Source organism: Calditrichia bacterium (assembly GCA_020634975.1).
Lineage (GTDB): Bacteria > Calditrichota > Calditrichia > RBG-13-44-9 > J075 > JACKAQ01.
In genome coordinates, this window is sequence record JACKAQ010000002.1 from 346,028 (window position 1) to 461,370 (window position 115,343).

The window sequence follows — 115,343 nt, forward strand, 5'->3', positions numbered from 1 at the left end:
GAAAATGAACAGGAGGCTCAGAATGAAAGATTTACTTGAGAATCTGGTAAAGCAAATTGTTGACAAGCCTGAGGATGTTTCAATAAATGTTATAAATGGCCACGGAACAATTGTTTTTGAACTAAGGGTTAATCAATGTGATACGGGGAAGGTTATCGGTCGAAACGGACAGACTGCCAAATCTCTGCGTATTCTTTTGGCCGCTATTGCAGCAAAGCATCATCAACGATCTTATTTGGAAATTTTAGAACCGTTGGCTGAAGAAAAAACACAGCCATATGAAGTACCCGTCAGAAAAAACGCCCGAAAACTGATTTATAAATCTCTCATTAAATCTGAAAGCCGGTGGGCAGATGATGGCGGAAATAATTTGCAAACGTTTCATCTTAACAATAAATATTTTGTTCGAGAAGATGAAATCTAAAAAAATACGGTTTTATCAATCGTATGCTACGCACCAATAGTTCCAGTGTTTTCAATCTTGGTATTGGGCTTCATTGGCTAAATGCCGACTAAATGTCGGCTTGTGAAATATGTTGAAGCTGCGAATAGGAAAAGAGAATAGAAATGACACGACAGAAAATACCTCTCGGAAAAATAATAGGAATCCCCATTGGTTTGGATTTTTCATGGTTTCTTATTTTTGGACTGCTTACCTGGTCACTGGCAACCAGTTACTATCCAACAGAGTTTGCCGGATGGTCAGAATTGATGTATTGGATTATGGGTGCTATTACAGCAATAATGCTTTTTGTAAGTGTGTTACTTCATGAGTTGGGGCATTCTGTAGTTGCATTGCAATATAAGATACCAGTGCGCAGTATTACGCTATTTATTTTTGGTGGTGTTGCACATATCGAATCAGAGCCGCCAAGTGCCACTGCCGAATTTCGCATTGCCATTGCGGGACCACTGGTGAGCTTTGTTTTGGCTGTGATCTTCTATTTCCTGAAACCCGTTGTCGCAGGTACAGAACCTTTGTTCGGTTTGTTTAAATATCTGGCATTTATCAATTTTGCATTGGTCGTTTTTAATTTGATTCCCGGTTACCCTTTGGATGGCGGTCGAGTATTTCGTGCATTTGTCTGGCATGTTACGAAAAGCATGCGTCGTGCAACAATTATCGCGGCGAATGTCGGTAGAGCTTTTGGATTTATTTTTATCTTTTTTGGGGTATGGCAAATGTTTTCCGGCGACTTAGGCAGTGGGATTTGGATTGCTTTTATTGGTTGGTTCCTGGATCATGCTGCTGCGGCACAGATACACCAGATCACTTTTCAGAATCAGCTATCCGGGTATACCGTTGCTCAGGCGATGAACAGTCATTGTGCTGCAATTTCAGAAAAATTGACGCTCCAGCAGTTAGTAGAGGATCATATCCTTGGTAGTGCTCAACGATGTTTTCTTGTTAACCGGGAAGAAAAACCTGTTGGTATGATGACCTTACATCGTATAAAAGAAGTACCGCGAGCAGAATGGCCGATCACGCATGCCAGCCAGGTAATGCTACCTTTGGAACAGCTTAAACGTACAACCCCGGAAACGGAACTATGGGCTGCACTTAAACAGATGGATCGTGATGGTGTCAATCAGTTACCTGTCATGCAGGAAAACCAGGTCGTCGGTATGTTGAGCCGAGATGATGTCATTACTTTTTTACGTACAGTGCAGGAGTTGGGTATCTAAACAGATAAAAAAAGTCGATTCGTAACATCAGAGGCTGGTAAAATTGTTTTTAAAAGAAACAATTTTCAATAACTCTAAATGGAAAGGGAATACAAATGGATCAATCACTCGAAACATTAATCAAAGATTTGAATTGCAACGACGGTGTCCAGCGGAAAAATGCACGAGAGGCTATTGTCAAAACCGGAAAACCGGCTGTTCCATACTTGGTTAAAATATTATCTGATTCAAACGACCGCGTGCGATGGGAAGCCTGTAAAGCACTTGGGAGTATTAAAGACCCTGTCGCTGCAATTCCGTTAACTAAAGCACTGGGAGATAAAGTTTCAGAAGTCCGTTGGCTGGCTGCCGAAGCGCTGATTACAATCGATTCAGCAGCAATTGTTCCTGTTCTGGAAGCCCTGATTTCGCAAATTGATTCCCATGATTTGCGACAAGGTGCCCATCACGTTTTGAACGCTTTGGCAAAAAAAGATTTGTTAGATAAAGCAACTATTGATGTGTTGGATAAATTAAGTAATACAGAGCCGAATTCTTCAGTTTATCTGGCAACCCAAACAGCACTAAATGCCATTAAAAAAACGAAGAAATAGTTCTCAAATTGCACAGAATGGGAACAATTATCGGTTAAGCCAATAATTTTTGAAGATTGTCCATAGCGTCTGATATTTTGAAACTCAAAATCGAATCCCAGTTTAATAAAGAAACAATAGTACTGGTCCTTTCCATTTTTTAGTACCACGAACCCCCACCTTTTTTACCGAAAAAGGTCTATCATTTTATTAGTACCAATCTTAGTCCATAATTGAACCTTTCGGTCTATTGTATCCATGTACAGAATGTTCCATATTTATACTATTCACATAATCAAGGTATGTCCAATGGACACAACAAATAAAACAGTCTTAGTAACCATTGTTCTAGTCGCTATCGGGCTTATGCTTGTCTTCGGTGACGGGACAATGATTGGTAGAATGATAGACGGTGGGATGTTTGAAAACCGGCTGAGTTTGATGAATACATGGTTGTGGACACCAGCCCTTTTTACACTTGGTCTGGGTGTTATTATCGGGTGGGTTTTATTTAAAAAAAAGGTGTGATATTGCCGTATCAAATAAAATAAGCAAAACGTTCCAATCGTTTTGTAATTCATTGTTATTAATTCTTGAATTAAATCTAATTTGAAATCATGGAGATGTGTGATTATGAAGCTCAGCCTCAACTTTTTTATCGCAACTATTTTGGCTTTTTTTGTTTTGCTGGCCTGCCAACAAGAAAAAAAGCTTACCGACCAACAAAAACAGATACAAATTACTGAATTCATGAAAGATTCACTCAGGGTTAATATGATGATGGATCAAATTGCCTCTGATTACAAACTGCAAAATAAAATGATGCATAAGATGATCGATCGTGCAAAATCAGATAGAGTGGCGATGACCCAAATTGGCAAAATGATGATCGATGACATGGAGATGCGATCCATGTTTGAAAAAATGACCGGAGAGAAGATGATGGGTAAAGACACCGTATTGACAAACGATTTTTTGAAAAAAGTGAAGTAATCAGGCGTCTGGCACGAAACGAAATGACAAATGGTAACAGGATCTCCCAATAATTTGATTGCCAATAAAGGGGATGTGAAATAACAGGTGGATTGAATATCCATCAAACAAGTTGAATGAATGGAATGATTTATTATTCATTTGATAAAAATCAGGAGTTTACAATGATATTTATTATAGCAGTGCTGGTGACAATTGTTGCATTTTTTGTTTGGCGCAGCGCTGCAGCAAAGTCCAAAGAACATACTATTGGCACTCAATCTATTAGCAATATAAGTATGCTTATCATGTCGGTATTTAGTATTCTTGCCATAAGTCAATGCTTTACACAGGTTCCCGCAGGACATGTGGGCGTTGTGGATTTTTTCGGCATTGTCTCTGAGCGAACCCTTCGCTCCGGAATCAGCGTTGTGAACCCAATGGCAAATGTGATCAAATTTTCAATTCAAACCAAAGAACATAAGGAAACGATGGAAGTGCTTTCGCGGGAAGGGTTGACCATTGGTTTGGAAATTAGTGCGCTTTACCGGCTCAATCCGGATTCTGCAGCGCGTGTTTATAAAACCGTTGCCGGCGGTGACTATGAAACTATTATTCTTATCCCCCAATTCCGGTCGATCAGTCGTGCTGTTACGGCAAGCTTTCAGGCCAGCGCACTTTATTCCACTGAAAGGGATCAACTGGGTATGGCAATTCAGGATGAATTAGCCCTTACTGTGGCTCCGCGAGGCGTGATTATCGAAACGACACCGCTGCGCAACGTTGCACTACCCATTCAGCTCACCGAAGCCATTGAGCAAAAACAGAAAGCTGATCAGGAAAGCCAGCGTATGGAATTTATTCTGACGAAAGAAAAACAGGAAGCGGACCGGAAACGGATTGAAGCAAAAGGTATCGCAGATTTTCAATCCATAGTTGCTGCCGGAATCAGTGAACAATTGTTACGCTGGAAAGGCATAGAAGCAACTGAAAAACTTGCGAGCTCGCCAAATACAAAAGTGATTATCGTTGGCGCGGGAAAGGACGGACTGCCTATTATTTTAGATACAAAATAGGGTATTGGCAAAATTTTCATATTTGTACAAACGATAGTCGAGATTCGTTGTTGCTTTACGCCCCATAAAGACAATACACGTCAGTTAGTGGTATGTAACGGCGAATCATTTCAGGTTAGCAATTATAAACCAATACAATACATCAATCTAAATAGGAGCGTAACCTATGGAAGTTGTGTTGATCTATCCTGAGTTTCCGGATACATTCTGGAGTTTTAAACACGCATTGCAATTTATTCAAAAAAGGGCTTCCTCACCACCGCTCGGGCTTCTCACCGTTGCAGCCATGCTTCCGGAAACCTGGAAGCTTCGGCTAATCGACCTCAATTTAAGAGTTTTATCCCAACAAGATCTTGCCGATGCTGATTTTGTTTTTATCAGCGCGATGACGATACAACGCGAATCAACCTATCAGGTGCTTGAGCAATGCAAAAGTGCCGGCGTTAAAATTGTCGCGGGTGGTCCGCTGTTTACGGCTGAGTTTGAGCAATTTGAAATGGTCGATCATTTGATCCTGAATGAAGCAGAATTGACTTTGCCCGATTTTTTGGACGATTTGGCGAACGGTTGTGCCAAACGAATATACAGCACAACGGCATTTGCCGATATTCAGACAACGCCTGTTCCGAAGTGGGATTTGATCGATCTGGATGACTACGCGACCATGTGCGTCCAATTTTCCCGTGGATGTCCTTATAATTGTGAATTCTGTAATGTGACAGCTTTGTTCGGACACCGGCCCCGAACGAAAAGCGCTGAGCAAATTATTGCAGAACTGGATGGTCTTTATCAATGGGGATGGCGCCGGGCAGTTTTTTTTGTTGATGACAACCTGATTGGAAATAAAAAACGTCTACGCAATGAATTATTGCCGGCACTAATTGAATGGCGGAAAGATAAAAAGGGGTTCGCGTTTAGCACGGAAGCTTCTATAAACCTGGCCGATGATGAGCCGTTGATGCAGATGATGGTGACCGCCGGTTTTGACCGGGTGTTCATTGGTATCGAAACACCGGAAGAAAAAAGCCTGGCAGAATGCAGTAAAAAGCAAAACTTGAATCGGGATCTTATTGATGATGTGAAACGAATCCAGCGGTTTGGGATGCAAGTTCAGGGTGGATTTATTGTCGGATTTGACAACGATACGCCTTTTACTTTCCAAAGTTTGATCGACTTTATTCAAAAGAGCGGTATCGTAACTGCAATGGTAGGTTTACTGCAGGCACCTCCAGGAACAAGGCTCTATGAGCGACTTCAGAAGACCGGGCGATTGCATGAACAAATGTCCGGCGATAATGTAGACGGAACAACCAACATCATACCGGTGATGAATCTTGATATTTTGCATGCCGGATACCGCAATATTTTAGATCATATCTATTCACCGGAAGCTTACTACGAGCGTGTCAGAACATTTTTGCAAACATATAAGCCTCATAAAATCAAGGTGCAATTAAGCCGCAAATACATTGTTGAGCAATCCGTGGCATTTATGCGTTCAATTTTGCGATTGGGGATTTTGGGCAATGAACGAGCATATTATTGGCGGCTATTTTTTTGGGCGCTGTTTCGCAAGCCTGCGCTGTTTCCGCAGGCTATAACATTTGCAATTTACGGTTATCATTTTCGTCAAATTTGCGAGCTACGTATCCAAAACGGATTGTAAATATTAGCAGAGAATTCGCCCATAACCATCATGCTTCCCAACTGCAGGTGATGGTGCTGCCGGTTTCCGGATCGTTATTGCTCACCTTCAGGAACACATCAATTTCCTGCTGAAGCTCCTCAACGTGGCTGATCACCCCGACCACCCGGTTTTCGTTGCGCAGCGCTTTCAGGGTGTCAAACACTAGCCGCAGCGATTCGCGGTCCAGCGTGCCGAAGCCTTCATCGAGGAAAAAGAAATTCTGTTTGGCGCGCGAGAGTTTGTGAACGTGATCCGCCAGCGCCAGCGCCAGACAGAGCGACGCCTGAAAGGTTTGTCCGCCGGAGAGCGTTTTAACGCTGCGGGTTTCCCCGCCGTTGAGATAATCGCGGATCACAAACTGGTCGCCGTTCAGCTCCAGCGCTAACTGCTGGCGGGTGAGCGGCTGAAAGCGCAGGTTCGCCGAATGACAGAGGTGCTGCAAATAAATCCGCGACACGTAATTGACAAATCCCCGCCCTTTGAACATTTTTTGCAACACCGCCAGATTGTCCAGCCGTGCCGCAATGCTCTTTTGCTCAGCTTCCAATCCTTTCCGCAGCTCAATTTTTTTGGCGATATCGGCAATTTCTTTTTCCGTTTCGATCACCAGACGGTTCTGCTGATCGATGGTTTCGGCTAGCTGCGCCTGTCGGGTTTCCAGCTCGGAGTGATCCAGCGGACTGAACGATTTGCCGTCGGTTTCCTTTTGCAACTGGGCGATCTGGGTTTCCAGCGTGTGTTTTTCCCGCTCAAATGTCGCGATAATGTCCTGCTCTTGTTCGATATCCACCGGATTTTCGAGAATACCTCGAATGTGGGCCATGTCGCTGAATTCGGATGCTTCAATCGCCTGCGTCAGTGATTGTTCGAGTGCCGCAATTTGTCCGGTCACTGTTTCGCGGCGCGATTCCGCCGTGTTCAGCTCAACGCCGATTTTCAGCAACTGCTCGTGAATCTGGGTGCGGTGCGCTTCCGCATCGTGAAAATCTGCTTCGATGCGCCGGTATTTTTCGGAATACCCGCGAATCTGCTCCTCAATGGTTTCGGGCGCGGCATCTTTAAAATCATCCGGTTTGATGACCCGGAACTGTTTGGCAAGCGATGCCAGTTCGCTGTTGACCACCGCCAGTTGGGTCTGCGCCGCCGACTGCTGTTTGACCAGCGATTCCTGAGCGCTGCGATTGCGCTCGATGCGTTCATCAACGCTCTCGCGCTGCGATTCGGCTTCGGAAAGCTGCTGCTGAATATGTTCCGCGTTTGCCAAAGCGGTGGCTACGGCAGCCGGGTCATCCGGCGAAAAATGTTCCCAGCGGAAATCGTTGCGCAGTTGCTTCAGCTCCGCTTCTTTTTCGGCGATCTGCTGCTGCAGGCGCACCCGCTCATCCTGCAGATTTTTCTGGCGCTCCGCCAAAATTTGCCATTGCTGAACATGTCCTTGCAACGCTGTTTGCTGATCGCGTAATGCCTGCAATTGTTTGTCCTGCTCTGCGACGGTTTTGGCCAGATTTTCGTTGCTCATGGGCGCGGGATGTTCGGTTGCGCCGCACAGCGGACAGGCTTGGCCGGGCTGTAGGCCGGCGGCAAAGGTTTCCAGTTGTGCCTGCACTTTGAGATGCTGGATATCGTGCGCACGTCCGGCAATTTCCCCGGCAAGCGATTCGAGCGTGCCTGCGGCGTCCGCCAGCAATTCGTCCAGCGATTGCCCGATTTTTTCACTGCCCTTCCAGAATTCCAACTCGATACCCGCCAGGCTTTCGGCGCGTTCGGTTTCGTTGGCAGCCAGTTTTCCGCGGACGGATTTCAGCCGGGCTTTTTCCTCGTTCAGCGATTGGTTTATTTGTTTTTGTTGCAAAAACCAGCGGTCTATTTCGTGCAATTCAGTTGTTTGGGTGACCTGCTTTTTCAGTGCTGCGACTGTGGCAATCACCGTCGCTTTTTCGCCGGAAAGCTGTTCGCCCGACTGGATTTCCTGCGCCACCTGTTGCGCCATTTCCGCAATTTGCTGATCGAAACGGGCTTTGGTGTTGTTCAATTCCCGCATGTGGCGCAGCCGTCCCAGCTCTTCCGCCGCGATGTTCAACAGTTCGCGCTGCTCAAAATCCGCCTTGATTTTCCCGAAGCTTTCTTCGTGCTGTTTCTGCTCTTTTTCCAGCGTTTTTTTGATAGCACTTTTGGATTGCAGCAATCCCTCGATCTGCTCCAGTTGGGTGTTTTGTTCGTCCAGCTTGCTGAGCAGCGTGCTGAAATTCGCCAGACAATATTGATACGCCGACAACCGTTTGCGCCGCGCTTTGATCGCCGCAGCCTGCTGATTCATTTGTTCGTTTTTGGCGGTGAAATCCGCTAATTTCGCAAACAATTGCCCCAATTGTTCGGATGCCTTCAGCGCTGCTTCGAGCTGTTTGCGTTCGGTTTCAAGTTGCGCCAGCGCCGTTTTTCCGTCGCGAATGATCTGTTGTCTTTGCTCGATCGTTTCCGCGGTAACATCGCCAAACTGGAGCAGTTGCCCCTCGATATTCGCCTGCCGGTTTTTGGTTTCGCCATACAATTCCTTCACTTTTCCGGCTAAATCGAAGCGATCGAGATTAAAAATATCCTGCATCATTTTGGTGCGCTCCGCGTCGCCGAGCTGCAAAAATTCCTGAAACCGTCCCTGCGGAATGATGATGGTTCGCTTAAAATTATCGTAACTCAATCCGAGAATCGCTTCCGCGGAAATGCTGCGGGTTTCCCATTCGCCGTTCACTTTTATTTTTTGGGTGCGTTTGAAGGTGTGCGATTTTTTGCGTCCGGGGTGATGCACTTCGAACCAGTATTCCTCGCTGAAATTGTTGCCGGCCAAAAAGTTAAACCCGATAAACAGGTCTTCCGAAGCCAGGTTTTTCAGGTTGTAACCGAGTTCGTCATTTTTGTCCAGCCGTTCGATTTTGCCATAGAGCACGTAAGTGATTGCTTCCAGAATGGTCGATTTACCGCTGCCGACCGGACCGAAAATGCCGAACAATTGCGATTCAGTAAGTTTTGTAAAATCAATGGTTTGGTCGCTGCGATAGGAATACATTCCCCGGAGCGTTAGCGATAGCGGGATCATTCGCCGTCCTCCTGCGTTGCGGATTCACGTCCGATCACTTCGCGGAACAGCGAGAGCAACTCATCGTTTGGATCGAGGTCATCATTCTGGCTTTTGAAAAATTGCACGAACAGCGTTTCCACATCCTGCATCGGGTCGGCGGGTTCGTCGTTTGCGCCGGATTGGGCAGCGTTTTTGACGCGCGGGACGATGCCCAGAATAAAATCGTGCGACTGGCGCAATTGCTGCAGCTGTTCGGTGGTGAGAAATGTATCGGTGATCATCGTGATTTCCACAATTGCATCGGAGTGTCGGGTTAGCCATTCCACCGCCGCATCAACCGTTTCAAACGATTGACGCAATAATTTGCGTCCGCCGGTTAGGGGAATATCGCGGGTTGCCACCGGTTTTCCCGGCTCCGCGTCGATCAGCACCACATATTTTTGCTGATTGGCTTCGCTCATGCTGTAAGCCAGCGGGCTGCTCGAATAAACTACCGGACAGGGCGATGTGGCAATGGTTTGGCGGCGATGCAAATGTCCGAGCGCCACATACTGGATTTGCGGCGGGACATTTTCCGCGAACACGACATCCGCACCGCCGATGTGCAGCACAGATTTTTCGTCGTCCGGTTCCTCCGGTTTTTCGCCGCCTTCGCGCATCATAAACAGGTGGGCGAGGAGGAGGTTGACGCCGTTGCTGTCGCAATATTTTTCAGCGGTATTTGCCCAGCTGTTTTTCAACAATTCATTGATGGACAGATCGGCGGATTCCCCGCGCAACGCCTGTTTGAAACGAATGGCGTTGGCATAGGGCGTCAGCAAAATGCGCAGCGGAACATCGCTGCCGGGCAGTTGCAATTCGATAAATCCGGGTGCGGATGCCGTGAGCGCCAAACCGCTTTTTTCCAGCGAAAAGCGGCGCACTTCGCTGTCCGGATATCCCGCGAAAATGATGCCGCTGGCCCGCGCCAACGGATCGGGGTTTTCGATTTTCCCCGGTGCGTCGTGGTTTCCGGCAATGGCAATCACCGCGCGATTCCCGCCGTCGGAGAGTCGCGCAAGGGTTTGGTAAAGCAGGTCTTCCGCTTCGTGGGAGGGATTGGCGCTGTCAAATATATCACCGGCGATGAGCACCGCGTCAACGTTTTCAGCTTCGGCGATGTCGCAAATTTCCGCCAAAACCGCCCGCTGTTCGTCGATGCGGTTAAACTGGTTCAGCCGTTTGCCGAGGTGCCAGTCTGCGGTGTGCAATAGTCGCAGTGATTTCTTTTTCTGTTTGGGCATTTTCCGGATTCTCCGCAGCGTTTCTGGATCAATTGAATGCGAACCCCGAGCAAAGTCGATGGGTGGATGCTGATTTTGCATCGTTGGGGCACACCGTGCCCTGCAATTTACTGATCTTTCAAAATGTTCAACAAATCTTCGGCTGAGATTTTGCCGCTCACATCGGTGCCTTCGAGCAGGCTGTCCGCGAGATCTTTTTTGGTGTGGTGCAGCGCGATAATTTTTTCTTCGATCGTGTTTTTGGCAACCAGCCGGTAAACGGTCACCGGACGCTGTTGCCCGATCCGGTGGGAGCGATCCGACGCCTGATCTTCCACCGCCGGATTCCACCACGGATCGAGGTGAATCACATAATCCGCAGCGGTGAGGTTGAGTCCCATTCCGCCGGCGCGCAGGCTGATCAAAAACACATCGCCGTTGCCGGATTGGAAATTCCGGACAATTTCCTGGCGTTTGCGGGTGGGCGTGCTGCCGTCGAGGTATTGATAGGCAATCTGTTTGCTATCGAGATATTCCCGGATCACGGTGAGGTGATCGACAAACTGGCTGAACACCAGCGCTTTGTGGTTGTTATCCAGCAACTCGTCCAGCGTTTCCGCAAACAGCGCCAGCTTGGCGCTGCCGAGGGTGGTTTCCGGCACCACCAATCGCGGATGACAACAGGCGCGGCGCAATTTCATGATTTCCGCGAGAATCTGGAACCGGCGATCTTCCACCGGATTGTCGTTCGCCATAATATTTTCTACCGCGCGTTGGCGCAACGCTTCGTAAAATGCCTGCTCTTCATCGCTCAAATTGACGGTGAGAGTGATTTCCGTTTTGGGCGGCAGTTCGGACAGCACGTCGTTTTTCAGTCGCCGCAAAATGAACGGTTGCAACAAGCGCTTCAGCCGGCCTTTGGCTTCGGAATCTTGAAATTTTTCGATCGGTGCGGCATATTTTTCGTTGAATTTTTTGAGCGAACCGAGCAACCCCGGATTGATAAAGCGGAACAGGTTCCACAATTCGCCGAGGTGATTTTCCACCGGCGTTCCGGTGGTGATCATCTTGAATTCGCCATTGAGCTGCATGGCTGCCTGTGAGCGTTTGGTGGCGGCGTTTTTGATGGACTGGGCTTCGTCCAGCACAATGGTTTGCCATTTGACCTGCGCCAATCGCTCGATTTCATACGGCAGCAATCCGTAGCTGCACACCAGCAAATCGAACGGGCCGATATTCCGGATGGTTTCTTCGCGATCAGTTGCGCCCAAAAATACCGGGTTGAGGGTCGGGGAAAAACGCTGTGCTTCGCTGATCCAGTTGGATGTCACGCTGGCCGGTGCGATCACCAGTGTCGGTCCGTCGTTCGCTCGCTCGATAATTGCGGCGAGCGCCTGAACGGTTTTGCCCAACCCCATATCGTCCGCAAGGCAGGCACCAACGCCCCATTTTGCCAATCGCGAGAGCCACTGGAAGCCTTCCAACTGGTAATCGCGGAGCACAGCTTGCAGGGTTGAGGGCGGTTTCGGCGAATGATTTTCTGCATTTTTAATGCGCTCAACCGCCGCATTCCATTCCGCATCACCGGAAAATTTGCCAATTTCCCCGGCAAAAGCATCGATGATCGGTGCCATCAGTGGATGAAATCGTGCACCGTTTTTGGTGCTGTCGCTGAACGTTCGCAAATCTTCCAACTGACGCCGGAACTGTTTGGACAGCGCGATAAAATGCCCCTCGCTCAACTCCACAAACCTGCCGGAGCTATGTTGCAGCAGATCCAGCAATTGTTTGATCTGGATGACCGTATGATCATCTACCTTCAATTCGCCCTGCAGTTCGAACCAGTCGTTTTCGCGCTGGACACGCAGATACAATTGTTGCGGGGAAATCTGCCGGTAAATTTTCAGCTTTTCGCCTTCCGGCCACTCGATGATGGTTTCATCGCGAACATTTTCCATTTCCGAAAGCGCCTCCAAACAATCCTCCGGCGTCTGGAATCGCCAGTCGTAACTGCCATCGTGAGTGACCAGCAAAAACGGGCATTTTTTGAGCACATCGTGGGCTTTGTCTTTTTCCAATTTGAGATCGCGGCGGGTTTGCTGGCGTTTGCCGTCCACTTCTGCGATGATCTGTTCCGGTGATTTTCCCGGCTGAAAATACGGTCCGGATTTCCCGAATGGACGCACCAGCATATCCAACCGGAAACCGTCGCCGACGGGCAGCAGGTGAAGGTGAATCGTCGCATCGGAGCTGACAGATTCGATGGAGCCAAGCTCTCCCTCCACCGCAGAATGCACCGTCACCAAACGGGAAACATTCCCGACGGCTTCCATCAATTGCTCTTTGGCCGCTTCCGGTACCTGCAACTGTTTGCTGTTCAGAATATTCATGATATCGACATGCGATTGCTGAACGATCAGCAGCCGGAAACGCGTCGGCTCATCCTGTATAATTTTGACGCCAGCATGTTCAAATTTTTCCGCGAATTTGAGGGCGTATCCGCGATCCTTTTTTTCCAGCACCAGCGTGGGTTCGGATTTCACCAGCTCGACCGGCGTTTTTGGTGATTCTTCCAAAAACAACAGCGGATGTCCAACCAGCTCCGATAGTGCTTTGGGCACATCAAAATAATATTGAACGCTGCCGTAATAGCGCTCCTCACGAAAAATATGCTGGGCAACCCGGCGATCCTGATCGGTCATCCCATCGACATCAGATTCCATTAGCCGGCGCAGCGCCACATTTCTACCGGTGGACCAACTGCCGCTTTTGTTGAGTTTTTGCTCTTTGGGCTGGATAATTGCGGTGTCCATATTTTTGGGAAAAGCGAGCAGCCAAACCAGTCGCGTATCCACCGTTTTTGCGGTCACCGTTTGGCCGCCGTATCCGGCGAGCATTTCCAGCACGCGCTCCCACGGCTCCTGATTGCCAACCAGTTTGTGCATCGGCTTTATGCCGATCTGTTCTGCCAGATCCAGCGATTCCTGATAATTGGGCGAATCCGGCTCCAACCGGCTGAGCATCCCGGCAAATTCGACTTCCAGCCAGCGATACCCGAAGCGTTTGGCGCGGCGGTAGCCGCCCTCCAGCATATCGCGACCGTGTTTCAAAAATTCCGGAAAATACCAATTGCTCACCAACGCAGAAAACAACCCGTTCAGCGTATCGGATGGCTCTTTGAGCATGAACCATAAATTTTCCTGTCCGCTGCTCATTTTAGCATGCAGCACATCCCCGACGATATCGAGCGCACGGTATGCCTGAAGATAATGCACATCAATTTTTATCTCGGTTCGCACCTGATTGCGAATGGTATCCGCATGGTTTTGGGGTTTGGCTTTCAATAGTGCCAGTGGATAAAAAATACCGGAAAAATGGTTGATCGCTGCTGTTCGTTTCCGGCTGCCGGCCAGTGTTTCATTGAAAAAATTTTGATAAGCTTGCACTGAGTCCGCGTATTTTCCTTTGGCAAATAATATCATCCCGGTGCAGGCGTGATGAATCGGATATTCCGATTTTAATGGCTCAATGATCGTTTCGGCAACATCCGGATTGCCATACAGCATTTCGGTGATAAACAACATCAACCGGTAATTAATTACGGGCGTATTTTTGCTCGGATGGGCAATTGCCTGTCGCATAAAATCGACGTAAATGGATAAATTGCCTAAATTTAGCAAGGTTGAATAAAACAGATGGTTCATCGCAAACCGCTGGATTTCCAGCTTTCGGGTTGCAAACCAGTTTGCCCTAAACGGGCTGTCGAACACTTCGGAAATGACATTCGATTCTCTGATCGGATCCATCCCGTTCCGAAAACATTTCTGAAGCAGTTCGTTAAATAAATTAAAATTATTGGTGTAAAATGCCAGCCGGATATCCCGCAGGGCAAAGCGAAGGCTTTGCGATTGCGAATGAATGACGTACCCGGATTCCCTGAATGCCGGCAGCAAATGGCGGATTTGCTCGGCCATTTCGCTAAACTTTTCGATATCGCTCAGCTTTTCCTGAAAAATATAGTTGGCAATCAGCGGGTTGCAAGCCACCTCTTTACGATTGGCATTCACCGCTGTTTCAACCAGCAGCTCTTTGGCAATCAGGTTGTCGATATACGGCTTGAGATATGTTGTGGTTAACTTTTTGCCGCCATCGCTTTGGACGCCCGCAGCTTCGAGAAGTTTTAAAATATCTGTCCGGTTCTGGAATTCTTTTGTCAGCGACAGATAATCGACAATCAAACGTTCGGTTACGGTACTGGATTTATAAAGGTTGAGCAGTTTTTCAGATGTTGACATTGCGGCGACTCCGTTTGAAAAAACAAAACAGTGGAAAAAAGGCGATGAAATGTTAAAAATACCAAACCGTGAATGTACGGACGGATTGGCTCGATTTCAAGGTGAACTTGGGGATAAACAGCTGCTTTTAAGTGATTTCAAAAACTTTTTGAAAAGTACCGGTATTTTTGTGGCGAATTTGAAACATCGCTGGACATCCACCGTGAAAAGAGTATATTAAACTACCGTTCACTTTTTTAACTGATGAGGAATTTTGCATGAGTGACAGCACACCAACACCGCTACCGGATCCGGCAACCAAACCGCAGGAAAAAAAATCAACTGAAATCGGCAGCGTATTTGTCTCCAATTATCCGCCATATTCATTCTGGAATACGGATGATGTTTCCGAAGCGCACCGGGTTTTGCGCGAACCCGCCAAACCGGACACGCCGCTGGGGTTGTACATGCACATTCCTTTTTGCAGAAAACGCTGCAAATTTTGTTATTTTAAAGTTTACACCGGAAAAAATGCCCGCGATGTGGAAACATATCTCGATGCGCTTGCTCGCGAAATTGAACTGTTCGGCACGATGCCGGCAGCGCAAAACCGTCCGGTCAGCTTTGTTTATTTTGGCGGCGGCACGCCGTCTTTTATCAGCGTAAAACATTTGCAGGAATTGGTGTCGCGCGTAAAGGATGTATTCCCGTGGGATAAAGCAGAAGAAGTCGCGTTTGAATGTGAACCCGGAACGCTTACCGAATCGAAGCTGAACGCCATCCGCGACATTGGCGTTACGCGGTTGAGCCTCGGTGTCGAGCACTTCAACGATGATATTTTGAAAGAAAACGGCCGGGCGCATTTGTCGCACGAAATTTACCGGGTGTGGCCATGGGTGAAAGCGCTCGATTTCGCGCAGGTGAATATCGATCTCATCGCCGGAATGGTCGGCGAAACCTGGGACACCTGGAAATTTGCGGTGGACGAAGCCATCAAATTCGAACCGGACAGCATCACGATTTATCAACTGGAATTGCCGTTTAACGCGGTGTATTCCGAGCACATTCGCCACGGCGAGCAGATTAACGTTGCCGACTGGAAAACCAAACGCGCCTGGCATAAATATGCCATCGATCAACTGTCCGCTGCGGGATACGATGTTTCCAGTGGATACACAATGGTGCGCAAATCGGGCAAAACCCAAAAATTTGTCTATCGCGATGCCCTGTGGCGCGGTGCGGATATGGTTGCAGCGGGCGTGGCGTCATTTTCCCACATGAGCGGTGTGCATTTTCAAAACGCCAGCCATTGGGATACCTATCTCGAAAAAGTGGGTCAAAATGAACTGCCGATTTCCAGAGCATTTTCCACCGACAGCCGTGAACAGTTGATCCGCGAAATGATTTTGCAATTGAAATTGGGGCGGGTTCCCACATCTTATTTCCGGCAGAAATTTGGCGTGAATATTTTGCAGGAATTTTCCCGCCAATTCAGCGAACTGCGGGCAAATGGCATGTTGGATTTCGATGATCAATTGATTACTTTAAGCCAAAATGGACTGCTTCAAGTTGATCAACTTCTGCCGGAATTTTATGATGAACATTATCGAAATTCCCGATACACCTGATCATCGCGGTGCCTCAACCGGCGCGTTCCGGCGATGGATCATCATTTTTTTGCTGCTGTTTTGCGCTGCTATTTTCGCAAAACCGTATTCTGCCAACCCGTTGAAATTTAAAAAGTTAGCGCAGGAAAGCGCATTGACTGCCAGTGTGATTTATCAGGTGTTTCAGGATCGCAAAGGATTTATCTGGCTGGCAACCCAGTACGGACTCGCCAAATACGACGGCTACACCGTCACTAATTTTACCCACATTCCCGGCGATACCACCACCATTTCCGACAACACCGTCCGCGCCATTTGCGAAGATGCCAGCGGCAATTTGTGGATCGGCACTTCAGATGGACTAAACCTGTTGGCGATCACACCGGCGCAGCAGCGCGGTCAATCCGGGCACCGTTTTATCCGCTTCCGGCATTCACCGGACGACAGTTTGACGCTGTGCAACAGCGATATTCGCTCGCTGGCGGCTGGCGCTGATGGCGCATTGTGGGTGGGCACGGTGGAAGGGCTGAACCGCATGTTCAGCGATACGCTCGCCAATGGCGAAGTTGTGCACCGGATTCAACGCATTCACAAACCGGCGGTGTTCGCCAACGGCTACATCACCGAAATGGTGCAGGATCATTTGCACAAAAATATTATGTGGGCCGGGACACTCGGAAAAGGGCTGCATCGCATCGACGCAAATGATTTGGCGGTTCTGGCCTTCTCAAAAAATGATACAACAGCAATGCCGATCAGCAGCGATTACATTATTTCTCTGTATCAATCGCCGGAAGGGTTGCTGTGGATCGGCACATATCGCGGCGGGTTGAATGTGTTCGATCCGCAAACCGGACACAGCGTTCAGTACCGTTTCGACGAAAATGACCCGAACAGTCTGCCGGATGACCGCATTTACGGCATTGCGCACGATGCGGAAAACCGGCTGTGGATCGGCACTTTTGGCGGTGGCGTCGCTTGCCTGAGCAACCCGATCCGCGAATTGCCGACCGGAAACCAGTCGCGTATCGACGGACATTTCATCCGTTACCAAAGCAACTCGCGCGATCCGCAAGCGCTCACCAACGATTTCGTGCGCCATTTGATGATCGACCGATCGGAGAATATGTGGGTATCCACCAACCGCGATGTGAATGTTGCCGATCTGAAACCGCCCAAATTTTTGCACATCTCCCAAAACCCGTTTTCGGACAATACGCTGGGCGATAACAACGTGATTGCCATTTTGGAGGACCGTCAAAAACGATTGTGGATCGGGCATCACACCGGGCTGGATATGCAAACACCGGACGGCGTTTTCCACAATTATACAATTGATCACCGCAACCCACGAAGCCAGGGCGGATTTGTTTATGCGTTGGCAGAAGACCGTTTTGGCTACATCTGGATCGGCACATTTGGTGGTGGATTGCAGCGGATCGATCCATCAACCGGGGATTTTTTGTATGTGCCGCACGGTGAAAAAAACGGGCACGTGTACCCGGACAGCCGCATTGCGGACCTGATGTTCGACAGCCGGAAAAACTTATGGATTGCCTCACCGCTCGGATTGTATCTCCTGAATAATCAACAGCTTGCAGATGTGAAATTGAATCCGGAATCGTTGGAATTTGTGCGATTTACTACCGATTCCAGCGAAGGCGGAATGAGCGACAACCGGATTTCTACCATTTACGAAGATCGCAACGGGCGAATCTGGATCGGCACGGCAAACGGACTGAACCGGATGAATCCGGGCAATACATCGGTGGATCTGCACATCGATTACGTTCCGAAAAATCCGGAAAAAGGGCTCAGCCATCCCGGTGTGACATCCATTTTGCAGGACCCGAACGATGATCAGGTATTCTGGCTAGGTTCCGAAAACGGGCTAAACCGGCTGCGATTTTCCGGCGACCGCGTATCCGGTGTTCAACATTATTTTGATCGCGAGGGGTTGCCAAACAGCTTTATTTGCGATATTCTCGATGATACATCCGGCAATTTGTGGATCACTACCAACAAAGGCATGCTGCGGCTGAACCCGAGCGATACACTGATGCAAAACATCCGCACTTACGACACCGGCGATGGTTTGCAATCGGGCGAATTTACCATTCGCAGTGGATTTCGCAACGCTGCCGGCGAGCTTTTTTTCGGTGGAATTAACGGATTCAACCGCTTTTTCCCGGATCGCGTGCAGGAGAATGTGCACATTCCATCGGTTGCGTTGACCGAGTACAAACAGCTAGGTGTCACCGTTTACGATGCGCTGGAATTATCGCGCATTTCCCATATCGATATCCCGTACGATGCCCGCTATTTTGAATTCACCTTTGCCGCGCTCGATTTCACCTATCCCAACGGCAACCGCTTTGCCTATTTTTTGGACGGCTTCGACAAAAACTGGTCGGAATCCGGGACGCGCCGTTTTGCCAGCTACACAAATATCGGTCCGGGAAAATATGTTTTCCGGCTGAAAGCGGCCAACAGCGACGGCGTCTGGAACGAAGCCGGATTGGCAATTCCCATCGTCATCCGTCCGCCGTTTTGGCAAACCTGGTGGTTCCGGCTGATTGCCGTTTTGGCAATTTTGGGCGTTCTCGCGCTGATTTATCAATATCGGGTGGAAAAATTGTTGGAATTGGAGCGCATGCGCGTTCGCATCGCCAGCGATCTGCACGACGATGTGGGTTCTTCGCTCACCAAAATTTCGCTGTATTCGGATTTGCTGCGGGAGGAAGTTGACGCCGAAAATCGCCAGACGCTGCTCTCGCGAATCAACAATCTCAGCCGGGAACTGGTGCTCACGATGAGCGATATCGTTTGGTCGATCGACTCCCGCAACGATACCATCGGCGACCTGCTCGACCGGATGCACGACTTTGCGATGAGTGCGCTTTCGCCGCGCCAAATAGCTGTTTCTTTTGATGTTGAATCGCTCGACGATGCCAAAAAGCTGCCGGTTGATATTCGTCAAAATTTGTATCTGGTGTTCAAAGAAGCCATCAACAATGTTGCCCGGCACAGCGGCGCAACCGAAGTCCGGGTGGCTTTGCACAACCGCCAGGGACGTTTCACGATGCAGGTTCACGATAACGGGCAGGGCATCGAATTAGCCAAAAAAAGCAGCGGTCACGGTTTGCGAAACATGCAAATGCGGGCCAATCGCATCGGCGGTGAACTGACCATCGCAAACAGCGACGGCACTACCATTCAACTGAACACAACCATGCTTTGAGAAAAATTTACGGGAATGAACGAAAAAAACAGACCACAATCATCCACTGAAGATCGCTCACAATCCGATGCCCAACTGCTCAATTTGATGCAAAACGGTAATTTTCAGGCGTTCCGGGCGCTGTTTTTGCGCCATGCACGCGGCATTTACGATTTGGCGCATACCCAAACCCAGTCGGACAGCGCGGCGCGTCACCTGCTGCAAATTGTTTTTGAGCGATTTTGGGACCGGCGCGGCGCAATTGCTCCCACCGATTCCGCTCGCGGATATTTGATGGAAATTGCCGACGACGTTTTCCCGGCGATTCCGGTAAATGTCAATCCTGAAGTGCGCGAAATTGCCGAAGATCCCGATATCGAAAAATTGTGGCAAAAATTCGAGAGCAGAATGAGCAGCGCCAGCCGCAATCAGCCCTCCGGCAGCGAATTCTCCCGGGCGTTCCGGCGATTCAGCAGCCGCATTTTGCCGCAGCGACGCTTTCGCCCAACCTATTTATCAATGGTTATTGTCATGTTTGCCATGCTGGTGATTTATGCCTGGTTCAAAAATCACGAGATGAGCGGCATCACCGAAATCCGCACCAAAACCGGCGAAACACTCGAACGAAAGTTGCCGGACGGATCGAAAACGACCGTCAACGAACAGTCGAAACTGCGATTTGCCAATCGCTTCAGCGATTCGTTGCGGGTGGTATTTCTCACCGGCGAAGCGACATTTACCGGCATTCCCGAAAATAATCGCGCGTTTGCCATTGTTACCAACGAGGCCGCTGCAACCTTGTTTGGCACCGATACCACCATTTTTAGCGTCGCCAGCCGCGATAGCGTCACCACCGTAACCGTGCAACGAGGATTTGTGGCGTTTCGCGCGATTCGCGACAGCGCCGGACCGGAAATCTACATTTCGGCGGGAAATGCCGCAACCTGCCGATTCAATCACGATCCGGTTGCGTTCACAGCAGATACAACTGGGCTGTAACACATTGGATTTTTTGTTTTTTACCTATTTTTCTGCGGTTATATTTGGCAATTGTAATATTCAAAACACAAGAATTTTTACATTGGGAAACGGTCGCGAAGATTCCGTTTCCTGCACAGGCTATACGCATTTTCGATGAACATTCAATTTGAGGGAGACCAATGAAAGGGATCGTTTTAGCCGGTGGTTCCGGCACGCGACTGTATCCGATTACCCGTGTGGTCAGCAAACAATTGCTGCCTGTTTACGACAAACCGATGATTTATTACCCGCTCTCCGTGCTGATGCTGGCCGGTATCCGCGAAATTTTGATCATTTCCACACCGGAAGATTTGCCGCGTTTCCGCGATTTGCTCGGCGACGGATCGCAACTCGGTCTGTCATTTGAATATGTGGTGCAACCACGACCGGAAGGGCTGGCGCAGGCGTTTATCCTCGGAAAACCGTTTATCGGCAACGATTCCGTTTGCCTCATTTTAGGGGATAACATCTTTTATGGCCACGATTTACAGAAAATTTTCAAACGCTGTGCAACACTGGATGACGGCGGCATTGTTTTCGGATATCTGGTGAAAGATCCGGAGCGATACGGCGTTGTTTCATTTGACAAAGACGGCAACGTGCTGAATATCGAGGAAAAACCGCAGCAGCCGAAATCCAAATACGCTGTGCCGGGGTTGTATTTTTACGATAACAACGTTATCGAAATTGCCGAAAATCTGGCACCTTCCCCGCGCGGCGAGCTGGAAATTACCGATGTGAACAAGGCGTATCTGAAAGCCGGAAAGCTGAAAGTGGAGTTGCTCGGGCGCGGATTTGCCTGGCTTGATACCGGCACACACGATTCGCTGTATCAGGCGTCCAATTACATTGAGGCAATCGAACAACGTCAGGGATTGAAAATCGCATGTCTGGAAGAAATTGCCTATCGCCAAAAATTTATCGATGCCAAACAACTGGCATTTTTGGCGAAGGATATGCTCAAAAATGAATACGGTAAATATTTGATGGACATTTTGAAAGAAGAATAAATCAGCATTTTTCGATGCAAACAGCGATCGCGATGGGTGACATTCGTCGCGCAGTCAATACACGGAAATAAAAAGTTAACAAAGCGGTTAGGGAACGAACCATCATCCAAACATGAGGGATTATAAATGAATTTCAACAATCGCATCATTTTGATGCTATTTGCACTGACCGGATTTGGCGCAGTGCTGGCGCAGCCGCAGATCCGTACATCGGCGGACACACTGAATTTTGAAACCCCGCGATACACATCCACCACAAAATATATGACCATTTTTAACGATGGTAATCAACCGTTGGACCTGTCGATTACCGATGCAGTGCCGAGCAGCGCTCTTCGTTTTTCGGGTGAAACCCGGCACATCGATGCGCAACAATCCCGCGATTTTATCGAAAAACTGGCGAACATCCGCTTCGATGCATCGGATGTTCAACGTCCTGATTATTCTGGAATTAGCGCATCGCCAAATGCGGTGCTCATCAGCGATTCAGCCAACGATTCCAATTTTCCGGGACTCGATCTCGTTTCTGTTGAATACAGCGAAGATTTCTTTTCATATATTTTCAAACTCACTTTTTCCGGAACACCGGATACCAATTCGGTAGCGGTCATTTCGGTGGACACCGATCAAAATATGGCAACCGGCAGTTTTCCCGCACCGCTGGGCTTTGGTCCGGTATTTTTTGATATCGGTTCGGAATACGAAATTATTTTTGATATCGGCGGGATTTTGAGCGACACATTGGGCATTCCACCGGCGGCAATCATTATCGCAGGCGGCGATACCACGCTCACGCCAATCGGAGTAACGATTCTCGCTTTCAGCGGAAACACCGTGACCGGCACATTTCTAAAATTGTTAACTCCAAATCTCGACCTTGATGACAACATGAATGCCGGGGCCATTACGTTGCCGTTGGGTACATTGGGCATCCCGGACTTTGCCCCAAATTACGGTCACGGTGGTGTTGGATCGGAATTGGGTGTCAGTTGGCTGGCGCAAAGTGATACTACCGGAAATTCGGCAACGCCGTTCACGGCGCAAATTGCAGCGGGCGGATCACTGGATATTGCGGTAAAACTTGCCGCCGTTGAGCCGGAAGGCAGCTATCCCGCGCAATTAAATATCAATAATAATAGCAGCAATCAACCCAATTTAGTTGTCCCGGTAAATGTTGCTATCGGTGGAATCGCTGCACCGGTTATCAGCGTTGTGCCGGAGATAATTACAGATACGCTGAAATTGAACGATCCGCCAAAAACCGTTGTTCTAAGCGTATTGAATTCGGGCAGCGGCTCGCTCACCTGTTTTATCGGCGATTCGCTCGGCGAGGGGGAAAGCTGGCTGAGTGTTGCCGATTTACCAATTTTTCAGGTCGAAAGCGGTGAAACACACGAAGTGCTGATCTCGCTGGTGCCGGACGGGTTGAACGTCGGTGCAACTTACAGCGGTGTGTTGTTTATCAATTCCAACGATCTGGATAACCCGCGCGTTGCGGTGCCGGTTCAATTGACCATCGAACCATCCACAGCTATCGCTGGTGAAACCATTTTTCCCGGTGAATTTGCGTTGCACACCAATTACCCAAATCCGTTCAATCCCGAAACCCACATTGGTTTCGATGTCGCTGAACCCGCAACGGTTGAGTTGGCGATTTTCAATTTACTCGGTCAAAAAGTGCGTACTTTATTCAACGGATTGCGTTCCGCCGGGCAGTTCAGCGAGGTTTGGGATGGGAAAAATGATGCTGGAATAATGGTCGGCAGCGGCGTTTATCTGGTTCGCTATCGCACGCCGCAGGGCAGTTTCAGCCGAAAAATAATGTTCGCCAGGTAGCCGATGAATGTCGCACATTCGATGGAACCGGTGCCGCCCGGCGATTGGCAGACAATCGGGCTGGCGTTTGTGGGAATTATGCTGCTGATCGGCGCGTCGGAAGGATTGCGCCGGTCACTCGGGTGGCCGGAAGAATTCACCCGGAAATTTGTGCATATTTTGGTTGGCGTGATGATGTTTTTCATCCCGATTTTGCTGGACACCGCGCTACCGATGGTGTTGATTGCACTGCTGTTTATCGTTGTAAATTTGGTCGCATTGCAAAAAGGACTGCTGAAAGGCATGCACGGCGCCCGGCATAGCTACGGCACCGTGTTTTATCCGCTTTCATTTTTGATACTGGTTGTGCTGTGCTGGCCGGAAAATATCGTTGTCATTATTGCGCCGATGATGGTGTTGGCACTCGGCGATGCCGCCGCCGCAATTGTCGGCGAAAGCCTCAAACAACCGCACGAATATGTGCTCATCCGCGACCGGAAATCGTTCGAAGGCTCGTTCACGATGTTTTTGGTGAGCGCCATCGTGATTTTTCTGGTACTCAACTTTTATCCCTTTCAGCCATTAAATGCCCTTTCCGGCGGCGATGTGTTGTGGTTTGCGCTGGTTGCCGGATTGCTCGTTACCGCAGCGGAAGCACTCAGCAGCAAAGGTAGCGACAATCTTTCGGTTCCGCTGAGCACCGCGCTGGTGCTGTATTTTTTCCTGAACCATTCACCGGACGAAAATTTGCGCTTTACGATTGGCGTAGCGTTGGGGTTGGTGGCAGCGCTCGTTTCGCTGAAACTGCGCTTTCTGTCCGAAAGCGGCGCCGTTGCCACATTTTTATTGGCCAGCATTATTTTCGGATTTGGCGGCTGGCGGTGGACCGTGCCGATTCTGACATTTTTTGTGTTGTCCAGCTTGCTGTCGAAAAGCGGCAAAGCGATCAAAAAACAGTTCGACCTCATTTTTGAAAAGGGGGACCGGCGCGATTGGGCACAGGTTGTCGCAAATGGCGGCATTGCCGGGATGTTGATGATCGCCTTTATGTTTTTCGGCGATAACCGTTTGTTTCTGCTATATTTGGCGTCGCTGGCTGCGGCAACAGCTGATTCGTGGGGAACGGAAATTGGGACTTTTTTTCGCTGGCAGCCGCGATTAATCACCAATTTTCGAACGGTGGAACCGGGAACATCCGGCGGCATAACACTACCGGGAACCGTTGGCGGCGGTATCGGTGCGTTTGTGATTGCGCTGAGCGGCTGGCTGGTTTTTCCGGAAATCGCCGGCGATTCGCCGCTATCATTTATAGCGATAATCACCGGTTGCGGCATTGCCGGGAGTTTATTGGACAGCATGCTCGGCGCAACGGTTCAATCGCAATTTCGCTGTCACATTTGCGGTAAAATTACCGAACGCACTTCGCACTGCGACGATTCGCCGACGGCGCTGATATCCGGTTTTCGCCGGATAAACAACGATTTGGTTAATATCTTGTGCAATGCATTCGCACCGCTGCTCTGCTGGTTTCTGATTCAATAATCAAAAAATGAAAACGATCAAGTGATGAAAAAACAATTATTTATCCTGCTATTTGGATTAACATTTTTGCTACTGTTCACCAGTTGCCAAAACGAATTGAGCCGAAGGTTGGACAGGCTTGCATTATGGGAAACCACCGCGCTCAAGCTGGAAAAACAGCAGGCATTGCTGTGGTGGTATTATTTTACCGAAAACCGCCCGATGCAATTGGCGGAATCGTTCGCGCTTCATCCTGAATTTACATCGCCGGATTCCATCCGTTTTGCCCGCGAAACACTGGCGATGATCACAGAAAATAAGTCGCAACAGGCGGCTTTGCGTCCACTGGTTCGTTATCTCGAACAAACCTATTTTCGCGCTCGCGCCGCTGCGGATTACGACAGAATTCGTCAATTGAATGACAGCAAATTTGTGGTGCCGGGAATAGGGGAGGTGCAATTTAGTGAAATCGGCAGATTGTTACCCACGTTGAATCCGGCGAAACAGCAGGCTGTATTGAAAGCTGCGTATCCAAATTCAGTAGCGATGGTTGCCATTCGCAATCACATGCGCACTGAACTGGCTGATGCTGCGGAGCAGCTGGGTTTTATTGATTTGAACGCCGCAATGGACAGCCTGTATTTTGCCGGCGGCACTCCGGATATTACGCCAAATCGATGGATTGTTCAAACGCAAACGGCATACGACAGCCTGTTCCGGGAACTGTTTTGGAACGAAAACACCCAAAATTTTACCGCAACAATTGAGGATTTGCTGCAGGTGATCCAACATCCCGGAATCAGTCGTGTGTTGAATGCGCAACAAATGTTATCCAGCGGAGAAAATTTGCTGCGCGGGTTGGGAATTCGGTTGAATCGCCAATCGGGGTTGACTGTCGATACACTCGAAAACCGCAACTTTTCCGGAAAAACGGTTGCGATCGAAATTCCGTCGGACATCCGTATGGTCGTTTCCCCCAATGCTGGATTACTTAGCTATGTTGAATATTATCAATCGCTTGGCAGCGTAGAATCTGTGTTGATGAATCAGGAACAGAATGCTATTTCGCGATACATTCGTAACCCGTGGCAGCAATCGCTGTCTGGTATTTTCGAACAACTGCTGCAGTCTCCGGTTTGGTTGGCTGCGAATTTTGACAGCTCGGAAATCGCGACGAATCAACTGCGCTCAACCGCCACATTCTGGGCATTTTGGCGATCACGCAGCCTTGCCATTGCTTTGGAATTAACGGAAATTTCTGACCCGAACAGCCAGATCGATAATTTCGCCAACCGCCTGCAAACGGTAATGCACTTTTCCGCCGATCGTGAAGCGTGTGCCTGGTTGCTGGCGCTCCAACCGTCATTTCCGGAGCTGGAATCCGGATTTTATCAAGCGGTTTTAGCACCGCAAATGTGCCGCAATTTGCAACAGGAATTCAGTGTACATTGGTTTGAAAACATCGAAGCTGGTAAAATGCTGAAGGACTTTTGGGCGAAAGGCAGTCAATTACAATTTTCAGATTTACCCCATTAACAGATTTTTTTTCTTGCCAGCAACATTCCCAAAATGTATATTTAGTGGACATTAATTCACTCCTTTGCTGCAACAGGTGTGATCCCAAAATGGATTTTCAGTGATCACACTGCAACAAACCACGTTTTTTTCCGGGAAGTGCAATCCTGTATTTTGATGAGTATATTGTCCGCGAATGTTGACGAAGGAACAAAAAAAACAAAATCTGGGCATATGAATAAAAAAGAATTTCTGATTGTAAAAGGTGCGCGTGAACATAATTTGCGCAATATTGATGTTTATATCCCGCGTGATAAATTTGTGGTGATCACCGGATTATCCGGTTCGGGAAAATCGAGCTTGGCATTCGATACAATTTATGCCGAAGGTCAGCGCCGGTATGTTGAATCGCTGAGCGCGTATGCCCGGCAATTTCTTGGCTTAATGGAAAAACCGGATGTGGACTATATCGACGGATTGTCGCCGGCAATTTCGATCGAACAGAAAACAACCCATCGCAATCCTCGCTCGACCGTTGGAACGGTCACGGAAATTTATGATTATTTGCGATTGCTATTCGCGCGAATCGGTCGGCCGCATTGTTACAATTGCGGTGAACCGATTCACCGGCAAACGTTGCAGGAAATTGTCGATGGTATCCTCGAACTGCCGGAAGGCGACCGGATTCAGATTTTGGCGCCGGTCGTTCGCGGCAGAAAAGGGGAATACCGGGAATTATTTGAAGAAATCAAACGCGAAGGTTTTCTGCGTGTCCGGGTGGATGGCGAGCTGCACAGCGTCGAAGATGAAATTACGCTCAACAAAAAAATCAAACATAATATTGAAGTTGTTATCGACCGCCTGAAAGTGTCTGAGAAAATACGGCAGCGATTGACGGAATCGGTTGAAGTTGCCCTCAAAATGGCCAGCGGACTCATGATTCTCGATCATGTGGATGCTGCGGAAGAACGGTTGTATAGTGAAAATTTCTCGTGTAAAAATTGCGGCATCAGTTACGAGGAAATCGAACCACGCATGTTTTCGTTCAACAGTCCGTATGGTGCCTGCCCGAATTGCGACGGGTTGGGCAGTAAGCTGGAAATCGATCCGCGAATGGTGGTGCCGAATCCCGATTTGAGTATCTCAAACGGCGCAGTCGAACCGCTCGGCGAGGAACGTGCCAGTTGGTATTTTGATATGGTCTCTGCGTTGTCGAAAGAATTTAAATTCAGCCTGCAAACCCCGTGGCGTGATTTGCCGGAAGAAGTTCGCCAAATTATTTTGTATGGCTCCGATGGCAAAAAAATCAATTTTAAATTTGAGCGCACACATTCCAAATTTGAATTTGCATCGCAATACGAAGGTGTGATCAACAATTTGTATCGCCGCTACCGGCAAACGGCTTCGCCGCATATCCGCAACTGGATCGAGGGATTTATGAATCCGATCCCGTGTTCGGAATGCAACGGAAGCCGTTTACGGAAAGAAACGTTGGGTGTTAAAATCAACGATCTCAATATTTCGGAAGTGACGTCAAAAAACATAAAAAATACCCACCGCTTTTTTGATTCGCTGAACTTGAATGAAACGGAACGCAAAATTGCCGGACAGGTGCTCAAGGAAATTAAGTCCCGATTGGAATTTTTGCTGAATGTCGGATTGGAATACCTTACGTTGGACCGGACAGCCGGCACGCTGTCCGGCGGCGAAGCGCAGCGAATCCGGCTGGCAACGCAAATCGGCAGCCAACTTGTCGGCGTTTTGTATGTGCTGGACGAACCGTCGATCGGTTTGCACCAGCGGGATAATTCCCGGTTGATCGAAACGTTGCATCGTTTGCGCGATCTCGGCAATACTGTTCTGGTTGTTGAACACGACCGGGAAACGATTGAACAATCAGATTATGTGATCGATCTGGGTCCGCATGCCGGAAAACACGGCGGTTTGGTTGTCGCTGCCGGAACACCGGCAGAAGTTGCCGAAGTTCCGGAATCCATTACCGGTCAATATTTGTCATTCAAAAAATATATCGATGTTCCGAAAAAACGCCGCAAAGGTAATGGAAAATCACTAAAATTAATCGGGGCGACTGGCAACAATCTCAAAAATGTGTCCGCAGAATTTCCGTTGGGAAAAATGATTTGCATTACCGGCGTTTCCGGTTCCGGCAAAAGCACGTTGATCAACGAAACGCTTTATCCGTTGTTAAGCGCGCATTTCCACCGCAGCAAAAAAATTCCCCTGGCATATGAAAAAGTTGAAGGATTGGAACATCTGGATAAAGTGATTGATATCGATCAATCGCCGATCGGACGGACCCCGCGATCGAATCCGGCAACATATACCGGCTTGTTTACCTTCATTCGCGATTTGTTCACCCAGTTGCCGGAAGCAAAAATTCGCGGCTACAAACCCGGCAGATTCAGTTTTAATGTAAAAGGCGGTCGCTGCAATGCCTGTGAGGGTGACGGTGTCAAAAAAATTGAGATGCACTTTCTGCCGGATGTCTACGTTACCTGTGAAGTGTGCAAAGGCAAGCGTTACAACCGGGAAACATTGGAAATCAAATATCGCGGAAAAAGCATTGCCGATGTGCTCAATTTGACGGTGGAAGATGCGCTCGAATTTTTCGATAAAATCCCCTCGCTGAAACGCAAATTGAAGACGCTTCACGATGTTGGTTTGGGATATATTCAATTGGGTCAGCGGGCGACCACGTTATCGGGCGGTGAGGCGCAGCGGGTAAAATTGGCGACGGAATTATCGCGAATGGGGACAGGACAGACCATTTATATTCTGGATGAGCCAACTACAGGATTGCATTTTGATGATGTGAAAATGTTGTTGGTTGTGCTAAACCGGTTGGTTGAAAAAGGGAATACGGTAATTGTCATCGAACATAATCTGGATGTCATCAAAACTGCGGACTGGATTATTGATCTCGGTCCGGAAGGAGGTGATGATGGTGGACAGATTATCGCAACCGGGACCCCGGAAGATTTAGCAAAAAATATTGTGTCATACACGGGACAATTTGTTAAAAAAGAACTCGACGATTGGGCAAAGTTCAAGAAAAAACAGTCAAAAGCCGAACCGGTAGCAATTGAAAACGAGACAGTTTAAAAGAAAACCGGTTTCTCTTTTTCGTTAGATTTAATTTTTGTAAGTGTTTAATGATTGGCAGGTAAAATAAAATCTAATCCCGGCACTCTGCCGGGATTATTGGTTCATATTGTGTTCATCTTCCAAACGGCAAGCTTCAATTAACACATTCATTGTTGAACCCTGAATATTTCGGGAAATTTCCCGGAAACCCGGTTCAAAACGGAACGATCCAATCGATTGCGGGACAGCTTTATAAACCGCGTCTTCTCCGGTAAGTGTACCATATTTGCAATAAACCATCTGTCCCGAATGAAATACGATTTCACCTTTATCTTCAGCTTCAATATGTAAAACGCCATCACGTTGATTCAAATTCAACAATTGGATGACCTCTGCAAGCGACAAATCTGCAAGATTACCTTCAAATCCTTTAACCTGTTCGGCAGGCTGTGCGTCAATAGATTTTACCCGATTCGCACGTTCGAGCAGCGCTGCTACTTTTTTGAGCAAAATCGGACGATCGACCGGTTTTACCAAATATTCATCTGCACCCGCACGAAATCCGCGAATTTCCATATCGCGATCTTCCAGGCTTGTCAGAAAAATAAAGGGTACCATTGGAATCGGTGAATTTTCACGAACCATCCAACAAAACTCAATTCCGTCTGTTGAGGGCATCATTACATCTGAAATAATCAGATCAGGTAACACCTTGTGAGTCATATCCAAGCCTTCATCACCATTATGGGCCTGGTGAATTTCGTAACCCGCTTTTTCAAGACTTATTTTGAGCAGACGTAGAACATGATCGTTATCGTCAACAATGAGTATTTTTGCCATACTATACTATCTCATTTAAAAATAAATGGTTATCTACTAATGTTCTTCGTTTAAGTTGGTGTACTGTTTTCTTTAACTTGAATCTGTGAACTTTTGATAGTTACGTTTCTGCCCATTTCTTTTGCCTTACTCAACGCATTTTCGGCTAATTTTATGGCTTTTCCAACGTTGTTGTTTTCCATAAATGAACTAACGCCGATGCTGACGGTGATGTTCACCGGCTCATTTTTCCGACGGGATGTTTGCCGTTTGTACTGAAATATATCCTGATCAAAGAATGCGGTTTGCTCAATGGCAGAACGAATTTTCTCTCCGATATAAAATGCCGCCGATTCTTCCGTTTCGTCGAGCATTATTGCAAATTTATTTTTTCCCAATCGAAAGGCAAAATCTGATTGCCGGGAATTTTGCAGAATTATATTTGCAATTTTCATCAGTGCAAAATCGCCGATCAAATCACCATAAGTTTCATTTACTAATTTAAAACGGTCCGCATCAATTAAAAGAACGGAATAATGTTGTTCTGTCGTATGGTATTCTGAAAATTGAGACACCCATTTGGAAAAGTAATCATTATTGTAAATTCCGGTCAGATAATCAATAAACTGATGTTGATGCAATTCCGGAGCTGCTGTTTTTGCACCGGCTTGTCTTTTTAAGAGATTCCGGTTATCGCTTCGCAAGTTTTTGATGATCTTTTTTCTGTGCAATAACGAACTTACTTTGGCAATCAATTCTTTTGCATTGAAAGGTTTGAGCATATAATCATCGGCACCCAGTTCATATCCGCGCAACCGATGCGTATATTCTGTATAGTTTGCAGATAAAAAAATCACCGGAATATCCCGGGTGTTCACATTGCGTTTTAAATTTTCGCAAGTTTCAAACCCGTTCATCACCGGCATCAGGGCATCCAGAACGATTAATCCGGGTTGCGAAATTTCAGCAATTTCCAACCCTTCTTTGCCGTTTTCGGCACGGAGAACTTCGTAATCGTAAAAAGTAAACAAGTGCTCCAGCGTGTCCAGCATATCAACATTGTCGTCAACGACCAAAATTTTCGCCATAGCGAACTATTTTTCCCTAAATTAATGCCTCGTAATCCTTACTATCGAGTAATTCGTCAACTTCTTTCAAATTATTAATTTTAATTTTGATCAGCCAGCCTTCATTGTAAGGATTACTGTTGACCGTTTCGGGTGTATCTTGTAATACTGCGTTTACAGCAACGACTTCTCCTGAAATTGGTGCATACAAATCTGAAACGGCTTTCACAGCTTCAATTGTTCCAAAACTATCATCTTTGGTAACTGTATCGCCAACTTCCGGTAATTGCAGGTAAACAATGTCACCCAATTCGCCCTGAGCGTAATCGGTAATGCCGATTGTGGCTATATTGCCCTCAATGCGTGCCCATTCATGTTCTTTTGTGTACTTCAGTTCTGCCGGGACATTCATGTACTATCTCCTAAGCTTTTTGGCTCATTTCTGCTTTTGCTTTTTCGTAAATTTTTTCCAGAAAATGTGTGTCGAAATCACCCTCAATAAACTCAGGTGTGTTGATGACATATTTATGAAAAGGAATGGTCGTTTTAATACCTTCCACAACAAATTCATCCAATGCACGGTTCAGGCGTCGAATGGCATCGTGACGATTGCGTGCAGAAACGATCAGTTTTGCCAGCAAAGAATCATAGTATGGTGGTACTTTGTATGAGTTGTAAATATGAGTATCCACTCGCACGCCGGGTCCGCCGGGAAGGTGTAAGTTGTTGATTACGCCCGGCATAGGCATGAAATTTCTTTCCGGGTCTTCCGCATTGATCCGGCATTCAATTGCATGTCCGCGCGGAGTCAGTTCAGATTGTTTGATTTTTAATTTTTCACCGGCAGCAATGCGAATTTGTTCTTTTATCAGATCGACGCCGTAAACCATTTCGGTAACCGGGTGTTCGACCTGAATGCGGGTGTTCATTTCCATAAAATAGAAATTGCCGGATTTGTCCAGCAGAAATTCGATGGTTCCGGCGCTTTCATAATTTACAGATCGAGCACCTTTTACTGCCACATCTCCCATGCGTTTTCGCAAATCAGGATCAACGACCGGGGAAGGTGCTTCTTCAATTAATTTTTGATGGCGCCGTTGGATCGAACATTCTCGCTCGCCAAGTTGCAATACCGTGCCAAACCGATCCGCGAGAATCTGTATTTCGATATGACGGGGATTTTCGATATATTTTTCGAGATACAAATCGCCATTGGAGAAGCTGGCTTCCGCCTCAGCGCGGGCCATCATAAAACTGCTTTCCAAATCAGCTTCCTTTCGGACAATGCGCATGCCCTTTCCGCCACCACCTGCAACGGCTTTCAGCATTACAGGATATCCGGTTTTCTTACAAATATCCCGTGCTTCATCAATTGTTTTTAAAATACCTTTGCTGCCGGGAACTCCCGGAACTCCTGCAGCTTGCATGGTTTCTTTGGCTACAGCTTTATCACCCATTTTGCGGATAACAGTGGCGCTTGGACCAATAAATGTGAGATTGATGGAGTTGCACATTTCTGCGAAATCTGCATTTTCCGCCAAAAACCCGTATCCGGGATGGATTGCATCTGCGCCGGTTATCTCTGCAGCAGCGATAATGCTGGTAGTGTTTAAATAGCTTTTGCTACCTTCGGCGGGTCCGATGCATACACTTTCGTCTGCGAATATTGTGTGGGATGCGTTTTCATCGGGTGTTGAGTATACGGCAACCGTGCGAACACCTAACTCTTTACATGCACGGATGATACGCAAGGCGATTTCACCGCGATTCGCAATCAGTATCTTTTTAAACAAGTTTGAAATTCCTCCACGCGTAAGCGGTTAAATGCCAAATAGGCTGTCAATTAGCCGTTCTTTTCAACAAGAAAAAGAACCTGGTTATACTCAACAGGTTGAGCGTTTTCCAGCATAATTTTGACAATTTTACCACTGAATTCGGATTCGATTTCGTTCATCAATTTCATGGCTTCGATAATGCAAAGTGGCGAACCGGGCTTAATCGATGAGCCAACTTCAACATACGGATCCGCTTCCGGAGATGGAGACCGGTAAAAAGTGCCAACCATTGGCGAACGAACCTCAACAGTATTTGCCGAAGCTGCAGGTGCCTGTGCTTCTGTTGCTGCTGGTGGTGTTGGAGCAGGTACAGGTTGGGGAGGAGCGGCGTAAACCGGGTTAAACATATGACTTTGAGCACTTCCGTCTTTGGACGCAAGTGTGCGTTTGCTGATACGGATTTTGCGACCTTCTTCTTCGAACTCTATTTCATCAATGTCGCTTTTTTCAACTATTTTGATTAGTTGTTTGATCGATTGTATATCCATTCACCCTCCGGATGCTTTGAATCGGGAAAATATAAGCCTTCACCATTTTCTTTGCAAGGCCTTATTTCCATGGCAAAGCCATGTGATTTAATGTCTTAAATCAAACATAAATAAACAACACACAATTATATTTTATACAACTGATTTTTTTCAATAAATCGCCGGACAGGTTCCGGCACAAAATATCGGATGGATTCACCAGCCATTACGCGTTTCCGTATTTCAGAGGCTGATATCTCGAGTGCGGGAATTTCGACATACGTAAATGCAGATGCATAAGGCGAGTCGGGTTTGGTGGTTGCACCGGCACGGCTGAATGCAATAAACTCGCAAAGGCTTAGTAGCACATCCGGTTCATGCCATAGATGAAATCGTTTTACGCATCGCTGCCCCAAAAGAAAATACAACTGAAATTTTTTCAGGGGATACAATTCTCTGAAATTCCTGATCGTATCGATTGAATACGATACTCCCGGACGTTGGATCTCAATTTCATCGGATACTTCAAATGCAAATGCAGGATGTGGTTGTGGTTCAATTGCAAGCTTAACCATTGTCAGCAAGCTTAACCATTGTCAGGCGATGCTGAACCGGAGTTATCCGGTTATTATCTTTCAACGCGTGGATTTTTGCGGGAATAAAAATCAGCTTATCCAATTGGCAGCGGATACGAACCGTTTCAGCAACAATCAAATGTCCGATGTGGATGGGATCGAATGTGCCGCCAAAAAGCCCGATTCTAGTTATTGTTGGCTTCATCAACGGGAGCATCCGTTTGGGCTGATTTTATCATCATACTTAGTTTGCCGATGCGTTCTTTGGCTTTATCAATGTTGCCGTGCTCCGGAAATTTTTCAACCAAAATGGTGAAATAATTTAGCGATTCTTCGTATCGTTTTAACTTATAAAGAATTTCGCTTTTCCAGTAATACGCATCGGGAGCGAATGTGGTATCGTAATATTTTTCGAGGAAAATATCAAAATACACCAAAGCAGCCTCATTTTCGCCCATTTTGCGATAGGTGGTTGCGTTTGTGTATAATTTCTTTGCCAATTTTCCACGCATTTTCTGGATCAATTCTTCGCCATTTGCGGTTAATTCATGTTCCGGATGTTCTTCCGCAAATGTTTGAAATGAGCGAATCGCTTTTTGGTATATTCCTGATCCAGCTCCGGTCGAGACGACATATTGTAATACGACAGACCGGTTTTGAACTGTGCTAAAACAGCGTAAGTACTTTGCGGATAATCATTTATCAACTTCTGATATTCCGATACAGCAATCAGATATTCTTTTTGTTTGAAGTGTGATTCAGCGAGATAGTATTGTGCATCATCAACTACCGGGTCATTACTAAAGCGAAGTGTAATTACCGTAAATTCGGTGATAGCATCCAGATAATCACCTTTGTCGAATTTCGCTTTTGCATACTCAAAATATGCGTCGGCATTCATTTCCTTTTTTTTCATCCCATTACCGCCGCAGGCAGCAAAAAATACCAAAATCAGAAAATAGAAAGTAGATTTCCAAACACCCTTAAACATCATTAATTATTGCTCCTTAATGTATAAAACGTATAAATCACAAATGAGGTTGCCGCGGTTATTAATGCGGGTTCAATCCAGCGTTTTATAAACGAATTACTGGTTTTAGTTCCCGAAGTAAATGATAATTCCGGGTTTTCCAACTCATTTGTGTTGATGCCGGATAGGTGGTCATTAAACGAGTTCTCGATGCGTCGACTGACCAATATCTGCGCATTTTTGTCCAGAATTTGCAAATGGTATCTTACTGTAACCTTTCTGTTGAATCGTCGAGAACCGACCAGCCATTTGCGTCCGGCCGACCGATAGCTGATTTGCGATGTTGCGTCAGAAATTCGAATTTGGCAATCCGCTTGCACAATGCTATCGGCGGATGAATAAACGAAATAATTACGATGAACGCAACTATCCGTTAACATTTTTGATACCCACAGACTCATTTCGGATTGATCGAACGGGAAAATTTGTAAGCGTGATTGTTGATCGATGTGCGGGGTAATGCTCTGCCAGAAGGGATCAATAATACCACGGGCGATAAGCTGCTCATTGGTTTTGACAGTTTCTTTACCACTGGCGATGGCAGGAAACACGATAGAAAATGTGAGAAACAATCGAATAAGATGGGTAGCTAAATGGTTGTTATTCGTGAGATTAAGAACTCTGGATGTGAAAGAAATTTGTAAAACGGTATTCATTTGCATCAATCCTCATCGGATGCGATATAAACCGTTTTACCCGTTTCCAGAGATTTGTAAATCATATCCATCATTTCCATTACCCTAACAGCTTCGGCTATTCCCGAAACCAGGTTTTTTTCGCGCCCGGTTAAAAAATTGATGTAATGTTGAATCTGGTTTTGATATGCCATTTTATACATCGCGCCAGGATATGTTTCATAAAGCGGTGGTGTAAGCTCCAGCCCTTTACCATGCAGGTATTTTTCTATTTTGAAAGGGGAAATGGTTGCTGTTCCGTCAACACCGGTAATCTCCATTTGAAACCTGTCCTTTGCCAACGGAAAATACCAGCTAACAGCAAATGAAATATCAATTTCACCGGCAAAACGTAAATAAACATTTGCAAAATCTTCCACTTGCACATCGGTTCTTATCTGGCGAGAAAAAGTTGTCACAGATTGTAGCTTCGGTCGGCCAGTAATCCACCAGCATGTGTCCAATAATTGAACGCCCAAATCATACAAAACGCCGCCACCCGACATGTTTTTGTTAAAAATCCATGGCTGTTTAATGGATTCCAGGCTGGATTGCAACCATTCTGCACGGATATGTAAAATATCTCCGAGCGTTTTATTTTCCATAAATCCTTTTATTGTGCGAAAATCGTTCCGGAAGCGGGATTGCATGCCAATCATAACATGACGATCCGCTTTTTGGCTGGCGTCATAAATTTTCTGGGTTTCTTTGGCATTTCGTGCTGCGGGGCGCTCAATAAACAGATGGACACCATTCCTTAAAGCGATATAAGCCATTGGAAGGTGCATGTTGGTGGGTGTAAGAATGAATAAAAGATCAATCTCGACTTTACGAAACATCTCTTCGATATCCCGAAAAGTATGGGGAACGTCAAACCGTTTTGAAAGAAAAGCGGTTTTCCGATCATCAATATCACAGAGAGCAACGAGTTGCACACCGGGGATTTTTGCCAGAATCGGAATGTGGATAATTTGGGAAATTCCGCCACACCCGACAACACCGACGCGCAATAAGGTGTTTGTTTCTGTCATGAGCTGAAAACTCCATTAAAAAAAAACCGCACTTTTTAGGGACTAAAAAGGCGGTAATTTAATAAAAATTGGATAAGAAACATTAATTTTTGATTTATTAATAACACAACTAAAAATTAACGTTACTTTGAACGTTCCATCGGCTCTTTCAAGATTTCTTTTAGCAACTTCCCGGGCTTGAAATGGGTTTTTCGCCGTGCTGGAACATAAATAATATCACCGGTTCGCGGATTGCGGGCTTTCGGTTTTGGTTTTGTCTCTTTAACTTCAAAGACACCGAAATCACGGATCTCTATGCGGATTTCCGGGTCGGCTTCTGCTAAAATTTCACGCAGAGCCTGGAACACAATGTTCACGTACTCTTCTGTAACGTAAATTTTCTGACCCATTGCCTTTGCGACTCGCTTGGCAACTTCCTTTTTCGTCACAGTCCTCATCAGGCAACCTCCAAAGACTTTATAAGGGTTCGTTAATTCATGGAGAAGATAACCGCATGCGATAAATTATGCAAGAGAAAAATTGATAAATTTTTGTGTATTAATGAATTATTGCCTCTAAATCGGATGCAAAATCCAACACTTACGTAAAATTTTTCAATCGTAAAGTTATCTTCACTTCAATTTATTTAGCATCTCTTTCAGGTCTTTCAATTTCAACAAAGCATCGATCGGGCTTAACGTGTTCAGATCAATCTTTCGCAATTCTTCTTCAACTGCCGATGGTTTGGGTATTTCAAACAGACTCAACTGACTCGGATTGGAGCGGGAACTGTCCCGCCGTCGCCCCAGCTTTGTGGTTTGATTGGGTGTGAGTTCGTTCGCTTCCAGATTTTTCAGCACTTCACGGGCACGTTCGACGACAAGTTCGGGTAATCCGGCCATTTGTGCAACATAAATTCCATAAGAATTGTCCATTCCGCCCGGTTCGATCTTCCTCAAAAATACCACGTGATCATCGTATTCCTTAACTTCCACCCGGAAATTTTTGATGCGTGGATACAACATCGCCAATTCCGTCAGCTCGTGATAATGGGTCGCAAACAACGTTTTTGCGGCAACTTTCTTTTGATGATGCAAATATTCTGTCACAGCCCACGCGATGGAAAGCCCGTCGAATGTGCTGGTTCCCCTGCCAATTTCATCGAGCAAAATCAGGCTGCGCGGTGTTGCGTTGTTGAGGATATTGGCTGCTTCCAGCATTTCTACCATAAATGTACTTTCACCAAAAGCCAGATTATCCGATGCGCCAACCCGGGTAAAAATACGATCCACAATGCCGATATGCGCCGACTCTGCCGGGACAAACGAGCCAATCTGCGCCAGCAAAGTTATCAACCCAACCTGCCGCAAATAGGTTGATTTACCGGACATGTTTGGTCCGGTGATCACCATTATTTGCGTGTCCGAGTTGTTCAGCCGACTGTCATTTTCGATAAACGGTTCATCCGGCGGTAATAATTTCTCCACTACCGGATGACGCCCGCCGGTAATTTCAATCAGTTCACCTTCGTCAATAACCGGGCGAGTGTAACGATTTGTTTGCTGCGTGATGCGCCAGCCTGCCAGACAATCGATTTCCGCAATTAACCGGGCGTTCATTTGAATGATTTCGCCCCATTGGGCAACCTCATCGCGAATTTTTGAAACAGTTCGTATTCCAAAACACCCATTTTTTCTTCAGCGCCGAGCACTTTTTCTTCAAATTCTTTCAATTCTGGAGTGATGTATCGCTTCGCGTTCACCAATGTCTGTTTGCGGATAAAATATTCCGGTGCTTTGTTTTGGTGCGCTTTCGTGATTTCAAAATAATAGCCAAAAACTTTGTTGTAACCGATTTTCAGCGATGGAATTGCCGTTTTCTCGCGCTCACGCGTTTGCAATTGGACGATCCAGTTTTTACCCTCTCGACTGATTTCCCGAAGCTCGTCCAGTTCCGGATGGTAACCCGTTTTGATGATGCCACCCTCGGTGAGGTTTTGGGGGGGATTATCCGCGATAGCAGCATCAATCAGCGCCACCAGTTTGTCCACGCTTTGCAAATTATCGCTAAAAAATTGCAAATGCGGCTCGTTCTCATCGTTCAGCAACTGCCGGATCGGCTCGATAAACGACAGCGCCCGTTTCAGGGTCATCAAATCGCGGGGGCTGGCTCTGCCGGTGGCAATTCGCCCCAATAATCGCTCTAAATCACTGATGTTCTCAAGATGCTCCCGCAGTGAATTGCGCAATGATGCTGTTTTGAAAAATACATCAACGCGATCGAGACGGGTTTGGATGCGCTCCAAACGGATCAACGGATGAGAAATCATCTGTTTCATGAGCCGTCCGCCCATTGGCGTGAGCGTGTGATCGAGAATGGATAGCAGCGTGCCGTCGCTGCGATGCCCGGAAATGGGGTTGGTGATTTCCAGATTCCGGCGGGTCGATGCGTCCAAAATCATGTAATCATCTGCTGAAATCACCGAAAGCGTTTGCACATGCGCGAGATCGTTTTGAAAATTATCTTTGCTGTATTGCAAAATTGCGCCGGCACTGATTACGCCCAATTTAAAATCTTCCGCGCCAAATCCTTTGAGATTTTGGGTTTGGAAATGTCCGGTCAGGGTGTCGTAAGCAAATTGGTGGGTGAAAATCCAGTCGTCCACTTTCGAGATGACCGCGGAAATGCGTTTGTCGAAAGATGCTCGTAATTCCTCAAACCTGCTGGACGGCACCAAAATCTCTTTCGGGGATATTTCCTGCAGAAAATTGATCAGGTTTTCCAGCCCGATTTCGCTGATATACAATTCGCCGGTCGAAAAATCGCCGTATCCGACACCGGCATGATGCCCCTGAATGACAACCGCAGCAATAAAATTGTGGGTTTTATGATCGAGCAGTTTCTCCGAAATCGCTGTTCCGGGTGTGACAATTTCGACCACGTCGCGTTTGACAACAGTTTTCGCCTGTTTGGGATCTTCAACTTGTTCGCAAATTGCAACACGATGACCGGCTTGAACCAATTTTGGCAAATAATTATCCAGCGCATGATAGGGAAAACCGGCGAGCGGCACATCTGCTGATTTGCCGTGGGCGCGTTTCGTGAGGGCAATGCCCAGCACTTTGGCGATTGTTTTGGCGTCGTCAAAAAATGTTTCGTAAAAATCGCCCATTCGATAGAGTAAAATCATATCTTTGTATTTGGCTTTTATCGCCAAATACTGCTCCATCATGGGTGTAGTTTCAGATTTTTGGGATGATTGGGCTTTTTTCGCCATAGAATGTCGGTGGTTTGAGAACGTTTTTAGTTGTTGGGTGATTGTGCGAAACGGATTACATCATTTCGCTGTGAGCCTGGACGATCGGCAGTGAAAAATAGAAGGTACTGCCGTCATTCGGCGTGCTTTCGACCCAAATTTCACCAAGATGAAGTTGGATGATTTCTTTGCAGATGGAAAGCCCTAAGCCAGTACCACGAATGTTAAAGCTTTGATTATCTTCAACTTGCTCATATTTTTCGAACACATACGGCAACTTGTTTTTGGGAATACCAACGCCGTTATCTTTAACAGCGATGCACACATACATTTTTTCTTTGCCGTCGGTAGTGGTTTTATACATGCTGGATTTGATAATAATTTTACCTTTATCCGGCGTGAATTTGAGTGCGTTGCTCAATAAATTGTTGAGCACTTGTTCGATACGCAGGGGATCGAACATCAGTAGCGGGAGATTTGGGTCGAGCTCGGCTTTGACTTCGATTTGTTTGTTTTTCATCAGCACACGGTGATTGTCAATTTGCTGTTGGATCAACGAATTGATTTCACCCTGTTTCAAATCAACGTTAAATTTGCCCACTTCCAGTTTGGATGCGACCAAAAAGTTATCCACGAGTGCGAGCACTTTTTTCACATTGTCTTTCACGATGTCGAGCAGTTCTTCCTGCTCCTGATTAACTTCCCCGACAATTTTATTGCGAATCAGCTCCACAAATCCCTGAATCACATTCATCGGTGAGCGCAAGTCGTGAACAATCATGGAGTTGAAGTCCGCTTTCATGCGTTCCAGCCGTTTGATGATCCGGAGATCGTTTAAAATGAGAAAAAATCCGGTGTGTTTACGCCGCTCGTAAAATGGAAATCCGTAAACATTTACAGGAATGGTTTCACCGGTTTTGCTGATGATTTCAAGCTCTCGGGTTTCCACATGATCTTTGTTGACGGTTTCCACCAACAACGAAATCATCTCTCTTAACGATGTTTTTGAGGTCGGCGCAAAAAAATCGATGATGTTTCGCTGGCTCAGTTTGTTTTCTTTATAGCCCAGCAATTGTTCGAAAGCGGGGTTGAGATAAACAATTTTCTGTTCCGTATTACAGGTAACCAACCCAAGGCTCATTGTTTCGGAGAGTGAGCGATAGCGTTCCTGGCTATTTCTCAATTCTTCGTAAAGCATTGAGTTTTCTACGGATACAGCTGCCTGGTTTGCGTAGTATTCGAGCGGCGTTATTTTTTCGTGAGCGGGTTTCAGCCGGTCAACCGGGTCTGCAACCAGCAAATAGCCGAGCACATCTTGGCGTGTGTCAAGCGGGATAACAACCAGATCACCGGATTCCCATTCCATTGTCCGGTATTTTTGCCCGGAAGATACGGGGGGATTGCTTTTGTGTTTGCTCAAAAAATAAGAGTTGCTGATTTTTTCTGAATTCGCCAATAACGCCTGAAATTCCGGAAACGAAACACCGGATTGGAGATCAAATCCGTAATTTATTTTCGAATCGAAGCCGATCCGGTTAATCACATTCAAGTGTTTTCCGGTTTCGTTGAGCAGAAAAATCGCGACATCGTTCCAGCCCAGCGCTTTGCGAAGGTTGGAATTCAAACGGGAAAGCAGGTTGAACAGTGTCAGCCCCAATTTGGCATCGCGTCCCAAATCAAAAATCCGGGAAAATTGCTTAACCTGCCGGTTTGCTTCTTTTACGGTTTGCGCATCTTTAAGCACTTGTTGGGTTTTCTCAACAATTTCTTCCGATTGGTGAATTTGCAAAACCGAAAAACGGTCTGTCGGGCGTTTTTTGTTGATGATGATTGCGCCAATAACTTCATTATTTACTTTTATCGGGATGAGCAAGATATGACGGTATTGCAGCTTTCGGAATATCTGCTGAGTGTTGTTGCTCAACCGGCTTTCGGTATCAATATTATAAAGCGCTTCCATTTTTCCGCGACTAACCAGATTGCTGAGATAGGTTTCTTTATCAAAAAACACCATGTCTTTGTCGTGGTTTTCGGTGTTTTGGGTGCGCTCGGTAAAATGGACAAATTTTGGGAAAATAAAACCGAATCCTTTGTTGTGCTGCCAAAAAATGGCGCTGTTGGCTTTGGTCATCTCGGTTAATTTGCGGCAAGTGTATTGAAAAATTGCTTCTTCATCAAAGTGATTGTTGAGCAATTGACCCGCAAAGTTGCTCAATTCCGCTTCGTCGGAACGGGTGACATGGGTATCAAGAACCCGTTTGCCGAGGGCATCCATCACTTCACCGAGAAAATGGATTTCTTTTGCATCCATTTGACGCGGCGATTCGTTGCCCAGTAACAGCCCGCCAATAAATTGCTCACGGTACTGAATAGGAATGAAATACACCTGTTTTACCGCCCAGTTGAGTTCTTTTAATTCTTCAAATAGCTCTGCATCGTCCTCTTCCGTGATCATCACTGTGCGGTTCATTCCCAACAAACGTCCTGCCAAACTGTTAATATTTGGCGCTTTAGCCACTTTGCTTCGACGGGTCGGTGGCACAAATTGGGTAAAATAATCAACCTGTTGGGAAAATTTATCCAGATAAAACATCGCCCAATTATCGGTATTAATTTGTTTGGGTAACAGGTTGATCAACCGGTCCATACTGCTGTTGACCGATTTTTCCTGATAAATAATTTTCAGGAAATCGTTAATAGACTGGCTAAATCGGATTTTATTACTTTGTTCATCCTGCGCCATTGAGAGGCTGCGAATGAACATCAGGTTGTGGGCAACTTGCTGAAAATCGTCGCTTTCTTTTTGAAGGAAAACCTGTTTTACCGGCAGCGCTGTCTGAAATTTTTGCGAAATCAGTTTATCACTGGTCAACAGCATCAGCCAGCAATTGTTGTTGTCGCGAAGCTTATCAATTACCGATAACGTTTCGCGAAGCTGCTCCGGATGATGATCAACATACAAAATGACTGCGTTGGGCTTTACCCGGTTGTAATAGGATTCCACTTCGTCCAGATTTCGGACATAAAACATCTCCAAATCAGGCAATACCAAATTTTGGAGCAAATACCCAAACAGTTCCCGACGTGGGGTATAAATGACCAATTTAAAAAATCCGGCCATTATCGTCCTCCCACATTGCGGTGGTAAATCATCATTAACCCTTCCAAAACCAATCGTGGTTCCACATGTTTGATGAATTTGCTCCGTGGCGCTAAAATATTGCTCTGCCCGCCGGTGGCGATTACATGTGGCGGTTTGTTCAATTCGCCGGAAATCAGCTCGATTAATCCGTCAATTAGTGCAACAGTGCCAAACATAATACCGGACTGCATGCTATGGTCAGTCGCTTTCCCGATTGCGGATTTTGGGAAATCAAATGAAATTGTCGGCAATTTGGATGTCCGGGAACTCAGCCCGAAAGCTGCAGTTTCCAGCCCCGGTGAAATTGCACCACCGAGATAAACACCACCTTCGCTCACTACGTCGAAAGTGGTTGCAGTGCCCACATCCACCACAATGCACGGTCCGCCGTATTTGCTGAATGCGGCAACTGCGTTGCAAACACGATCCGCACCCACGCTATTGGGTGGGTTATAATCGATAGCAATGCCCAAATCCAGCGTATGGCTGACAACCAGTGGCTGTAATTTGAAATATTTTTGGCACATCCGCCGGAAAATCTGGGTGATATTCGGCACCACCGATGAAATTGCAAAATCACGGATTTCGGTCACTTCGACATTTGCCATGTCCAAAAACTGGCGGATAAATGCCATCAACTCATCTTCTGTCCGGTTTACCGAGGTTGAAATGCGCCAGCTATCCAGAAAATGGTTTTGGTGATACAGCCCGATTTCCAAATGCGTATTGCCGATGTCTATTGCTAATATCATATTTACAGTATATTGTTTTTATTCAGTTTATCCGAACTGGCTGAACCCGGAATTCCCCGGAATTTATGATTTTTGTCTTTCCGTCGTGGTCAACTTCCAGAAATCCGTCATCATCGATATCCCGAACGACCGCGCTGAAGGTTTGATCATTCAAAAATAAGTTCACCGTTTCATTTTTGAAAAGCATCTTTTTGCGATATTCGTCCAAAATTTTCCCGGTTTGGTTTGGAATAAACTCGCTGTATTGTTGCCGGAATATTTCAAGAAAACGGGTTGCCAGCAACTTTACCGGCCATTCGCGTCCGGTTTCGATTTTTAAAGATGTCGCAATCGGCTGTAAATCCTCAGAAAAATCGGAGATGGATTGATTAATATTTAATCCAATGCCAACAATAATATACTGCAACTTTTGCCCCGAGAAACTGGATTCGGGTAAAATACCGCAGATTTTTTTATCACCGACCCAAACATCATTTGGCCATTTTAAACCGGTAACCATTTGCTGTTGAACAGTTGTTGCTAATTGTTCCAGCACGGTTGCCATTGTGTTTGCAGCCAGCAAATTAATAAAATTTAATTGCCGATTGTCAAATGCCGGCCGCAGCAGCAGCGATAGCCACATGCCCAAGCCAGCTGGGCTGTGCCAGCTGCGCCGGTAACGTCCGCGTCCGTTGGTCTGGTGATCCGCCAAAACAACCGTCCATTCAGGGGCGTTTTGGCGGGCAAGTTCGGCTAATGTATCGTTTGTTGAGCCAACTTCTTTAAAATAATGATAATTAAATGCGCCCGCGGTTGATGTGCCGTATTTCAAATTGATTCTGTATTCAGTTGTAAAATGTTTGTCTATTCTAAATTTAATTAAGGTTTTACCGCAAAAAGATAATCAATTTCACCCGGTGATTCCAAACAGATATTTGGAATAATTTACCCGAAATATCATGTTTTTTCGGAAGATGAACCGATCGCTATTCGAAAAATTTCCACCAGATTTTTTGCGGCACTTACCGCGTGAATTTTACCGGACATGACCGCATTTTCGATTTCCGGTAGTTCGCCGGCAATTTCAGGCTGTTCCAAAAACAGTTTTTCGAGACTTTCTTTGGTTAAATCGTGCAGCCAGGATTTTGTTTGTTGCTGCCGTTGCCGCATAAATTGACCGGTATGTTGGGTGATTTGGCAAAATTTGCGAACATTTTGCCAAATTTCCGGAATGCCTGCACCATTTAGCGCAGAACAGGTGGAAACAGTGGGCTGCCAATTGGCAGTGAATGGTGTCAGATAATGTAGGGCAATTTTCATTTCCTGCATCATGGCGGCTGCGCGATGCTGGTTTTCACCGTCCGCTTTGTTGATGGCGATGGCGTCGGCCAGTTCGATCACCCCTTTTTTGATTCCCTGCAACTCGTCGCCGCCACCGGTAATTTGCAGCAGCAGGAAAAAATCGACCATCGAACGGACACTTACTTCGCTTTGCCCAACGCCAACTGTTTCGACAATGACCACATCAAAACCGGCGGCTTCGCAAACGAGCAGGCTTTCACGGGTTTTCCGGGCAACGCCACCCAATGTTCCGCCGGATGGTGATGGGCGGATAAATCCGGCTTCATTTTGCGCCAATTTTTCCATTCGCGTTTTGTCGCCGAGAATGCTGCCTTTGCTGATGCTGCTACTCGGATCGATCGCGAGCACAGCAACGCGATGCCCGTTTTCGATTAAATAAAGTCCCAAACGTTCAATAAATGTGCTTTTTCCCGCGCCGGGAATGCCGGTGATGCCGATCCGCACAGATTTCCCGGTGAGCGGAAGCAACCGTGTGAGCAACTCCTGGGCCTGTTCCTGATGAGCGGCAGCGTTGCTTTCGATTAAGGTGAGTGCTCTCCCCAAAAACATACGGTTGCCGGAAACGATACCGTTATACAAATCCGCCGTGCTGAGTTGACGGCGTTTATTTGTTGAGGATTTCGGGAGTGCTTTTTGGTCTGTTCCGGGAATGTAGCTGCCGGCAAAAGCACTGCCGCTATCTTCTGGTTGCCACTCGGGTTTGGCGATTCTTTTCTTTCGCGATTGTTGGGAATCGGGCATTTTCGGTCCGGTTTTTTCGATAACTTTGAGTGTAAAGTTAGGAAAATCTATGATTTATCAAAAGCGGAAATTGCACTTTTTGCGCATTTCGGTTCTGCTGAAAAAAGCTCGATTTTCAGAAAAATAATCCGTAAAAAACAGTGCCATCTTTCGAAAAGCGAACAGTTGGGGCGGGAAGGTGGATGCTGCTGATCAAACTTTTCAGTGCGAATAGCAATGGCGGATCATCCTTTGTTGCAGGAAAATTGAAATCCAGAGCGAGATACACATCGCGTCGTTTTAGCGTGCTGTTGTGTTGCGGTAAATTTCTGGCGCCGTAACCGATGGCAATATTCAGCCAGTTCGGCCAAAATTTCCGCCAGTGTTGCGGCAGCAGCGCATCTGCATCTGCGGAAAGCCAAAATCGCTGCCCGTCGTAATCGCCAACCAGATATTCGTACGGTTTGTATCTGGAAAATTCCGGTTTGTTCGCCGCTTCATTTTTGAAATACTTCGATTTTCGGTAACTGATTTTAAAATTGAAATGTTGCAATACCGGCATCATATCTTGCAGCAGCGGATATCCCGCACCCAAAATATTGGCGATATAATCCGGCACGCTGAATCCCCAGTTGTCAAATGTGGCGTCGGTTAGCTCGAATGCTGTGTAAAGTATCAGGCTGCTCGCGCCGCCATACCACAACGATTTTCGCCGGTCAATTCCGGCGTAACGATAGGTCATCGCCGAAAATCGGGAAACCTGGATATTCGCAAAAAAGTGCCCGAATTTGTCAATTTCTCGCCAATGGTTGTTGTACCAATCCATTTTGAAATTGAAATCCCGTTTTTTTCCGGACCACCACGGTTCAATAAAATAGATATATGTTCCTGTCATTCCGGCGGCATGAAGCGCCAATACCCATTTCAAACGCCCTTTTTTTTCCGGTTTTGCTGTATCGGTCGTTTGTTGCTTTTCGGAAAGCAAGGGATGGGTTTGCGCCGAAATTGGATGGATGACGGCTGTCATCATCGCAATCACCAACAATAGCCAAAATGTTGTTCCTCGTCGGGTAATTATCGAAATCATATCATTAATATAATGCAACAAACCAAAACTCATTTGTGATTTTCTTCCACCATTAAAATGGGGTGTTCATCAAACTGAAAGTCTCATGAAATAATGGACCTCTAAATTTCGCATGTTAAAAAATTGCACACAATCAACAGGTTTGGGATGCCTAACAGATTGCTGTGAATTTCTGGGAAAAGCTGAATTGCTTAAAGTGAAAATTTAGTGAATTTTTAATCACCTAAATCGTTGAAAAACATGCTGTTTTTTGCAATTTTGTGAGAATTGTCAAACCGTGTGCGCTGTGTCGAATTTTACAGCTACGGCAGTTGTGTAAAAGTTTTACAAAATTTTGTAGTATTTATTGTTGTCAAAGTGCAGCAAGATGTTGTTAATAAACAACTTAAATGGCTCGTAAATAGTTGGACTAATATTTGTAATTTATCCAATCGGGTCTATCCATTTTATTCTTTGAAAACTGCTGTATTAACAATGCTAATAATAATTTGTTAATCAAATCAAATATCAATTCAATTTTTTGAATTATCATTAATTAAAACAATGAATTGCGAAAATTCTTAAATGGAGGAATTATTCGATGAAGCCCTTAAGTAAGGTTCGTCAAGAGTATGAAGAAGTGTATGAGCGCATCGTAAATGTGATTTCCGAAATGGGTGGAGATTCCAATATAAAAGAGCATCGTCGTAAACAATCCAGATTGTATCGCAGGCTGAAAGAGTTACAGCGTCGCGAGCATCAACTGGATGCGCTGGAAACGCGGTTGTCGAGCAGCCAGCACATGTTCCACTAATCGAAATGAATAAAATCTCATATCAACGCAGGTATTGCGGGACTATTTTATGGATAGCCCCGCAGTGCCATTTTTGTTGAATTCCGATTAGGCTTTGCCGGCCAATTTTACCATAATAGCTTTTTGCACATGCATACGATTTTCGGCTTCGTCGAAAACGATGGATTGTTTGCTTTCCAGCACTTCGTCGGTAATTTCTTCGCCGCGATGTGCCGGCAGGCAGTGCATCACCAACGCATCTTTTTTGGCGTGCTGCATTAATTTGCTGTTTAGCTGATACGGCATGAAAATTTTTTTCCGTGCTTCGGCTTCTGCTTCCTGTCCCATACTTGCCCACACATCCGTATATACTACATCTGCGTTAGTTACAGCTTCAACAGGATCGTTGATTACTTCGATTTTGCTAATGCCCGCAGCGTTGGCATTCGCCAGTGTTTTGGCATCCGGCTCGTAATTGCTCGGGCTGCAAATAACCATGTGCAGTGGTACGCGCGATGCAAAATTGATCCACGAATTGGCAACATTGTTGCCATCGCCGACATAAACGATTTTCATCCCGTCCAGTTTGCCGCGATGTTCCATAATAGTAAATGTATCCGCCATAATCTGGCATGGGTGATTGTAATCGGTCAAGCCGTTTACAACCGGAACACTGGAATATTTGGCAAGTTCTTCGATATCCGAATGAGCAAACAGCCGCGCCATAATCATATCATTGTATCGTGAAATAACCCGGGCAACGTCTTTCACGGCTTCGCGGGTGCCGATGCCGATATCCTGCGGTGCGAGATAAATCGCCATTCCGCCGAGTTGGAACATCCCCGTTTCGAAAGACACGCGGGTCCGGGTGCTCGGTTTGGCAAAAATCATCGCCAGCGAATAACCGTCCAATAATTTGTGCGGTTCGCGGCGTTTGGTTTTGGCTTTTAAATCTTTGGTGATCTCAAAAATGTTGTCAATTTCACTCCGGTTGAGCTCGGTGATGGAGAGAAAATGGTTGTTCATGGACGCTCCTTTGGGATAGAATTTATTTGAATTTTTTTTTCAGCGTAGCCGGGATAGCTATTTCCCGCTACAAAATATATTTTCGTAAGTCCTCATCTTCCAAAATGTTATGCAATTTTTCTTTCACGAATTCACCGGTGATGCTGATCGATTTATTTTCCACCTGCGGCGCATCGAATAGCAAATCTTCCAGCAATGTGGAGAGAATCGTGTGCAGCCGGCGCGCACCGATATTTTCTGCACGACTGTTCACGAAACTGGCGGTTTTGGCGATTTCGCGAATTGCGCTGTCGTCGAATTCGAGAGTGACGCCTTCGGTTTTCATCAACTCGCGGTATTGTTTGGTGAGCGCGTTTTCCGGTTCGGTCAGGATGCGCACAAAATCGTTCTCCGAAAGGCTTTTCAGCGATACGCGAATGGGGAAACGCCCTTGCAATTCGGGAATCAGGTCCGACGGTTTGGACACATGAAAAGCGCCGGAAGCGATGAACAGCACGTGGTCAGTTTTCACCATGCCGTATTTTGTGGCGACGGTTGTGCCTTCGACCACCGGCAGCAGATCGCGCTGCACGCCTTCGCGGGAAACATCGGGACCGGATTTGGCGCTGGAACCGGCAATTTTATCAATTTCATCGAGAAAAACGATGCCCGAGTTTTGCACCCGGCGAATGGCTTCCTGCACCACTTCATCCATGTCGATCAGCTTTTGCGCTTCTTGCTGTTCGAGAATGGCAATGGCTTCTGTGATGTTCACTTTGCGTTTTTTCGATTTTTTGGGCATCATATTGCCCAGAATTTCCTGAAAATTGATGCCCATTTCTTCCATTCCGCCGGGCGAAAAAATTTGCATGGTTGGCTGGCTATCTGATGGCGTTTCAATTTCTACCGTTCTTTCGTCGAGCTGGCCGTTCAACAATTTCTGGCGAAATTTTTCGCGATTACGCAGATATTTGTTTTCGGGACTGCCTTCTTCATCTGCCAGCGAAATGCCGGATTTTGGCAGCGGGGGAGGGGGAAGCAAAATATCCAGCACGCGCTCGATAGCCATTTCCCGCGCTTTTTCTTTCACCGATTCTTTTTTTTGTTCGCGAACCATGTTGACGGAGATATCCACCAAATCGCGCACAATGCTTTCCACATCGCGCCCGACGTAGCCGACTTCGGTAAACTTGCTCGCCTCCACTTTGATGAACGGTGCGTTGGCCAATTTCGCCAATCGCCGGGAAATTTCGGTTTTACCGCAACCGGTCGGACCGATCAAAATAATGTTGTTCGGCATAATTTCATCGCGCAGCGCGCTATCGACCTGCTGCCGCCGCCAGCGATTTCGCAGTGCAATCGCAACGGAGCGTTTCGCCTCGTTTTGTCCGATGATGTATTTGTCTAATTCTTCAACAATTTGCCGGGGTGTGTATTCCCGAATATGATCACTCATTGTCACTCCTTTTTTTCCACATATACAGACGTCTTGTCTTTTTTGCCACAGAAGCGCATAGGGCTCAGAGAAAAATTTAAAAATGTTTAAATCCGTTTGATCCCGAATGCCGGAAAAAGTCAATCTGAGAAGATATAAAAAAATCTCAGTGGAACCCTGTATCTCTGTGGCTGTTGTTATCCTATTGTTTACAATGATTTTACGGTAATGTGATGATTGGTGTAAATGCAAATATCCGCCGCGATATTCAGACCTTTTTCCACGATTTCTGTTGCCGATAAATCCGAATTGAACTTTAGCGCGCGAGCTGCCGCCATCGCGAACGGACCACCGGAGCCGATGGCTAAAATCTGGTCGTCGGGTTCCAGCACATCGCCGTTACCGGAAATGATCAGCGCGTTTTCGTTGTTTGCTACCGCCAGCATTGCTTCCAGCTTTCGCAAATAGCGATCGGTGCGCCAGTCTTTTGCCAGATCAACCGCAGCTTTTGTTAAATTACCGTTGAAATTTTCCAGCTTTTCTTCGAATCGCTCAAACAATGTGAATGCATCTGCCGCAGCGCCGGCAAATCCGGCCAACACCTGATCGCGATACAGCGTGCGAACCTTGTTGCCCTGATGTTTCATTACAGTGTTACCGAAGGTCACCTGTCCGTCGCCGCCGAGTGCCACTTTGCCGTCTTTGATCACGCCCAAAATGGTTGTGGCGTGGAATGTATAATCCTGCATTCGCAAAACTCCTTTTTGGGCAAAATCTAATCAGATAAACGGGGAATCACAAATGAAAGTGTAAAAGGAGAGTGGGGAAGTAAAAAGGTAAAAGTAAAAAGGGTAAAAGGAAATAAAGTTAATGCGCATCATCGAGGTGGTTTGAAAAAAAAATCGCCCCGAAGGGCGATTTTATATTCGAATGATTGTCAAATTTGACGGCGCAGGCGGGCAACCGGAATATCCAGTTGTTCGCGGTATTTTGCGACTGTCCGGCGGGCGATGGGGATGCCCTCTTCGTTGAGCATCGAGGCCAGTTTGTCATCGCTGAGCGGCTTTTTTGGATTCTCGCCATTGATGATCGTTTTTAGCCGTTCCTTTATTTTCAGCGTGCTGACATCTTCGCCGTCTTCGTTTTCCATGCCTTCGTTGAAGAAATATTTCAGCTCGAAAACGCCGTAGTCCGTCTCTACATATTTGCCTTTGCACACCCGGCTGACGGTGGAAATGTCCATTTCAATTTCTTCGGCTATGTCCTTCATAATCATAGGTTTAATGAAATCCGGACCTTTGGCGAAAAAGTCATATTGTTTTTTGACGATAGCTTCCATCGTTCGCTGCATGGTCATTTGACGCTGTTTAATGGCTTTTATGAACCATTTTGCGCTGTCGATTTTTTCCTTAAGGAATTTTCGAACATCGCGATCCAGCTTTTTGGGGTGCCGGATCATTTTTTTGTATTGATTGCTGATCCGCAAACCGGGAATCTTGTATTCGTTTAGCGAAATGACCAGTTCGTCATCCACCATTTCCACAAAAAAATCGGGCACGATGTAGTTCTGTTTTGCATCCAGATAGCCTTCACCCGGTTTCGGGTTCAACTTGCTGATTTCCTCGAGAGCAAATTTGATATCGTCCAGCGCAATGCCCAGCATGTCGGCAACTTTTTCAAACCGGCGATTGATAAAATCATCGTACGCTTCCCGCAAAACGCGCAGCGGAATATCGAATTTGCCATCTCTATTGCGCATTTCCATCTGAACAATCAGGCATTCTTGCAAATTTCGCGATCCGATGCCGATCGGGTCAAACCGGTGGATAAATTTGAGAACGCGCTCAACTTTGGCAGGAGTGGATTCAAAAATTTGTGCGACAACATCGAGCGTCACCTCTTCGTCCAGATAACCATCATCGCGAATATTGTAAATCAAATATTCACCAATCCGGAATTCCTGTTCGGATAACTTGAGCATCTGCAGTTGATCCAGCAAATGTTCGGACATCGATTGAAGATACGGTTCCGGCATGTCGCGATCTTCTTCATCGCGATCAACCGGCATTTTCGGGTCGGGAATATCCTCGTCATCATTGGGCAGCAAATCTTCGAGATCGAAGTCATCCTTCACTTCATCATTGAGCTTGTCTTCTTCGCTTTTGTTGTTTTCTTCAATTGCGTCGAATTCTTCCTTTATTTCATCAATTTCTTCCTGATTTTCATCGACCTCATCATCTTCGTTTTCCTGAACATCTTCCCATTCCTCAGCTTCTTCCAAAACGGGATTGATTTCGAGTTCATTTTTTATGCGTTGCTCCAGCATCAGCATGGGCAACTGTAATAACGTGGAAACCAGAATCTGCTGTGGTTTCAACGTTTGTTGTAAGCTTTGAAATTGTCCTAAACCGAGCCTCGCCATGCGTAGGTTACTCCTTTTCCGTAGTTTTGGCATAGTTTATGTATATTAAAATACACAACCCTGCCAAACGTGTCAAGCGGAAATTGTAATTAATTGAAAAAAAATAACTTAGGTGGTATTTTTGGGCAGAATATTGCTCGGATTGAACAAAAGATAATTAATTAAAACCTAAAATGGAAGAAAGAATTTCAAAAAAATGATTTATTTTCATTTGGCTTAAAATCAATAAAAAACATTCATTTGGCTAATAATTTGGGTGAACGGAAAATCGAAATAAATTTGAGTAAATTGCAGTAGTGGCGGTCAAGTTCGCATTTCGATAGTCGATTACTGATCTCAATAAACGTTTAAAACAGGGAAGTTTGAACGCAATGCAAGAAAAAAATGCCTCGCAAGTGCTCAATAATTTGTTGTTTTGGTATATGTCCGCCATAACTTTGCTGCTGACATTAATCCCGTTTCGATTTGTAATTCCCGATGAACATATAAAAGTGGCGCTTTGGAGCAATTTGCAGGATGCGTTAATGAACATCGCGTTATTTATACCGTTGGGGTTTTTGTTCCAGTTAACCCGCCGCGAAAAACGCAACGATTGGGCATTTGGCGCTCTCGTATTTGGTTTGCTGTTTAGCAGTGGTATCGAAATTACTCAATTGTTTATTGAGAAACGCTGCACAACATTTCTGGATGTGCTGACCAACGGCGCTGGCGCGTGGCTTGGTGCGTTGGGATACGCGATTGTTCGTCGCTTTTTTGCCGGACGGCAAGCTGCAAATTACCGCATTTTGGCAATCGATTTGCCGTTAATGAACATCATCTACCTGATGATCCCGCTGATGTGGATAAACAGCATGGCGATCGGACGACAGCAGCAACGGCTCTGGCTGATTTTTCTGCTGGGCATTAGCGGGGCTATCATTTTGGGGGAAATTTATCGCCGGGAAATCCGCAAACGCGAGCCGTTGCTGATGCTGGCGTTTGCATGCACCGCGATGCTATGGTTCGCTATCGGCAGCATGTTTTCGGTTGCGGAACGAACCCGGGAAGTTTTGCTGATGACCACATTTGTCGGTTGCATTACGTTGGTTACAGCGATGCGCCAGCCGTTGCGGCAATCGGCAAATTTCAGATACGAGATCGCAACGCTACGGCTGATTCTCATCTTTTTTGTGCCTTATTTATTGCTGGTTTTTTTCTCGCCGCTGGCGATGCCGGAGGCAAAATGGGATTTTGTCTTTGGCATTTCCGGTATTCCCAACAAACCGCCGAACGTTTCGATTTTCAGGCTGCTGGAATATCTGGCAGGGTTTTCGCTGCTGGGATACATGCTATCGCAAATTGTGGCGCGATATGAAACATCGCTGTTTTGGAAAAAATTCAATCTCGCGGTGCTGATTTTCTGGATTCCCGGTATTCTGGAAATCGTGCGCGGGTTTCATCCGCAATACGAAACGAGCGCACTCGGTTATGCTTTTGCGATCGCTGCAGGCTTTGCCGGATCGCTGATTTATCGGCTCCAATTGGGCTCCATTCGCAGAATTTTGATTCATCGTTCCCAAAATTTGTCAGAAAGTCCAACGCCGGAACAATCGATACCTTAAAGTGATTGAATTTCCGATAACTCCAATATTTCCACCAATACGTATTGAATAATAATCCAAATAAAGCAAAAACGTACTCTACGTGAATTTATGAAGAAAGTGATCCATAATTTTACGAATCATTTTCGATCTACCATTTCTTAAACAAATCTTTTTAAATGATTGAACTATTTGCGCTGTGTGGTTAATTTTGAACCACAAAATCATCATCGAACTTTTAAAAGGAGCGTTGGTTATGAAAATTACGGTAGTTGGCGCTGGAAATGTGGGGGCGACCACAGCTCAGCGAATTGCAGATCAGGAATTAGCAAATGAATGCGTATTGGTAGATATTGTGGAAGGTATTCCGCAGGGAAAAGCTTTGGACATGTGGGAATCGATGCCATGCCTGGGCAGTGATTGCCGGATAATCGGGGCAAATGGTTACGAAGAAACCAAAGATTCTGACATCGTTGTAATCACCGCCGGACTCGCCCGCAAGCCGGGAATGAGCCGTGATGATTTGCTCACCAAAAACGTACAAATCGTAAAAAGCGTAACTGAACAGGTTGCCAAATTCTCTCCGAATTCAATTATTATCGTTGTATCAAATCCGTTGGATGCGATGGTTTATACCGCTTACAAAGTTTCCGGTTTTCCGCATCACCGCGTATTCGGGATGGCTGGCGTGCTGGATACGGCGCGGTATCGTTCATTCGTTGCGCTGGAACTGGATGTTTCGGTGAAAGATATTCAGGCATTGGTACTCGGCGGACACGGCGATACGATGGTTCCGCTGCCGCGCTACACAATGGTTGGCGGCATACCGCTGCCGGAATTGATTTCGCAGGAGCGCATTGATGCGATTGTTGACCGCACCCGTAAAGGCGGCGGCGAAATCGTCGGGCTGTTGAAAACCGGCAGCGCATATTACGCGACTTCCGCAGCTGTGTTGGAAATGGTTGAATCAATTGTAAAAGATAAAAAACGGATTTTGCCCTGTGCCGCATATCTGCAAGGCGAATATGGCTACAAAGATATGTATATGGGCGTGCCGATCAAAATTGGCAAAAACGGCGTTGAAAAAGTGTTCGAACTGGCATTGAACGACACCGAAAAAGCTATGCTGGAAAATTCCGCCGAAGCCGTTCGCGGATTGATGGCAGACATTAAGTTGTAATATTTTCAACCATTTATTTTCTTTTAAGGCGCTCCAAATTGGAGCGCTTTTTTTATCTAGCATTCCCACCTCACAGTGTTTTTTTCTTATTGCCAAATCAGCCCCGAATCACTATTTTTCCCAAAGATTAACAATTTTATTTAAAATAAATTTGTACCTGAAACCCATTTCTCACGGAGGACCAATGCCAAAACTTAGTTCAAAAGATTATATGGAGATGGAGAGTCGTTATGGTGCACACAACTATCACCCGCTGGAAGTCGTTCTCGCCAAAGGAAAAGGCGTTTGGGTGTGGGATGTGGAAGGCGAAAAATACATGGACTTTCTTTCTGCCTACAGCGCTGTAAATCAGGGACATTGCCATCCAAAAATATTGAATGCGATGGTTGAGCAGGCGCAAACGCTTGCACTCACATCCCGCGCATTTTACAACAATGTTTTGGGTGAATACGAAAAATATGTAACCGAATTATTCGGTTACGACAAAGTTTTGCCGATGAACACCGGCGTTGAAGGCGTTGAAACCGCCATCAAATTGGCCCGGAAATGGGCGTATGACGTAAAAGGTGTGCCCAAAAATCAGGCAAAAGTCGTTTTCGCGGAAGGCAATTTTCACGGCAGAACATTGACAATCGTTTCTGCATCCACGGACCCGGATTGCAAAGAGGGCTTTGGCCCGTACATGCCCGGCATCGAAGTGGTTCCTTACAACGATACCGATGCGCTGGCAAAAGCGCTGGAAGACCCGAACGTTTGTGCTTTTCTGGTGGAGCCGATTCAGGGCGAAGCCGGTGTAATGGTTCCGGATAACGGCTATCTCAAAAAAGCCCACGAATTGTGTAAATCCAAAAATGTGCTGCTCATTTGCGACGAAGTGCAAACCGGATTGTGCCGGACCGGCAAAATGCTCGCTTCCGATCACGAAGGTATTCGCCCCGACATGATAATTTTGGGGAAGGCACTTTCCGGCGGCATGCTGCCCGTATCCGCTGTGCTCTGCGATGACGAAATTATGCTGACCATCAAACCCGGCCAACATGGTTCAACCTACGGCGGCAATCCGCTGGCATGCCGGGTGGCCATTGCATCGCTGGAGGTTTTGCTGGAAGAAAAACTGGCAGAAAACGCCGAACGTTTGGGCAAGCATTTCCGGGCTGAAGTGCAGAAAATGGTCGACAAATATCCGCATGTCACGCTGGTACGTGGGAAAGGATTGCTGAACGCGATTGTTATCGAGCCGACCAAAGATGGCAAAACCGCGTGGGATGTTTGCGTTGAACTGAAAAACCACGGTTTGCTGGCGAAGCCAACCCATACCCATATTATCCGTTTCGCTCCACCGTTGATTATTAATGATGAAGAAATCAACTGGGCGCTCGAACGCATCGAAACGGTACTTAAAAAATTCAATTAAGCGACGAATTGAATTTGCAACTGATCTTCAAATGCCTCAAACCTGTTTTAAATTCAAAATATTGAAGCGGTTTGAGGCATCATTTTTAGCAGGCTTTTTAAGCGACAACTGTAATTGATAACTGATAATTGACAAAACAGGAGGCTCCATGAAAATATTGATATCTGACAAATCGTCACCCGTTTGCGAGCAAATTTTGCGCGATGCCGGGCACGATGTGGATGTAAACACCGGGCTTTCGCCGGATGAACTGGCGAAAATAATTCCCGCATATCACGGATTAATCGTTCGCAGCGCGACAAAGGTTACCCGCGAAATTATCGACGCAGCCAAATCGCTGAAGCTGATCGGGCGCGCCGGAACCGGTGTGGACAACATCGACGTAGCTTACGCCCGCGAACGCGACATTGTGGTGATGAACACGCCCGGCGGTAACAGCAACGCCGTTGCAGAACTGACGCTTGCACAAATGCTCAATCTCGCCCGCGATGTGTTCAACGCGACAACATCAATCAAAGCCCATCGCTGGGAAAAGAAAAATTTCAAAGGATACGAAATTTCCGGCAAAACGCTCGGACTGCTCGGCTACGGCCGGGTGAGCCGGTTGCTCGGACAAAAAGCGCTGGCGCTCGGAATGACCGTGCTCTGTTTCGATCCCAAAATCGCCAAAAATATTGAAGATTGCGATGGTATTCAACTGGTTGCAAATGTAGATGATGTGTTGCAAAAAGCAGATTATTTATCAATGAACCTGACCCGGCGCGATGACACGCGAAACTTCCTCGGCAAAGCCGAATTCGCAAAAATGAAGCGTGGTTCTTATTTTTTGAACGGCGCACGCGGCGGTTTGGTTGATGAAAAAGCGCTGCTTTCCGCGCTCGACGACGGCACATTGGCCGGCGCAGCATTGGATGTTTTCGAAGCTGAGCCACCAGTTGATTTCACGCTGATCGACCATCCGAAAGTGATTTGCACACCGCATATCGGCGCGGCAAGTTTCGAAGCGCAGGAAAATGTTGCGGCTGCTGTCGCCCGTCAATTCGTAGATTTTTTTGCCGGAAAAGGCGCGACAAACGCCGTTTGAGTTTCCCGAAACTTTCGAAATTTAAGAAATAATTGTAAAATTCACCGGTACGGGTTTATATTCCTTTGTTACAGATTTGATAACCAAAATCAGCAACAAATAATGAATTCATTATAAGGAGTTACAACGTTGAGCATGTTAACAAACAAAGATTTTCAGGTCAAAGTAGGGTTGGCTGAAATGCTCAAAGGCGGCGTAATTATGGACGTCACCAATGCCGAACAAGCCAAAATTGCCGAAGACGCCGGCGCGGTTGCCGTGATGGCGTTGGAGCGAATTCCTGCCGATATCCGTGCGCAGGGCGGCGTTGCGCGAATGAGCAATCCCCGTTTGATCAAAGAAATCCAGAAAACCGTTTCGATTCCCGTAATGGCGAAAGTCCGTATCGGTCACTTTGCGGAAGCACAGATTTTACAATCACTTGGCATCGATTTTATCGACGAAAGCGAAGTGCTCACACCCGCCGATGAAGAATATCATGTTGACAAATTTGCCTTCAAAGCACCGTTCGTTTGCGGCTGCCGGGAAATCGGCGAAGCCCTTCGCCGAATCGGTGAAGGCGCCGCAATGTTGCGCACCAAAGGCGAAGCCGGCACCGGAAATATTGTGGAAGCTGTTCGGCACATGCGTTCCGTCCAGCGGGAAATTAAGCGCATCACTACATTGGGCAACGAAGAATTGGTAACCTACGCAAAAGGCATCGGTGCGCCGGTGGATCTGGTTCGCTACGTTCAGGAAAACGGCAAATTGCCGGTCCCGAATTTTGCGGCTGGCGGCATTGCAACCCCGGCTGACGCATCGTTGATGATGCAGTTGGGCGCCGAATCCGTTTTCGTCGGCAGCGGCATTTTCAAATCGGATGATCCGGCGGAACGCGCCCGCGCCATTGTTTTGGCAACAACTCATTTCAACGATCCGGATATCGTTTGCAAAGCCTCCGAAGGTCTGCGCGATGCCATGCCCGGTCTGGAAATCGGCGAAATTCCCGAAGGACAGATCATGCAAAACCGTGGCTGGTAATCCCGGAACTGCGGAACAAACAATTGAATGCTACCCGAGCAGCGCAATTTATTTTGCGCTGCTTCTTTTTTTGGCTAAAATTTGAAATCAGGAGATGATCAGATGCGATTGGGTGTTTTGGCGCTTCAGGGCGATTTTTATCGGCATTTTGAACGCATTCGCGAACTCGGCATCGATGCCGCATATGTGAAAAAACCGAATGAATTGTGGGAATGCCACGGGCTGATTATTCCCGGCGGCGAATCTACAACGTTGGTTAAACTGCTGAAAAATATTGATTTATATGATGAAATTCCCAAATTCAATAAAAAATTTCCGGTGTTCGGCACCTGCGCCGGTGCGATTTTGCTCAGCCAGCACGTGACCAATCATCCGGTGGAATCGTTCAAATTATTGGATGTGGATATCGAACGAAACGCCTACGGTACGCAAATCGATTCTTTTTTTGAAGATATCGCGCTGGATTTCGGTGGACAGCCGGAAACGGTGGAAGCCGTTTTTATTCGCGCACCCAAATTCACCCGAATTGGTGAAAACGTGCGGATTTTGGCACAGCACAACGGCGATGTGGTGATGGTGGAAAGCGAAAATGCAATGGCAGCCACGTTTCACCCGGAGCTGACCAAATCTACCCGCATTCACGAATATTTTGCGGATAAAGTTCGTAAGTGTCTGTAAATATTTATGTTGTTAAAAATCATTTTGAATAAAAAAAGCCCGGCTGAAATCAACCGGGCTTTTGCTTTTTATGTCGAATTTGTTATCGCGTAATGGCAAGTTTCTCGATTTTTTCCAGCGTTTTCTCGCCGTCATCAACCACTACTTTGTAAAGATAGACGCCGTTTGCAACCAGGTCGCCATCTTCATCGCGACCGTCCCAGGCTATTTTGTTGAATCCCGCGCGGGCGGTATCGCGAATTTCGCGAATCAAACGACCGTAAACCGTGTAAATTTTGATGGTTGCCTCGCCAATGCCGTTCGGCGATTGATATTGAAATGTGAACGTTGTTTCATCTGAAAACGGATTCGGGTAATTGATCACCCGGTCGAGCATCAGGTTGCTGGCGGATGCCGTTGTAAAACTCAATTGCGATTCGGAATAATTGTTCAGATTATCCCACGCGGAGATTTTCAGGGAGTGCGTGCCGTTGGAAAGGGTAGGGAGGGCGTATCGTAATTTGCCGCTGGTAAAACTGTTGACATCGTAAACAAAAAATTCCGTGACGTCTTTTCGAATGTTGTCGTCGATGATCAGCTCAATGCGGTGCCCGACTTCGCCGGTGAGGTTGATGCCATTTTCATCGACCAATTCCACCACCAATTCCGATTGTTGCTGCACATAATCGCCGTCAAAAAAATCGGGTTGTTCGGCAAATGAGAAATCGATGCCGGGACCTTCTGCGTCGACAACCTCGCTGGCAGTGCCGAAAAACAGCAAATCATTTTCAAATCCGGCGGCGTCTCCTTCGTCGCTCCATGCGTAAATGCTCAATCTGCCGGTTCGTGTGTTCCTGTATTTTATGGATTTAGGCACGATAAATCCGGCATCTTCGATTAATCCGTTTGTTACAGAAACAACCCCTTTAAAAATGGTGCCGCCCTGATAAATATACCGGCGATTGATAATGGTGTTAAATACGCTGTCTACCGCATCGTAAACGCGGATGAGCGCTTTGCCGTTAAAATTGCTGAGAATTTGTCCGGTGCTGTCTGTGATTGCGGCGTTTAGCGAAACTTTGGAGAGCGCTTTCAACGTGTCTGAACTGGCACTGGTGATAGTTTCAACCCTGACAACGTTTTCGGGATCGGCAAGTCGCAATGCGACATCGCCAAAAAGGTGATATTTCTGATCATTTGTATCACCGCTTAATGCTTCGTTGAAAGCGTCACCGAGGATGCGCGAATGTTTTTTTTCATCAACATTGTTGAATAGATTCTTCACAAAATCTTCCACGAAGAACAGGTTGTCAAACGAGAACGTCGGGCGCGATGCCGCCAACGAAATAATACCGCCACCTTCCGGTGCCCAAACCATTTCTTCCGCCATCGATGGAATTGCCGGATTGTCGTATTTTCCCCATGTGCAGGTTGCGGCAATCCAGATCGGCAATCGACCGGAATTCTGGATGAGCGGCAGATCGCGGGCGCGGGTGAGCGCCTGTTCGTGCGCCCAGGTGTTGGGATCGCCGTGACCAAAGAAGTTGACAATCAGCGTGCCGCGATTAATCTGGTTCAATAAATCAGTGGTTGCCTTGGGTTTTTGGCGACCCAAACCACCGGCCTGAGTATCGTAATCCACTAAAAATATTTTAGTTACATCAAATTTTTGAGGAATTCTTTTGTAAATTCTTTCGCTTTGGTCGGTGTGATAATATTCCCCGCAACTGCCGCCGCCGGCGCACTCGTCATCCGCAACCAAAGTGATGGTCGATTGCCATCCGGCATAGGTTTCCTGCGTATTTTTGTATGCATCCTGATATGCCCGCATTTTGTTGATATAGTTGGTCACATCAGATGGCGAATTGGCGGGCAACCGGGCAATTGGGATTTGCGGATCCAGCCGGCTAGTGCTGGTTGCAGAAAATGCAGTGTAAAATAAATCGGTGCACCGGCTGGTGATGTCATCCTGATATGTGACCTGAAATGTGGGGATGTGATTGACATAATTGGGTTGGGCAATATTGCGGTAATCGTAGCTGCCATCGCCGAGAAGCTGCACATAATGCGGGCGCAGCCGTGCGGGATCGGCAGAATTGCTGCCCCAATTTTCATAAGCGTATTTCAGGAAATCGCGGATTGCCGCAGGATCGCCAACGCCGGATGAAAATTCCAGAAAAATATCGTCAACGAGAATGCGTTCCGCTTCCATTTCGCCGGGAGCCTGATTCTCTTTAAAATTTTCCCAATCCTGTGCAACATCAAACAGCTCTTTGCTGGTGATGATCAGCAACCTGCCAACGCGATTCGGATCGCGCAAATTGGGATGATTTTCCACCTGCTCGATACCGGAAACCGCTTTTATCGCGGCATCTGCAAATACATAATAGCTTTTTTTTGCCGAGCCAATCGGTGTAGCCGGTTGATGGAAAGTGACGGTCGAGCTGTTGCTCAGCGGCGTGATTTGGCGAACATTCGCGAAATCGCTGACATCCCAAACGCGGTTATTGGACGCTGCAAGATTTGTTATCGAAAATGCCACCGGCGCTGCGCCGATGTCGTAATAAAATTTCAGAAAGTTGTTTTCCGCCTGAAATCGCCGGGGAATCCGGATTTCAAAATAATCCAGAAACATGTAGCTGCCTTCCAGATTCGCGGTGTAATCCACTGTAAACGAATTTGAACCGGCGTTAAGTGTTGTAATATTAACAGAATTGATCCGTTCGGAGCTGGATGTAAATATAATATTATCAGCAATTTGGCTGCCGTTTACCAACAAATCGGTTGTGTAGCGATAGCTGCGATTGTCGTACCAATGCGCACCGGAGCCGCCCTTTAATCGATATGAAAAATTGCCCGCACCGCTAACAATACTATTAGGCAAATTAAACGAGATGCTTTTTTGTTCGGCAGTGCCTTGAAAACGCTCCCAATACCAATCCAGCCCGGATTCCAGAATGCTGTAATTATCTTCGCTGAAATGATGCAAATCGGTAAACTGGTCGGGCGTAACGGCACTGGTAATTTGTTGGGATGGGGCAATTTCCATCCGTTTTCCGCTGTTTTGGTTGAAAGTGAGCAGGTAGTAATTGGTTGATCCGTATGGATTTATGCTGTAACTCCAATCGTTTCCGCTATTTCGCCAGCCCTCTGTTGCCCTGCCGAAAAACAGGATCGATTCACCGGCGTCCAACAGGCCGTTGCTGTTGGCATCGTTCACGGAAATGGCGACTTCGTTTAAATCTTCCGGGCGAGAAGTGGCTGCGCCAACGGGCAGCGGATCGCCGCCGTGATTGAACATTTGGATGGTTGTGACATCAACCGTGCTCAAATTTACACCCTGATCCTGCAGGTTTGATCCGGTAATTCGGTAAATACCTTCTTCGGTAACGGGAATTTTAAGCCATGTGCCGCTGTTCAGGCTGTAATCGACAGTGGTGCGCTGCAGTGCGTATTTTTGCGGTAATCCCCAGTTTTTGCTGGTTTCATAATTCAGTAACCGCCTGCGGTGATAATCTTGTTCAACTTCAGAAATTTTTGCGGTTCGTGTAGCAATTTGCCCACCGCTGATATCGATGCGAATCCGAATTTTTTTGATCACTCGTAAACTCTGCTCGGCCGGTAAATATTGAACCGGTTGAATTTGCAGGGTGACGGTTCGCATAAAACGCACATCTGCGGGTTCGGTCATTTCAACAATTGTTGCGGGAAAAGGAGCTGCGCCGTTGTAAATATCTTCGTCCAAACGAACAGTTTCCGGCGTTTTCACACCAACAGACGGAATACCGGGCAAGGCAATTTTTCCGGAATATTCTTCCTGACCGAGAATTTCGTAGCTCATTTTTGCCGTTGCACCCGGCGGGATCGCAAGACTAGTAATCGAATATGGGAGCATCGGTGCGCCGGGTTGGCGAATCATCCGTGCACCGTCATAATCGAACCGGGTGTAGGTTTGTCCGTCCAATTCGATTTCGGAAAGTTGCGGAGCGGGGAGGCTGAACTCGACGATTATCTGCCGCGTAGAATTTTCAATCAACCGGGTTTGTGCTGAAACAATTGTGCTGGCAGTAATCCAGATCAGCAATCCTGTAAGGCATTTGTTAAACATGCAGTTACTCCTGAAAATATATCTGTTGAAATACGATTTTATGTGCAAATTTTGCTGTGCTTTTTTGTCCGCTTTAGCGTAGCCAATTATACTTGGTAATGCGGATCAAGTTCATATTCTAATCAATTTAATGAATTAACACAAGTGTTTGCGAATATCAATTCAAATGCAAATAGTACCGATTGGCATTTGCATTCCTTTCAATTTTCCTGGTTTGGTAAATGTGGATAAAAAAATCTGAAACCATTTTCTTTTATATTTTTAATTTGTATTTTATGCGCGAAATAAATGCAGAATGTTTTTGAATTTCAATGGGGAAATGAAGTACCAAATAATATTCGAATAATGACAATCCTGAAAGCATACCCAAAAAGCGTTGTGTTATTCAGATTGCCTAAAAGATTGATTTCACAAAAAAAAGTTTCATTGTCAATTTACGATTGTTTATATTTGTCATCTTAAAGCGAACAGACGGGTAAAACAGCATTCAAATTGATTCCTAAAATCGGAATCACATGTAAACCGTAAATGAGAGCATGCGTTCGGTCTTTCTTGGAATGCATATTTGTGTAAAAATTCATTAACTGATTTATCAACTTTGTCGAAAATGTGTTTTTGTTAAAATAATGTCCTTTTGTATAAAAATAGATGTTGCACTTTGTAATATCTGCTAAAGTAACCGAGAGGAGAACATGGGAACGATAAAGATTAAACGTGGTTTAAATCTTCCCATTTCCGGGGCGCCGGAACAAAAAATTTACGATCAACCGGATGTTCGCCAGGTGGCTTTGCTGGGTGTGGATTACCTCGGTATGAAACCAACCATGCATGTGGCTATCGGCGATGAAGTGAAGCTGGGGCAACTGGTTTGTGTTGACAAAAAGATGCCGTTGGTGAAATACACTGCGCCGGGAACCGGAAAGGTAATGTCCATTCACCGTGGTGCAAAACGCGCTTTTTTATCGATGGTGATTGAACTGAATGGAAAAGATGAAATCACATTCAAAAGCTATACTGACAGCCAGTTGGCTGGTTTAAACAAAGAAGCTGTGATGGAGCAGTTGATCGAATCCGGGCAGTGGCCGGTTTTGCGTCAACGACCGTTCTCCAAAGTTGCAAACCCCGAAGACACGCCCCATTCCATTTTTGTAACAGCGATGGACAGCAATCCGCTGGCACCAAAAATGAGCACTATTCTTGCCGGAAAAGAATCGCTTTTTCAGAGTGGGTTGGTCGTTTTGGGTAAGCTAACTGAAGGAAAAATATATGTTTGCAAATCCCCGGATGAAAATATTCCGGTCGGAAATGCGGAACGGGTTGTCGTCGAAAGCTTTGCCGGTAAACATCCGGCCGGTTTGGCGGGCACGCATATTCATTTTCTGGATCCCGTCGGGCGCCATAAAAAAGTGTGGCATCTTAATGCACAGGATGTTGTGAAAATCGGGTATCTGTTCACTACCGGAAAAATTATGACCGAACATGTAGTTGCGTTGAGCGGACCGCAGGTGGAAAAACCACGTTTGGTTAAAACACGTGTCGGTGCATCGTTGTTTGAACTGACTACCGGAGCTTTAAAAACCGGCGAGAACCGGATAATTTCCGGCTCGGTTCTTTCCGGTCGCACCGCAACCCCGGAAGTCGGTTTCCTCGGTCGTTATCATCAGCAGGTTACCGTACTCGCCGAAGGACGTGAAAAACAATTTCTGGGTTGGATCGCACCCGGTTTTGATAAATATTCATTCATCAACCTGGTTGCATCTAAACTTACCGGGAAAAAATCATTCGACTTTACAACAGCATTGAATGGTGGACACCGGGCAATTGTGCCGATTGGTGTTTACGAAAAAGTGATGCCTCTGGACATTATGCCAACCTATTTGCTTCGCTCGCTGGCTGTGAACGATGTTGAAGAAGCAGAAAAACTGGGTGCGCTGGAACTGGACGAAGAAGACCTGGCACTATGCACATTTGTTTGTCAGTCTAAAAATGATTACGGTCCAATGCTCAGAGAAAATTTAAACATCATAGAAAAGGAAGGATAAGGCGGTGAAGTTCTTAAAAGATCTTTTCGCTCAACAGGAAAAGCACTTCCAAAAAGGTGGAAAACTGGAGAAATTCTATCCGCTTTTCGAGGCGACAGAAACCTTCATGTTTACCAGCGGGAAAGTGACGAAAAATGCATCGCATGTCCGTGATTATATGGATCTTAAGCGTGTTATGATGATGGTGGTGATTGCTTTAATTCCCGCTATTGTTATGGCGCTTTACAACACCGGTTATCAGGCGAACTTGGCAATGCAGCAGATGGGTTTAACCTCGGTTGATAATTGGCGCGGACCTGTTTTGGAAGCATTGGGAATTGGGTATGATCCCAACAATATCCTGTTCAACATGATACACGGTGCGCTGTATTTCCTGCCCGTATATATTGTTACGCTGGCAGTTGGCGGTATTTTCGAAACGATATTTGCGGTTGTTCGCAAACATGAAATCAACGAAGGCTTTTTAGTAACCTCAATGCTTTTCCCGTTGATTTTACCCCCGGATATTCCGCTTTGGCAAGTGGCCATCGGGATTACATTTGGTGTGGTTATCGGCAAAGAAGTTTTTGGTGGCACCGGAATGAACATTCTTAACCCCGCATTAACAGCCCGTGCATTTTTGTTTTTTGCATATCCGGCTGCGATTTCGGGAGATAAGGTTTGGGTTGCTGTCGATGGTTTGAGCAAGGCTACACCGTTGGCAGAATTTGCAGATCCGACAATCAGCCACGCGACCGCCAGTTGGATGGATGCATTCATGGGTTTTATTCCCGGTTCGATGGGTGAAACGTCCACACTTGCCTGCCTAATAGGTGCGGTTATGTTGATCGTTTCTGGCGTTGGTTCCTGGCGAATCATGTTTAGTATGTTTTTGGGGATGGTCGGATTTTCGACATTGTTAAATGTTGTCGGCAGCGCCACCAACCCAATGTTCGCCATGCCCTGGTATTGGCATTTGGTAGTTGGCGGTTTTGCATTCGGCACAGTATTTATGGCAACCGACCCGGTTAGCGCATCCATGACTGAAAAAGGCAAGTGGTTTTATGGCGCGCTGATTGGCATTTTGGCAGTATTGATTCGCGTAATAAATCCGGCATTTCCCGAGGGAGTAATGCTGGCAATACTTTTCGGTAATGTTTTCTCACCGATTATTGATAGAATTTTCCTCAATGCAAACATCAAACGGAGGATGTTGAGAAGTGCAAGTTGATAGCATAAAAAACATTCTGATCGTTGCGCTGGGTGTTTGCCTTATTTGCTCCATCCTGGTTTCCGGTGCAGCGGTTTCGCTGAGCGGTATTCAGGCTGAAAATCGCAAGTTGGACAAGCTGAAAAATATCCTGGAAGCCGGACAGTTGTTGAAATCTGACGAACCCGTAGAAAAGGTTTACAGGGAAAAAATTGAGGCGGTTCTGGTCGATTTGAGCACCGGGCAAACAATACCGGAAGCACAACAAACAGGCTTGCTGAATATCGAAACATTCGATATTCCCAAAGTAGCAGGCGATGCCCAATTGGGATATGCAATTCCTGCAAACGAGGATATTGCTCAAATTAAACGGCGCCCTAAAAATATGCCGGTTTATCTGGTGAAAAATGGCGACGCTGTTGAAAAAATAATTTTACCGATTTACGGCAAGGGGCTGTGGTCAACGATGTATGGTTTTTTGGCGCTGGATAGCGATCTCAAAACCGTTCGTGGCATCACTTTCTACCAACACGGGGAAACCCCGGGACTCGGTGGCGAAGTTGATAATCCCCGGTGGAAATCGCAATGGAACGGCAAAAAAGCATTCGACGATAGCGGCGATGTCATTATCAAAGTTATCAAAGGTGCTGTTGATCCTAATTCACCCGCATCCAGCCATCAAATTGATGGTTTGTCCGGCGCAACAATCACAACCCGTGGTGTTGACAAACTCATTGAGTATTGGTTGAGCGATACTGGTTACGGTAAATATTTGGAAACACTTAAAACGGAGGTCAACAATGGCTAAAGTCAAAGAAATGCTGATAGACCCCGTTTTTAATAATAACCCGATCGGTCGTCAAATTTTAGGTATTTGTTCGGCATTGGCGGTTACATCAAAGCTGGAAACATCGATTGTGATGGCGCTTGCTGTAACTTTTGTAACGGCACTTTCGAACTTTTCGGTTTCGATAATTCGTAACCGGATTCCTAACAGCATCCGTATTCTGGTTGAAATGACCATTATTGCATCGCTGGTTATTGTCGCCGATCAGCTTATGAAAGCTTACGCCTTCGATGTGAGTAAGCAGCTTTCTGTTTATGTGGGGTTGATTATTACGAACTGTATTGTTATGGGTCGAGCAGAAGCATATGCATTAAAAAACAGTCCGGGGATGAGTTTTATTGATGGTATCGGAAACGGATTGGGATATAGTTTTGTGCTCTTATTCGTTGGTTTTTTCCGCGAATTGTTAGGTTCCGGCAAACTGTTGGGGTATACAGTGCTTTCCCCGGCAACCGAGGGCGGGTGGTATACAGCCAACGGTTTAATGTTGCTTTCACCCAGCGCATTTATCCTTATCGGCATGCTCATCTGGGTAATTCGTACGTGGAAACCAGAGCAGGTAGAGGAGGACTAAATCATGTTAGAACATTATCTTAGTTTATTTGTAAAATCGATTTTTATTGAAAATATGGCACTGGCATTTTTTCTGGGAATGTGTACGTTTTTAGCCGTTTCAAAACGGGTAGAAACTGCCGCAGGCTTGGGAATTGCCGTGGTCGTCGTGCAGGCGATTACTGTTCCGGCTAATAACTTTATCTACAATATGGTTCTTCGCGATGGCGCGCTTGCATGGGCAGGCATCCCGAATGTTGACCTTAGCTTTTTGGGACTGATCACCTACATTGGTGTGATTGCAGCAATGGTGCAAATCCTGGAAATGTCACTGGATAAATTTTTACCGGCGCTGTATAACGCTTTGGGAATTTTCCTTCCGTTGATTACGGTAAACTGCGCTATTCTGGGCGGCACCTTATTTATGGTAGAACGTGATTATACATTTCCCGAAAGTGTTGTTTTTGGTATCGGTTCCGGTGCCGGATTTGCCCTGGCGATCGTTGTATTGGCAGGTATCCGTGAAAAAATGAAATATAGCAACGTCCCGGAAGGGCTGAGAGGATTGGGCATCACCTTTATCACTGTTGGGTTGATGGCAATCGCTTTTATGCTTTTCTCAGGCATCCAATTGTAAGGATAAAGGGAGATTTTTCGAATGAGTGGAACGAATCTCATATTGTTAGGCGTTGTCTTCTTTATCTTGATTGTGCTGGCATTGGTGGCGCTAATTCTTTTCGCAAAATCGCGATTGGTAACCACCGGTAACGCAAAAATCCTGATAAATGACGACCCCGAAAAAGCGCTGGAAGTTCCGGTAGGCGATAAGCTGCTGAACGCCCTTGCTGCCAAAAAGATTTTTATACCTTCGGCATGTGGCGGTGGCGGAACTTGCGGTGAATGTAAACTGATCGTCGCCGAAGGCGGCGGTGATGTTTTACCGACGGAAAAAACGAAACTATCACGCGGTCAAATCCGTGAAAACTACCGGCTTTCCTGTCAGGTTGCTGTAAAGCAGGACTTGAAAATCGAAGTTCCGCCGGAAGTCTTCGAAATTAAAAAATGGCACTGCAAAGTGCGTTCGAATCGAAACGTGGCAACATTCATCAAAGAACTGGTTTTGGAATTGCCGGAAGGTGAAAATGTGGATTTCCGCGCCGGTGGTTACATCCAGATTGAATGTCCGCCGCACGTTGTTCACTACAAAGATTTCGATATCGACAAAAAATTCCACGAAGATTGGGACAAATACAACATTTGGCAATATACTTCGAAAGTGGATGAAGATGTTGTTCGGGCGTATTCAATGGCAAACTATCCCGAAGAAAAAGGGATTATTATGCTGAACGTCCGTGTTGCTTCGCCGCCGCCGCGTATGCCCGATGTGCCGCCCGGCAAAATGTCGTCATTTATTTTTGGGTTGAAACCCGGTGATGACGTTGTAATTTCCGGTCCTTACGGCGAATTTTTTGCGAAAGACACAAAAGCTGAAATGGTATTTATCGGTGGCGGCGCCGGTATGGCACCCATGCGTTCGCATATTTTTGATCAGTTCAAACGCGTTCACACCGATCGTAAAGTGAGCTTTTGGTATGGTGCCAGAAGCATGCGAGAGGCATTTTACGTTGACCATTTCGACAAAATTCAGGAAGAAAACCCCAATTTTATCTGGCATTTGGCGCTTTCAGAGCCGTTGCCGGAAGATAATTGGACCGGATATGTCGGTTTTATCCATCAGGTTTTGTATGAAAATTATCTGAAAGATCACCCGGCTCCGGAAGATATTGAATATTATATCTGTGGGCCGCCCATGATGAACGCGGCAGTGATGAACATGCTGGAAAATCTGGGTGTTGAACCGGAAAATATCCTGTTCGACGATTTCGGCGGATAAAAAATCTTAAAGGGCAACTGTTAACAGCAGTTGCCCTTTCGTTTAATAAATGTTGTGAAAATGAGAAATGTTGATTATGACCCATCAAAAATGCTATTTATTTAACAAGGCTAAGTTATTATTTACACTGATGTTAATTGTTGCTTTGATTGTTGGCTGTCAAGAGGATAGCAAGGCAAAGCTTCATTTTATCAGCGGGCGTACAATGGGAACGAGCTTCTCCATTAAAATAGTGAAAGACAATCGCCCGAATGAGCAGTATAACAAGCTTGAACCGGAAATTAATGCATTGTTGGTTGAGGTTAATCGGCAAATGTCCACATATCTGCCGGAATCTGAAATTTCGATGTTCAATATCCAAAACGATACCGGATGGTTCGATGTTTCCCGCGATTTTGCAAATGTAATGAACGCATCGTTGGAAATTTGCCAACAAACCGAAGGTGCGCTTGATATCACCGTTGGTCCATTGGTTAACCTGTGGGGATTTGGTCCGGAAAACCGCCCGACAATTATCCCATCCGATGCAGAAATCGCAGAGCGCCAAAATCTGGTAGGATACAATAAAATTTCGGTTCGGCTCGATCCGCCGGCTGTTAAAAAATCGCAAAGCGGCATGTATTGCGATCTTTCATCTACCGCGAAAGGATTTGGTGTTGATAAAGTTGCTGAATATCTTGAATCAGAAAATTTTAGCAACTATTTTGTGGAGATCGGCGGAGAAGCTCGTGCAAAGGGAAACAATGAGCGCGGGCAAATTTGGCGGGTTGGTGTTACCTCGCCGGAGCGTGTGGATAATATTCAGAAAGTTGTTTGGTTGCAAAATAAGGCAATTGCCACCAGTGGCGATTATTTTAATTATTATGAAATGGACGGTAAACGGTACTCACATACAATTGATCCTCAAACCGGAAAGCCTGTAACGCACAAATTAGCGTCGGTTACCGTTGTTTCAGACAATTGCATGACGGCAGATGGCTTTGCCACCGCGATAGATGTTATGGGGCCAGAACGAGGATTTCAGTTCGCCGCAGAGCGGAAACTTCCGGTATTTATGATCGTTAGAGAAGGCGAGATTTTCGTGGAAAAAATGACCCCGGAATTTTCAGAAATGTTGAAAACAAAAAAATAGCAATAATAGATAGGGAATCTGTTATGATAAAGTTTTTAGTGGTTGTGGGATTGTTTATGGTGATGTTTGGATTTTTAGGTTTTGCGTTGTGGTTTGCACGCTGGAAACAGGAAGGCCGTGCATGTTGCAGCACCGGCATCGAAGATTTGTTGCAGAACGAATGGGATCCCTGTTTGTCTTGCCCAAAAAAAGGCACGGATGAATGCGATCATGACCATAATGACGAAAAGCATTGTGCAACAAATGTTAGCACTAAAGCTTTGGAAGATCAAAAAAACAACAAATCAGTGCCATCTGCAATTGATTGAACGAACTAATCCGATATTTCTTTAGCAAAAGAGGCGATACTCAACGGTGTCGCCTCTTTGCTTTTAATAACCCTCTATTTTCCGAATAATGAAATATCCGTCATCGCCCTGTGCCTGATACAATGGCATAAAAATATTACCATCCTCGTGACTGGTAATTTCTTCTGTGTTACTGTGAGCCAGCAGTTCACCTTTTTCAATGGATTGAAAATTTAGAAATCCCGGCTCCATCACAAAATTTTCTTCGCTCCGGATTCGATATGAATAGCGAACCTGGAATATTTTTGGAACATCGCGCAAAGTTTCCCGGAGATATTCCTGATAATCTTCATAATCCGGGTCGGGAACATTCTTTTCTTCGATACAGCCGGCACTGACCATCGCAATCCAAATCGCGGCTATGTGGCGATGGATCGAGCGCTCGTCGTCGTGTTGCCCGGCTTCAAATGCCATTGTCAGACACCCCTCAACATCCTCGAGATATTGGATCAATGAGCCCTTCAAATGGTTGAGTAAGCCAAGAATGATTGGCGCATGAAAATTCAGGGCAAATTTTCGGCTTATCGATTTATCCTGAATGATGGTAAACGGGTGGCTTTCTGCCGAGGTTGTGTGCAAATCCAATGCATAAACCGGAAAACCGGATGTCGTTAAATATGGCTTAATTTCAGAAAAAATATTTGCTTGCTCAGCCATTTCCACTGTTGAATGGTGTGGCAACGGTAAGTTTTGTTTTAAGCGATGAATATTTTCTGTTGTCCAAATTCGGTTTAAATCCTGATCTTTATATCGAACCCGATCCTGCAAAGCCGACATGTTTCCTGAAATTGCCAAAAATTTACCGCGGAAATCGGGTTGTTTTTCAGATAGCAATTTCGCAACATGGTTTAATGCATAAATAGCTGCGTGCTCATTACCATGCATTCCGCCAAAGCAGATAATCGTCGGACCAGGTTTTTTCTGGTCGTATTTCCCTAAAACACGTTTTATTTCAACGTTTTGTTCAACAAAGACGCTCATTTTCTCACTCGATAATTTGTTAAAAGCTGAATTTATCTGTTTTTATGATATCCAATCAAGCTGTTAATTATTTAGTCATCATCGGTGGTGGGTTTTGAGGATTCAGTATAAAACTTAAATTTTTTACGATTGGTAAAAAAGTGCCAAATAACGAGTTGCTTTGCGCAAAAAACATCAGTGATGTATATTTTGTTGGTTGGTTAATTCTCAAAACCAGAAAGGTAATGGTAATATTTTCAACTATTTAAGTTCTTTTATTAGAAAATCGCTGTTTTATGGCGCTTTGGCTTTGCTTTGCGGATGCACTTCTGGTAACAGTTTGGAAGACGTACTTACGGATTATCAGCAGCGTATTTCGCGGATCACAGAAATCGAGCAGCCGAACGCATTCAAGTCGGAACTTTTGCAATATCCTCGACACAGGGATTTATTTATCCCGATTGATGAGGTTCGAATCAGCTTGCTGGACTTTTTTTCTCTCGACGATTGTGATTTGCAAATACTGGTTGCGGAACGAAACAATGCGATGGGAAAAGTGATGTCCTCGCCGCAAATTCTCGTTTACGAACACCAGTTTTTAGTGAAGCTTCGTACGTGTCTGGAAAAATTATCAATGGAATCGGATGGGTCGAAAGAGTGGCAGGCACAGTTGGCAAAAGTTGATTCCATTAAATCGGAAAATATGTCTAGCGTTATTTGGAATGCCACTTTTGCCAGCAGGGCATTTGATAAATTATTCTCGTTATCTGCGCAATTACCCGAAGTTAATGCGCTGCCAAGCGGAAATATTGAAATAAATGAAAATATTATCTATCTTGTTAATGTCGCAAAGAGCATTGGGAATCCTGAGTTGGAATTGAATCAATCAAAAATGGCTAAAATTTACACGCTTTTTGAGTCATTTGCCTATGGCGGAGCACTATTGAATGCGATGGAAATGTTGACATTTCATTTGAACACTGTCGCTGAAATTCTTGAAATGCGTTTGGCGAAACGTCCGCTGTGTGTCGATGGCAAACCCGACGAAACAGCGATTCGTTTGCAAACGGTTTTCGATAAATTTTATCGCGGAAATGTGCAAAAATATTTGGCTTTTACCCACAAAAACGCCCGGGAATTGTTAACAGCAATCAATAAGCTAGCTGAAATTCAAGATGAAGTGATCCCGGAAGTGTTTCGAAATTATCAGGAAAAGCAAATTGATATAGCATCGGAACATGCTGTTTGGCAAAAATTTGACCGTGCAATCAAACGCCATACGGCAGCGTGGCAGGCTGTTTTCGATCAATGTGGCATGATGCCAAATTGATATATAAATAATTATTTATTAAGAGGTTAACGTGTTGAAAGAAATATTGATCTATGCACCGAATATTTCCAAAGAAAATTTACAGGGCTTGTTATATTTGCAAATCGGGTGCCTCGGCAATAAAATTTCTGTAAATTTGATTAAAAGGATAACAAAATTCAGGGCACCGGAATTGGCTGTTATCTGTGAAGATGTTGATGCGAACGAAATTGCCAATCTGCTTGCACATGTGTTCGATGTTGCCAAAACACTCGGTGGCACGCGATTTGTTTATTTACAGGATAACAAACCGGTCAGTCAATTAGATGCAAATGATCAGCCGGAGAAAGTGCGAGCCATTTTGGAAAACGTCAGTGCCGAAACTATTGATAAAATTGAAATTTATTAACCGTAGAAAACGAGTCTGAAATGTCTCAAAACGATCAACAATTAGTGGATGTATTGGCATTTGGCGCACATCCTGATGATGTGGAATTGGGTTGCGGTGGAACGTTGCACGCTTTGTCCAGTCAAAACGCAAAAATTGGCATCGTTGATTTAACCGAAGGCGAAATGGGAACGCGAGGCACAGTTGACGAACGACGGAAGGAAGCGGATGCCGCTGCCGGAATTCTGAACGCAAAATTTCGGATAAATTTGCAAATCCCCGATACAAAAATTGATAACAGCGCATCAAACCGGCGAAAAATAATTTCGGTGATTCGCAAATATCGGCCCAACATTGTTTTTGCGCCCCATCCGGGCGACCGCCATCCGGACCATGCGCATGCCGCCAATATTGTAAAAGAAGCCGCTTTTTATGCAGGTGTTCGAAAAATCGATGCTGATTTGGAATTGGCGCCGCACCGCCCGCACAGCCTTTTGTATTACATGATTTCGACAGATTTTGAGCCCACATTTTATGTGGATATTTCCGCCGGTTTTGATGCAAAAATGGACGCTATTCGCGCCCACAAATCACAGTTTTACAATCCGGATTATCCCGGCGAAACAACGTTTATTGCATCAAAAGAGTACTTTGAATCCATCGAAACCCGGGCAAAATATTTCGGATGGAAAACCGGTGTCCGATTTGCTGAACCTTTTTGGAGTGCGTCACCGATTTTGCTGACAAACCTAATTGATCAGCTTCGGTAAAAATGAGTACCGATTGCAAAAAATCAGCTTTCAAACGCGACCAGTTCTTTTCCCTTGTTCATGTTTTTGAAAATAATCGCGATAATTTGAACTCTTTTGTAAAAGCGAGTGTAGAAGAAACTGTTCAAGAAGTGCATATTTTGAAATTTTGGAAAAAGATTAAAAGATCGAAAAAAGATAACCTCGTTTCAAAAAATGCTTGATTTATTTGGGCAGGTAGCCTAAATTCGCATCTCTGCAGCGAAAATGATTAATAAATAATGAATCGGAGGATGCATATCGATTTGGTTGTTAAGGAAAAGTAAGTTGTTGAATTATTTATGTTTAACTTTTTTAATTATGTTTAACTCCTAATCGAATATGTTGCATCCTAACAGTAGAACCGAATGGTCAATCGCTCGCCCATTTGCTCGGTTTTTTGTTTATTAATCCAGGAGGATCGTATCAATGAGAGCCAAATTTGCTGCATTTATTGCAATTCTATTTTGTTTCACTCCCATCACATCTGTGTTTGCCCAAGGCGAAGCAACCGTGTTGTTCATGATGATCAATGCCGGTGCACGTCAGGGTGGAATGGGTGAAGCAGGTGTTGCTGATCCAAGCGATGCCAACGCAATTTATTGGAATCCCGCCGGTTTAGCCTTCGAAGAAAACACCTTTGACCGCTCAACTCAGGGTGAAGCAACCCTGATGCACGTTAACTGGTTGCCTGCGTTCAACCTCAGCGATTTATATTATGATTTTGCCGCCGGAAAATACAATCTTCCCGGTATTGGCACGGTTGGCTTGGGAATCCAGTTCATGAACTACGGTGAAAACAACCAGACCGATGTGAATGGAAACCTGATCGGGACGTTTACCAGTAACGAGTTCGCTGTAACTGGCGCATATGGATTGAAAGTAAAAGAAAATCTTGGCATCGGTGTAAACCTGAAGTTTATTTATTCCAGATTATCACCGGTTCAGGTCGATATCGAGCAGGGGAAGGGCGTTGGTTCTACTTTTGCGTTGGATATCGGCGCGCTGTATCACCCCGGATTTATGAAACAATTGAGCATCGGTGCAAATCTCGCTAATTTTGGCCCCAAAATTACCTACATCGACAAAGAGCAGGCAGACCCGATTCCCACCAATTTGCGGGTCGGTATTGCTTACCGGGTGCTGGATTCCGAATTTAACAGATTTACGGTGCTTTATGACATCAACCGCCTGATGGTGCCGCGTGATGAGGAAGATCGCAGAGCCAGTTTTGTGTCATATTTGGGAAGCGCATGGGGTGGCGGCGATTTCTTTAACCGCCTGACCCATTCGATTGGTGTGGAATATTGGTACACCAATTTGATCGCATTGCGCACCGGTTTCTTTTATGAAGACCCGAGTTATGGTGCCCGTAAGTTTTACACATTTGGTGGAGGTGTCCGGATTTCATTTTTGGGTGTCGATTTTAGCTATATCCTCGGCACCGTTGAAGACAGCCCGCTTGCTGACACCATCAGATTTTCACTTTCAGCAATATTCTAAATTATTCGAAACTTGTTTTCGGCGCGATTTTCATTTTAAAAATTGCGCCGTTAAAAATTCAGAACATGGAACAGCGATATGTTGAAACGCGTTGTTTTGGGGGGATTGGTGTTTGTCTGCCTGTCGGCACTCGGCTTCTGGCCTGCAAAAGCACAGTCACTTCCGGACACTTTGAAAATTTTGGCCATTCGGGTTGAATTTCAACCCGATAACGCCACTACCACCACCGGCGACGGAACGTTTGACCTGAGCAATTCGACAACGGCTTTCCAGATTGATCCGCCGCCGCACAATCGAAGTTATTTTCAGGATCATCTGACCTTCGCCAAAAATTATTTTGAAAAAGTGAGTCGAGGGGCGTTAACCGTTACTGGCGACGTTTTTCCTTCGGGTGAATCGGATGCTTATCGACTCAGCGAATCCATGTTGGCTTACAATCCCAACACATCGGCGCAAGCGGTCGATCAGGGGATTGCCCGTTTACTTCGCGATGCGATTCAATTGGCAGACGCGGATGATCAGGTCGATTTCTCGAAATACAACACTGTTGTGGTTTTCCATGCGGGTGTCGGTCGCGATATCGATTTGGGTTTGGACGACACGCCTCAGGACATTCCTTCATTATATGTAACGTCCCAATTTCTGCAAAATAATTTAGGAATCAGCGAAATTACCGTGGATGGCGGTGCCACATCCATCAAAAATGGAATTGTTTTGCCCGAAACTGAAAGCCAGGAAGGAATTCAGTTGGGCTTGAACGGGATTCTGGTATCCAATATTGGCTCTCATTTGGGATTTCCGGATCTGTTCAGCCCGTCTGAACGAGCGACAGGTGTCGGGCGTTTTGCATTGATGGATGCAGGGTTATTCAACGGCGATGGCTTATTGCCTGCGCTGCCAATGGCCTGGACGCGCATTTTCGCCGGATGGGAATCAGCAACGACAATATATCAGGCGCAAAACGATGAATTGGCGTTGAATGCCGTTCTCTCGCCGCAATCGCCGCACGTTTTCAAATTTCCGATAAACGACAACGAGTATTTTCTGGTTGAAAACCGCTATGCGGGTGAGTTGCGACTGGATAGTTTGCAACTGGTGCTCACCGAAGGGCGAAATGAGCTGGCGTCGATGCGCGAGGTATTGGAAACATACCTTGCAGATCAAGTTACTTTTAGCCCGCGCGGTGTGTTGATCGATGCCAAAAATCCCGATATCGCGTTGCCGGGCGGCGGTGCGCTGATTTGGCATATCGATGAATCGGTGATTAATGCGCAAATTGCCCAAAACCGAATTAATGACGATCCCGCTCATCGCGGTATCGATTTGGAAGAAGCGGACGGATCGCAGGATATCGGCGAAACGTTTGATTTTCTGAGCGGCATTCAGGATGCATCGCTCGGTTGGGCGCTTGATCCGTGGTATACATCGAATTCATCACCGCTTTTTGAAAATAAATTTTCATCGAGCAGCACGCCGAACAGCCGCAGCTATCTCAACAAAGCGAACAGCCATATCACGTTGTCGAATTTTTCTGCAAGTGATTCGGTTGTGACATTTCAGGCAACGCTGGATTTTTTCCAACCAAACTTTCCGAGAAAAGTTGACCCGGCAGTTTACGGCGTCGCAACTTCGTTAAAAGTGCTGGATGTAGATGCGAACGGTCGTTCGGAAATGATTCTCACAACCGACAGAAATAAAATTTTGGTGATCGACGAAACCGGTGAATCGCAATGGGGAACGGACTCATTAGAGGCGTTGCAAATCGATGAAAATCTTACACTTATCACACCACCTGCATTTACAGTTTTTCCGAATGGTGATGTGCGAATTACAATCCTTACTCGCGAAGGGCAGGCGTTTAATTATCTGTTTGACCGGACACAAAACCGGTTGAACTCACTGATATCAGCAAACGGAAACGGAAGCCGTTTTTCCACATTTCCGGTTGCGCCAAATGAGGGCAGCGAAATTTATTGGGGTGGGGAAGACGGCAATATTTGGCAACTCAACGTTGATGAAAACAACGTATCATTTACTGAAATGGGTACCATACCCGAACCGGTGCGGTTTATTACTGTTGATGCAGCCGGTGAATTGTTGGCAACCGGAATATCCGGAAACATTTACAATGGTTCCGCGCAGCAGGTTGCAGAAGCTCTTGGCAGTCGAACACCGCTTGTCGGAAATGGGCAAGTTACAGTGGATAACGATGGTAGTTTGATCAGCGTTGCAAATGGCATAACCTCGCCGGAATCGAGCATTTTGAATGTCCAAAGTGGATTAGCAGCCGTGACCATTCCCGCAACTTCGGGTCAACCGGAATCGGAATTTATTGTTGCGGCCGGCGATAATCGCATCTCCATTTTCAACGAAAATCTGACGCTTCGGACGGAATTTCCGAAAACGGTTTACACACCCGAAATATCGACCGATCTATTTATCGCACCGCTGATTGGTGATTTAACCGATCCGTTGCTCCAAATTTCTACCGAAAAAAGCTCGCAACAAACACCGGATATTTCCAGCATTGTGGCGGTTGATCCGTCGGGATTAATTCTCGGATACGATTTTGACGGCAACCCGTTGGATGATTTCCCACTCGCGGTTGGCGATTCTATTCTGGTCTCGCCCGCGTTGCTTGATATCGACGGCGATGGCGATGTTGAGCTCGCCAGTATCAGCAAAACCGGCACGATGTTCGTGTGGGATCTGAATGCACAATTAGATGCAGCAAATCCGCAGCCGTGGGCGCAAGAACACGCCACACCCGGAAACACCAATCGCGCCTCGGCGGTTGCCAAAACTACCCAACAAACGTTTTCAGGATTGATACCGGCTGACCGTGCGTATAATTGGCCCAACCCAAATCGTGAAAATTACACATTTATTCGATACTATTTAACCGAAGCGGCTGATGTAACCATTCGCATTTTCGATTTAGCCGGCGATTTGGTAAAAGAGCTAAACGGTACTGGTTTTGCCAATACCGATAACGAGGTTTTGTGGGACTTGACCAATGTTCAAAGTGGGGTTTATCTCGGCCAAATTGAAGCAAAAAGCAGCAGCAAAACGGAGTCACAAATTATCAAGATCGCAGTAGTTAAATAATATTTAAAAATTTTGGGCAACGTTAACCAAATGAAAAACAATAGCTTACATCTATTTTGCATACTTATTTTATCATTTATTCTTTATCCATTATCCGCGCTGCAAGCTCAGGAATATGAACCGAATCATCCGGAGTTGGTTTGGAAAACCATTGAAACAGAGCACTTCCGGGTGCACTACCATCAGGGAACCGAGCGCACCGCAAATGTTGTCGCAAAAATAGCTGAAGACGTTCATCCCGACATTGCCGGATTGTATCAGTATGAGCCGGATACCAAAGTTGATTTTATCATTAAAGACATTCAGGATTACGCCAACGGTGCCGCGTATTTTTTTGATAACAAAGTTGAAATCTGGGCGGAAAATCTCGATTACGTGCTGCGTGGCACCCACAACTGGCTGCGCGATGTGATCACTCATGAATACACTCACATCATTTCTCTTCAGAAAGCGCTCAAATTTACCCGTCGTGTTCCGGCAGGCTGGCTGCAGGTTTTCGGATACGAATCCGAACGCCGGGAGGATGTTGTTCGTGGATTCCCGGATGTGCTGATTTCCTACCCGATTTCCGGCATCACAATTCCTGTCTGGTATGCGGAAGGCGTATCGCAATTTCAGACACCTACGAAACGATTCGATTATCGTGATTCGCATCGCGAAATGCTGCTCCGCGATCGCGTGATGACCGGTGAATTGCTCGATTTCAGCGAAATGGGACATTTCGGAAAAAACAGTATCGGCAACGAATCGAGCTATAATCAGGGGTTCGCTTTTGTGCGCTATCTTGCTGAAAATTATGGAGATACGGTTGTCACAAAACTCGCAATAAACGCATCAAATCCGTTTGCGATTTCATTCGATGGCGCAATGAAAAAAGCAACCGGTGTCAGCGCCAAAGAATTGCACAAACGCTGGCACGATGAGATGTTGAAAACTTACACAGAACGCCTTTCGACAGTGCAGGCAAATCTGCAAACCGGTCAGCCATTTGTTGATGAGGGCATCGGAAATATGCATCCGCAGGTATCGCCTGACGGGAATTTTGTCGCATATCTGGCAACCGGAGATGCGGACTATCTCTCACAAAATAAACTAGTTATCGAAAATTTGCAATCCGGTGAAAAGCAAAAAATTGATGAGCGTATCACCGGTTCAATGAGTTGGTCGCCGGACGGCAGCTATTTAACGTATAGCAAAATTGTCCCAACGGATCAATTTCATCTCTATAATGATGTTTTTATTTACGATATCGCCAAAAAAGAGGCGCATCGCATCACACGAAATCTGCGCGCCAGACACCCGGATTGGTCCAATAATGGCAACAAATTGACTTTTATTGTTGAAAGCGACGGATTGCAAAACTTGTATGTTTTGGAATTAGGTGATTTGGAAAAATCACTGTCTCAGGAAAACTGGATTTGGCGATATTACGATTTGAACACTCACGAAATGCTAGCGGATGCCAATCAAGATTCGGAAAAAAACTGGCAGGAAAAATATCGAAAAAGCGGTTTTAAGGGTGTTGCATTGCGGCAACTCACGCAGTTTGTGGATGGACGGCAAATTTATCATCCGCGATGGGCGCCCGGTGATGCAGACATATATTTCGATACCTCCATCGAATTTGCCCGGGATATAGCGAAAATTCCCGCCGCCGGCGGCGAAATGTCTTTTGTGTTGAACGCAGAATATGATGAACGGTATCCCGATTTCAACCCGGTTACCGGAGAACTAGTTTACGCCAGCGACGAAACCGGGATTTTTAATATTTACAGCACCAATTTGCAAACCGGTGCAAAAAAGGCGTGGACAAATGTTATCGGCGGTGCTTTTATGCCCTCGATTACGCCGGAAGGCGATTTGTTTTATTCCCAATATGTGAATCAGGGGTATAAAATTTACCGCATAAACGATGCACAACCGGTCGCGCCGGAGAAATTGCGTTACATCGAAAATTATGGCGAAACCATCCCGGAATTGACGGTCAACCAACGGGTCGATAATCCGGCACCTGCTACGCCATACAAAAACAGTTTTTCGAGCGTCACATTTATGCCGCGCTTGCTGATTGATTACAAAACTGTCAAACCCGGATTCTACATTTATACAAATGAACTGTTGAACCGGCTTTCGTTTTTTGGCGGGGCGGATATCAACCTCGATAAAGATTACGATTTGTTTGGCATTTTCGAATATAACATGCACAAACCTACCGTATTTCTTGAGTTATTCAACCAATCCGCAAATATTAAAGACAATGTGATACTACCGGAATTCCCGGGAGTTGAACCGGAAATTGATATTCAGTTCAATTTATTTCAGGGAAATTTTGGCTTTCGCGGGCATTTTTTGCCGGGCATTTTGGGAAAAATATTCGATACGCGGCTGGAATATATTTTAAGCCTGTATCGTGCCCGAATCAAAGGATTTGCATTTAACGATCCGGTGAATAACGCCCCAATTGAGTTTGCGCCATTGCGATATAGCTATCTGAAAGGACAATCCGTAAGTTTGTTGCTCAAACACGTGAGTGTCAAACGCGATCTGGATACGGAAATTAACCCGCGCGATGGGCGGTATTTCACGCTGCGGATTCAACGGGAGTGGAATAAATTTTTATCGGATTTCGCCACTGATCGCGCAGAAAATCTGGAAATATTTGACAAATTCAATTTTAACCGTGTTGAAATGAATTGGGAAGAATATTTCAAAGTGCCATTTACCGACCGGCATACACTCACTTTGCGGATGCAGGGTGGTTTCATCGATACCAAAGTGGACAGCTTTTTTCACTTTTTCGGCGGTGGTTTGGTCGGGTTGAAAGGCTACCCGTTTTACAGTGTGGAAGGGCGACGCGTGGCAATCGGCACGGCAACTTATCGATTCCCGCTGTTGCGGAATATCAATAAACAATTTCTGAACATGTATTTTGATAAATTGTATCTCGGTGGCTTTGCCCAATACGGCAACGCATGGTCAGAAAACACGCTCGATTTCGATGATTTTTTGAGTGACGTTGGCGTGCAACTGCGGCTCGATACATTTTCGTGGTATTTTTTCCCGACACGAATATTTTTTGAGGCAGCGTATCCGCTGAAAGTGCAGGTGAATAATGGCGTGTCATATCCCAAAGAATGGAAGTATTATCTCGGTGTGTTGTTCGATTTCGATTTGCGGCTGGATTCCCGGCGTTATCTAAAATAATCGAGTGAAATGTGTAAATTACAATAGAAGGTGATTTATGAAACGGCTGTTCGCGTTTATAACAATCCTGGTTGCGCTTCCCGTGTGGGCACAGCAATCGTTTCCCGAAAAAACAGATGATGTTTTGGTCAACCGCCAACTGCTGAATGATGCACTCGCAAATAACATTCAGGATCAGATGGACGATGCGGTGATCAGCAACGCGCCTCAAAAATCCATCGGAAAATCTGTGTTGATGTCTGCCGTTTTGCCCGGAGCTGGTCAATTTTATGCAAATTCATACATCAAAAGTGCGATTTTTTTAGCGGCTGAAGCAGTAGCCTGGGGCATGTATGTTTCGTACAATAAAAAAGGTGATGACCAAACCGACAAGTTTGAGGCATTCGCCAACCAAAACTGGACGGAACAGCGCTACTGGACGTTCGTTTATACCTATGTTCAAAGCCGTTACCCGGATGTTGAAGGTTTTCCCTACGGACAATATGATGCAATGGTGGAAGATGCCGCCGGGCGTCTGGTGATTCCCGATTGGCAAACCGCCGAGGAAGACCTGAAGGAATTTGCATCTTCGCAGTATATCAGTGGATTTAGTCATGACTTGCCATCGACGACAACCCAGCAATATTACGAAATGATTGGTAAATACCCCGAGCAATTTGGAAACGGTTGGGCGGATGCGACTTACACCGACCGATATCAGGGTGGGTATGGTGATCCCAGCCGCGAAAATGTAACGGTAATGAACAAAAATTATGTCGGCATGCGCAACGAAGCCAACCAGTTTTACGACAAAGCAGCATATGGAACGATGATCGCATTGGTCAATCACGTTATTTCTGCGATTGATGCAGGATTCACAACACGGCGGTTTAATCAGCGCCAAATGCAGTTAACCTACAATAATCGCCGGTTGAACGGGGAATATGTAAATATGTTTGGGCTGGCAGTTGAATTTTAGGGTAGCCGACTAAACTAAAAATTGAATCATTAAAATGATGAAAAAAATGAAATTACAATCTTCTATTTCGCTCGTTTTATTTGTGCTGTTTTCGGCAACCGCGATAAATGCCCAAACTGGGCTGAAGTCAACAAAATTCAGTAAATCGCTGCTTTCACAAAATGCAACTGCTGCGGTAACATCTGCAAATAGCGATGGAAAAATGCCGGAAATTTTCGCCGAAAAACGCGGCGGTGTACAGAATGTATTTTACTCACTGATTTTACCCGGCGCAGGCGAGTGGGCGATGGGTAACAAAGGCGCAGCAAAAGTATTTTTTGGATCGGAAATGGTGCTGTGGCTGGGCTTTTGGGGCGCACAATCGTATGTCAATATTTTACAAAATGATATGGAATCATTTGCTGCGCTGAACGCCGGTGTTCGCACCGCAGGAAAAGACGATCAATTTTGGATCGATGTCGGCACCGCCAGCGATCTCGATGAATTTAATCACGAGCGATTGCTCGAACGCGATATCGACGCCACATATCCGGAAACTGCCGAATATCAGTGGCAATGGAACAGTGAAGACAATCGCCGCGAATATTTGCAAAAACGCTTCGACAGGCTGGACTGGAAACGCCGCACCAATTGGGTCGTTGGCGCACTCATTCTTAATCGTCTCGTCAGTGCTATTGATGTTGTGCGATTGCTACGCAAACAAACTGATGAAACCCAAGCCCGGAAATCAATAATGTATGTCGACTACGCACAAAATAGCTTGCATGGCGAAACCTATCGGCTAAATTTAAGCATTAAATTATAGTTTCATAGCGGTTAGGGTTGTTCACGCACTGATGGCTGTTTTATTTGACATTTGTTACTTTTTCGGGGGCCGCTGGTGTGCTCATTCTGTTTAATCCTTCCGTCAATTTACCTATGGAATTTCATGTTTTTTTTTCAGACCAATGGTTTTGAAACCACCCGCTCATAAAAGGCAGGAAAATTGAAAAACGTATTTATCACCGGAGCTTCCGGATTTTTGGGAAATTATCTGCTAAAATTTGCATCAGCGGATGTTCATATTCTGGCGCAATACCACACAACCGCACCTGCAATTACTTCGTCAAATATTGACTGTTTACAAATGGATTATGCGAATCCGGATTGGACGCAAGTTCAGCATTTTCAACCGGATACGATTATTCATTGCGGCGCGATGACCCAAATTGATAAATGTGAACAGCGCCCCGCTGCTGCCGTAACAGCAAATCTGACGTTTACAAAATATCTTTGTGATGTGGCAAATTTAACCGGTGCACGTTTTATTTTTATTTCTACCGATCAGGTTTATGACGGTGAAAACCGCGATTATACCGAAACTGATGCCGCAAATCCGGTAAATCAGTACGGAAAAATTAAACTTGCTGCAGAAACATTTGTGCTCGGCAATCATCCGAACGCGGTAGTTGCCCGAAGCGCATTGATTTACGGAAAATCACTTCACGGGAAAGTGACATTTACCGAATCGATGATCGGCAGATTGCGCGAAGGTCAAACCGTTAACGTATTTGAAGATGAATTTCGCACGCCAATTTTAGTAGATAATCTTGCGGAAGCGATTTGGGAATTGGCTGGCAATACATTCACCGGACTGCTCAATCTCGGTGGTAGCCAACGGATCACCCGGTTGGAAATGGGCAAAATCATCTGCGATATGTTCGGATTCAACGAAAACGGATTGCTCCCCACAAAAATGGCCGACATTCATCTTCCGGCCAAACGTCCGCAAGATTTATCCTTCGATATCGCTCTTGCAAAGCAGGTGTTGACAACACCGCTGACTGATGTTTCCACAGGTTTGCGACGTGCATTTTCTCAATCCTAAAATAAATAAAAACAATGGATAAGCAGCAGTTGTTGGTCGTTAAAATTGGCGGAAATGTCATCAATGACGATGGTGAATTGCATCAATTTTTGACCGATTTTGCGGCATTAAGCCAGCCGCGGATTTTGGTGCACGGCGGCGGAAAACTCGCCACAGAACTTGCCAATAAATTGGAGATTCCGGTTCAAATGGTCGATGGACGCCGCATCACCGACGTGGAGATGCTCAAAATTGTAACCATGGTTTACGGCGGATTAATCAACAAAAACTGTGTATCGCAATTGCAGAAATTGGGCTGCAATGCCATTGGTCTCACCGGTGCAGATGCGAATATTATGCTCGCCAAAAAGCGCAGCGGTTGGGATCGCGATTATGGTTTTGTCGGCGACATTGAACGGATTGATAGCCAGATGCTCGCCACATTACTGAACAGCGGTTTAACGCCCGTCCTCGCGCCGCTCACCCACGATGGCGATGGGAATTTGCTCAACACCAATGCCGACACCATCGCTGCAGCGGTTGCGCAGTCGATGATCGCTAATTTTCACGTTTCGTTAATGTATTGTTTTGAGAAAAAAGGTGTGCTGGAAAATCCGGCGGATCCGGAGTCTGTTATTTCGTCTATTAACCCGTTAACATACAACGATTTAAAAACAAAAGGAATCATATCTGCGGGCATGATTCCCAAATTAGATAACGCATTTTCGGCGATAGCTGCCGGTGTCGAAAAGGTGCATATTTGCCACGCAAAGGATTTTCGGAAAATTGCTGGTGGCGAAAGTGCTGGCACCCTTTTGCTGCCCTGAATCAGCGAAACAATGCATCGATATCTGAGCGATGATTGAGCATCATCCGTTCCCACTCCAATTTTATCCACGGTGAATAAATATCGCCATTTTTTGCCAACTCACGGGTCAATTCATTGATACCGATCCAGCGGGTTTCGGCAATTTCATTCGGGTTGAGATGAATTTGATCATCTGAACGCCCGATATAGACTGCGCACATCTCCCGTTCCGAGCCTACATTCTTATATTTCGCATGATATTTGAACGTGAACAGATGCTTCAAATCGGTGGTGATGCCAAGTTCCTCAGCGAGCCTGCGGCTGGTCGCGTTCTCTAGTTCTTCGCCTTTTCGGGGATGACTGCAGCAACTGTTCGCCCAAATAAGCGGCCACAAATGTTTTTGCTGGCTTCTTTTTTGGATTAGCAACTCTTTGTTTTTATTGAATATAAATATTGAAAACGCGCGATGCAAAATACCTTCCCCGCGATGGCAGGCCAGTTTGTCCGCATAGCCGGTGATGGTGTCGTTATCATCTACCAAAATCAACATTTCGTCGTCGAATGAAACCTGCTTACTGTTTTCTGTCATTTCAAACCTGTGATTAATTTAGCGTTTTCAAACTATTTGGGTAACCATTGCCCGATACCCGGCTTTGCGCATGCTTGCAGCTATTTTTTCTGCCGATTCCGGATTTTCCGGCAGAGCGATCATTGCGCCGCCACCGCCGCCGCCGGTCAATTTTGCACCGAGCGCACCGCTTTTCCGGGCAATTTCGATTAACTCTTCCAATTCCCAGCTGGATACCTGAATGGCGTTCAGCAATCCCTGATTAATGTTCATCAGTTCGCCGAGGGTATCCAGTTCATTTCGGACGATCGCCTTCATCGCGCGTAACGCTAAAGCGTTGATTTCCGTGAAGATACGTTCGTACATCATTTTATTTTTTTCCCAGGAATGCCGGACGTTCGCCACCATTTTTGCTGTCAAACTTTCCACACCCGTGATGCCGATTACCAGTGAAATCGGGTTTTCGACAGCCAGCGGTTTGATGAGCGGTGGTGTGCCGCGCCGGAAAAGAATAAATTTGCCATACGTTGCCATCGTGTTATCGATGCCGGAAGGTGTGCCATGAACAATCTGTTCGGATTTGAACGCAAGTTCGTTCACTTTTTCATCGGTGAGATCAAGTTTGTAGTGCTCCGAAAGCGCCCGGACAATCGCAACGGCTAATGCAGCGGACCCACCCAAACCCATCGCCCGCGGAATGTGCGGGAAAATTTCAATGCGCATGCTTCGGTCATTCAGATCGAGCGCCTTTAAAATCACATCCAGCGATTGGTAAATGGAATGCTCGCGTTTACGGTCTTTCGTAAGCCGTTCCTCCACACCCCATCGCGGAATAATCAGGTGCACGCCTTCCTTTGCGTCGATCACTTTGGATTGAATAGCAATTGGAATAGGTGCTGCAATAACGTGGCTTCCGTAAACCGCCGCATGCTCGCCGAACAAAATAACCTTGCCGTAACCGGCGGGCAAATCCACCCGGATTTCTGTTTCTTTTTGCCGGGAAACCGGAACAGAGGTTCTGTCGCGCAATTCTTTCACAATTTCCTCGGCTTTCCACACTTTTATTTCACCGGTTTCGATGAGCCGGTCAACAACTTCGTCAAACAAATCGGGCGGCGCATCTGCTGCCATTGCAACGGTGCGGGCGTGCAACGTCATGTGTCCCTGCTGAATGCCTTCCGTTGAAAGGGCTTTGATCGCCGAAAAATTTTGTGCTAATCCGACCGCGCCCATCACTTCCATCAATTCGCGAGCACTTTCGACATTCAAAATGCGCAGCAACGGCGCAACCGAAGGATTCGATTGTACCGGACCGCCCACAATTCCCACTTTCAGCGGTAATTTGATACGTCCGACGAGATCGCCGTCATCATTTTTGGACCATTTGGTAAGCGACGAGTAATGGTTGCCGCGCGCCGCATAGGCATGAACGGACGATTCGATGGCTCGCCAATCGTTGCCGGTGGCAATCGCAACCGGATCGATGCCGTTCAGAATACCTTTGTTGTGCGTGGTTGCGCGATACGGATCAACGAGCGCAAATTCATTCGCCAAAATAATCCCGTCGCGAACCTGTTCGCCGTTGAATCCTTTTTTGGTTTCGAGAAATTTTGTGGGAATCACACACTCCGCAGTGACCAGCGAACGGTCGGCGAGATTGGACAGGATGCGCAAAAACACTTTCCCGCCGGTGATTTTTTCGACCAATCCGGCAATGCCTTCGCACATTGTGTTGACGAGGTTGGCGCCCATCGCATCGCGCGTATCAACCAGCAGGTGAACCACCAGCATGTCCCCGCGATACGATGAATTTGGGTGGATAAACACTTCCACATCTTTTGCACCGCCGCCACGGGCAACCATGTTCGGGTGAAAGCTGTTGGCGAGGTTTAATATTTCATCTTTGTTCTGCAATATCGCTTTTTGGGCGTGGGATGGGTGTTCAATATCCATCACCTGCACCTGCCCGATGAGAATGGGCTCGGTACTTTTTGCCGAAAATCCGCCACTCTGCCGGACAATTTTTGCAGCAGAACTGACCGCCGCAACGATGGATGGTTCCTCAACGACCATCGGCACGATGTAATCTTTCCCGTTGATCAAAAAATTGAGCCCCAACCCGATGGGCAAACTGAACACGCCGATGACATTCTCGATCATTTTATCAGCGGCTTCATGATCCAGCACATTTGCCCCGCTGGATAATAATTTGAAGGTGTCGGCTGTGATGATTTCGCGTTCTTTCAGAACTTCCAGCCGTTCCTGAACGGACAATTTGTAAAAACCCGGAATGCGGGAGCGATCCATAATGCTGCCTCAAGGTTTCGTTAAACCATACGAATAAACAATAAAAATGCTATCCTGCAACAAAAATAAAAATTTTAATCCGATGAAATATGGACACCGCGATGGGCAATGGCGGCATCAATTGGCGAATATCCGGCTTTCGCAAGTGCCTCGGCTGCGGCTTCGATAATGTCCGGGGAAGTAGCGAACGCGATACCCAAATCGCCGCCGCCGGCGCCGGATGGCTTGTAAACCGCACCGGCTGTTTTTGCGATTTCCCGGATTGCGGCATGTTCCGCAGTCACAATCGGTGCGATGCTGCGTTCGCCAAGTTCGGTCATCGCTGAAAATACTCATCAACGCAGTCGAGGAATTTATCGATTTCAGCATTGGCGATGGCGTGCGCGCCTTCAAATGAAATATCACTCATTGCCGTAAGAATGTTGGAAAAACCGGCTGCATCGCGTTGCCGGAATGCGTTTACGCGGCTTACCAATTCGCGCGTGGAAGCCGGATTACCCGACCAAACCACCAGCATAAACAGGTTCTCCGGCAGATCGAGCGGCTCGATCATCGCGTTGAGCGGATCGCCCGGCGCAATTTGATATTGCAACACACCGCCAATTGCGGATGCCGCAATATCCACACCGCTGCCCATTTTGCCCTGCGCCCGGTAATGCGCCCGAACCGCCTGCTGAAACAATCTGTATTTATCTTCAAACGGATGATCGGCGAATTCAAAAATGCCGTTTAATAGCGCGATGCTCAACGCAGCGCTGGAGCCAAGCCCCAGTTTTTGTCCGGTATTTTCGAAATAAAATTGATCGGTTTCCAACAAAAATGAGGACGGCGGCAACTCAATCGGCGATTCCTGCAACGCGGATTCGATGGCAGCGGAGAAAAAAATGAGCAGGCGACGGGTTGCGTCGTCTGTTTCCGGGAAGGTCATTTTGCCGCCTTCCAGCAATTCAAACGGCTGTGGCGAAATGCCCAATCCCGGCGATTCGACCGAATATTTGCCCTTTTTATTTGCGGAAATGTGCACATTCGCGTTGCGATTAATTGCCGCAACAACCGCAGGTGCGCCCTCCAAAACGGCGTATTCGCCCAATAAAATCAGTTTTCCCGGTGCGCTGGATGTTATTTTACGGGTGTTCATTTCAATTTCAAATTTCGATGACGGATTGGCGGTAACGATCGAGCAACGATTCAATTGCAGCGTCGTTTTGTTTGATAAATTTCACTGTTTTTGGCGCTGTTTTTTCGCGTTTGGCAAATTCCAGCGGCTCAAACGCGTCGGTAAACAGGATGCGTTTCAAAATGGATGGCGGTTTGCTGAGATCGAGCGTTTTTGTGGCGTTGTAAAACGCCAGATTCACATCCAGCGGTCGCCCGTTTTGCAATTGCTCCAGCGATTGAATCGGGCAAAATGAGGAAAACAGCAGCACCGTCGAGCCTTTGTGCAATTCGTAATAGCGATCTTTCATAAATTGCTCAATCGACAATCCGGATTGCCATTTTGCCGCGCTCACCGAATACAGCATTTGCTGATACTCGTCCAGTTGATAATGCTGTTCGATAGATTGATCGACAAAAAAACGCACGCTGAAACCCTGCTCAATAATTGCGTCGATCACCTGCCGGATTTTTTCTTTGTAAATATCCAGCAACAAATCCTTCAGCGGCAGCGGTTGCCCGCCGGTTGGCGATGCATCGTAAAAACTCGCTAAAACGTTGATATGCGAAACATACGGGAATGTTCGATCGTGAATCCGCACGGTGAGTTCCCGGCTGCGGGCGTAATTTTTCCAGATGATCCGGCGAATATCATCGCCCGGTGCATACTTTTTGTAATCGAGCAATTCGCCTTTGGCGGTGCGGTGCTGAATCACTTTTTTGACCGGATCTTCGGAACTTTTGGTGTTGATCAGCACGCCGTTGTTGAGTGTTTTTGGCGGCTCTGTGAACACGCCAAGATGTTCGGATTCGCGATAGGGAAGGGCAAACAAATGGAAAAAATCTTCGAAATGAATGATCGCGCTGCGAAACCGGTAATCGCGAACATGCGGTAACAGCATCTGTTTGCGACCCAAAATACCCATTCTTTTGCCGTTCTCGCGGAGCACCTCGTTGACCAAAATCTCGTCGCTGGCGACGTTATCTTCAAAAAAAACAGTCACTTTCAGAAATCCGAGAAACGGGCGACGGATGCCGTAAATACGCGCTTCGGTATCGACCAATCCCGGCGTCGGGCTGGTTTGCCGGAACCCAAGTTTGATAATATCCTGTTTTTCATCGTCGTCCGTTTCCAAAATACGTTTTTTGAAAATGAGCGATAAATAGGGGAGGATAGTGGTGATCAACCCGAAAGCCAAAACCGATGTACAGGCAAACAGCGCCAAAATGCTCAACACAATTTGCACCCGCGCCTGATCACCCGGCAAGCTGGAAAATTCGTGATACCAATAATATGAAAACCCGGCAATAACCAGCAGCAGAACTGCATTTCGCCGGAGAATAAAAAAATTTGAAATATATGCTAATGTTGTTTTCAATCGTTTGTCGGTCTCATTTAATAATTGATTTTTTTACGAAAGTAAACGTCGTTAATTTCATGCGGTTTCCATAATTATGCCCAAAATTTTACGAAAATCTATCATTAATATGTGATTATTGCAAGTTATTCGTAAATGTATCTCCATCGCCGATGCACGGTTTTTTGGTTTTATTTCAATCGCCAGACACAAAAAGCAACCGTATGATCGAAACGATTAATGTAGCTTTCAGAATACCAATCCCCAAATTTCTGCGATGGCATTTTTTTGTTGCACTGATTTTGGTGCAGCCGGTTTTATTCGCGTCGCCGGATAGCAGCGCGGTTCTACCACAAATCACTAAAAATATCAAAAAAATCCCCGAATCGGTGTTAAAAGGCATAGTTGCGGCAGGCTACCGCAGGGAAAATTTGCTGGAGCAATTGCCGCTTACCGCGTTGGAATTACCCCAAATTTATCTGCCGGAAAATGTCGCGCATCCCCGTTTGATCAGCGAAACCCAATTGTTTCGGGCACAGCAAAATCTGATACGTTCACCGTTTTCTAACTGGTTTTGGTTGTTGAAAATGCAGACTGAACCGTATTTGCAGGATTTTTTCCGACCGGAGCCGTTTTTGCTCCGGCAGGCGGAAGACATGAAATCGTTGGCATTTTTATACCGGATTACTGGTGAAAAACGTTATCTCTCCGCGTTGGAAAGGCTGTTGGCTGCGCTGCCGGAACCACCGGAAATCGTCAATTTTGAAGGGGGCAAAAATTCCGTCGGATGGGGCGATTATCTGGAAAGCGCGCAGTCTGCGATTCCGGTTGCGGTTGCGCTCGATCTGGTTTGTAATGATTTATCTGATGAAATACGTAATGATGCATTTGAAAAACTTGCGCAAATCAGCCGTCAATTGATGGATGCCGTGTTGCTCGCCGGTAACAACAATCACACAACAGTGATGGCAATTGCCCTTCTCACTATCGCGATTGTGGTGGATCACCCGGAAAATTTTATTCGAAACGATCGCCAGTCGATGTGGCAAACCGGACTCAAATTTTTGTCGCGATCGCTGGGAATTATTGCGCCGGATGGCGGTTATGCCGAAGGCGTTTATTACGGCAATTTTATTTGCAGCCATCTCGCCGCGTTTTCTGTGTATTTCGAAAATGTCACCGGAATCGATCTGTTCCGGCACCCGTATTTGGAGCGATTGGTCAATTGGTTGTTGGCAAACAACAAAGGCAGCGGTCAATATTCGGCGTTCGACGATGCCTATCAAACGCGATTTTTTTATTTACCGCTGATCATCCCGCAAAGCCGGTTGGCGGGACAGTGGCGTGCGCACTTTTTGGCGGAGCCACCGCTGGTTTCCGCCGAAAGAAACGTTGTTGAAGCGTTAGCGATTTATGACGGAAGTGACCAAATTTTGCCGGAATATGGTTCGCCGAGTCGTTTTTTTGTTGAATCCGGTGAGGTGATCTTCCGGGATCGCGCGGTTCAGCCCCAATTTTTTGCGGCGTTTTTATCCGAGCACGAACAGTGGTTTGCCAGCCGGCATGAGCACATTGATCCGATGAGCGTTGAAATCAGCGCATTCGGCGAAGATTTCATCGTTGATGCGGGTTACGGCAACGCCACATCCGATCCCAATCGACCGTGGTTTTTGTCCGGCAGATCCAGTAACGGCATTTTGGTGGACGGAATGGGAACGTATGAAAACCCGATTTTTGGCGATCCGATTGCCAGTAAAATCGAACACGCTTTCCAGACAGAAACGGTTGCGGGAGCGAAGTTTTCGCACAGCATCGGCGATGTTCAGTTGATGCGCAGCGCCTTTTTTCCCGGCAACGATATGTTGCTGGTGATCGATGAATTTGATGCGCAGCAGCCGCACGATATCCGGCTTAATTTCAATCATCCCGGAAAGCTGCGGCAGCTTCACCCGAATCTGCTGGAAATTGTCCAGCCAACGGCACGAATGAAACTGTTGACGCTGACATCCGAAATCGAATCGCCGCAAATCGTACAGGATTTTGGGTTGTTCACCCCAAAAAGCAAAGGCGTTCCGGTTAATAATTTGCAAATCGGACAACGCGATGTCCGCAACGGACTTTTTTTAACGGTGATGCTGCCGGAATCCGGGCAAGCGAGCGAGGTTCAACTATCGCCGCTGGCGATAAAAAACGGCGTTCGCGGATACCGCATCGCCACTGCAGCAGATGAAATCAGCACCGAAGTTGCTGTTGGCAATGGGGAATTAATGGCAGCCCCAAATTGGCAAACCGATGCCCGCGCCGTTTGGGTGCAAATGACGGCGGACGGGCAGATTTCCGGGGTGATGATCAACACCGGCACTTTTTTTTCGTCGGATGAATTTGAACTGAGATTTGAAGTTCCGGTTACGCTGATGTTAAGCCGCACCGCTTTTGGCTGGCAGGGCTTTTTGGATGCGCCGCCGGTAAATTTTGAAATGGAAATCAGCGGTATTTTTCAGGGTGCATTCCAATTACAGCGCCGGGAAGTTGTGCCGTTTTACAGCGATCGCGGCACCACAAAACTGTTGTTGAACGGCAGCGGTCCTCTCGAAATCGGGGCGAATTTTCACCCCGTTGAATTGCCGGAACCGTTCCGTCGATCGCCGGATTTGTTGGGCTGGCTGGCGCGACAGCCCAATTCCCGCGAGGTGTATCGCTACTGGCCGGATTATTATCAAATCACCCACCAAAATCAATTGATGCAAGAGTTTCGCAGCGGTGTTGCAACGGCAATCCATCGGTTCAGCGATGAGCAATTTGGCGATCCGTATGCTATTGATTATACTGCATTTGCGATCTACGGAATTATGCAGCAAAGTTACAATCGCAATTCGCCATCTGCGTTTTATGTGAAAATTCCGCACCGTTATCAATTCGCCGACGATGCGGGAAATTACCGCTGGAAAATTGTCGAAAACGGCAGATTTTCCCTCGACGATCTGGAAATTCATCACTTTCACGCAGATGTTGCGGATGCCGCCGGCAACCGCTTCACTTATCGGCGAGCCGCAGAATTTGCCGGACATTCCAGCAATTACCTAAACCTGGAATTGTCCGATCGGTATGAATTTGGATACATGAATGCCGGGCTGGTAGGGCAGGAAAATCAGCAGTTTTTTGGCAAAATTGGATTCGAGCGATCGTTTGTCCGGTTTGGTCAGCGAACCTCGCAAAAAGATCGCTACCAATATGTTGATGGCAAATACCAAAATTGGCTGGCAACATTTTCGCATCAAAACGACGCCGGCAGCAAACGCCAAACGTTGGATTTGAACGGTTTCGGACAGCGATATGCCGTCGCGATGGCGGGCGATTGGCAGGAAAAAGAGCAGCATTACGTGGGAAATTTTCTGTTTTACCCGCATTCGAAAATCAAAATGGGACAGTTTTTCCAGATCGAAAAACAATCGGTTTGGCATATCCGGCAGTGGTTGGGTGATGTGCATTTTCGGCAAAAAACGGCTTCCGTTCGGTTCGCGTTAGCCAATCGAAATCAGCGATTTTCTGAATCGTTGACAACCCGTTTTCAGCATAAAAACAACCAAATTTGGTTCAATTTTCGCAGCGAATCGTTGAAAATCAACAAAAATGGTGTCGCTGCGATTCGCTGGTCGCATCAATCACCGGCAAATTGGCAAAAGGAAACCCAATTACGATACGGCTTTTTGCCGTTGGAAAATAAATTTGGCACGGAAATTCAACAATCTTGGCAGGTAAATCTGGATCAGCATTTGTCGGTTTATCCGGTTTTTGCCAGCGCATTTGAACACGATCAGCCGCTGAATGCGATCGGCAGCGGGTTCGGTTTTCGCGGACAGCATCGTTTTTTCAGCCAGGTAATGATTAATTTATCAAACGAAAAAACGGCGTTTAGCTATAATTTGTCAATCGATGTGGCAAGTCGCAACGGCAATCCGCTGTTCAATTTGTGGCTGCAAATCTGGCAAATGGGTAGCCAGCTAATTCGCAACGAAATTCGGTTGGTGCCGTTGTGGAGCGGTGTTCAGCCGGGCGTGTATTTTAGCTATCAACGTGGCATCGGCAGCCGGTTGGAAGCTGCGGTTCAATTATATTTCTGAACCGTTTTTCGCGACAAATATTTTTGGTATTCCTTCATTTGTGAAACAAAAATGCCAACAAAAGTAACCAACATTCCGGTGATAATTTGCGGCGTAATGCTTTCGTTGAGCATCACCCAACCGATTAAAATTGCCACAACCGGCGTGATGTAAATAATTGAAGATACTGAAATTGCGCTCATTTCTTTCAATAAATAGTAGTAGAGCACAAACGCCAGCGCTGAAGCAACAATTCCCATATAAATTACCGCGATTATCGATTGCGGATGATATTTGATCAATGGCAATTCGCCGCCCAATAAACCGATCAGTCCGAGCATAACCACACCCCAAATCATTTGGTGGAGCGTGAGTGTCACTGTTTCCATATGGCTGAGATATTTTTTTACCATCACCAGCGAAACAGCTGCGGAAAGTGCGCTGATAATTACCGCGATTGACGCCCACACAACCATGCCTTCAAAGCGCGTTTGCAGCAACTGGTCGTAAAAAACGATAGCGATGCCCAAAAATCCGATAACCAATCCCAAAAATTTTTGCCATTGAAACGCTTCGCTGCGGAAAACGAAATTGGAAACGACGCCTGTAAACAGCGGAAATGTGGCAAAAAAAATCGCCGTCGCGCCGGCGTTGATATATTGTTCACCCCAATAAATCAACCCGTAATCCAATAAATACAATAGGATAGATGAAATAAATATCATCGAAAAATCTTTTGATGATATTTTCAGCGAGCGTCGTTTGTACGCCGCGTATCCGAGCAGGCATGCGAGCGCCACCAAAAAACGGGCGGAAGCGCCCAAAAACGGCGGGATGCCGATCAGGCTGTATTTTATGGCAATCCAGGTTGTCCCCCACACAAAACTCAGGAATGCTAAAATGGCATATTTTTGCAACATTCGTTATTCGTCCTTTATTTTTCAGCCCAAATTTAATTTAATGTTGACAGTTTGTACTCATGAAATTATATTTGCCATGAAATACGACTAAAAATGTCGTATTTTGAAAGAGCGGTTTTTGAAGGTATTTAAGACCACAATAATCAGGTTTTTGGCAATGCTAAAATTTAGCAAAAAAGTTGAATATGCGCTGATATCGCTGTTATACATGGCGAATCGGGAAAGTAACGATCTGATCACCAGCAGGGAGTTGGCCCAGCATTTTAACTTTCCGCAAGAGCTGATAGGCAAGGTATTGCAGAGTTTGGCGCGTTGCAGTTATGTGCGTTCTGTTCAGGGAGTTCGCGGTGGATATGAATTATCCAGCAACCCGGAAAACATTCGTTTAACTCAGGTTATTCATGCTGTTGATGGTCCGATTCGCGTAGTGAATTGTTTAAATAATCTTGGCGATTGTCAATGTGATCAATTAGATTACTGCAATATTCGTAACCCAATGGAAAAGTTGCAAGTGAAGTTGTTAGAAGCGCTACACGAAATTACACTGAAGGATCTTCAAGACAATACGATTTCATTTACAAAGCCTGTCGAAGCTGCGAAAACGCTATCACAAATACCCTTAACTTAACTAAATCCGCTCGAAGGAGACGACCATGACTTACATTATTACCGAACCTTGTATTGGCACATGTGACACTGCTTGTGTTGAAGTTTGCCCGGTAGATTGCATCTATCCGGCAGAAGGAATGACCTTGAGTGACGAAGACAAAGCGAAGATGATCTCCATCAACGAGATGCTTTACATTCATCCCGAGGAATGCATTGATTGCGGTGCATGCGAACCGGAATGTCCGGTAGAAGCTATTTTCCCGGAAGATGAAGTGCCTGAAAAGTGGGCAGATTATATTGCCAAAAACTACAAACGATTCGATCTGGAGCCGTAGAAAACGATCGCTTCGTATTTTGCTATTAAAAAATATGTGATGTAAGCAATTGATATTTATCTGTTTATGTGTTTCCGCCGGAATCCGGCTCGGTTCCGGCGGAAAACCCCGGGTGTTGAATGGAAGGAAATTATCATTTACAATCAAAAGGATAGATTAGGATGAGTAACGAACAACAAATTATTGAAAGTCGGATAAAGAGCGAATACAAATGGGGTTTCGTTACCGATATCGAAAACGATACGGTTCCCCAGGGTCTCAATGAGGACATTGTTCGCATGATATCCTTCAAAAAAAACGAGCCGGAATGGATGCTGAATTGGCGATTGAAAGCTTACCAACATTGGCTGACCATGAAAGAGCCGCGTTGGCCGAACGTCAAGTTTCCGCCGATTGATTATCAGGATGCCTATTATTACGCAGCCCCAAAACAGACAAAAAATCCGGAAAGTCTGGACGAAGTTGATCCGAAGCTGATCGATACATTTAACAAACTTGGTATCTCGCTGGAAGAGCAAAAATTGCTGACCGGCGTTGCGGTTGATGCCGTCATCGATAGCGTATCTGTAGCGACAACATTTAAAAAAGAGCTTTCCAAACACGGTATTATTTTTTGCTCGATGTCCGAAGCGATTATCGATCACCAGGAATTGGTGCAACAATATCTCGGCAGCGTTGTGCCATATACCGATAACTTCTTTGCTGCGTTAAACTCCGCAGTTTTTACAGATGGCTCGTTTTGCTACATTCCGAAAGGCGTTCGCTGCCCGATGGAATTGTCCACTTATTTCCGCATTAACGCGGCAAAAACGGGACAGTTTGAGCGCACGCTGATTATCGCGGAAGAAGCCAGCACGGTCAGCTATCTGGAAGGCTGCACCGCGCCGATGCGCGATGAACACCAACTGCACGCCGCAGTGGTGGAAATTTATGCGCACAAAGATGCCACCGTCAAATATTCTACTGTTCAAAACTGGTATCCCGGCGATGAGCAGGGCAAAGGCGGCATCTATAATTTTGTTACGAAACGCGGTTTGTGCGACGGCGCAAACAGCAAAATTAGTTGGACGCAGGTGGAAACCGGTTCGGCTATCACCTGGAAATATCCCAGCGTGATTTTGAAAGGTGACAACTCAACCGGCGAATTTTATTCTGTCGCGTTGACCAACAATTACCAGCAAGCCGATACCGGAACCAAAATGATCCACGTCGGCAAAAACACCAAAAGTACCATCATTTCCAAAGGTATTTCCGCTGGGAAAAGCCAGAATTCTTATCGCGGATTGGTGAAAGTGGTGAAGGGTGCAACCAACGCCCGCAACTTCTCGCAATGCGATTCGCTGCTGATCGGCGACAGATGCGGCGCACATACGTTCCCGTATCTGGAAATTGGTGATAAATCCGCCAAAGTGGAGCACGAGGCAACCACATCAAAAATCGGCGAAGACCAGATTTTCTATTGCAACCAGCGCGGCATCAACACAGAAAACGCTATCGGATTGATCGTAAACGGTTTTGCGAAAGAGGTTTTCCGCGAACTGCCGATGGAATTTGCGGTTGAAGCCCAAAAATTACTGGCGATCAGCCTCGAAGGTTCCGTCGGATAAACGTGGCGCAAAAGGTTGTTTTAATTGAACTTGAAAACAAAATATTATAAGATAATTATGTAAATGGAATTGAGGAAGAAGAATAATGCTCGAGATTAAAAACTTACATGCGTCAGTCGAAGGTAACGAAATTTTGAAAGGCCTCGATCTGAAAATCAATCCCGGCGAAGTGCATGCGATTATGGGACCGAACGGTTCCGGCAAAAGCACGCTTGCGAATGTGCTGGCGGGACGCGAAGAATATGAAATCACAGATGGTCAAGTTCTTTTCGATGGCGAAGATTTGTTGGAAATGGGACCGGAAGATCGTGCCCACAACGGACTTTTCCTGGCGTTTCAATATCCGGTGGAAATTCCCGGTGTCAGCAACGTCAATTTTTTGAAAACGGCTGTCAATCAAATCCGCGAAGCCCGTGGGGAAGAAAAACTCGATGCGATGGAATTTCTCAAATTGATTCGCACCAAACTCAAAACGGTTGATATGGATGAAAAATTTCTCCACCGATCGGTTAACGAAGGATTTTCCGGTGGCGAGAAAAAACGCAACGAAATTTTCCAAATGGCAGTTTTGGAGCCGAAATTGGCAATAATGGACGAAACCGATTCCGGGCTGGATATCGACGCACTGAAAATCGTTGCCAACGGCGTCAATCAAATGCGCGATAGCAAACGCTCCTTTTTGGTAATTACCCACTATCAGCGATTGTTGAATTACATCGTTCCCGATGTTGTCCACGTTCTCGTAAATGGCAAAATCGTAGAATCTGGTGGAAAAGATCTGGCACTGCGGCTTGAAGAACACGGTTACGACTGGGTGAACAACGAATCTGTCGGTGTCTGATGTCGGTATTTGCAATTTGATTGATAAACGTCGAAAAAATGAAGGTAAACAACAATTATGAGCAGTATAAAAACGGATGCCAGTGATATGCAAAACTGGTATGTTTCGAATTTCAAAGCGTTTGAAACAAGCCTGAACGGGAGCAGCGAGCTGCCGTTTCATCAGGTGCGAAAATCGGCTTTGGAAGCGTTCAACAAACTGGGTTTTCCCGGGCGACGGGATGAGGAATGGAAATACACTTCCGTTTCCCCGATTTTGAAACATAAGTTTCAATTGGATTTACCGTCCAATAAACTGTCTGCCAAAGATATTGAAAAATATGCATTTAAAGCACTTTCGAAAAACCTGGTGGTGCTGATCAACGGTCATTATTCACCGGAATTTTCAAATTATGAAGCGCCGGACGGTGTTATTGTTGAAAGCCTTTCGGGTGCAACTGAAAAGCATGCAAGCCTCGTCAACAAATATCTGGCGAAAATTGCGGACTTCTCCGAAGACCCGTTTACCGCGCTGAATACCGCGTTTGCCAATGATGGTGTTTTCATTCACATCGCAGACAATGCTGTGATCGAACAGCCGATCCACCTGCTGTATATTTCCGATGCGCGTGAAAAAGAATTTTATGCGAATCCGCGAAATCTGGTTATCGCCGGGAAGCATTCGCAAGCCAAAATCGTTGAAAAATACGCAGCAATCGATGCGGAAAATGTGTATTTCAACAATGGCGTAACCGAAGTTGTGATGAACGTTGGCGCAAAACTGGATTACATTCGCGTGCAGGATGAGGCTTTAAATGCGTTTCACATCAAAACGTTGCAAGCGCATCAGGTTCGTGACAGCAATTTTACGCTGGTAAATCTGGATATGGGTGGCAAACTGGTGCGCAATAATTTCAATTTGAAGCTCGATGACGAACATTGCGAAGGTCACTTGATTGGCGCATACATGGCAACCGGTCGTCAGCACATCGATAACCACACGGCTATCGATCACGCCAAACCGAATTGCTACAGCAACGAAGTTTACAAAGGCATTTTGGGCGGAAAATCCCGCGGTGTGTTTAACGGCAAAATTTTTGTGCGCCAGGATGCCCAAAAAACCAACGCATATCAAAATAATAAAGCGCTGTTGCTGACGGATGATGCGGTCATCAATTCCAAACCGCAGTTGGAAATTTTTGCCGACGATGTGAAATGCAGTCACGGCGCAACGGTCGGGCAGCTGGATGATGAATCGCTGTTCTATCTGCGTTCACGCGGCATTCCGGGTGATGTTGCCTATTCGATGCTTCAATACGCATTTGTACTGGAAGCGCTGGATTACGTAACCATCGATGAAATTCGCGAAGAACTGGACGAACAGTTGCTCGAACATTTTCGTAAGTTATAGTTTTTATTTTAGATAGAGGTTTGTTTAATGGCAAATGCCACGGTGGCTGATTTGCAAAAATTAGCTCAAAAAGCAACATTTGATGCAGCAAAAATCCGGTCGGATTTTCCGATTCTTCAGGAAAAAATGCATGGAAAACCGCTGGTTTTTCTGGATAACGCCGCATCCACCCAAAAACCGAATGTGGTGATCGACACGATCGCCAATTACTACCGTTCGGAAAATGCCAATATTCACCGTGGTGTATATCGCCTCAGCGAAATCGCGTCTGAAAAATATGAAGCTGTCCGGGAAACGGTTCAGCAATTTATTAATGCGGATTCGGAACGCGAAATCATTTTCACCGCAGGAACAACCGACAGCATCAATTTGGTTGCTGCATCTTTTGGACAGGCGTTCATCAAATCCGGTGATGAAATTATTATTACCGGGATGGAACACCATTCAAATATTGTTCCGTGGCAATTATTGTGCGATAGAACTGGCGCAAAATTGCGCGTTTTGCCAATCGATGAAAATGGTGATTTGGTGATGGAAAAGCTGCCGGAAATGATCAACGATCGAACCCGGCTGATTTCTGTGGTTTACATTTCCAATTCGCTCGGCACGGTTAATCCGGTGCATGAAATTATCGATCTCGCGCATGCGCACGATGTTCCGGTATTGGTTGATGCGGCGCAAGCTGTGCAACACCAATCATTGGATGTCCAGCAACTCGATTGCGATTTTCTGGCATTTTCCGGTCATAAAATTTATGGTCCAACCGGGGTTGGCGTACTCTACGGCAAAGAAAAGTGGTTGGAAAAAATGCCGCCGTATCGTGGCGGTGGCGATATGATTTTAACTGTATCTTTTGAAAAAACGACGTTTAACGAATTGCCGTATAAATTTGAAGCCGGCACGCCAAACATTGCCGGTGTTATCGGATTGGGCGAAGCGATCAAATATATTGAAAATATCGGGTTACCAAATATTGCCGAATACGAACACACGCTGCTGGATTACGCGACTGAGCAGTTGACATCAATTCCTGAATTGCGTATCATAGGAACTGCGCGGGAAAAATCTGCTGTTATCTCTTTTGTTGTTGAGGGCGTTCACCCGCACGACATCGGCACCTGGGCCGATCGTGATGGCATTGCTGTCCGCACCGGACATCATTGCACACAACCGGTGATGGATTTTTTCGAGGTTCCGGCAACCACCCGGGCATCGATCGGCGTTTACAATAACCGCGCCGATTTTGATGCGTTGGTAAATTCTTTGAAAGAAATGATTAAGGTGTTTTGTTAATGGACGAATTGCGCGAGCTGTATCAACAGGTGATTCTCGATCATAACCGTAATCCGAAAAATTATGGCAAAATTGATTGCAATCATGAAGCGGAAGGATTTAATCCGCTCTGCGGTGATAAAATAAAAATTTACGTTCAGGTGGATGGTGACACCATTACCGATGTGCATTTTGAAGCTGCCGGTTGCGCTATTTCCAAAGCATCCGCATCGTTGATGACGGTCGCACTGAAAGGCAAAACCATTGCGGAAGCTCAGGATATTTTTTCCCATTTTATTGGCATGATTACCGGCAAATCGACTGCTGATGCCGAAGAAGATCTGCTCGGCAGCCTGATTGTGCTCGCCGGAGTCCGGGAATTTCCATCGCGTGTAAAATGTGCCGGATTGGCCTGGCATGCGTTCAACGCAGCACTGAGCAGCGAAGAAAAAACGGTAACTACAGAATAATTAAAGATTTGTCGGATAGAGGATAGAAATGGTTGAGAGTAAAACTGATGTAAAATCTTCAATTGTTGAAGTGCTGAAAACATGTTACGACCCTGAAATCCCTGTTGATATTTATGAACTGGGACTCATTTACGATATTTTTGTTGATGAAGAAAACAAAGCATTTGTGAAAATGACCCTCACTTCACCGATGTGTCCGGTTGCCGGAACACTGCCCGGTGAAGTCGAAAGTAAAATTCGATCGATCCCGGAAGTGAGCGAGGCAGTTGTGGAACTGGTTTGGGATCCGCCGTGGAATATGGAAATGATGACCGAAGCAGCACGGCTTGAACTCGGTTTCATGTAACCACCATTTTCAAAGTATTTTAGCAAAGTATAATAAAATTAATTATTTACATATATTTAGTTGAGGACGAACCAATGTCGCAATTTCCATTTTTGATGCAACCGACGTACGATCCGGAAGCCGTTCAACCGATGCGCGATGAGCTATTGGCAGTCGGATTTGAAGAATTATACACACCCGAGGATGTTGACAACGCCATCGGGCAAAATGACGATAAAACCGTTTTGATGATGATCAATTCCGTTTGCGGTTGCGCAGCCGGTAGCGCCCGTCCCGGTGTTTGCGAAGCATTGCAGCATTCTGTAATTCCCGATAAATTGGTGACGGTTTTTGCCGGACAGGAAAAAGCCGCAGTTGCCCACGTTCGCGAACAATATTTGAATATGTTTCCGCCGTCATCGCCCGCAATGGCGATGTTTAAAAACGGTCAGCCGATTTTTATGTTGCACCGTTTCAACATCGAAGGCTACACATTTGACCAAATTGCCAGCGTTTTGAAAGGGGCATTTGACCAATTTTGCACGGCAAAAGGTCCCTCAATTACGCCGGAACAATATGCCCAGGTAAAACATGCCCGCGCATGTGGTTCCAAAATTCCCCGTTTTAACGGGTAAACAACACCGATAAAAACCCCCTTAAACCCCCTCTAATATGGAATGCAGGTAGCAATTATGATACCTGCATTTCTTTTTTTCTATATTCACTGTCAAAATCTTGAGAAATACAAATGGCAAAATGGGTTAACGTTGCAAAAGTGAATGATTTCGATAACAAACATGTCATTGTGATTGATTACGATGACGTGCTGATTGCCATTTTCAAACTGGCAAATGGATTTTACGCGATTGAAGATACCTGCTCCCACGCCGAAGCATCGCTGGCTGAAGGAAAAATTGTGGATGGCTGCGAAATTGAATGCCCGTTGCACGGCGCACGATTCGATATCCGGACAGGTGAACATTTGAGCTTTCCTGCGGTAACGCCGGTTGAACCGTATCCCGTAAAAGTTGAAGGTGCCGATATTTTTATTGAAGTCAATTGGTAATTTCCCAACGGAAACCCGGTTGATTATCTGAGCAATTTTCCGTAATTTTTGCGAATTGACGATACAATACTGGCAGTGGGAAATTATGATTTATTGGCTCAAATCTGCAGCGGGACCGGTTGTAAATCGTGGGAAAGCGGCGTATCGCCGGTTTGAAAAATATGCACCGATTATCTCATTTATCGCCGGATTCAGTTGGGATAACTTCACACTTGGCAGAATTGACAGGGTTTTGGACAACTCTATCCTGTTGTTTTATGTGGTTTTAGCCGGTGTGTTGATTGTTATACAGAATTTGGTAAACCACGGCGTTCTCAGCAAGCCGTTTTGGCTTCGCTATCGCGAATGGTATCCGGTGATAGTCCAATTTTTGTTTGGTGGGTTGTTTAGTGCATACGTCGTTTTTTATTCGCAAAGCGCAGCGTTCACCAAAACCGATTTATTTTTGGCGATACTCATTTTTCTGCTGCTCATCAACGAATTTTTGCGAGAGCGGCTGGACAACCTTTATCTGCAGATGTCACTGTATTTTCTGGTTGTGTTTGCATTTCTCACTTTTTTTCTCCCGGTTGTAATCAAAAAAATCGCTGTGTGGGTGTTTTTGCTCGGTGGATTTCTCAGTTTGGGCACCGTTTTGGGCATCATTTTTGGGCTGCACTATTTTTCTGCTCTCAAAAGCCGCGAGCAATTTCAACGGGTCAATTCTCTAATTTTGGGGTTGTTTGTCATTTTTAACGCATTCTATTTTTTGAACTGGATTCCGCCGGTGCCGCTGTCGCTAAAATATGGCAGCATTTGCCACAGCGTTGAACGGTTGGATGGCAAATATCAGATAACTTTTGAGCAACCGGACTGGTATCAATTTTGGGCGCGATTTAACCCGGAATTTCATTACGTTGAGGGGGATACGGTGTTCTGTTTTGCATCTGTTTTTGCACCGACGGAGTTGGGCACTTCTATTTTTCATCACTGGCAAAAATGGGATGAAAAAAATCGCCGTTGGCAAACAACCGACAGAATGCGGTATCAAATTACCGGTGGACGCGATAGCGGATATCGCGGTTATACATTCAAAAAAAATATTATGCCGGGAGAGTGGCGGGTTGATGTCGAAACTGAGTCAGGAAAAACACTCAGCAGAATGAAGTTCGAGGCGATTACGGTGGATTCTATCCACGTTGATTTGGTGCGAATTACCCGTTAATTTTCCATGGGATTTTTGAAAAACAAATCCAGCAGATATCCTTTCCGGCGTAGCTGACTGTCATTTTCCTGCAAAAACAGCAAAATGGATTCGATGGAAATACCAAAAGAAATGCCGTAATTGATTTTTTTTCGCATAGCAGCGTAAACGCTGCCGGTGTATGGTACGTTGATTGGAAAATCTCCTTTGTCCGGAAATTCGCTGGGAACAAGCACAACTTCATTTTCCGCAGAAACCGCATTTACGATGCCCACCAATTCAAAATTTGGATAGCCGTCGCGAATCGCAAGTGCGATGCCGCCGCTGAAGCCACGATTAAACAAAGCATCTACCAAAAAATCATGTTTGAAATTGCGGTTCGGATTGCTGACGATGCCGGTTGTCAGCATTTTTTTTCCGGATGGATAGCCGATCAAATAAAGCAAACTGCCCCATTCCAATTCTTCCGAGCGACCCAAACGGTAGTCAAACACCGGAATATCATCAGATACAAACAATAGTTTTTTTCCGACTATTGCAATGTCGTTTTCATGATCGATCGCCAAAATTTCAAAATCTTCACCCTGACGCAGGTTCGCGAGAAAATTTTTCTGCTGTTTTTTAAAGGAAACGCGATGAATGAACGGTGATTCTTCGCCATTTTCGTTCGCGAAAAACGTATAAATCGTATCTGCAAAATCCACCACATGCGCGCAGGTTAACGCGGCAACCCTGTTGCGGTGATGATAGATAACCGTGGCTGTGCCAACGGCGTAATCGTTGAAAACGGTTCGTTCATATTTGCCGCTTTCAATCAGGTCTTTATTAATATCACCTTTTTGAATCTGGTCCTCGATCGGAAATTGATAGCTTTCGTAATAGGCGGTTGCATTCACCAATTTCACGGTTTCCAACATGTCGGTTAATGCATCGGAATTTTCACCAAATGGGAATGCCAAATCGTATCGACCATCGCTGATCACGCCGGATGGCGTTTGAATAACCTGTCGCATACAGCCGGAGAGCAAAAAACATATTGCAAAAAGGCAAGCGATTTGCCGCCCGAATGTTGCAACTGATGGATGTCTCAATGTTGCCATTTTTCACTCTTCGTTTCGCATAAAACAGATTCTAAGTGATTGAAAATAATATTCTTAGGTTTTTCCGAAAACGGACCGATTTCAAAAGTTGTTTCGCCATCAACCAATTGCCGATAAACTTCGATCCGATCGTTTTCAAATGTCACACCGACGAACACCGGCATTTTGAAATCCTGCGGCGCGTCTTCCTGGCTAACCCGACAACTGACAAGATATTCGCCGTTAGGCGATTGAGCTATATTGTGGCTGAAAATGTAAGTTGGGATATCTGTTCCGAACACCCATTGGTTGAAAAACCAATCCCATTTCTCACCGGTAAACGATTCCAGAAATGAAATAAAATGCGCTGTTGATGCCTGGCTGCCCGCATATTTACGGTAAAATTCGCCCAATAGTTGCCGGAAACGGCTATCGTCGAGCGTTTCGGTATCGGTAAGCATCGAGCGGATCATGTGCAACACCCATGCGCCTTTTTGGTAAATAATCAGCCGGTAATCGCCCTGTGTATCGCTGCTGAGCGTACGATATCCAAGCCAGATTGGACCAGCTTTTTGACCATCGCCTAAAAGAAATTTACGGTTTCCGGTGATCTCTTTTCGCCGGGTTTCGAGCAAATCGTAAAATTTGTCGTCGTTATCTTCCTCTTTTTTAACGAGATCGTGCAGATATAGCCAGCCGCAATATTCCGAAAAGGCTTCGCTGATCCATTGATCGTGATACGTCGCAAAATCGACACCGATGCCCCACCATTGATGTGCAACCTCGTGTGCACGGAAAACCTCGTCGTCGCCGCTGTTTCGTGTCATTTGGAAGGTTTGCCACGACAGGTGAATCAATCCCGGAAACGCCTCGCCGTGACTGAACGGGATGTCCGTCGCAAAAAAGTGATTGAGGGGTAGGGGAGCGAGCATTTCCTGAAACAGTGTCATGCTGCGGCGAACATCTTTGCCGACCTGAACTTCCATATTCCTGCCGCTGCCGATGCCCTGCGCTGCCAGCGAATGGGCGATTTCCCGGTGCCCGGTTTCTGCCATTTGAATGGTAACCGGTGGAATGGTGTCGTTTACGATTTTATAATCTGTAAAAAACCCGATATTGAATGACATATTGTGCATCGGCTCCGGCGATTTCCAATGGCTGACAATCATTTTATCAAGCGTATCCGCAGATACAAATTCGCCGGAACCTGCGAACTGGAAATTGTCCGGATAGCGATAAGTCACACGGAAATCTGCTTTTTTTCGCGTGCCATGTTTGGGATACCAATTTCGCGAAGACCGGATGTAAAACCAATCTCTGGCGCGCTCAATCAAATCCCCACGATAGTGAAAAGTGATTTGCCGCTGTTCTCCGGGTTCGGTATCCCTGTCACATTTTATCCATAAATAGGGATTTTCCTTTTCTTTCACAAATTCAACCGGCTCGCCATTTTCCCAAAAAGCGGAATCAATTTCCAGTTCAGCAAACAAATTCAGTTCCAGCCAGCTTTGCGATTTCATCAATAATTCGAATGAAATTGTTGCAGTTGCGGAAAATTTGAGCTGACTGCCTTTTAGGGTCACATCAAGATCGTATTCGGAAATATGCAACCTGCTTTTATCTTCTTCGCGCTGATCCGCCCCGGAAAGATAATCCGATTGTTGATGAAACTGGTTGATTACTTCCGCAATATATAAATAGGATGGTCCTTTCAGCCGGCGCATAAATCGCACTTCTTCTTCCTGAAACGGGTTGATTTCGAAAAATAGCGGGTCGGTTTTGTGATCACTGAAATGGGCATAAAAAAAGCCGTTTGTTTCGCTTTCGAGAACCGTTTTCATGATGGCGTTATCAAATTGTTTTCCGGTTTTCCGGTGAAGATATTTGATGGCGTATTCAACGTCATCGCGAAAATCACGGCGTGGCTTTTTGGGGCTAAAGGTAAGTTTTTTCTGAAGTTCGGGTAATGTTGAATCCGCAAAAACGATGAACAGCGATTTGAATGTTTCGCTCAATGATGGCTTATCGTAAAACCGTTCGAGTTGCTCGGTTTCGACACGGGTTGGCGGTGTAAATGAAAAAACGCCCTCACCCCGGAAAATTGCTGCATACACTTTGCCGTTTATGGGTTTGCACAAATACAAAACGCCTTTGACAAGCGTAAATTTTCCAACATCGCGAACAAGCTGAAGATCGGTAACTTCCGCCATTTGTCCGTCATCGGGCTCCAGATCCATAAACGCGTCGTAAATATGCCAATATTCCAGCTTTTCTGCGTCTTTTTGGGCCATAATTTGTGAGCTGGAAAGCCACAATGCGTAATATATTAGTGTGATTATTCGAGCCATAGATTTGATTTACGCTAATTTTTGGGTGAAATTCAATGCCATAAATGAGGTATTTTTTAGCCAATCGGGAAATTTACCGTTACTGTTGTACCCTTTCCGGTTTGGCTGACAACCGAAATTGTGCCGTTCATTTGGGTTACCAACTGTTTTGTGATTGCCATTCCCAAGCCGCTGCCGGTAGCGCGGGTGCTGTAAAATGGTTCAAAAATCCGGTCTAGTGTTTCGACGGACATGCCGCTGCCGTTGTCCGTTACCCGGATGGAAAGGCTGTTTGAACCGCCATTTTTTATGGCAATATCGACGACAATTTTACCGCCATCCGCTGCCGCAGCAACTGATTGCCGGGCGTTTTCGATAATATTTATCATCACTTGTTTGAACGCATCGTCGTTTAATTTTAGCTGCGGGACAGTTTCCGGGATGTTGAAATCGAGCCGTTCATCCTGAAATTGCCGTTTTAACGAGAGCAGCAGTTCATCGGGATTTTGGAGCGACAAAGCCAGGTCACGTTGTTTTGCAAATTGCAAAAAATCGCTGACCAACCGGTTCAACCGGTTGATTTCGTCGGGAATAAAATCGAACATTTCGTCATCGTGTTGGCGGTATTTTTTGCGCAATACCTCCGCCGAACCTTTGATAATACTTAGCGGATTACGAATTTCGTGCGCAACCATCGCCGCCATTTGTCCCAATTCTGCCAACCGATTTTGCTTTTCCAACATTTCTCGCGTTTGGAACAACTGCCGGATTGCCAGCAAAATTAAGCCCGCAAATAGCAAAATAACGGCGGTTCCGGCTATCGCCGTAACAATCAAACTACGCCGGAAAAAATAGAGCGTTGCAAAAATATCTGCCGGTGCTTCAACCAGCAAAACGGCAGTCGGTACGCCAAATTCATTTAAAATTGGTGTGTAAGTCGTTAAAAAATAATCGCTTCCAAATTGAACTCGCTCAACAAGCGTGCCCTCTCCGAGTTGCGCATTTTGAAAAAGACTGTCGTTGACCGGAAATTGTCTGGCGCGATGTTGGCCATCTGCGGTCAATTCGGGGGATATCCACTGTGTTTTGTCCGGCGAAATCACAAACACATTTTCCAGCTCTCCGGCGCGTTGAAATTCGTATAGCAATTGCTCCAGCGCAATCAACCGGACGTCGTCCGGTGACAGTCCGAACAAATCGGTAAACACAAATTTCTCGCTGATTTGCAGCGCGTAAACTTCACTATTCCGCCGCGATTGACGGGAGAGTGCATCCAGCAGTTGGGTATCCAGCCGATTCAAAAATAGCCAACCCCAAAAATTGAGGAGAATCAGCGCCAAAACGCCGGCAGCAATCACAACATAAATGGTTTTTGGGTTATTTAGCAGACGCAATTTCAATCCTCGTCATCCCGGTTTTCGAACAACTTTTTCCAGTAATCCACTTCCGCGTCACTCAAATCGCCCTGAAATTTGGTTTTGGTTTGCTGAAATTTTGCGTTACTGCTGTTTGTGGCGCTGTTTTTTTGGATCATTCGCCCAAATTCTTCGGATGTCAAATTTGAAACGCCGTGATCTTTTGCGGTCATTCGAATCACCCGGTCTGAGGTCACAACGGTTAGTTTTGCCGGTGCTTTGCTTTTGCGAACCATTTTACGAATCACATCGTCCGCTTCTTTTCCTGGCGAGCTGAAAATTATTTTTAACAATTTTGCTGGAGAAAACGCGCTCGCAGACTGCTGCCGGTTGTCGAAAACGACAGTGATGTGGCAGTTCTGCGTGGCTGCATAATTTTGCAATTGACGAATTAAATAGTCGCGTTGGGTTTCCAGTTCGAGATTTAACGGGATATCCAGATTCCCACAATTTAGCAAATTGTAGCCGTCGATTATCAGCCGGTTCATTTTGTGATCCAATATTTTTTGCCGAGAAAATAAAGTTTTTCGAAAAATAGCCGTAAAACTGAGTTAAATCAAGTGTAATCATCTCTTTGCTGTGCGATGCAAGATACTGTATCAAAGTGCCTTTTTGGGTGCCGGGATGTTAGGAAAATGCAAAAATGTTGAATAATTACAATAAAGAAATGTAAATCTACAACAAAGTAGTAAGTTGACCGCAGATTTTTGTGGAAGTTTTAAAATTATTGTCGTATTTTCCGTTGGCACCGAAACAAACAGTTGCTAACGTGTATATTTTCAGGTAATTAGGTAAAATGGACGAAACCGGGAAATCTTTGAAAACATCGTCAACACACGGGGAAAACCGCTATCCGGGCTTGTTACAAACCTGGATTCGCGACAATGCCGAGTTGAAACCGTATATTAGAATGAAATCCTGGTATTTGCTCGTCCAGTTTTTGCTGCGTTCGCTTAAATCCGACAATTCCGCAGAAATCGACAAATTTATTTCCGATCTTTTCCCCAACCTGTTTCGCGATGAAGTGCCTTATTTTTTAGCGGCGCAGGGGTTGACCAGTTTGCGCAGTTCGATGCTTTCTTATATTATGGAAGAACAAAAAAGACGCGGCGCACGGGAAACAGATGAACAAATTTTAAAAATTATCAGTATTTTTGACCGCGTTTTTCGCTATTTAAATACCCAAATTCGCCAATATTCCGAACCCAAAAATGACACGGTGATTGAAATTCTCGATGGAGAATCGCCTGAAAATCGCCCAAATCTGATGGTCTTGCGCGTGGACGGTCGCCGGTTTGAAGGAACTGTCCGGATGGATCGCCAACTAAAGCAATTCCTCGGTTTGACAGAACGCCGTTTGTTGACTTCGGTAAATTGGGACCTGTTTATTCACCCGGACGATATGCCGGATGCCCTCACAACATGGCGTGATTCGGTCGAAAATCGCTCACCGGTTTACGAGCTTGGCTATCGTTTGAAACATAGCGACGGCAACTGGCGAAGCGTGCTGGAAATCGGGCGAATTTTGTATTCATCTGATGGCAAGCCAATCGCCGGCGTAACGGTGCTGATGGAAAGCAACACAGCCGAAGCGCTGGGACAGTTGCCGCCCGATTACCTGTTGCGATATCTGATCGATTCGCGTAAAGATATGACTTTGCTGGTTGACCAAAATGCCCAAACATTGTATGCGACGCCGCTGCTGGTTCAGCAAATTGCCCAACCGGACAAACCGGCAAATGGTACGCTGCCGAAAAACATCGCAGTTTTGCAAAACGAGAGCGACAGAAAAATTACCGCTGTTAATTTTTGGGAAATTTTGGCTCAATCGCAAAGCGCTGGCAAACATCGAAAAACGATTCAAATAAAAATACAGAATGACGCACGTGAACAAGATAAAACGCTCGATTTCCGATTAATAAAATTGGCAAAAATATTTGGTAAGCCGGTTTATTTGCTGTGGGCGACCGAAATCAGTGTTCAAAAAGATGATTCGGGACTTGCCGATAGATTGGCGGATTTACATCGTTTCAGTGCCGAACTGAAGTCGCAAATTGATACGTCGCGAATTTACCAATCGGTAGTTGCTGCGATTCGCCAAACGATCCCGGCAGCAGATGCCGCAGCAATGTTATTGTTAACAGACAACGGTTTTTTGTTTGGGTTGGGTTATGGTTATCCGGAATCAGAAAATTCCGAGCATGTATTTATCGATCGCCAAACCTTCCGCGATTGGGAAAAAAATGCCGAAATTGATGTCCGCACGGAAGTATCAAAATTGCTTTCCGCTGAGTTGTTGAACGATGAAAATCTGCAAAACGAGCATCAGCTTGTTGAAATTATCCGGATTCACGGTCAGGCAAAAGCTATTTTGCAAGCCGGCATTACTAACCGTTCGAAAAAATTTGATGAAAATGATCGCCACATTTTTGTGCTGTTGAGCCAGTTTTGCCAATCGGCATTGGAGCGATTGACCGCTGTGCAGGGCGCCCGTGAAAAGGACGCCAATTACCGGATGATTTTCGATCGTTCGCAATTGCCAATGTGGATTGTCCGTGAAGGTGAGGGACTTTCTTTTAATCGGCAATTTACAAATTTGATGGAAATTACGCCGGAGCGAGCGGTTGAACTGCCGATTTCCGCATGGATTCACCCGGATGATCTGGTCCTTTTCCGCAAAACGCTTAATTATGTTGAAGAAAACAGCAGTATTTATCAGGAAAATTTTCGCCTCAGCCGTGCTGATGGATTGGTAATTCCCTGTTCGGTAAATTTTTTGCCCATTGATTTTCGTGGCAAACCTGCTGTTTTGCTGGAAGCTTTGGAGCTAAATCCGGTCGAAAAACTGGAGCCGCAACTGCAAAACGCCCAAAAACGGGAAACAGTCAGCCAATTGGCAACCGGGCTTGCGCATGATTTCAACAACATTATTGGCGCAATTTTACCGAGCGCACAAATGATTCTGCAACAGCCGGAAAATGTTGAGCAAAACCAGAACCGGGCACGGGTCATTTATCAGATGGCGAAACGCGCAGCTGAGATTACCGGTAAAATGTTGAATTATTCCAAAAGCGAACCGGCAGTTGAAAAATCACAATTCAGCCTGCTCGAACTGGTTGAGGATTCACGCGATCTGGTTGAAAAAATGGTCGGTTCTGCGATTGACGTGCAATATGATTTGCCGGAATCCGCACCAGAAATTAATGGCGATTACGGACAGGTGACGCAGGTGTTGCTCAACCTTGCCGCAAATGCAAAAGATGCAATGCCGGATGGCGGCAAAATTATTATTCGCGTTCGCGAGAAAAATATTGATGCTAAATCCGGTAATTTCAAAGCCTTAAAACCCGGAAACTATGTGTGCCTGAGCGTGCAGGACAATGGCGGCGGTATTCCGCTGGAAATTCGTAAACAAATTTTCAAACCGTTTTTTTCGACAAAAGGCAATGGGCAGGGCTCCGGTTTGGGATTGAGCATTGTGCAGGGAATCATCAAAAAGCACAACGGCTATTTGATGTTGCAAAGTATTGAAAATCAGGGGAGCATTTTTCACCTGTATTTGCCTTCTGCAACAGTTGCGCATCAACAACAGTCGCCAACAGCTACGCCCAAGGCAGATGCAAAACGGGCTGAGATCAAACCGGAAACGAGCCAGCCAAAAGTTGCAATTGTCCGCTCGCCAGCCCGAAAAGACAGCGACAACGGACACAAAATTGCGAATGGCAAAGAAGCGCCGAATACTCAAACTATTTTGGTAATTGATGACGAACCTCATTTGCTGGAAGTTTACGAAGCGATGCTGCAAATGATGAATTTTAACGTGCTGATAGCCAAAAACGGTCGTGAAGGGCTGCGAAAATATTATGAAAATGCCAGCGACATTGCGTTGGTTATTCTCGATTTCGGAATGCCGGGATTGAACGGTGAACAGGTTTTCCGGGCGCTGCGGAAAATGAATTCTGCTGTTCAGGTGCTGTTGAGCACCGGATTAGGCGAGCAACGCGCCGTTACCGGATTAGTGCAAAACGACGCTGTGCCGTTGCTTCAAAAGCCGTTTACTGTGGAATCTTTATCGCGTAAGGTTTCGGAGTTGGTTGGAACTGCGGTTGTAAAATGAAAATCGATCACCTCAAATAGCGCTATTCAATTTATTTATTGTATGGATTTTGCTGCGCAAGTTCCAGAATTTTTCGTGCGGAATCGTATTTGCGAATTTCCGCCTGAATGTCATCGACCAATTTGTGGTGCACATTTGTGAGGTTGTTGATCTCATC

91 protein-coding genes and 1 pseudogene (1 of these 92 cut by a window edge) are annotated in these 115,343 nt (G+C 46.0%); 54 read left to right on the top strand and 38 right to left on the bottom strand.

All coding sequences use genetic code 11. The features are described 5' to 3' along the window. Nucleotides 1–22 precede the first annotated feature (22 nt). The 7 genes from H6629_15840 to H6629_15870 all read left to right on the top strand — a co-directional run bounded on the left by H6629_15840 (nt 23) and on the right by H6629_15870 (nt 5,972). Nucleotides 23–424, top strand: coding sequence for a KH domain-containing protein (locus tag H6629_15840; protein MCB9069265.1), 402 nt, complete (start codon nt 23–25; stop codon nt 422–424). 143 nt (nt 425–567) lie between these two features. Further along, a complete protein-coding gene (locus H6629_15845) occupies nt 568–1,686 on the top strand; it encodes a site-2 protease family protein (GenBank protein ID MCB9069266.1) in 1,119 nt (372 codons plus the stop codon). Between the two features lie 95 nt (nt 1,687–1,781). Further along, nucleotides 1,782–2,279, top strand: coding sequence for a HEAT repeat domain-containing protein (locus H6629_15850; protein MCB9069267.1), 498 nt, complete (start codon nt 1,782–1,784; stop codon nt 2,277–2,279). Between the two features lie 288 nt (nt 2,280–2,567). After that, nucleotides 2,568–2,786: a hypothetical protein gene (locus H6629_15855; protein ID MCB9069268.1), complete on the top strand. Its 219-nt coding sequence runs from the start codon at nt 2,568–2,570 to the stop codon at nt 2,784–2,786. A gap of 105 nt (nt 2,787–2,891) precedes the next feature. After that, entirely contained in the window at nt 2,892–3,251 is a 360-nt protein-coding gene (locus H6629_15860) for a hypothetical protein (GenBank protein ID MCB9069269.1), read from the top strand. Nucleotides 3,252–3,415: 164 nt separating this feature from the next. Next, a complete protein-coding gene (locus H6629_15865) occupies nt 3,416–4,306 on the top strand; it encodes a prohibitin family protein (protein MCB9069270.1) in 891 nt (296 codons plus the stop codon). A gap of 166 nt (nt 4,307–4,472) precedes the next feature. Further along, nucleotides 4,473–5,972, top strand: coding sequence for a B12-binding domain-containing radical SAM protein (locus H6629_15870; protein ID MCB9069271.1), 1,500 nt, complete (start codon nt 4,473–4,475; stop codon nt 5,970–5,972). A gap of 28 nt (nt 5,973–6,000) precedes the next feature. On the opposite strand, the gene H6629_15875 is transcribed toward H6629_15870, so the two are convergent. From H6629_15875 to H6629_15885, 3 genes are all read right to left on the bottom strand, one after another. Beyond that, a complete protein-coding gene (locus H6629_15875) occupies nt 6,001–9,084 on the bottom strand; it encodes an SMC family ATPase (GenBank protein MCB9069272.1) in 3,084 nt (1,027 codons plus the stop codon). After that, complete coding sequence (gene sbcD / locus H6629_15880; protein ID MCB9069273.1) at nt 9,081–10,325, bottom strand: exonuclease subunit SbcD; 1,245 nt, start codon at nt 10,323–10,325, stop codon at nt 9,081–9,083. The genes H6629_15875 and sbcD overlap by 4 nt, the downstream gene beginning before the upstream one ends. A 131-nt stretch (nt 10,326–10,456) precedes the next feature. After that, nucleotides 10,457–14,623, bottom strand: coding sequence for a DEAD/DEAH box helicase (locus tag H6629_15885; GenBank protein ID MCB9069274.1), 4,167 nt, complete (start codon nt 14,621–14,623; stop codon nt 10,457–10,459). On the opposite strand from H6629_15885, the gene H6629_15890 reads away from it, so the two are divergent. From H6629_15890 to uvrA, 9 genes are all read left to right on the top strand, one after another. Then, nucleotides 14,598–14,843 (top strand): hypothetical protein, encoded by a 246-nt coding sequence (locus H6629_15890; protein ID MCB9069275.1) that lies wholly within the window; start codon nt 14,598–14,600, stop codon nt 14,841–14,843. The genes H6629_15885 and H6629_15890 overlap by 26 nt on opposite strands. A gap of 37 nt (nt 14,844–14,880) precedes the next feature. Further along, complete coding sequence (locus tag H6629_15895; protein MCB9069276.1) at nt 14,881–16,230, top strand: coproporphyrinogen III oxidase family protein; 1,350 nt, start codon at nt 14,881–14,883, stop codon at nt 16,228–16,230. After that, entirely contained in the window at nt 16,196–19,450 is a 3,255-nt protein-coding gene (locus tag H6629_15900) for a hypothetical protein (GenBank protein MCB9069277.1), read from the top strand. Before H6629_15895 ends, H6629_15900 begins: the two co-directional genes overlap by 35 nt. Nucleotides 19,451–19,465: 15 nt before the next feature. Continuing rightward, a complete protein-coding gene (locus H6629_15905) occupies nt 19,466–20,428 on the top strand; it encodes a FecR domain-containing protein (protein MCB9069278.1) in 963 nt (320 codons plus the stop codon). Nucleotides 20,429–20,589: 161 nt separating this feature from the next. Further along, entirely contained in the window at nt 20,590–21,459 is an 870-nt protein-coding gene (rfbA, locus tag H6629_15910; protein ID MCB9069279.1) for a glucose-1-phosphate thymidylyltransferase RfbA, read from the top strand. Between the two features lie 126 nt (nt 21,460–21,585). Beyond that, nucleotides 21,586–23,295: a T9SS type A sorting domain-containing protein gene (locus tag H6629_15915; protein ID MCB9069280.1), complete on the top strand. Its 1,710-nt coding sequence runs from the start codon at nt 21,586–21,588 to the stop codon at nt 23,293–23,295. A 3-nt stretch (nt 23,296–23,298) separates the two neighbouring features. After that, nucleotides 23,299–24,816 carry a DUF92 domain-containing protein gene (locus H6629_15920; GenBank protein ID MCB9069281.1) on the top strand — a complete coding sequence of 506 codons (1,518 nt, stop codon included), beginning with the start codon at nt 23,299–23,301 and terminating at the stop codon, nt 24,814–24,816. 24 nt (nt 24,817–24,840) lie between these two features. Continuing rightward, nucleotides 24,841–26,331, top strand: coding sequence for a hypothetical protein (locus H6629_15925; GenBank protein MCB9069282.1), 1,491 nt, complete (start codon nt 24,841–24,843; stop codon nt 26,329–26,331). A 213-nt stretch (nt 26,332–26,544) separates the two neighbouring features. Beyond that, a complete protein-coding gene (gene uvrA / locus H6629_15930) occupies nt 26,545–29,433 on the top strand; it encodes an excinuclease ABC subunit UvrA (GenBank protein MCB9069283.1) in 2,889 nt (962 codons plus the stop codon). Between the two features lie 96 nt (nt 29,434–29,529). Here the strand turns inward: uvrA and H6629_15935 are convergent, their stop codons facing one another. The 18 genes and pseudogenes from H6629_15935 to H6629_16020 all read right to left on the bottom strand — a co-directional run bounded on the left by H6629_15935 (nt 29,530) and on the right by H6629_16020 (nt 47,223). Further along, a complete protein-coding gene (locus tag H6629_15935; GenBank protein ID MCB9069284.1) occupies nt 29,530–30,255 on the bottom strand; it encodes a response regulator in 726 nt (241 codons plus the stop codon). Between the two features lie 50 nt (nt 30,256–30,305). Further along, nucleotides 30,306–31,322: a diguanylate cyclase gene (locus H6629_15940; GenBank protein MCB9069285.1), complete on the bottom strand. Its 1,017-nt coding sequence runs from the start codon at nt 31,320–31,322 to the stop codon at nt 30,306–30,308. Between the two features lie 16 nt (nt 31,323–31,338). After that, nucleotides 31,339–31,713 (bottom strand): glycine cleavage system protein GcvH, encoded by a 375-nt coding sequence (gene gcvH / locus H6629_15945; protein MCB9069286.1) that lies wholly within the window; start codon nt 31,711–31,713, stop codon nt 31,339–31,341. A gap of 10 nt (nt 31,714–31,723) precedes the next feature. Next, nucleotides 31,724–33,094, bottom strand: coding sequence for an acetyl-CoA carboxylase biotin carboxylase subunit (accC, locus tag H6629_15950; protein MCB9069287.1), 1,371 nt, complete (start codon nt 33,092–33,094; stop codon nt 31,724–31,726). Between the two features lie 50 nt (nt 33,095–33,144). Beyond that, the gene (gene accB, locus H6629_15955; protein MCB9069288.1) at nt 33,145–33,624 is read right to left on the bottom strand and encodes an acetyl-CoA carboxylase biotin carboxyl carrier protein; all 480 of its coding nucleotides are present in this window, start codon (nt 33,622–33,624) and stop codon (nt 33,145–33,147) included. Nucleotides 33,625–33,749: 125 nt separating this feature from the next. Continuing rightward, nucleotides 33,750–34,178, bottom strand: a complete 429-nt coding sequence (locus H6629_15960; protein ID MCB9069289.1) for a hypothetical protein — start codon at nt 34,176–34,178, stop codon at nt 33,750–33,752. Continuing rightward, nucleotides 34,171–34,383 carry an adenylyltransferase/cytidyltransferase family protein gene (locus H6629_15965; GenBank protein MCB9069290.1) on the bottom strand — a complete coding sequence of 71 codons (213 nt, stop codon included), beginning with the start codon at nt 34,381–34,383 and terminating at the stop codon, nt 34,171–34,173. The genes H6629_15960 and H6629_15965 overlap by 8 nt, the downstream gene beginning before the upstream one ends. Continuing rightward, a complete protein-coding gene (locus H6629_15970; GenBank protein ID MCB9069291.1) occupies nt 34,364–34,783 on the bottom strand; it encodes a tetratricopeptide repeat protein in 420 nt (139 codons plus the stop codon). Before H6629_15970 ends, H6629_15965 begins: the two co-directional genes overlap by 20 nt. Continuing rightward, on the bottom strand, nt 34,720–35,094 hold the full coding sequence (gene bamD, locus H6629_15975) for an outer membrane protein assembly factor BamD (protein ID MCB9069292.1): 375 nt from the start codon (nt 35,092–35,094) through the stop codon (nt 34,720–34,722). The genes H6629_15970 and bamD overlap by 64 nt, the downstream gene beginning before the upstream one ends. Before the next feature lie 77 nt (nt 35,095–35,171). Then, nucleotides 35,172–35,864 carry a hypothetical protein gene (locus tag H6629_15980; GenBank protein ID MCB9069293.1) on the bottom strand — a complete coding sequence of 231 codons (693 nt, stop codon included), beginning with the start codon at nt 35,862–35,864 and terminating at the stop codon, nt 35,172–35,174. A gap of 5 nt (nt 35,865–35,869) precedes the next feature. Then, entirely contained in the window at nt 35,870–36,913 is a 1,044-nt protein-coding gene (locus H6629_15985) for a Gfo/Idh/MocA family oxidoreductase (GenBank protein MCB9069294.1), read from the bottom strand. Nucleotides 36,914–37,035: 122 nt separating this feature from the next. Further along, nucleotides 37,036–37,350 carry an integration host factor subunit beta gene (locus tag H6629_15990; GenBank protein MCB9069295.1) on the bottom strand — a complete coding sequence of 105 codons (315 nt, stop codon included), beginning with the start codon at nt 37,348–37,350 and terminating at the stop codon, nt 37,036–37,038. A gap of 174 nt (nt 37,351–37,524) precedes the next feature. Further along, nucleotides 37,525–40,121: pseudogene (gene mutS, locus H6629_15995) on the bottom strand (DNA mismatch repair protein MutS). Between the two features lie 103 nt (nt 40,122–40,224). Next, the gene (locus H6629_16000; protein MCB9069296.1) at nt 40,225–43,269 is read right to left on the bottom strand and encodes a PAS domain S-box protein; all 3,045 of its coding nucleotides are present in this window, start codon (nt 43,267–43,269) and stop codon (nt 40,225–40,227) included. Next, nucleotides 43,269–44,042 (bottom strand): type III pantothenate kinase, encoded by a 774-nt coding sequence (locus H6629_16005; GenBank protein MCB9069297.1) that lies wholly within the window; start codon nt 44,040–44,042, stop codon nt 43,269–43,271. The genes H6629_16000 and H6629_16005 overlap by 1 nt, the downstream gene beginning before the upstream one ends. Nucleotides 44,043–44,064: 22 nt before the next feature. Further along, nucleotides 44,065–44,853 (bottom strand): biotin--[acetyl-CoA-carboxylase] ligase, encoded by a 789-nt coding sequence (locus H6629_16010; protein ID MCB9069298.1) that lies wholly within the window; start codon nt 44,851–44,853, stop codon nt 44,065–44,067. A gap of 125 nt (nt 44,854–44,978) precedes the next feature. Beyond that, nucleotides 44,979–46,124 carry a methylmalonyl Co-A mutase-associated GTPase MeaB gene (gene meaB / locus H6629_16015; GenBank protein MCB9069299.1) on the bottom strand — a complete coding sequence of 382 codons (1,146 nt, stop codon included), beginning with the start codon at nt 46,122–46,124 and terminating at the stop codon, nt 44,979–44,981. Nucleotides 46,125–46,239: 115 nt separating this feature from the next. Continuing rightward, nucleotides 46,240–47,223, bottom strand: coding sequence for a DUF2279 domain-containing protein (locus H6629_16020; protein MCB9069300.1), 984 nt, complete (start codon nt 47,221–47,223; stop codon nt 46,240–46,242). Nucleotides 47,224–47,770: 547 nt separating this feature from the next. Between H6629_16020 and H6629_16025 the strand changes: the two genes are divergently transcribed. Next, nucleotides 47,771–47,983, top strand: a complete 213-nt coding sequence (locus tag H6629_16025) for a hypothetical protein (protein ID MCB9069301.1) — start codon at nt 47,771–47,773, stop codon at nt 47,981–47,983. 87 nt (nt 47,984–48,070) lie between these two features. Here the strand turns inward: H6629_16025 and argF are convergent, their stop codons facing one another. The 4 genes from argF to rpoN form a co-directional block, all read right to left on the bottom strand. After that, nucleotides 48,071–48,988: an ornithine carbamoyltransferase gene (gene argF, locus H6629_16030; protein MCB9069302.1), complete on the bottom strand. Its 918-nt coding sequence runs from the start codon at nt 48,986–48,988 to the stop codon at nt 48,071–48,073. Between the two features lie 67 nt (nt 48,989–49,055). Next, on the bottom strand, nt 49,056–50,423 hold the full coding sequence (gene hslU, locus H6629_16035) for an ATP-dependent protease ATPase subunit HslU (GenBank protein ID MCB9069303.1): 1,368 nt from the start codon (nt 50,421–50,423) through the stop codon (nt 49,056–49,058). 188 nt (nt 50,424–50,611) lie between these two features. Further along, nucleotides 50,612–51,151, bottom strand: a complete 540-nt coding sequence (hslV, locus tag H6629_16040; protein ID MCB9069304.1) for an ATP-dependent protease subunit HslV — start codon at nt 51,149–51,151, stop codon at nt 50,612–50,614. 188 nt (nt 51,152–51,339) lie between these two features. Then, nucleotides 51,340–52,824 (bottom strand): RNA polymerase factor sigma-54, encoded by a 1,485-nt coding sequence (gene rpoN / locus H6629_16045; protein MCB9069305.1) that lies wholly within the window; start codon nt 52,822–52,824, stop codon nt 51,340–51,342. Nucleotides 52,825–53,195: 371 nt separating this feature from the next. Between rpoN and H6629_16050 the strand changes: the two genes are divergently transcribed. From H6629_16050 to pdxT, 6 genes are all read left to right on the top strand, one after another. Continuing rightward, the gene (locus H6629_16050) at nt 53,196–54,425 is read left to right on the top strand and encodes a VanZ family protein (protein MCB9069306.1); all 1,230 of its coding nucleotides are present in this window, start codon (nt 53,196–53,198) and stop codon (nt 54,423–54,425) included. A gap of 235 nt (nt 54,426–54,660) precedes the next feature. Further along, nucleotides 54,661–55,584, top strand: coding sequence for a malate dehydrogenase (gene mdh, locus H6629_16055; protein MCB9069307.1), 924 nt, complete (start codon nt 54,661–54,663; stop codon nt 55,582–55,584). 184 nt (nt 55,585–55,768) lie between these two features. Further along, nucleotides 55,769–56,998 carry an ornithine--oxo-acid transaminase gene (rocD, locus tag H6629_16060; GenBank protein MCB9069308.1) on the top strand — a complete coding sequence of 410 codons (1,230 nt, stop codon included), beginning with the start codon at nt 55,769–55,771 and terminating at the stop codon, nt 56,996–56,998. 148 nt (nt 56,999–57,146) lie between these two features. Continuing rightward, nucleotides 57,147–58,082, top strand: coding sequence for a 3-phosphoglycerate dehydrogenase (locus H6629_16065; protein MCB9069309.1), 936 nt, complete (start codon nt 57,147–57,149; stop codon nt 58,080–58,082). A gap of 135 nt (nt 58,083–58,217) precedes the next feature. Next, on the top strand, nt 58,218–59,102 hold the full coding sequence (gene pdxS, locus H6629_16070) for a pyridoxal 5'-phosphate synthase lyase subunit PdxS (protein MCB9069310.1): 885 nt from the start codon (nt 58,218–58,220) through the stop codon (nt 59,100–59,102). Nucleotides 59,103–59,204: 102 nt separating this feature from the next. After that, nucleotides 59,205–59,780: a pyridoxal 5'-phosphate synthase glutaminase subunit PdxT gene (gene pdxT / locus H6629_16075; protein MCB9069311.1), complete on the top strand. Its 576-nt coding sequence runs from the start codon at nt 59,205–59,207 to the stop codon at nt 59,778–59,780. An 82-nt stretch (nt 59,781–59,862) separates the two neighbouring features. Here pdxT and porU read toward each other — a convergent pair whose 3' ends face one another. Then, on the bottom strand, nt 59,863–63,867 hold the full coding sequence (porU, locus tag H6629_16080) for a type IX secretion system sortase PorU (protein ID MCB9069312.1): 4,005 nt from the start codon (nt 63,865–63,867) through the stop codon (nt 59,863–59,865). Between the two features lie 692 nt (nt 63,868–64,559). Here porU and H6629_16085 point away from each other — a divergent pair. From H6629_16085 to H6629_16120, 8 genes are all read left to right on the top strand, one after another. Continuing rightward, a complete protein-coding gene (locus tag H6629_16085; GenBank protein MCB9069313.1) occupies nt 64,560–65,909 on the top strand; it encodes a Na(+)-translocating NADH-quinone reductase subunit A in 1,350 nt (449 codons plus the stop codon). A gap of 4 nt (nt 65,910–65,913) precedes the next feature. Beyond that, complete coding sequence (locus H6629_16090) at nt 65,914–67,119, top strand: NADH:ubiquinone reductase (Na(+)-transporting) subunit B (GenBank protein MCB9069314.1); 1,206 nt, start codon at nt 65,914–65,916, stop codon at nt 67,117–67,119. After that, nucleotides 67,109–67,906: a Na(+)-translocating NADH-quinone reductase subunit C gene (locus H6629_16095; protein MCB9069315.1), complete on the top strand. Its 798-nt coding sequence runs from the start codon at nt 67,109–67,111 to the stop codon at nt 67,904–67,906. The genes H6629_16090 and H6629_16095 overlap by 11 nt, the downstream gene beginning before the upstream one ends. Further along, the gene (locus tag H6629_16100; protein MCB9069316.1) at nt 67,899–68,519 is read left to right on the top strand and encodes an NADH:ubiquinone reductase (Na(+)-transporting) subunit D; all 621 of its coding nucleotides are present in this window, start codon (nt 67,899–67,901) and stop codon (nt 68,517–68,519) included. Before H6629_16095 ends, H6629_16100 begins: the two co-directional genes overlap by 8 nt. A gap of 3 nt (nt 68,520–68,522) precedes the next feature. Next, nucleotides 68,523–69,134 carry an NADH:ubiquinone reductase (Na(+)-transporting) subunit E gene (gene nqrE / locus H6629_16105; GenBank protein MCB9069317.1) on the top strand — a complete coding sequence of 204 codons (612 nt, stop codon included), beginning with the start codon at nt 68,523–68,525 and terminating at the stop codon, nt 69,132–69,134. A gap of 21 nt (nt 69,135–69,155) precedes the next feature. After that, on the top strand, nt 69,156–70,391 hold the full coding sequence (locus H6629_16110; protein ID MCB9069318.1) for an NADH:ubiquinone reductase (Na(+)-transporting) subunit F: 1,236 nt from the start codon (nt 69,156–69,158) through the stop codon (nt 70,389–70,391). 130 nt (nt 70,392–70,521) lie between these two features. Beyond that, the gene (locus H6629_16115; protein MCB9069319.1) at nt 70,522–71,523 is read left to right on the top strand and encodes an FAD:protein FMN transferase; all 1,002 of its coding nucleotides are present in this window, start codon (nt 70,522–70,524) and stop codon (nt 71,521–71,523) included. Between the two features lie 23 nt (nt 71,524–71,546). Continuing rightward, a complete protein-coding gene (locus H6629_16120) occupies nt 71,547–71,831 on the top strand; it encodes a hypothetical protein (GenBank protein ID MCB9069320.1) in 285 nt (94 codons plus the stop codon). Between the two features lie 63 nt (nt 71,832–71,894). Here H6629_16120 and H6629_16125 read toward each other — a convergent pair whose 3' ends face one another. Next, nucleotides 71,895–72,851, bottom strand: coding sequence for a succinylglutamate desuccinylase/aspartoacylase family protein (locus H6629_16125; protein ID MCB9069321.1), 957 nt, complete (start codon nt 72,849–72,851; stop codon nt 71,895–71,897). 319 nt (nt 72,852–73,170) lie between these two features. Here H6629_16125 and H6629_16130 point away from each other — a divergent pair, with 319 nt between their 5' ends. The 10 genes from H6629_16130 (at nt 73,171) to argB (ending at nt 86,761) form a co-directional block, all read left to right on the top strand. After that, nucleotides 73,171–74,160: a DUF3080 family protein gene (locus H6629_16130; GenBank protein MCB9069322.1), complete on the top strand. Its 990-nt coding sequence runs from the start codon at nt 73,171–73,173 to the stop codon at nt 74,158–74,160. A gap of 172 nt (nt 74,161–74,332) precedes the next feature. Next, the gene (locus H6629_16135; GenBank protein ID MCB9069323.1) at nt 74,333–74,548 is read left to right on the top strand and encodes a hypothetical protein; all 216 of its coding nucleotides are present in this window, start codon (nt 74,333–74,335) and stop codon (nt 74,546–74,548) included. Between the two features lie 20 nt (nt 74,549–74,568). After that, a complete protein-coding gene (gene bshB1, locus H6629_16140; protein ID MCB9069324.1) occupies nt 74,569–75,297 on the top strand; it encodes a bacillithiol biosynthesis deacetylase BshB1 in 729 nt (242 codons plus the stop codon). Nucleotides 75,298–75,744: 447 nt separating this feature from the next. Beyond that, a complete protein-coding gene (locus H6629_16145) occupies nt 75,745–76,818 on the top strand; it encodes a PorV/PorQ family protein (GenBank protein ID MCB9069325.1) in 1,074 nt (357 codons plus the stop codon). A 78-nt stretch (nt 76,819–76,896) separates the two neighbouring features. Further along, complete coding sequence (locus H6629_16150; protein ID MCB9069326.1) at nt 76,897–79,926, top strand: T9SS type A sorting domain-containing protein; 3,030 nt, start codon at nt 76,897–76,899, stop codon at nt 79,924–79,926. A 30-nt stretch (nt 79,927–79,956) separates the two neighbouring features. Beyond that, nucleotides 79,957–83,130 (top strand): hypothetical protein, encoded by a 3,174-nt coding sequence (locus H6629_16155; GenBank protein ID MCB9069327.1) that lies wholly within the window; start codon nt 79,957–79,959, stop codon nt 83,128–83,130. 37 nt (nt 83,131–83,167) lie between these two features. Then, nucleotides 83,168–84,088 carry a hypothetical protein gene (locus H6629_16160; protein ID MCB9069328.1) on the top strand — a complete coding sequence of 307 codons (921 nt, stop codon included), beginning with the start codon at nt 83,168–83,170 and terminating at the stop codon, nt 84,086–84,088. A gap of 46 nt (nt 84,089–84,134) precedes the next feature. Continuing rightward, nucleotides 84,135–84,893 carry a hypothetical protein gene (locus tag H6629_16165; GenBank protein ID MCB9069329.1) on the top strand — a complete coding sequence of 253 codons (759 nt, stop codon included), beginning with the start codon at nt 84,135–84,137 and terminating at the stop codon, nt 84,891–84,893. Between the two features lie 180 nt (nt 84,894–85,073). Continuing rightward, nucleotides 85,074–85,955, top strand: a complete 882-nt coding sequence (locus tag H6629_16170) for an SDR family oxidoreductase (protein ID MCB9069330.1) — start codon at nt 85,074–85,076, stop codon at nt 85,953–85,955. A 14-nt stretch (nt 85,956–85,969) separates the two neighbouring features. After that, nucleotides 85,970–86,761, top strand: a complete 792-nt coding sequence (gene argB, locus H6629_16175; GenBank protein MCB9069331.1) for an acetylglutamate kinase — start codon at nt 85,970–85,972, stop codon at nt 86,759–86,761. A 1-nt stretch (nt 86,762) separates the two neighbouring features. On the opposite strand, the gene idi is transcribed toward argB, so the two are convergent. The 5 genes from idi to H6629_16200 all read right to left on the bottom strand — a co-directional run bounded on the left by idi (nt 86,763) and on the right by H6629_16200 (nt 92,152). Next, complete coding sequence (gene idi / locus H6629_16180) at nt 86,763–87,332, bottom strand: isopentenyl-diphosphate Delta-isomerase (protein ID MCB9069332.1); 570 nt, start codon at nt 87,330–87,332, stop codon at nt 86,763–86,765. A 27-nt stretch (nt 87,333–87,359) separates the two neighbouring features. Then, on the bottom strand, nt 87,360–89,618 hold the full coding sequence (locus tag H6629_16185; protein ID MCB9069333.1) for a hydroxymethylglutaryl-CoA reductase, degradative: 2,259 nt from the start codon (nt 89,616–89,618) through the stop codon (nt 87,360–87,362). A gap of 74 nt (nt 89,619–89,692) precedes the next feature. Beyond that, nucleotides 89,693–89,938, bottom strand: a complete 246-nt coding sequence (locus H6629_16190) for a hypothetical protein (GenBank protein MCB9069334.1) — start codon at nt 89,936–89,938, stop codon at nt 89,693–89,695. Continuing rightward, nucleotides 89,935–90,810: a hypothetical protein gene (locus tag H6629_16195; protein MCB9069335.1), complete on the bottom strand. Its 876-nt coding sequence runs from the start codon at nt 90,808–90,810 to the stop codon at nt 89,935–89,937. The genes H6629_16190 and H6629_16195 overlap by 4 nt, the downstream gene beginning before the upstream one ends. Continuing rightward, nucleotides 90,764–92,152 carry a DUF58 domain-containing protein gene (locus H6629_16200; GenBank protein MCB9069336.1) on the bottom strand — a complete coding sequence of 463 codons (1,389 nt, stop codon included), beginning with the start codon at nt 92,150–92,152 and terminating at the stop codon, nt 90,764–90,766. Before H6629_16200 ends, H6629_16195 begins: the two co-directional genes overlap by 47 nt. A 203-nt stretch (nt 92,153–92,355) precedes the next feature. On the opposite strand from H6629_16200, the gene H6629_16205 reads away from it, so the two are divergent. Continuing rightward, on the top strand, nt 92,356–96,252 hold the full coding sequence (locus tag H6629_16205) for a heparinase II/III family protein (protein ID MCB9069337.1): 3,897 nt from the start codon (nt 92,356–92,358) through the stop codon (nt 96,250–96,252). Here the strand turns inward: H6629_16205 and H6629_16210 are convergent. Next, nucleotides 96,237–97,151, bottom strand: coding sequence for a DMT family transporter (locus H6629_16210; GenBank protein ID MCB9069338.1), 915 nt, complete (start codon nt 97,149–97,151; stop codon nt 96,237–96,239). The two genes, H6629_16205 and H6629_16210, sit on opposite strands and share 16 nt — an antisense overlap. A gap of 157 nt (nt 97,152–97,308) precedes the next feature. Here H6629_16210 and H6629_16215 point away from each other — a divergent pair, with 157 nt between their 5' ends. From H6629_16215 to H6629_16265, 11 genes are all read left to right on the top strand, one after another. Further along, nucleotides 97,309–97,779, top strand: a complete 471-nt coding sequence (locus tag H6629_16215) for an Rrf2 family transcriptional regulator (GenBank protein ID MCB9069339.1) — start codon at nt 97,309–97,311, stop codon at nt 97,777–97,779. A gap of 25 nt (nt 97,780–97,804) precedes the next feature. Further along, nucleotides 97,805–98,095: a ferredoxin family protein gene (locus H6629_16220; GenBank protein ID MCB9069340.1), complete on the top strand. Its 291-nt coding sequence runs from the start codon at nt 97,805–97,807 to the stop codon at nt 98,093–98,095. A gap of 161 nt (nt 98,096–98,256) precedes the next feature. After that, nucleotides 98,257–99,702 (top strand): Fe-S cluster assembly protein SufB, encoded by a 1,446-nt coding sequence (gene sufB, locus H6629_16225; GenBank protein MCB9069341.1) that lies wholly within the window; start codon nt 98,257–98,259, stop codon nt 99,700–99,702. Nucleotides 99,703–99,787: 85 nt separating this feature from the next. After that, complete coding sequence (gene sufC / locus H6629_16230) at nt 99,788–100,543, top strand: Fe-S cluster assembly ATPase SufC (protein MCB9069342.1); 756 nt, start codon at nt 99,788–99,790, stop codon at nt 100,541–100,543. 57 nt (nt 100,544–100,600) lie between these two features. Continuing rightward, entirely contained in the window at nt 100,601–101,932 is a 1,332-nt protein-coding gene (sufD, locus tag H6629_16235) for a Fe-S cluster assembly protein SufD (GenBank protein MCB9069343.1), read from the top strand. 27 nt (nt 101,933–101,959) lie between these two features. Beyond that, nucleotides 101,960–103,225, top strand: a complete 1,266-nt coding sequence (locus H6629_16240) for a cysteine desulfurase (GenBank protein ID MCB9069344.1) — start codon at nt 101,960–101,962, stop codon at nt 103,223–103,225. After that, a complete protein-coding gene (locus H6629_16245; GenBank protein ID MCB9069345.1) occupies nt 103,225–103,674 on the top strand; it encodes an SUF system NifU family Fe-S cluster assembly protein in 450 nt (149 codons plus the stop codon). Before H6629_16240 ends, H6629_16245 begins: the two co-directional genes overlap by 1 nt. A gap of 28 nt (nt 103,675–103,702) precedes the next feature. Further along, nucleotides 103,703–104,020 (top strand): DUF59 domain-containing protein, encoded by a 318-nt coding sequence (locus tag H6629_16250; protein MCB9069346.1) that lies wholly within the window; start codon nt 103,703–103,705, stop codon nt 104,018–104,020. Between the two features lie 95 nt (nt 104,021–104,115). Then, nucleotides 104,116–104,634 carry a BrxA/BrxB family bacilliredoxin gene (locus H6629_16255; GenBank protein MCB9069347.1) on the top strand — a complete coding sequence of 173 codons (519 nt, stop codon included), beginning with the start codon at nt 104,116–104,118 and terminating at the stop codon, nt 104,632–104,634. 113 nt (nt 104,635–104,747) lie between these two features. Next, nucleotides 104,748–105,065 carry a non-heme iron oxygenase ferredoxin subunit gene (locus H6629_16260; GenBank protein MCB9069348.1) on the top strand — a complete coding sequence of 106 codons (318 nt, stop codon included), beginning with the start codon at nt 104,748–104,750 and terminating at the stop codon, nt 105,063–105,065. An 85-nt stretch (nt 105,066–105,150) separates the two neighbouring features. After that, a complete protein-coding gene (locus H6629_16265; GenBank protein MCB9069349.1) occupies nt 105,151–106,269 on the top strand; it encodes a DUF2914 domain-containing protein in 1,119 nt (372 codons plus the stop codon). Here H6629_16265 and H6629_16270 read toward each other — a convergent pair. Genes H6629_16270 through H6629_16285 form a run of 4 tightly spaced genes read right to left on the bottom strand, consistent with a single transcriptional unit; the run spans nt 106,266 to nt 111,557 of the window. After that, the gene (locus H6629_16270) at nt 106,266–107,348 is read right to left on the bottom strand and encodes a trypsin-like peptidase domain-containing protein (protein MCB9069350.1); all 1,083 of its coding nucleotides are present in this window, start codon (nt 107,346–107,348) and stop codon (nt 106,266–106,268) included. The two genes, H6629_16265 and H6629_16270, sit on opposite strands and share 4 nt — an antisense overlap. Beyond that, nucleotides 107,336–109,675: a hypothetical protein gene (locus H6629_16275; protein MCB9069351.1), complete on the bottom strand. Its 2,340-nt coding sequence runs from the start codon at nt 109,673–109,675 to the stop codon at nt 107,336–107,338. Before H6629_16275 ends, H6629_16270 begins: the two co-directional genes overlap by 13 nt. A 56-nt stretch (nt 109,676–109,731) precedes the next feature. Beyond that, nucleotides 109,732–111,048: an ATP-binding protein gene (locus H6629_16280; protein MCB9069352.1), complete on the bottom strand. Its 1,317-nt coding sequence runs from the start codon at nt 111,046–111,048 to the stop codon at nt 109,732–109,734. A gap of 2 nt (nt 111,049–111,050) precedes the next feature. Beyond that, on the bottom strand, nt 111,051–111,557 hold the full coding sequence (locus H6629_16285; GenBank protein MCB9069353.1) for an NYN domain-containing protein: 507 nt from the start codon (nt 111,555–111,557) through the stop codon (nt 111,051–111,053). A gap of 329 nt (nt 111,558–111,886) precedes the next feature. Between H6629_16285 and H6629_16290 the strand changes: the two genes are divergently transcribed. Continuing rightward, nucleotides 111,887–115,186 (top strand): PAS domain-containing protein, encoded by a 3,300-nt coding sequence (locus H6629_16290; GenBank protein MCB9069354.1) that lies wholly within the window; start codon nt 111,887–111,889, stop codon nt 115,184–115,186. Between the two features lie 31 nt (nt 115,187–115,217). On the opposite strand, the gene H6629_16295 is transcribed toward H6629_16290, so the two are convergent. Then, nucleotides 115,218–115,343, bottom strand: the final stretch of a protein-coding gene (locus H6629_16295) for a sulfatase-like hydrolase/transferase (protein MCB9069355.1). 1,740 nt of this gene lie beyond the right edge of the window; only the last 126 of its 1,866 coding nucleotides appear in the window; the start codon falls outside the window, past its right edge — the gene reads right to left on this strand; its stop codon occupies nt 115,218–115,220.

Coding starts and splice junctions, on each gene's coding strand:
- H6629_15840 (MCB9069265.1), top strand. CDS start 23: ATGAAAGATTTACTTGAGAATCTGGTAAAGCAAATTGTTGACAAGCCT.
- H6629_15845 (MCB9069266.1), top strand. CDS start 568: ATGACACGACAGAAAATACCTCTCGGAAAAATAATAGGAATCCCCATT.
- H6629_15850 (MCB9069267.1), top strand. CDS start 1,782: ATGGATCAATCACTCGAAACATTAATCAAAGATTTGAATTGCAACGAC.
- H6629_15855 (MCB9069268.1), top strand. CDS start 2,568: ATGGACACAACAAATAAAACAGTCTTAGTAACCATTGTTCTAGTCGCT.
- H6629_15860 (MCB9069269.1), top strand. CDS start 2,892: ATGAAGCTCAGCCTCAACTTTTTTATCGCAACTATTTTGGCTTTTTTT.
- H6629_15865 (MCB9069270.1), top strand. CDS start 3,416: ATGATATTTATTATAGCAGTGCTGGTGACAATTGTTGCATTTTTTGTT.
- H6629_15870 (MCB9069271.1), top strand. CDS start 4,473: ATGGAAGTTGTGTTGATCTATCCTGAGTTTCCGGATACATTCTGGAGT.
- H6629_15875 (MCB9069272.1), bottom strand. CDS start 9,084: ATGATCCCGCTATCGCTAACGCTCCGGGGAATGTATTCCTATCGCAGC.
- H6629_15885 (MCB9069274.1), bottom strand. CDS start 14,623: ATGTCAACATCTGAAAAACTGCTCAACCTTTATAAATCCAGTACCGTA.
- H6629_15895 (MCB9069276.1), top strand. CDS start 14,881: ATGAGTGACAGCACACCAACACCGCTACCGGATCCGGCAACCAAACCG.
- H6629_15900 (MCB9069277.1), top strand. CDS start 16,196: ATGATGAACATTATCGAAATTCCCGATACACCTGATCATCGCGGTGCC.
- H6629_15905 (MCB9069278.1), top strand. CDS start 19,466: ATGAACGAAAAAAACAGACCACAATCATCCACTGAAGATCGCTCACAA.
- rfbA (MCB9069279.1), top strand. CDS start 20,590: ATGAAAGGGATCGTTTTAGCCGGTGGTTCCGGCACGCGACTGTATCCG.
- H6629_15915 (MCB9069280.1), top strand. CDS start 21,586: ATGAATTTCAACAATCGCATCATTTTGATGCTATTTGCACTGACCGGA.
- H6629_15920 (MCB9069281.1), top strand. CDS start 23,299: ATGAATGTCGCACATTCGATGGAACCGGTGCCGCCCGGCGATTGGCAG.
- H6629_15925 (MCB9069282.1), top strand. CDS start 24,841: ATGAAAAAACAATTATTTATCCTGCTATTTGGATTAACATTTTTGCTA.
- uvrA (MCB9069283.1), top strand. CDS start 26,545: ATGAATAAAAAAGAATTTCTGATTGTAAAAGGTGCGCGTGAACATAAT.
- H6629_15935 (MCB9069284.1), bottom strand. CDS start 30,255: ATGGCAAAAATACTCATTGTTGACGATAACGATCATGTTCTACGTCTG.
- H6629_15940 (MCB9069285.1), bottom strand. CDS start 31,322: ATGGCGAAAATTTTGGTCGTTGACGACAATGTTGATATGCTGGACACG.
- gcvH (MCB9069286.1), bottom strand. CDS start 31,713: ATGAATGTCCCGGCAGAACTGAAGTACACAAAAGAACATGAATGGGCA.
- accB (MCB9069288.1), bottom strand. CDS start 33,624: ATGGATATACAATCGATCAAACAACTAATCAAAATAGTTGAAAAAAGC.
- H6629_15960 (MCB9069289.1), bottom strand. CDS start 34,178: ATGGTTAAGCTTGCAATTGAACCACAACCACATCCTGCATTTGCATTT.
- H6629_15965 (MCB9069290.1), bottom strand. CDS start 34,383: ATGAAGCCAACAATAACTAGAATCGGGCTTTTTGGCGGCACATTCGAT.
- bamD (MCB9069292.1), bottom strand. CDS start 35,094: ATGAAAAAAAAGGAAATGAATGCCGACGCATATTTTGAGTATGCAAAA.
- H6629_15980 (MCB9069293.1), bottom strand. CDS start 35,864: ATGAATACCGTTTTACAAATTTCTTTCACATCCAGAGTTCTTAATCTC.
- H6629_15985 (MCB9069294.1), bottom strand. CDS start 36,913: ATGACAGAAACAAACACCTTATTGCGCGTCGGTGTTGTCGGGTGTGGC.
- H6629_15990 (MCB9069295.1), bottom strand. CDS start 37,350: ATGAGGACTGTGACGAAAAAGGAAGTTGCCAAGCGAGTCGCAAAGGCA.
- H6629_16000 (MCB9069296.1), bottom strand. CDS start 43,269: ATGGCCGGATTTTTTAAATTGGTCATTTATACCCCACGTCGGGAACTG.
- H6629_16005 (MCB9069297.1), bottom strand. CDS start 44,042: ATGATATTAGCAATAGACATCGGCAATACGCATTTGGAAATCGGGCTG.
- meaB (MCB9069299.1), bottom strand. CDS start 46,124: ATGCCCGATTCCCAACAATCGCGAAAGAAAAGAATCGCCAAACCCGAG.
- H6629_16020 (MCB9069300.1), bottom strand. CDS start 47,223: ATGAGTTTTGGTTTGTTGCATTATATTAATGATATGATTTCGATAATT.
- H6629_16025 (MCB9069301.1), top strand. CDS start 47,771: ATGAAGCCCTTAAGTAAGGTTCGTCAAGAGTATGAAGAAGTGTATGAG.
- argF (MCB9069302.1), bottom strand. CDS start 48,988: ATGAACAACCATTTTCTCTCCATCACCGAGCTCAACCGGAGTGAAATT.
- hslU (MCB9069303.1), bottom strand. CDS start 50,423: ATGAGTGATCATATTCGGGAATACACACCCCGGCAAATTGTTGAAGAA.
- hslV (MCB9069304.1), bottom strand. CDS start 51,151: ATGCAGGATTATACATTCCACGCCACAACCATTTTGGGCGTGATCAAA.
- rpoN (MCB9069305.1), bottom strand. CDS start 52,824: ATGGCGAGGCTCGGTTTAGGACAATTTCAAAGCTTACAACAAACGTTG.
- H6629_16050 (MCB9069306.1), top strand. CDS start 53,196: ATGCAAGAAAAAAATGCCTCGCAAGTGCTCAATAATTTGTTGTTTTGG.
- mdh (MCB9069307.1), top strand. CDS start 54,661: ATGAAAATTACGGTAGTTGGCGCTGGAAATGTGGGGGCGACCACAGCT.
- rocD (MCB9069308.1), top strand. CDS start 55,769: ATGCCAAAACTTAGTTCAAAAGATTATATGGAGATGGAGAGTCGTTAT.
- H6629_16065 (MCB9069309.1), top strand. CDS start 57,147: ATGAAAATATTGATATCTGACAAATCGTCACCCGTTTGCGAGCAAATT.
- pdxS (MCB9069310.1), top strand. CDS start 58,218: ATGTTAACAAACAAAGATTTTCAGGTCAAAGTAGGGTTGGCTGAAATG.
- pdxT (MCB9069311.1), top strand. CDS start 59,205: ATGCGATTGGGTGTTTTGGCGCTTCAGGGCGATTTTTATCGGCATTTT.
- porU (MCB9069312.1), bottom strand. CDS start 63,867: ATGTTTAACAAATGCCTTACAGGATTGCTGATCTGGATTACTGCCAGC.
- H6629_16085 (MCB9069313.1), top strand. CDS start 64,560: ATGGGAACGATAAAGATTAAACGTGGTTTAAATCTTCCCATTTCCGGG.
- H6629_16100 (MCB9069316.1), top strand. CDS start 67,899: ATGGCTAAAGTCAAAGAAATGCTGATAGACCCCGTTTTTAATAATAAC.
- nqrE (MCB9069317.1), top strand. CDS start 68,523: ATGTTAGAACATTATCTTAGTTTATTTGTAAAATCGATTTTTATTGAA.
- H6629_16110 (MCB9069318.1), top strand. CDS start 69,156: ATGAGTGGAACGAATCTCATATTGTTAGGCGTTGTCTTCTTTATCTTG.
- H6629_16115 (MCB9069319.1), top strand. CDS start 70,522: ATGTTAATTGTTGCTTTGATTGTTGGCTGTCAAGAGGATAGCAAGGCA.
- H6629_16120 (MCB9069320.1), top strand. CDS start 71,547: ATGATAAAGTTTTTAGTGGTTGTGGGATTGTTTATGGTGATGTTTGGA.
- H6629_16125 (MCB9069321.1), bottom strand. CDS start 72,851: ATGAGCGTCTTTGTTGAACAAAACGTTGAAATAAAACGTGTTTTAGGG.
- bshB1 (MCB9069324.1), top strand. CDS start 74,569: ATGTCTCAAAACGATCAACAATTAGTGGATGTATTGGCATTTGGCGCA.
- H6629_16145 (MCB9069325.1), top strand. CDS start 75,745: ATGAGAGCCAAATTTGCTGCATTTATTGCAATTCTATTTTGTTTCACT.
- H6629_16150 (MCB9069326.1), top strand. CDS start 76,897: ATGTTGAAACGCGTTGTTTTGGGGGGATTGGTGTTTGTCTGCCTGTCG.
- H6629_16155 (MCB9069327.1), top strand. CDS start 79,957: ATGAAAAACAATAGCTTACATCTATTTTGCATACTTATTTTATCATTT.
- H6629_16160 (MCB9069328.1), top strand. CDS start 83,168: ATGAAACGGCTGTTCGCGTTTATAACAATCCTGGTTGCGCTTCCCGTG.
- H6629_16165 (MCB9069329.1), top strand. CDS start 84,135: ATGAAATTACAATCTTCTATTTCGCTCGTTTTATTTGTGCTGTTTTCG.
- argB (MCB9069331.1), top strand. CDS start 85,970: ATGGATAAGCAGCAGTTGTTGGTCGTTAAAATTGGCGGAAATGTCATC.
- idi (MCB9069332.1), bottom strand. CDS start 87,332: ATGACAGAAAACAGTAAGCAGGTTTCATTCGACGACGAAATGTTGATT.
- H6629_16185 (MCB9069333.1), bottom strand. CDS start 89,618: ATGGATCGCTCCCGCATTCCGGGTTTTTACAAATTGTCCGTTCAGGAA.
- H6629_16190 (MCB9069334.1), bottom strand. CDS start 89,938: ATGACCGAACTTGGCGAACGCAGCATCGCACCGATTGTGACTGCGGAA.
- H6629_16205 (MCB9069337.1), top strand. CDS start 92,356: ATGATCGAAACGATTAATGTAGCTTTCAGAATACCAATCCCCAAATTT.
- H6629_16210 (MCB9069338.1), bottom strand. CDS start 97,151: ATGTTGCAAAAATATGCCATTTTAGCATTCCTGAGTTTTGTGTGGGGG.
- H6629_16215 (MCB9069339.1), top strand. CDS start 97,309: ATGCTAAAATTTAGCAAAAAAGTTGAATATGCGCTGATATCGCTGTTA.
- H6629_16220 (MCB9069340.1), top strand. CDS start 97,805: ATGACTTACATTATTACCGAACCTTGTATTGGCACATGTGACACTGCT.
- sufB (MCB9069341.1), top strand. CDS start 98,257: ATGAGTAACGAACAACAAATTATTGAAAGTCGGATAAAGAGCGAATAC.
- sufC (MCB9069342.1), top strand. CDS start 99,788: ATGCTCGAGATTAAAAACTTACATGCGTCAGTCGAAGGTAACGAAATT.
- sufD (MCB9069343.1), top strand. CDS start 100,601: ATGAGCAGTATAAAAACGGATGCCAGTGATATGCAAAACTGGTATGTT.
- H6629_16240 (MCB9069344.1), top strand. CDS start 101,960: ATGGCAAATGCCACGGTGGCTGATTTGCAAAAATTAGCTCAAAAAGCA.
- H6629_16245 (MCB9069345.1), top strand. CDS start 103,225: ATGGACGAATTGCGCGAGCTGTATCAACAGGTGATTCTCGATCATAAC.
- H6629_16250 (MCB9069346.1), top strand. CDS start 103,703: ATGGTTGAGAGTAAAACTGATGTAAAATCTTCAATTGTTGAAGTGCTG.
- H6629_16255 (MCB9069347.1), top strand. CDS start 104,116: ATGCAACCGACGTACGATCCGGAAGCCGTTCAACCGATGCGCGATGAG.
- H6629_16260 (MCB9069348.1), top strand. CDS start 104,748: ATGGCAAAATGGGTTAACGTTGCAAAAGTGAATGATTTCGATAACAAA.
- H6629_16265 (MCB9069349.1), top strand. CDS start 105,151: ATGATTTATTGGCTCAAATCTGCAGCGGGACCGGTTGTAAATCGTGGG.
- H6629_16270 (MCB9069350.1), bottom strand. CDS start 107,348: ATGGCAACATTGAGACATCCATCAGTTGCAACATTCGGGCGGCAAATC.
- H6629_16275 (MCB9069351.1), bottom strand. CDS start 109,675: ATGGCTCGAATAATCACACTAATATATTACGCATTGTGGCTTTCCAGC.
- H6629_16285 (MCB9069353.1), bottom strand. CDS start 111,557: ATGAACCGGCTGATAATCGACGGCTACAATTTGCTAAATTGTGGGAAT.